Below are 115,343 nucleotides of genomic sequence, written 5' to 3' on the forward strand. Positions count from 1 at the left end.
CAGCAGACGCGCCCCTCAATCGCTTGGGTTTGGCGCAGTGGTTGGTCAGTCCTCAGCATCCGCTAACCGCTCGCGTCACGGTCAATCGACTTTGGCAACATGCATTTGGCGCCGGCCTGGTAAAAACGGCTGAAGACTTCGGGCTACAAGGGGAACCGCCGAGCCATCCGCAATTGCTGGATTGGCTCGCGTCGCAGTTTATCGCCGAAGGCTGGGACGTGAAAGCGATGATGAAACGGATCGTCCTCTCGTCGACTTACCGCCAGTCGTCGAAGATGACGCCTGAAAAAATTGACCGCGATCCTGACAATCGTCTGCTGGCGCGAGGTCCGCGATTCCGTCTCGACGCCGAGATGATTCGGGATCAAGCGTTAGCTGTCAGCGGCTTGCTGGTCGATCAGATCGGCGGCCCTAGCGTCAAACCACCGCAGCCTGCGGGCCTGTGGGAATCGGTCGGTTACAGCGGCAGCAATACGGTCAAGTTTAAAGCGGACGATGGTCACGAAAAGGTGCATCGCCGCACGCTTTACACGTTCGTCAAACGAACCTCGCCGCCGCCGCAGATGAGCACGCTCGATGCGCCGTCCCGCGAGTCCTGCACAGTTCGTCGCGAACGGACCAATACGCCGCTCCAAGCGTTGATGTTGATGAACGATCCTCAGTTTGTCGAAACCGCCCGCGCTTTGGCGGTACGAACCAGAACAGAAGGGGGCGAAACGCCCCAGACGAAGGCCGCCTTCTTGCTTCGCTTATGCTTGAGTCGAAATCCCCACGAGCAGGAAATCGCGGAAATCGTGCAGTTAGTCGACGCTGCAAAAGCACACTTCGTCGCCGAGCCCAAAGCGGCCGAAGCGCTGCTCAGCGTCGGTGAAATCCCGCTCGACGCCAACACCGATGCAGCCGCCAAGGCCGACGCCGCGGCTTGGACGTTGGCGGCCAATCTGGTGCTGAATCTCGACGAAGTGATCACCAAAAATTAGCTCTCCATCGCCGAATCACCCACGGCTCCTCAAGGAACGTCGAATCATGGATCCTCGCCAAGAATACGGATTGGCTCTATCGCGCCGCCATTTCTTCAAACTCGGCGGACTTGGCCTCGGAACGGCGGCCCTCAGTTCGATGCTCCCCGAACGAGCTGGCGCCGCTCCTCTTTCAACATCCGGCGGGCTACCCTCGATTCCCCATTTCGCTCCCAAGGCGAAACGAGCGATCTATCTGTTCATGGCCGGCGCGCCAAGCCAGATGGACATGCTCGACTACAAGCCCAAGATGAAAGATTGGTACGACAAAGATCTGCCAGAATCGATCCGCGCGGGACAGCGTCTGACGACGATGACATCGGGTCAAACGCGTTTTCCCATTGCGCCGTCGAAGTTTAAGTTCTCGCAGCATGGGCAGTCAGGCGGTTGGTTCAGCGAATTGCTCCCCCATACTGCGAAGATGGCGGACGACATCGCCGTGATCCGCTCGGTCAATACCGAAGCGATCAACCATGATCCGGCGATCACCTACATTTGCACCGGCAATCAGTTGCCGGGTCGCGCCAGTCTTGGCGCGTGGCTCAGCTATGGCCTGGGATCCGAGAACAAAGACCTGCCGTCGTTCGTCGTGATGACCCCCAACTGGACGGGCCGCCAAGAAGCCCAAGCGCTTTACAATCGACTGTGGGGCTCTGGTTTTTTGCCAAGCAAATACCAAGGAGTCCCCCTCCGCAGTCAGGGCGATCCGATTCTGTTTCTCTCGAACCCTGACGGCGTTGGCGGCGACTTGCGCCGCCGCATGCTCGACTCGCTGGGTCGCATGAACCAACAAGCGTTCGCCGAGATCGGCGATCCCGAAACCCAGTCTCGGATCGCCCAGTACGAGATGGCGTTCCGCATGCAAACGTCCGTTCCGGAACTGACCGATCTCCGCGACGAGACGCAACAAGTACTAGACATGTACGGCCCGGAAGCGAGTACGCCTGGCACGTTCGCATCGAGCTGCTTAATGGCTCGCCGGATGATCGAACGGGATGTTCGCTTCGTGCAGATTTTCCATCGCGGTTGGGATCAGCATGGCAACGTGGCCGGCGACTTGCCGAAACAGTGCCATGATATCGATCAACCGGCTTGGGCGCTGATCCAAGACCTGAAACAACGTGGAATGCTGGATGATACGCTGGTGGTTTGGGGGGGTGAGTTTGGTCGCACCGTCTATTGCCAGGGAGGGTTGTCCCAAGAAAACTATGGTCGTGACCATCATCCGCGCTGTTTTAGCATTTGGATGGCTGGCGGCGGAATCAAGCCGGGCGTCGTTTACGGAGAAACCGATGATTTCGGCTACAACATCACCAAAGACCCGGTTCACATTCATGATTTGAATGCGACGATTTTGCATTGCCTGGGGATCGATCACCGTAAGTTGTCGGTGCAATTCCAAGGCCTCGACATGCGGCTGACCGGCGTTGAAGAACATCAGGCCGTCCGCGATCTTTTGATCTAGAGCCCGATTGCTCTAGTCGTTTTTACACCGGGATCGGCGTGTTCGTCTCGCTGATCCCTGCCGTCGACGCGCCGCTTCGTTCGCTTCCCCACCCGATGTGCCCACGGAAAAGAGGGGGAGAGAAACAAACGTTGCCACGTACTTTGCGCCGACGGCGACCGCTCGCGCCACGGCAGCTCAATTACGGCTTTTGGCTGACAAAAACCGGTTCTTTCACCTCTTGGTGCTCGACGATCAGTTGGTTGGCTCGCGTTTGCACGTCCAATCCGTTCGTCTCGCTGATCATCCGCTCGATTTCGCGATGGCTATTGGCCAATTGTCGCACCGCCGGCTCCAACAACATGATCTCGGCCAGGCCGCCGCGGATGCCGACGCTTGTGGCTACGACAGCGGACAACGAGCGATTCAATCCTTGGATCGTTTCCACATTGTTGACCAGTCCGCCGATCGAATCTCGCAGCGTCGCGACATCTTGATAGATCGCATCGATCTGTTGCAGATTCGCCTGGGTGGTCGCCATCCGTCCAGACTGCGAATTCAAGTACTCGCAAACCCAAACCATTTCGTCGAGAGCGGACAACGCACGTCCCGAATTGCGACGGTTGTCGACCAGCGCCCCTTGCAGTTCGGCCGATTGAGCCGCTGCTTCCGCCGCCAGGTCGAGCGCCGTTTGGGCGGATGCGATATCATCCCCCAGTTGGACCTGCTTGTCTAAGACCGCTGCGACGCGATCGACCGTCAGCTCGTTTTCTTCGAGCGAACCGGCGATCTGCTGCATCTTGGCCTGATTTTTGGCGAGCGAATCGAGCGAACGCTTCGCCGAATCATGCGCCGTCGCAAGATCGATCAGTTGGTGCTGCATGCCCTTTTGCTGATCGAGCGCCGCCGCCAGTTCGCCGGCCAGGCATTGCTGATTCACAATTTGCAGTTGCAGCTGCTCCATGCGAGCCAAAACGGCGTTGGCGTCCTCAATGCGTGACGCGGCCATTTCGACCTTGGCGAGCGTATGCTCCAGCTCACCGGCCAACAACTGGTTTTCGGCCAGCGACGTTCGCTGTCGGCGAAGTTGACCCAGCAGAGAGTTCGTCTTTTGTGCGTCATCCGCATATCCGGTCAGCAGTTGGATATCTTGACGAGACGCGGCGAGTTCCGACTTTACCGAAGCGAGCTCGCGATGAAAGTCTTGTTGAGCGAAGAACATTCCGCCGGCGGCGCCGGCGGCGACGCCAAGCAAGACCAGGGCGAACGTTACGAATCCAGACCGCTCCCCGTTAGAAGCGTAAAGATCGTTGGAATCGTGATATTTCGAACGTGATGACATAGATTTCCTCCGTGGCGAAATTGCGTCCTCTTTCCGTGTTAGCCGCACTTACCTTATCGATTCGCACACCGCAAACAGAAAAGGGAAGTGCTGGCGTTTCCCCAATCTTTTCCCAGCCCCCCATGAACAGCCTGTAAAACCGACATATCACGCAACCAGTCGTAAGGGGCAATTAAGTTTTCCCTTACTTTTGCAACTAGCTTGAAGCCTCTTCGGAACTTAGACTACAGGCAATCTTTCTCTACTAAGGCTGCACGATGAAAATTGGTAAAAACACGGTCGTCACCATCGACTACACGTTGAAGGACGCCGAAGGCGAGATCATTGACACCTCCAGCGGCGCTGACCCGCTCGTCTATCTGCACGGCATCGGCGCATTGATCGCCGGGATGGAGTCTGCGCTCGACGGCAAGTCGAAAGGGGACGAATTCCAAATCGTCATTACGCCGGAGCAGGGCTATGGCGAATATGACGAAGAAGACGTCATGGAGATCGACCTTGCCGCCTTTGAGGATCCGAGCCAGGTGCAAGTCGGCATGGAACTGGTCTTGGAAACGGAAGACGAAGGAGAGTTCGCCGCGGTCGTGACCGAAGTCGGGGAAGAAGTTGCGATCGTCGATCGCAATCACCCGCTGGCCGGCATGACGCTTCACTTTGAAGTCGCCGTGCGCGACGTCCGCAAAGCGACGCCCGAAGAGATCGATCACGGTCACGCCCACTAAGGGGGCGTGGTCCGATCCGACCGATTGGTCGTTAGTCGCCGAACGTGTTCTTCTTTCGCAAGATATGGTGGTAATGCTGCGCAAAGCGGTGCGCTTCGTCGCGCACATACTGCAACAGCCGCAGCGCGTAAGCATGCCGACTCAGTCGTAGCGGCTCCGACTGGCCAGGGCGGAAAATCTCTTCTTCCCTCTTGGCTAACGAAATCAACGTCGGCGGTTCGATCTGCAGATCGCGAAACGCCGCCAGCGCCGCGTTCAACTGCCCTTTGCCGCCGTCGATCAGCAGCACATCCGGAAAGACCTCGCCGTCGGCATGCAGCTTTTTGAAGCGCCGCGCAACCACTTCATGAATGCTGCGAAAGTCGTCGATCCCTTTCACGCCTTGGATCTTGTAGCGTCGATAGCCCGGCTTGAACGGCAGGCCGTCCAAAAACTGCACCAAGCTCGCCACGGTTTCGCCTCCCTGCAAATGAGCGATGTCGACCCCTTCGATCGACCGCGGCGTCGTCGGCAATTGCAGCACTTTGCGCAGCCCGGCTAATCCCTTTTTGGGATCAATGTAAAACACTTCCGGCTGCGCGTGCGTTTCTAGTTCGCCTCGTTCATCCAGGCGCTCGAGCATGTCGATCTCGTCGCGCAGTTTCGCCGCTTTTTCAAACTGCAACTCCTTCGACGCTTCCAGCATCTCTTCGCGCAACTGCTTTAGCAGGCGATCGCGATTCCCTTCCAAAAACATCTGCAGGCGACGAATGTCTTTGCGGTACTCTTCTTTCGAGATCCGCAAGTTGCAGGGTGCCGTACATTGATCAATGCTCGCCAACAGACAAGGTCGAAACCACCGCCAGCGCTCGTCGTTCTCGTCGATATCGAGACTGCAGGTCCGAAACTTGAAAATCCGCTGTAATACTTGGATCGCTCCGCGCAGCGCCCCCGCATTAGCGAACGGCCCATAAAGCTTGGCGTTCTTTTCTTGCGGCTCGCGAGTGAACTCGACACGCGGAAAATCTTCACGCTGCGAGATCATCAAATAGGGGAACGACTTGTCGTCTTTGAGATCCTTATTGAACTTCGGCTGAATATCTTTGACCAGTCGCGCCTCCATCAGCAGCGCATCGACTTCGCTATCGGTCTCGACAAAGTCGGCGTCGGCGATTTCTTTGACCCAATAACCGGTTCGAACGTCGACCGCCGCTTCGGCGTTGAAATAGCTGCTGGCTCGGCTGCGTAGATTTTTCGCTTTGCCGACATAGATCACCCGCCCTTGGATATCTTTCATCAGATAGACGCCAGGCGTAGTCGGAAATTTACGCACCTTGTCGGACGCTAGCACGAACGGGACATGTTCTTGCGGCTTCCCCTCGGTCGAGCGGCTTTCTGGTTCAGCAGGAGTATCGGCAGGTTCGGTCATGCGCACAAAAAATGAGGGAGAAAAAGTTCTCCCTCATTGTAGAGCGTCACTCGAAATCGGGCAGGGGCAGCTCTCTCTAGATCGCCGCCGCGTACGCTTTTAGCTCGGTTTCCAAGGCATTAATCCGCTCTTGCATCGCCGATTTGGCCATGTCCAACAGCGACAGTTGTTCTGGCTCGACGTAAGTGAACATGTAGAACTTCACCTTCGGCTCGGTCCCGGACGGGCGAACCGCGACATAATTCCCTTCGGCCAAGTCGAGAATCACCATGTCGCCCGGCGGACCATCGAGCGGCGCCTGCTTTCCGTCAGGCGTGACGATCACGTTGTTTTTGTAATCCCGCACGCGCTGCAGCGCCATTCCGTCCAACGAAGTAGGAGGCTGCTCACGGAACTTGGCCATCAGCTTTTTCATGTTGGCCATCCCCTCTGAGCCTTCCATCTTCTGGTTCAGCAGATGCTCGGCATGGTATCCATACTGCCACCAGAGCGACTCCAGCTTCTCGTGCAACGATTGGCCGTTGGCTTTGCAGTCGGCCGCGAGTTCGCACAACAGCATCGACGCGACGGCGGCGTCTTTGTCGCGTGCATACTGACCGACCAGATAACCGTGCGACTCTTCGCAGCCAAACAGGAAGTTGTCGGGGCCTTCCTCATCCATCGTGCCGCCGATGTACTTGAAACCGACCTGCAAATTGCCGAACGTCTTTACGCCGTAGCTATCGGCGATACGACGCACCATTTCGGTGGTCACCAACGTCTTGACGACGTAATTATCGGCTTCGACGCCGACTCCGGCTTTCTTCTTGCTCAGGACAAAGTCGCACAATAGCGCGGCGATTTGATTGCCGGTGAACGTGCGCCACTCCCCTTTCAGATCCATCGTCACTGGCGCCGCGCAACCGACCCGATCGCAGTCAGGATCGGTCGCCAACACGAACTCGGCGCCGGTTTCTTTCGCTCGCTCAATGATCGCGTCAAATACTTGCGGGTTTTCCGGATTCGAGACATGTCCCGGCACGTTCGGAAAATCGCCGTTCGGCTCGGCATGCGGCCCAAAGACCTCGACGTCGGCAAAACCGTCCGCCTGCAAAGCAGGAATTACGGCCGAAGCGCCTACGCCGTGCAGCGGCGAATAGATTAGCTTCAAATCGCGCGGCCCGCTAAAACGTTGGCCTTTGACATTCTCGATGAACGCTAGATCGACTTCATCCGTGCAGATTTCGATACTTCCCTTCCCTACAGCTTCACTAAACACAACGTCTAGCGGCAGCTCTTCGACATTCATCACCCGATCGATGATCGCTTTGTCGTGCGGCGGCAGAACCTGGCCACCGGTCGACCAGTAGACTTTCACCGCGTTATCGCTAGGTGGATTATGGCTGGCCGTGACCATGATGCCGCAGCTGCACCGCTTGTAGCGGACCAGGAATGAAAGTTCGGGGGTGCTGCGGTAATCGTCGAGGAAATAGACTTTAAACCCGTTGGCGACCATGATTCGCGCACACAACTCCGCGAATTCGCGTGAGCGATGCCGCGTGTCATAGGCGATGCCGCACGACAGCGGCCCTTCGACGTTGTCGTTGATATACGAAGCGAGACCTTGCGCACTTTCACCGATCGTCCGTTCGTTGATCGCATTCGACCCGATCGGATACATCCGGCCGCGACGGCCGCCGGTGCCAAACGGAATCACCGTCCAGAACGCGTCATCCAGGGCTTGCCATTTCTCGGCTTGGATATGGTCGGCGACTTGCGAAGCGTACGACGCATAGCGCGGCTCGGTAAGCCAAATCTTGATGTTTTCGGCGGCGCTGGACGTAATCTTTTGGGCGCTGACGGCCGCTTCAACTTTGCTCAACAATGGGTCGACTTCGCTGGTCATCGGTGCTCCTTCAGCAACACGGCAGTTTTTTCCAGTTTCGATTTTACGGCGGATGGGGAAGTTGCTTCAATCGGGCATCCCCAGTTCGCCCTTGACTTCGCTTCGTTAAAGCGGGGAAATTGGTCCCATACCCGAAGGCCGCCCCCTTTGGCGACAGCATTGATTTACAAGGAAGAATCTGTGAAGGACCCGATCATCAGCGTTTCTGGCCTGCGCGGCGTCGTCGGCGAGTCGCTGACTCCCAGCGTCGCGGTGCGATATATCGCCGCTTTCGCCGAGCAAGTTTCGCCGGGGCCCATTCTGATCGCACGCGACGGTCGTCCCAGCGGAAAGCCGTTGGCCCATTTGATCGCCGGAACTCTCAACTTCTGCGGACGCGATGTGATTCAGGCCGATATCGCGGCGACGCCGACGGTCGGCGTACTGACCCGGCAGTACCAATGCGGCGGCGCCGTGCAGATCTCGGCCAGTCACAACCCGCCTCAATACAACGGCATCAAGCTGATGGGCGCCGACGGACGCGTCATCCCGGCGGATCAGGGAGAATCGGTACTGACCGCCTATCACGCAAACTCGGCGAGTTGGGTGGCGCACGAACAACTGGGATCACTGACGAACTGCGAAGACACGCTTTCGCAGCATTTGACCAAAGTTCTGGCCATTGTCGACGTCGCTCGGATTAAACAGCGAAAGTTCCGCGTACTGCTTGATTCCAATGAAGGAGCCGGCAGTTTGCTCGGCCGACGACTGCTGGAAACGCTCGGTTGCGAATTCGAAATCTTGGGGAACAACGCGAGCGGAAATTTTCTCCACACGCCGGAACCGACCGCCGCCAACCTGCAAGAGGTTTGCGCCAAGATCGTCGCATCTGGCGCCGACATCGGCTTTTGCCAAGACCCCGACGCCGATCGCCTGGCGATCATCGACGCCGCCGGACGCTACATCGGCGAAGAATACACGGTCGCTCTCTGCTTGGACCATGTGCTGGCCAGTCGCCAAGGCCCGGTCGTCATCAACTGCGCCACCAGTTTGATGAACGAGGCGATCGCGAAAAAGCATGGATCCCCGATCTTTCGTTCGTCCGTGGGAGAAGCGAACGTCACCGACATGATGATCGCCAAACAGGCGATCTTTGGCGGCGAAGGAAACGGCGGCCCGATCGATCCGCGGGTTGGCTACATTCGCGACAGTTTCGTCGGCATGGCGCTGGTGCTCGACGCGATGGCGGCGTCGAGTTCGACGGTCGCTGAACTTGCCGACTCGATTCCCCGGTTTGAGATTCTCAAAACTACCATGCCGCTCGATCGCGAACAGTTAGCCGGTTCGCTCGATCGGTTAACGGCTTACTTTTCCGATGCGCGAGCAAGTCGTTTGGATGGTTTGCGATTTGCGTGGGACGACGCTTGGCTATTAATTCGCGGCAGTAATACAGAGCCAATCGTGCGAATCATCGCCGAGAGTCCTGCGAGCGACCGTAGTGCGGCGCTTTGCGAAGCAGCGGCGCGGGTGATGCAAGGCTAGTCTCCACACGCCCAACTTACCCTTGTGGGAACTGTCGGCAAAACTCATACAGCGCCATGCAGGTCGCGGTCGCCACGTTAAAGCTGTACGGCATTCCGTAGACCGGGATCTCCACGACGTCGTCCAACAAACGTAATACATCGTCAGGCGTTCCCTGTCGTTCGTTGCCGATCACCAACACGGTGTTGCGGACGAACGAAAAGTGATGGATATCTTGCGAGTTGGTCGTTTGCTCAAGACCGACCAGACGATACCCTTCGCTTTTTAGTTCCTTCAATACCGGCGGTAACGACCTATGCCGTGAGATCGGCAGCTTTTCTGCGCCGTCACGGGCAATTTTGGGGTCGATTTTCATGTTGCCGGTCACAATCACCCGAGAAACGGCGCAGCACGATGCAGCTCGGACGATTCGCGAGAGATTGACATTACTCCGAAACTGACAGCAGGCGACAATCAATTGCCGCGGCTCGTCGAGAGTCGTGGGAGGTTTATGACGCAGATGTTCGAAATCAGACATTTTGGGAAGGCGAGTTGGGCGACAATCGAGAATTCCTTATGCTAGTGTCACCTTTCCCCCACGAATAGATAGCGAAAGCCCGTCCCGTGAAGCCTCTTTCCCTTGCGTCGCTGTTGGCTCTCCTCACGTTGTTCACAACTTTCGGCTGCGCGCCGTCGTCCAGTGAAGAACCTGCAGCCCAACCCAGCAATACTTCGACAACGGCCATGCCGACTGCAGTTTTCCCAAAAGAAGTGACTGTTCGCGTCTTGGATTTTGAAGCGATCCGGATGCTGATTGAAAGTCAGCGCGGCAAGATTGTGGTGGTCGATTACTGGTCGACCAGTTGCCCGCCGTGCCTGAAAGAATTCCCCGGGCTGGTCGATCTTGATCGGCAATACGCCGAACAAGGAGTCGTTTGCATCAGCGTCAGTCTCGACTTTATCGGCGGCAAGAACCAAACAGCCGAAGCGAGCATCCCACGCGTCCAGGCGGTATTAGAAAAATTTGGCGCGACGTTCGATAACGTTTTGGCTGGGGACGACACCGACACGATGCTAGAGAAGTTGAAGCTGGGTGCGCCGCCTGCGGTTTACGTTTACGCGCGAGACGGATCATTAGCCAAGCGATTTGACAACGCTGGCGCAACATCCGAAGAGGAAGCTTTTACCTACACGGACGTCGAAAACCTCGTCGTCGAGTTGCTGGCCGCGAACCATCCATGATCGCCCGCGGCCAGCCTCTCCGACTTTGGTCATTAGCTTCGACCGCCTACGTTCCCATCGTGAAATAGCGTACGCAATGCTCTTGCACGCGCAGTTCGCTATTGTCGACGCCTGGCGTGTGCTGGAACAGTTGTTCCATCAATTCGCCGACGCGGTCCGGCAGAATTCGATAAAAGTTGTGCTTGCCGTCACGACGCGAATCGACCAAACCGGCGACGCGCATCAGCGCCAAGTGGTGGCTGACCGCCGGTTGGCTTTGGCCAAGCAGTTCGCACAGCGTGCGAACGTTCAATTCTTTCTCTTGCAACAAAAAGCAAAGAATCCGGAGCCGAGTTTCGTCGGCCAACAGTTTGAATAACTGGACGAGATCTTTCGCCGTGGCGTCATTCAAGGGTTCTGGACCAACCGTCGCCGTTGCTTCGGGAGCTTCGGCCGGAACGCTTCCATTTTCGTTCGGCTGAAAAGTTCGAGGAGCCTGGGGCGTTACGGGGCGATCCGAGAGTGAGCTGAACGCGTAATCTTGCGCTAGCGACATGTGCTAAGTTCCTTGTGTGATACATCTACCGCGCACGGAGAGACGAAAGGTCGTAGACCGTGTGCGTCGAACAGCAGGATGCGTGAGCAAAACGCGGCAGATGTGACGCCGTTCAATGCGAATGAGAAGTCGCGACTCATTCGCGCGGCGCAACAAGGTTCCAACGAAGCGCGCTTGCGTACCAATACTCCTGCGGTTCGACTAAACCGTTTCCGCAAAAGCTGACCATCTCATCGTTGCGATTTCCTTCGCGCCGACAAGCAAGCAAAAATAATATGTCTTCCTAGCTAGAAGACAACGATGCCTTGCGCCCGAATTGATGTGGTTACGTCTGGCATTCTAGAAATGTTCATGTGAAAACGGAATAGCTGGGCTGTTGATTCGCCACGGGGCTCCGCAAGCAAAAAAACTCTTGTGGAGAAATCACTGCCACAGCGTCGAAAAGGTCCAATCTTCCTAACCATCATGGGGAAAACAGGTTGAGTTCCAAGCGCCCGCCGCCTACATTCAGACTTAGGTCGTCGTATCCGCACTATTCAATGTTTGCGCAAAATCATGAAATTCCCTCTGCGCTATCTTCTTCCCCTTTTTTTCTTGGTGCTGTCGGCGATTGCTTTCGCCACGATCTTCCAGTTCAGCGACCTCCCTCCGGCTGATTTTACTTTCGCCAACGGGACCGAAGTTAAGTCAGTCGATCCCAAAATGGTGACCGGCGCACCGGAAGGTCGCGTCATCGAAGCGCTGTTTGAAGGCTTGTACCAGCGACTTCCCAGTAAAGAAGACCCCAACGTGCTGGTCACGACTCCTGGCCAAGCAACTTCCTACGATTTGTCCGAAGATAAACTGACATATACGTTCCATATCCGCGAAGACGCGGTTTGGACCAACGGCGAGCCGGTCACGGCCCACGACTGGGTCTTTTCCTGGCAACGCTTCCTCCACCCACAGCTTCCTTCGGAATACGCCTACCAACTTTGGTATGTAAAAAACGCCGAGAAGTTTTCGCTCTCGAAGGTCGACACTGGGGATCGCGTTGAGATTGAATTGCCGGATCGCGCTGGCCCGACCAACTTGCCGGCGACCGACGGCAACTCAGAACAGCACTACCCGCGCGGCACGATCCTGTCCGGCATTCTGAAAGCGGAAGAAAAGATTTCTGTCCAAGTTGGCGACGAAATGGAGGAGGGTTCGGTTTTTGAAGTCGACGTCAAACCGACGAAAGCGGGGAAGATCGATTGGGATGCGCCCGGTGAGATTCAGAAGTTTGTCCGCCTATCCGAAACGGACGCCGTTCGCAACGCGATCACCAAAGAAAATCCCCACGTCCAACCGGTCAACTTCCTGACCATTCACTTTGACGAAGTCGGAATCAAAGCGTCTGACGACCATACGCTGGTCGTTACGCTCAACAATCCAACGCCCTATTTTCTCGATCTGGTCGCGTTCTATCCGATGCACCCGGTCAATCGAACCTGCATTGAGACTTACGGCTACCCCGGCTGGACCAAGCCCGAGAACATCGTCTCGAACGGGCCTTTTACCCTCGAGTTTCGCCGGATCCGCGATCGCATTCGACTTCGCAAAAACCCCAAGTACTGGGACGCCGAGCAGGTCAAGCTGAACATCATCGACGTGCTGGCGGTGCAGTCCGATACGACCGTCTTAAACATGTATATGAACGGCCAAATCGACTGGGGAATCACCGTGCCGACCCCTGCTCTGCCGGCGTTGCTGAAAAGGGACGCCGAAAAACCGGCGGATTCGCTGCCTGACATGCGGATCGCTCCGATGCTGACCACCTATTTTTATCGGGTGAACACGACCAAGCCGCCGCTCGACAATCCCAAAGTCCGTCGCGCGCTTAATTTGGCGATCAACAAGCAAGAGATTGTCGACTACATCACCAAAGCCGGCCAAATTCCGGCGACAAGTTACGTGCCACCAGGATTAGCTGGCTACGGCGGTGGACACTCTGGCGAATTCAATCCTGCCGAAGCGCAACGTCTGCTCGCCGAAGCAGGCTATCCCGGCGGCAAGGGACTTCCCAAAATTCAGATTTTGTACAACACGCACGAAGCGCACAAAGACATCGCGTCGGTCGTGCAGCAGCAGTTGAAGAAGAACCTGCAGATCGACGTCGAACTGCGGAATCTCGAGTGGAGCGTTTTCCTCGCTTCGTCGCGCAACTTGGAATTCGACATTGCTCGCGCTGGGTGGATCGCCGACTACCCCGATCCCAATACATTTCTCGACATGTTTGTCACCGACGGCGAAAACAACCAGACAGGCTGGAGCAACGCCGAGTATGATCGACTCATCCACGATTCGCAGTCTGAGGCCGATCCGGTCAAACGTCTGGAGATGCTCAGCCAGGCCGAGCAAATCTTGATGGACGAAATGCCGATCTTGCCGATCTACTACTACGTTTCGCTCAATATCGTCCGCCCGTACGTTAAGAACTTTTATCCCAACATTCAGGATTTACATCCCTTGCATATCTTGGAAATTGACGAGGCGGAGAAACAACGCATTTTCAAGGCGGAGGGGCTCCGTTGATTCGCTTTCTCATCCGTCGAGCCGTGTGGATTGTGATCACGCTCTGGCTCGTCTATACGCTCAGTTTCTTTCTCATGTTGGCGGTCCCCGGCGGGCCGATGTCCGGCGAGCGCGCCTATCCGCCTGAGATCGAAAAGATGCGTAAGGATCGCTTTCATCTGAACGATCCCTGGCCCGTGCAGTACTGGTACTACCTGAGCAACGCGTGCCGCGGCGACTTTTTGTCGAGTCAGGTGTTGAACGACTACGAAGTGAGCGAGATCATCTCGCAAGGCTTTCCGATCAGCGCCACGCTGGGCGTACTGGCGATGTCGATGGCGCTGATCCTGGGGCTTTCGGCTGGGATTATCGCCGCACTCTGGCGCAACTCTCTGTTGGACGTTTTCTTTCGCTCGCTGGCGACCATTGGGATCGCGGTCCCCAACTTTATCTTGGCCGGCCTGGCGATCATGATCTTCGTCTTTCAATTGAAATGGTTCCCCGCCGCCGGCTGGGGCAAACCGATCGATATGGTCCTTCCTTCGCTATGCCTGGCGGCGCCGTTCGCCGCTTACATTTCGCGTCTGACGCGAACCGGCATGCTCGACGTGTTGGGCCAAGACTACATTCGCACCGCCTACGCCAAAGGCTTGATGCCTAGCACCGTCGTGCTTAAGCATGCGGTTCGCGGCGCGCTGTTGCCGGTCGTTTCCTACTTGGGTCCTGCGGTCGCCGGCATTTTGACCGGTTCGCTGGTGATCGAACGGATCTTCTTCCTGCCGGGTCTGGGGACGCACTTTATTGAAGCGGTCACCCAGCGCGACTACACCACGTCGCTGGGCATTGTGATGGTCTCTACGGCGCTGGTGTTGGTCATGAACACGCTGGTCGACGTCTCGTACCAATTGCTCGACCCGCGTATCAAACTGAAATAGCCCTTTCTCATCGGCTCGTCCTTTGAACTCAAATAACCGCAACTTTGAAGCCGCTTTGCCGCCGCTGGATCGCTATCGCGACATGCTGCGCGACGCCGACGCGATCCAGGGCGTTTCGCTCTGGCAAGACGCCTGGCGTCGTCTCCGTCGCAACTGGGTCGCGATGGGATCGTTGACCTTCTTGATCTTGCTAAGCGTCGCGGCCGTTTTGACGCCGATCTTTCCGCTGCAATCTCCGGTCGAACAGCATCTGCGCGATCGGTCGTTCGCCGCTCCCAATCGACAATCGGTCCAACTAGGATTGTCCGGCCTGGACGAAGAACAGCGAAGTATCGCGATCAAGACGCTGTGGAATGATCCTAGCGCCTTTGATGAAGCTTTGATTCGCACGCGTTTGGCGATTTTCGGCGATTGGGCGGTTCCCAGCTTGTGCGGCTCCGACCATCTCGGCCGCGACATGCTCTCGCGACTTTTCTGGGGAGCGCGCGTGTCGCTAATCGTCGGCGTGGTCGCGACCTTCGTTTCGCTAATCATCGGCGTCAGCTACGGCGCGATCTCCGGATTCGCCGGCGGACACATCGACGACGCGATGATGCGGGTGGTCGACATCCTCTATTCGATTCCGTTCATCTTCATCGTCATCTTTGTGGTCATGGTGATCAGCGAGCCGACGATCAAAGGACCGCTGGAGAGTTTCGGCATCAATCGTCTGGTCGCGTTTTACTTTCTGATCGGCGCGATTTATTGGCTGACGATGGCCCGCGTCGTCCGGGGTCAAATCATCAGCTTGAAGAACGAACAATTTGTGGACGCCGCTCGCACGATCGGCGCCGACTCGGCCCGTATCGTCTTCGTTCACTTGGTGCCCAACGTCCTGGGCGTGGTGATCGTGTACCTTACGCTGACGATTCCGTCGGTGATGCTCTTCGAAGCGTTCCTCTCGTTCCTCGGCATCGGCGTCGAAGAACCGAACGTCTCGTGGGGGCTGCTCGCCAACGAAGGGCTGAAAGTGATCACGCCGATTCGAATCTATTGGTGGTTGATCGTCTTCCCCGCGCTCGCGCTGGCGTCGACGCTCTACTCGCTCAACTTTCTCGGGGACGGTCTTCGTGACGCTCTCGATCCTCGCATGAAGAATCGTTAAGGATCCTCGCATGTCGTCCCCCAGCACCAGCCACGAAACGCTGCTCCGCGTCGAAGATCTCCGCGTCGAATTTCATACCGACGACGGCCTGGTCACCGCCGTACGGGGAGTCGATTGGGAATTGCGCGCCGGCGAAACCTTGGGCGTGGTTGGCGAATCAGGCTCGGGCAAGTCGGTCACCGCACTGGCGCTGATGGGGTTGATTCCGCAACCGCCTGGCAAGATTGTCTCGGGCCGCGCCATGTATCGCGGCCAAGATTTGCTGAAGATGCCGTCCCGGGCGCTCTCCGACATCCGAGGCAATCGCATCGCGATGATCTTTCAAGATCCAATGACGGCGCTCAATCCGTTTCTGACGGTCGAAGATCAACTGACCGAGGTAACGCGTCGGCATATGGGACTGTCGGCTCGCGAAGCGACCGCCCATGCGATTGATATGCTCGAAAAAGTCGGCATTCCCTCGGCCAGCAAACGCGTTTTTGAATACCCGCATCAGTTCTCAGGCGGGATGCGTCAGCGGGTGATGATCGCGATGGCGCTCTCTTGCAAGCCGGACATCTTGATCGCGGACGAACCGACCACGGCGCTCGACGTGACGATTCAAGCGCAGATATTAGAGTTAATGAAAGAGCTGCAAGAGCAGGAAGGGACCGCGATTTTGATGATCACGCATGACCTGGGCGTGATCGCCAACATCGCGCATCGCGTGCAAGTGATGTACGCCGGCCGTGTCGTCGAGAAGGCGACGGTCGACGAACTGTTCGCCAACCCGCGGCATCCTTACACGCTGGGCTTGCTGGAATCGGCGCCGCGCGTCGACAAGCTGGAAGCCGAGCTTCGCCCGATCCCGGGTCAACCGCCCGATCTTTCGAAGTTGCCGGGAGGTTGCTCGTTCCGTCCGCGCTGTCCCTTCAGCATCGCCGACTGCAGCAGGATCGACCCGCCGCTTGTGAAATCGAACTCCGACGGCAGTTACGCCTGTCTGGTCAACATTGATGAAGCCCCGCGACATGACGCGACGTCGCAAATCAGCGAGGAACTCTCGTGACGCTGGAAATGAAAGAAGAGATCGTCCCCGCGGTGGCCGCGACGCGTCCGCTGCTCGAAGTGCGCGACATGAAGGTGCACTTCCCCTTTCGTCGCGGCGGTTGGTTCACCGGCGAATCGGGGTTTGTGCGCGCGGTCGATGGAATCAGCTTCACGCTCGGCGAAGGGGAAACGCTTGGCCTGGTCGGTGAATCAGGCTGCGGGAAATCGACCACCGCCAAAGCGATTCTCAATCTGACCCCGCCCACCTCCGGCGAAGTTTACATCGACGGACACCGAATCGACGGCCTGACCGGCAGCGCGATGCGCCCCTATCGCCGCGATGTGCAGATGATTTTCCAGGATCCGTTCGCATCGCTCAATCCGCGCATGACGGTCGGTTCGACCATCGGCGAGCCGATCAAGATTTACCGTCTAGCGCGCGGCGTTGATCGCAAGCTGGAAGTGATGCGGCTGATGGAACTGGTCGGACTCAATCCGCGCTACATCAATCGCTACCCGCACGAGTTTTCTGGAGGACAACGCCAACGAATCGGCATCGCGCGGGCTTTGGCGGTTCGCCCACGGCTGATTTTGTGCGACGAGCCGGTCTCGGCGCTCGACGTTTCGATCCAAGCGCAAGTCGTGAATCTGCTGATGGACCTCCAGCAGAAGCTGGGCCTTTCGTATCTGTTTATCGCGCATGACCTGTCGGTCGTCCGGCATATCTCGACCCGCGTCGGCGTGATGTACCTGGGGCGCATCGTCGAGATGGCGCCGGCCGAAGCGTTGTACGAGTCGCCGCAGCATCCTTACACCCAAGCGCTGCTCTCGGCGATTCCGGTCCCTGATCCGGCGCTAGAGCGGACGCGGCGCCGAGTCGTTTTGCAGGGTGAAGTTCCGTCGCCCGATAAAGAGTACCCAGGCTGTCCGTTCGCCGATCGCTGCCCGATTGTCGACGACTCCCTCTGTCGCGACCATCCGCCGATGCTCGCCGGATCGGCGCACAAAGCTGCGTGCTTTAAGGCCGACACGAGTTCGCTCTAAGCGCGGCTAAGTTCGCGAAGTCGGTACCGGCGGTGCGCCGATCGAATCGGCGCTGTCGTCATGACGCAGAATCGACGAACCGCCGCCGGCGCGGCGAATCTGCAGATAGAACTCGATGATTTCCCGAATCTCATCGACCTGACCAGGCCCCGAGATATAGACGTTGCTCAACTCGGCGGCCGCCGAAGCGTCGGACGTGAGATAGATCACCACTCCTTTGCGCTGCAGCTGACAGCTTTCGACATTGCGCCACTGAATGCGGCGTTGGCCCCACAGATTCCTCTGCACGATTCCGCGCGGACCGATCTCAAACATCGCCGGCAGCCACATGCGCCAGGACGTTAGCAACAGCAGCAACGTGCAAAGCAGTCCCAGCGACGTGCTATGCGACGCGTAATAGGCGATCAGCCCCACCGCAGCAAATGCGACGGCCATCGCGCCTGTCTCCCAGGGAGACTGCACCAGCGGCCAATGCCGCACAAGCAGTTCTGGTTGACGCGTTTCGTTTTGCCGACTGGACGGACTCATGCATTCATTCTAATTCGAGACAGGCGCTCATGTGTAGGCGTTCCTACGACCGGGAGTCGCCAAAATGGGTCGAGGTTCGCATCGCTCCGGAGATCATCCAAACCGTCACCCAATACAGCAGCGTAACTATCAGCAAAACGAAGGCCAGCAATACGTAATAATGATCTCTTAGCAGAACAAAAGTGGGCGGTTCGGTGCTTTTGGGCACCGTACGAGCTACTGGCGATCCCCCCTCTTCCATCTGGATCTGCACATGATGCCGAAACTCGCTCCATTGCTCTCGGCTGTCCGCCGTATCCAGTTCCACTAAAGCCCAACTTCGCGCCGAACCGATCGCGGTGACTACCGCTGCGACCAGCAAAAAATAGCCGCCGATCATCAAGCCTATTCGCAATTTTTGCATTCTAATTGCGCTGATCTGCGGCAGCCGGCGCCTGAAGCAAGTCGAGCGCACCTGCAATCATCGCCCGCAGTCCTGTATTTAAGGTTGGCTTGATGTCCGGATAATATTTCGGCGAATGGAGCGAAGGAGGAGATTGCCCCAATTCGGCGAATCGGTCGAGCCGCTTCTGCTCTACCGACCCTAACTGAAACATCAAGATGGGGACGCCCGCCAAACCATAGCGGCCAAAGTCCTCTCCCCCCATCGAAGGCTCGCTCGGGACGACCTGCTCCTCTCCCAAGGTATCACGAAAGACCGACACCATCTGTTTCGCCAAATCCTGGTCGTTAAACAGGCTGGGCGTTCCTTCCGAGTAGTGGATCGTCGGCTCAGGCGCGTTGTAGGCTTGGGCGATTGCGTTCGCGCGGCGCGTAATCGCTTCCCGCAGCTGTGCACGCACTTTTTCACCATAGCTGCGAACGGTCAACTTCAAATCGCAGCGATCGCTGATCACATTGTGCTTGGCGCCGCCATGAATAGCGCCAACCGTAATCACGGCCGGATCCACCGGTTTGATTTCGCGACTGACAATCGTCTGCAGCGACATCACCAGCTCAGCGGCCTGTACGATGGGGTCGATGGTCGCTTGGGGATAAGCGCCATGTCCGCCGCGGCCGTGCACCGTAATATCGACGCTGTCGACGTTCGCCATCGCGTACCCAGCCCGATAGCCGATCGTGCCGGACGGCAATGTCGCCGAGACATGCAGCGCCAAAGCCTGATCCGGCTTCGGAAATCGTTCTAACAAACCAGCTTCGAGCATTGCTTTCGCGCCGGCGCCTCGCTCCTCGGCAGGCTGGCAGATCAAGACTAGCGTTCCTTCCCACAGGTCGCGGTGGGTCGCCATGAACCAGGCGACGCCGATCTGGTTGGTCATGTGAACGTCGTGACCGCAGGCATGCATCACGCCGGTCTGGATTCCGTCTTTGGTGGTGATCTCTTCCTGCGACGCATAAACCAACTCGGTTTGTTCGGTCACCGGCAGACCATCCATATCGGCTCGGATCATCAACGTCGGGCCAGCGCCGTTTTTGAGCACCGCCACGACGCCGTGTCCCCCTACGTCGGTCGTCACCTCATAGCCGGAATCGCGCAGTAGATCGGCCAGCTTTTTCGAGGTGACCGCTTCTTCGTACGAAACCTCCGGGTGCGCATGGAGATCTTTGTAGATTTCCAGCAAAGCCGGCAGCTTCTCTTCGATCCACGCGTCAATCGTTTCGCATTGGGCCTGCGCCGGAATCGAGACCGCAATCCAAAATGCCAGCAGGGCTGGAATGATTTGTCGCATCGTCACGATCTGGCTCCGCAAAGAAATTCGTCGAAAATTGTCCAAATGCTATTGCAATGATTATAACTGCTTTGCTAATCTACGGAGGTCATCTAACGGTCTACATTTCATAAAGAGCGAGTCGACGTCATCCCAACGGCTCGCTCATTTTTTTTCTTGGCCGCCTATCCTACGGGGACTCGCGGCCCCACTTCCCTGAGATCTGCAGTTGCCGCAATTGGGGCAACAAGCGGCGAGAAGCTCTCGCTCGGTGACTCAGCATCGCTTTGACCGCGCCCCCCATCTCTCCAAACGTCCGCCGATATTCGATCAGCTCGAAGAGCGGGTCGTAGCCAAATCCGCCGGTTCCACGCTCTTGGCGGACAATCCGGCCGCAGCAAACGCCCTCGCTGGCCGCCATGATCTCGCCGCTGGGAGAAGCAAGCCGCATACAACAAACGTAGTGCGCCGTGCGTCTGGCGTCCTGCACTCCGGCCAACTTTTCTAGCAGCAGCCGGTTGTTGGACTCATCGGTCGCTTCCAGTCCCGAAAATCGGGCGGAGTAGATCCCCGGCTCGCCGGCCAGCGCATCGACGCAAAGTCCGCTATCTTCGGCCAGCACCCACATGCCGAGATGGATGGCTTGCTCGGTCGCTTTCTTTTCGGCGTTGCCGGCAAACGAATCGGCGTCTTCCTCGACTTCGATGGCCCGCGGCGTTTGGGCGAGGGTTCGCAATTCGATCCCCAAAGGCGCAAGCAGCTTGGCCATCTCGGCGCCCTTCTTTTTGTTGTGCGTCCCGAGCACCAACTCTCGTTTTTCCGGCATCTCGCCCTCGCTCCCAAAGTCCACCCACTGCACTCAATTTAGCAAGCCGGCCGTCGCGACCATACGGGGGCGTGGGAAAAGAAAAAGACTTCTCATCGCAGGATGAGAAGTCTTCGTTTGGTTCTTCGATCGCAATGCGAACAGCGAAGCTATTTCAGAAAATTCCACTTCGCGTACTCGCCGCCAACGCTGCGCTTCGGCACCGTGACCGGCACCGGCTGCACGTCAAACGGGACGCCGTCGATCGTCTTCGGCTTGAAGTTGGCTGTGCCGGGTTCGGGAGTCGCGCGGAAGTCGTTGATAATTCGATTGATCTGCGGATTGATTTCCATTTTTCCGTCCGCACGTTCGGAGCCGACCGATTCAAACGAGCCGACGGTGACCATGCTTTCCGAGCGATCATGAAAGACGTAAGCCGGAACTCCTTGCTTGCGCAAGCGAGCGGTCAAGCGTTCCGCTTTTTCGGCGGCGTCCGCCAATCGTGTGCGGCTAAGGTCATTCTTCTTTTCAATCTCGGCGATCCGCTTGGCGTCAACTTCGGTCGCTCCGGAAAATGTCGCGACGCGAACGCTGTACTTCCCTTCGCAATCGAGCAGGCTGTTCACGACCCCGTTGTTGATCTTCAAGATCAGCGGGTCGATCCCCTTCGGCGCGAAGTATTCATCCGGAAGCAGCGGATTGCGTGAGACGAAAGCGTGCCCCATGGGGCCTTTCTCTTTCTTCTCTTTGTCGGTGACCGCTTCCCGAATTTTGCGACGGAGATATTTGATCGGGTCATTTTGCGTGGTTTGCGTCTCGCCGGTCATGCACTGCGGCTTGGCGTCTTTCAGTTTTTCGAGCGTCTTTTTCAAGCCATCGTCGTCGACCGTTTCAAAGTTGCCGACCAACACGGCGATGCTGGTGTATTTGCCTTCGTCGGCGTATCGCATCGTCTTGCGCTCGCCATACTGGTTGAAGCCCAAGCCTTGCACCTTTTCGGTGAAGTCATAAGCCTGCTCAAAGACGTAGGCTTCCATATCGAAGTCCTTACGCAGCTCCATCACCAGGTTATGAGCGTCTTGCGCCGCGCCGGGACCACTGAACGAGGTCGCCATGATCATCCAGGGACCATTCGTGTCGGTCAGTTGATACGGCTGATTGACATCGGCTTCGACGCTCTTGAACGGGATCAAGCGAGCCCAAGGAGGAGCCGCAAGCGCTGCTGCGCTGGCCGCCAAAAAGAGAATCGCCGCCAAATTGATCTGTAGGTTTCGCATCCTTGCTCTCAAGTTCGCACGGACGTAAAGATTGTCGCGACCTACAAAGGCCGCGCGACCGGGGCGAACAGTAGCAAATGCGCCCCGACAAGAGCAAGCCGAATCTTGAGCTGATTTTTAGCGAAAAGAAGAGCAATGGCGACGCGATCAAATTGCTAGCAGTCGAGGATCGCCCAAACGCTTACAGCGTTAACAGATCCCGGCCGCTTCGCGGATCTTCACGACCAACTCGTCATACCGCGGCTTGGCGACCTGGCACGAGACGCCCACCTGTTTTCCCTTCTTTTCATTGTCGCGCGACACGAGCGACGAAAAGATGACAATCGGCAGTTCGGCCAACACCTGATGACTACGGATCTGTTTCGCCAAGCTAAAACCATCCATCCGCGGCATTTCGACATCGGTCACCACGACGCTGACAGCCGATCGAATCGTCGATGTGTCGTGCTGGGTCGCCAGTTGACGCAGATAGTGCAACGCGTCTTCTCCATCGGTAAATCCACGCAGGTTAGAGAAGCCTGCCGCATACAACGAATCCTGGATCATCTCCGAGATCATCCGCGAATCTTCGGCGAAGATGATCGGACAATTGGCGGCGCTGATGTGCTCCACATGACTTTGTTGGTTCGACTCGGCCAGGCCGAAATGCCCGATGCCGTTGCCGATTGATTCAAAATCAAGAATCTGAATCAGTCGCCCATCCAACAAGATAATGCTAGTGACGGGAGGATTCATGCCGGTCACTTCCGGCAGCGGCTTGGTCGACGCCCAACTAACGCGATAGATCCGCTGAATGCTTTGCACGCGAAACGCAAGCTGTTGCGAATTGAATTCGAGCAACAACAAATAGTCTTTGCCGCTGCTTGTCCGCGAGAACTCTTCGTCGCCATACAGAAAGCGCGCCAGATTCACCAGCGTCACGACTTCGTTACGAATCTGCGCCAAGCCTTCGATCGCCGGATGTCCGTGCGGAATCGACGTCACTTCGCCGATTTCCAGCACTTCCTTCACTTTGGCGACATTCACGCCAAAGTTTTGATCTCCAACTTGAAAGACGAGAATTTCCGCTTCGTTGGTGCCTGCTTCCAACAGAATGCCGGCTTCTTTTGATACTGCAGTCGCCACTTGGTCGCCTCGCTTCGGAATGCCTTCGGTGCAGGGTGCACATTTCTCTTCTCTATTTCATCGGCGATTAGCGAGCGGCGCGGCAGAAAACGCTAGCATCGAGCAAATGGAACGATCGTAAGGTTTGCGCCTTCGCTACAACCGTTCTGTTGCTCTTGAGCAAAACCCGAATCAGGTCAGAGTCGCGATCAAATGATCCGCCTGGGCCGACTTCACAAGAACTCGTCGGAGATTTCCAACATCACCGGCCGCCCCTTCAAACGTGACCGGCGCATAGCGGCACGCGGTTCCCCGCACGAGGGCGCGGCCAGACTCGTCAGTCTCGGACGATTCGCCCAAGACTTCCAGTTGCCGCCCGACGAGCGAATCAAAATAGATTTGTCGAGACGCCGCTTCGACGTCCGCCAGACGACGGCGGCGATCCGATTTCACGTCGCCGGGAATGTGATCCGGCATTTCCGCCGCAGGCGTTCCCTTGCGTGGACTAAACGGGAAGATATGAATCTTCGAGAACCCCACTTCTCGCGACACCGCACAGGTCTCTTCGAACTCGGCTTCGGTCTCGCCGGGGAAGCCGACGATGATGTCGGTCGAGATCGCCGGCTGATCCAGACTGGTCTGCAGCAACTTGCAGCGATCGACAAATCGTTGCGCTCCCCAGCGACGACGCATCCGCCGTAACACTGAGTCCGACCCGCTTTGCATCGAGATATGCAAGTGAGGGCAAACGCGATCGGGAAACTCTCCCATTACCTCGATCAGCTCGCGGGTCACCTCGGTCGCTTCGATACTGCTCATCCGAATACGAAAGTCGCCGTCCAGTCGCGCCAAACTTCGCACGAGATGCGCTAGACGCATCCATTCCGCTTTTGACTTGCCCCGATTTTGATCGACGCCGTAGTGCCCCAGATGAATTCCGGTCAGGACGATCTCACGAAAGCCGTTGTCGGCCAGACGAGCGACTTCGGCGATGATCTCTTCGCTAGAGCGGCTGTACATCTCCGGACGAACTGTCGGAATGATGCAAAACGTGCAGCGCAGCAGACATCCATCCTGCACCTTCACAAAGGCGCGATGGCGGTCGCCGAAAGTCGAGAGCCCCGTGGGAACGTCGATCACGCCAAAGCGACCCAATAAATCGGGAATTTCCCGCTTGTTCTCCACCACTTCGACGACATTTGGCAACACGGCCAGCTCTGCTGGAGCCCGGGTCGCGTAGCATCCCATGACGACAATTCGTGCGTCGGGATTGTCGCGCGCCAGTCGGCGAATGACCTGACGACTTTTCGAGTCCCCTTCGTTGGTGACTGTGCAAGTGTTCACGATACAGAGATCGGCCGGCTCTTCGGTAATCGCATCTCGATAGCCGGCGGTCACCAGACCTTCGCGGACAAGTTCTGTTTCGTACTGGTTGACTTTGCAGCCCAGCGTGACCGTTTTCAGTGCTTTTTCAGTCATCATCGCCAACAAAATAACCGATCCCGCGCAGTGCGCGGATCGGTTCGGGTGAGATCGAATTGTTAAACAGGGAAGTTTGCGGCTATTCTATCGGTTCAATCGTCGCCGACATCGACCCTTTGGATCGGGCCATCAGCTCATCCTTGCCGTAAGCGTGGATCTGGTCCCGCTTTAGCTCGGCATGTTCGCGCGTCGTGGTCAAACAGATCGCTCGACCGGCCGCGTCCACCGTTTCGGCGATTTTGAAGCCCGCTTCGACCGGATGCCCGAACAGATCACGCATCATCAGAATGACGTAATCGTACGTATGGTCGTCATCGTTCCACAAAATCACGTTATAACGTGGCTGCTTTTTCCGTTTGGTATCATTTTTCGGTTTTGATTTAACCGTTGTCGCTTCCCAAGGTTCAGCGACGGCTGATTCGTTGTTCCCCATGCTTTCCGTCCAAAGGTTCCAGGCGAAACCGCGTAAACTTCACTCCTCCAACAGGTTCCCGCTGCGGGGTGTGGCATACTCGTAGCTGCGGCCTGCCATTATATTGTACCGCTGCCGTTTGCGGGAACTAATTTTTCGGTCTGTTCAAGGACCGCCCATCTTTCAATTCACTCTGAGTATTCATGTCTGAACTACAGACGTTTCTAACCGAAAATCGGTCCAAGTTTGAAGCCGATCTTTGCGAACTGCTCAAAATTCCCAGCGTCAGCACCGACAGCCGTTATAAAGCGGACGTTCGTGACGCCGCTGCATGGATGCATCGGCAGTTTGACCAGCTTGGCTTTGAAACGAAAATTTTTGAAACGCCAGGGCACCCCATCGTCTATGCCGAGAGCCCGGCTGTTCCGGGAGCTCCCGTCGCGCTGGTCTACGGACACTACGACGTGCAGCCGCCGGAACCTTTGGAAGAATGGAAGAGCCCTCCGTTTGAACCGACCATTCGCGACGGCAATATCTATGCTCGCGGCGCTACCGACGACAAAGGGCAGATGCTGACGCATGTGAAAAGCGTCGAAGCCTGGATCAAATCGGTCGGCAAGCTCCCGCTTCAGGTCAAATTTCTGATCGAAGGGGAAGAAGAGATCGGCAGCGAACACCTGACGCCGTTCATCAAAGAAAATGATGACCTGCTCGAGTGCGACGTCGTCGTCATCAGCGACAACAGCCAGTTTGGTCCCGGCCAGCCGGCGATCACCTATGGCTTGAAGGGAATCGCTTACTACGAACTGAAATTGTTCGGCCCCAAACAAGACCTACATAGCGGCACGTTTGGCGGCGCGGTCACCAATCCGGCCAACACGCTCAGCAAGATGCTCGCGTCGCTGATTGACGAGAAAGGCAAAATCCAAGTCCCCGGCTTTTATGACGATGTCGATCCGCTGACCGACGAAGAACGAAATCAGTTTGGCTCGCTCGACTTTAGCGATGCTGACTTCATGCGCTCGATCGGCGTCGAAGGTCTGACCGGCGAATCAGGATATTCGACGCTCGAACGCCGCTGGACCCGACCGACGTTTGACATCAACGGCATCACGTCAGGCTACCAAGGAGAAGGCGCCAAGACGGTTCTTCCCGCCAAAGCGTCCGCGAAATTCAGTTTTCGCCTGGTCCCGCATCAAGATCCGGCCCAGTTGTCCGAATCGCTCAAAACGCATCTTGAAGCGCTCGTGCCTCCCGGGATTCGGATGGAACTGACCGATTTCCACGGCGCACCGGGCTTTGTCGTGCCGTTGGACAGTCCCTACATGTCGGCCGCCGCGACGGCGATCGAAAAAGGCTTTGGCCGTCCGCCGGTCTTTATTCGCGAAGGGGGCTCGATTCCGATCGTGACCAGCTTTGTCGAACAACTGGGTGTCGACGTCCTGCTGCTTGGCTGGGGACTGAACGACGACAACACGCACAGCCCGAACGAGAAATTCTGTCTGGCCGACTTTCATCGCGGCATCAAGGCCAGCGCCGCACTTTGGCACACGCTGAGCAAAATCACCCCGAACCAAGCCTAACTTTCCCCGATCTGTCTATATCATGCTCGACCGTAAGTTCGTACTCGACAACGTCGATCTCGTCCAAGAAAACTGCCGACTCCGCGGCGTTGACGCCGACGTAGCCAAAGTGGCTGCGCTCGAAACGGCGCGTCGCCAGAAGCAGCAAGAGACGGAAGATTTCAACCGTCGCGCCAACGAGACCAGCAAATTGATCGGCAAGGCCTCAGCCGAAGAACGACCACAGATCATCGAAGAAGGTCGCAAGCTGCGCGAAGAGAAAGACGCCGCCCAAAAGGAAGTCGATCGTCTCGACGCCGAGATCGTCGATCTGCTGCGGCTGATCCCCAATCTGACGCATCCAGCCGCTCCGATTGGCGCCGACGACCAGGCGAATCTTGAACTACGCCGCGGTAAGACCGAGCCCCGCAAGTTTGATTTCAAGGTTCTCGATCATGTCGAGTTGGGCGAAAATCTCGACCTGATCGACTTTGAGTCGGGCGCCCAAGTCGCCGGCGCCGGGTTCTACTTTTTGAAGAACGAAGCGGTGCTGCTAGAACTAGCCCTGCAGCGGTACGTTCTCGAAATTTTGATGAAAGAAGGCTTCACGCCGACGATCACGCCAGACCTGGCTCGGACCGAAATCTTGCACGGCGTCGGATTTATTCCGCGTGGTCCCGAGACCCAAATCTACAGCGTCGAGAATACCGACCTGAATCTGGTCGCGACGGCCGAGATCACCCTGGGCGGCATGAACGCCGGCAAAGTGCTGGAAGCGGAAGACTTGCCGAAGCTTTATTGCGGGATGAGCCACTGCTATCGAACCGAAGCCGGCTCGGCCGGTCGCGCCTCACGCGGGCTCTATCGGGTTCACCAATTCACCAAGGTCGAAATGTTCGCGTTTACGCTCCCCGACCAAAGCGACGCAACGCTCGATAAATTCTGTGATCTGGAATGCCAGATCTTCGATGGACTCGGCATTCCCTATCGCGTTGTCGACACGGCGACCGGAGATTTAGGGGGGCCCGCCTATCGTAAATTTGACCTGGAGGCCTGGATGCCGGGCCGCGGCGAAGCCGGCGAATGGGGCGAAGTGACCAGCACCTCGAACTGCACCGACTACCAAGCGCGACGACTCAACATTCGCTACAGAACCAAAGGGGAGAAGGGAACGCAGTTCGCCCACACCCTAAACGGCACCGCGATCGCGATCAGTCGCGGGATCATCGCCGTGCTCGAGAACTATCAACAGGCCGACGGGTCGATCGAGATCCCGGCGGTTTTGCGCTCGTTCATGGGCGTGGATAAGATCGCCGCGAAGTGAAAAAGAGGGCGTTTTCGGGCAAAAAACTGACGCAGGCACATCTCTTGTGTACTTGACGCTCGAAAGAAGCCTCCATTACATTGCTGGCTTTGTCTAGCTTGCAGATACCGATCTGTGGTAGGTGAATGCGCCGCTAACAGGCGTCGCCTTCCTCGTTCGCGACCATACAAAGCGGAATTTTCCCCACACACGCATCGTGCAACTCAACGTACAGAAGGTTTGAAAAGATGGCGAAAAAGAAGGCGGCTGCCAAAAGCGCGAAGATGGTCTACTACTTCGGTAAAACGAAGACCGAAGGCAAAGGGGTCAGCAAAGCGATTCTCGGCGGCAAAGGTTTGAACCTGGCCGGCATGACCAACATCGGCTTGCCGGTTCCGCCTGGATTCACCATCACCACCGAGGTGTGCGATCTCTACTACAAAGGTGGCGAAAAGCTGCCGAAGGCGATGCAAGAAGAAGTCGCCAAGAACATCGCGACGCTCGAAAAAGAGCTGAAAAAGAAGCTCGGCGATGACAAGAACCCGCTGCTCGTTTCGGTTCGCTCCGGCGCCGCCGTCTCGATGCCCGGCATGATGAACACGATTCTCAACCTGGGTCTGACCGACGCTTCGGTCGTCGGCCTGGCGAACGCGACCAACAACGAGCGTTTCGCCTACGACGCCTATCGCCGCTTGATCAACATGTTTGGCGACGTCGTGATGGGAATGGATCACCACGACTTTGAAGAAGCGTTCTCCAAAATCAAGATGAAGTACGGCGCCGCGCTCGACACCGATGTGCCGGCCCAAGGCATGATCGAACTGTGCGAAGCGTACAAAGCGGTCTACAAGAAGGCGACCGGCGAAGACTTCCCGCAGGATCCGCTGAAGCAGTTGGAACTGTCGATCGAAGCGGTCTTTAAGAGCTGGAACACCTCCCGCGCCGTTCGTTATCGTGAAGTCGAAAACATCCGCGGCCTGCTCGGCACCGCCGTCAACGTGCAGTCGATGGTTTACGGCAACATGGGCGATGACTCCGGCACCGGCGTCGCGTTCACCCGTAATCCGTCGAACGGCGAAAACAAGTTCTACGGCGAGTTCCTGATCAACGCCCAGGGCGAAGACGTCGTCGCCGGCATTCGTACTCCGCAGCCGGTCTCGGAGATGTCGAAGTGGAACCGCGCCGTCTACAAGCAACTGATCGAGATCAAAGATACGCTCGAAACGCACTACAAAGACGTGCAGGACATCGAGTTCACGATCGAACGCGGCGAGCTGTTCATGCTGCAAACGCGTAACGGTAAACGTACCGGCGCCGCCGCGGTGAAGATCGCCTGCGATATGGTCAAAGAAGGCCTGATCGACGAAATGACGGCCCTGGAACGCATCCCGGCCAATGACCTGACGCAACTGCTGCTCCCCAGCTTTGACGCGGCTGGCAAAGCGTCGGCGACGGTCCTGACGCGCGGCTTGCCCGCTTCGCCTGGCGCCGCGGTCGGTGCTTTGGCCTTCTCGGCGGAAGAAGCGGTCGAACGAACGCACGCCGGCGAAAAGGTGCTGTTGGTTCGTAAAGAAACCAGCCCTGAAGACATCGACGGCATGCACAGCGCCGCTGGTATTTTGACCAGCACCGGCGGTATGACCAGTCACGCGGCGGTGGTTGCTCGCGGTTGGGGACGTTGCTGCGTCGCCGGCGCCGGCGAAATCGAAATCGACGCCAAAGCGAAGAAGATCAAGGTCGGCGGCAAAACCTACGGCCCGAAAGACATTCTGTCGCTCGATGGTTCGACCGGCGAAGTAATGTTGGGCAGCGTTTCGACCAGCGAGCCGAAGCTCTCCGGCGACTTCTCGAAGGTCATGAAGTGGGCCGACGAGTACCGCACCCTCGGCATTCGCACCAACGCTGACACGCCGGCCGACTCGCAACGTGCCCGCGACTTTGGCGCCGAAGGGATCGGCCTCTGCCGCACCGAGCACATGTTCTTTGAAGACGAACGTATCGGCCTGATGCGAGAAATGATTCTCGCCGAAGACGAAGCGACGCGTCGCAAGGCGCTCGGCAAATTGCTGCCGTTCCAACGCAAAGACTTTGTCGGCATCTTCACCGCGATGAAGGGCCTGCCGGTCACCGTTCGTCTGCTCGATCCGCCGTTGCACGAATTCCTGCCGCACGACAAAAAGGCGCAAGCCGAGATCGCCAAGGAAATCGGCGTTTCGGCCGATAAGGTTCGGTCGCGGGTCGCACAGTTGCACGAATCGAACCCGATGCTCGGTCACCGCGGTTGTCGCTTGAGCGTCACCTATCCCGAAATCCTCGAGATGCAGGTGACCGCGATTGTCGAAGCGGCGATCGAATGCAAGAAGAAGCGGATCGACGCTCAGCCGGAAATCATGATCCCGCTGGTCGGAACCGCCGCCGAACTGAAGCTGCTTCGCGGCATGGCCGAAGCGACGATCGAAAAGGTCAAAGCCGACGCCAATTTCACCGGCGAACTGCCGATCTTGATCGGCACGATGATCGAGATTCCGCGTGCCGCGTTGACCGCGGATGAAGTCGCCGAACATGCCGAGTTCTTCAGCTTTGGCACCAACGACTTGACGCAGATGACCTTCGGCTTCAGCCGTGACGACATCAACACGTTCCTGCCGGATTACCTCCACCGAGAACTGTTGCCGGTTGACCCGTTCCAATCGCTCGACACTTCCGGCGTCGGCCAGTTGGTTGAAATGGGCGTCACCAAGGGTCGCTCGACCAGCAAGAAACTGAAGGTCGGCATCTGCGGCGAACACGGCGGCGATCCGGCGTCGATCGACTTCTGCCATCGCGTGGGACTCGACTACGTCAGCTGCTCGCCGTTCCGCGTGCCGATCGCCCGCCTGGCGGCCGCACAAGCTGCGATCCGCAACGGCGGCAAGAAAAAGAAGAAGTAAGTCAAACGCGGCCCTAGGCCGTTTTGATCGGATCCATCGAAGAGGCCGTGAGCAAATTGCTCGCGGCCTTTTTTTTTGCGTTCTGGCCGCCAAGAGACAAAAAAACGCTGGCCAGGAGCGTGGCCAGCGTCTTGTAACACTCAGCAGCAAGCAAGTTGGCGCCGACGGATTCTAACCAGCCTGGCGAACTTTGACGTTTTCGTTTTGATCGGTTTGATCCCCCGGCATCACGCGCAGCTTGACCGGATCGTTGATCGGGCGTTGATGGCCGCGGCTGCGAGCTTGGATGAAGCCTCGCTTGCTGGGCGCCAGGAACGTATGAAAATGCTCGGCGGCGCGACCGGCGAATTCCATCCGAATTCGCTCGAGCGACTCGCCGTTGGTTAGGTTCGAGCGGTACAAGATGCGGTACGCTTTTTTCAATTCGCGAATCGCTTCGGCGTCGAAACCGTTTCGTTTTAGACCGACCAAATTCAGACCGACGACCAGGCTCGAACAGCCGTCGACCGTGACGTAAGGGGGAACGTCTTGCACGACGTGCGCTTGTCCGCCCACCATGGCGAAACGACCGACGCGGCAAAACTGGTGGATCGCGACGGCGCCAGAGACATAAGCGCGATCTTCGATGACCACGTGCCCGGCGACGAGCGAGTTGTTCGTGAGGATGACGTTGTTGCCGATGATGCTATCGTGGCCGATGTGGGCCTGAACCATCAGCAAGCAGTCGTTGCCGACCGTCGTCGTTTCGCCGGCATTCAAGGCGCGGTGGATCGTGACAAACTCGCGAATTTGATTGCGATCACCGATCACCAAGCGGCCTGACAGCTCCGGAGCACGAATGTGCTGGGCGGCGCCCCCAATGACAGCATGATCACAGATGCGATTGTCGCAGCCGACGATCGAGCCCGATTTGATGGTGACAAAAGACTCCAGTCGACAGCGATCTCCTACCTCCACGCCGGCTTCGATGACGCAAAATGGTCCGATTTGAACATCAGCGCCCAGACGTGCCTGGGGTGATACGACCGCGGTCGGGTGGATCTCTGTCACAGCAAATCCTTTTGCTGATGGAAGTTGTATTGCCCTGGGCTGCGGCTCGTGATAGCAATCCTTGCCAACGGAGCCGAAGCTTATTCACTTCCCCGGTATATCGACGAACTGGAGGCGAGAGAATCGCGCAAAACGTCCTAACCCGCGAAATCTCCTCGGTTTTACCCCGAAAGGCGTGCCCGCGTGAAGACCAAAAAGATCAGCCCAGCAGCAAGCCCAACAGAATCAGCCCCCCTAATATCAAGAGCGGCAAGCCGTTGGCGATCACTCCCACAATCGCCCAGCCCTTGCCAGATTCCGGCAATAAAACGCCGATCCCTCCCAAAAGCAACCCCGCTAGCATGATGACAAAGTTAAAACAAATGCTGAGCCCAATGGCGAACAAAACGGCCTCCGGCGGTTCTCCGCCGCCTTGTTCTTCTTGGATCACCATAAAGACCACATAGCCAAAAAATCCAAGCAAAAGCAGCCACGATAGGATGCCTAGGCCGCACGAGATCATCCCCAGCCATCTCGGCGCGGCGGATCCGCTGTCATCGGTGACGTGGAGCTCCGCTTGCGGTGAAGCGTAGGGAGAAGGCTCCGCCGCTAAATCCCGAAAATCTCCATACTGATCGCCGCTTCCGCCGCGGAACAACCGCTGTAGTTCTGGGAAGTCACCGGCGCGGCGCCAATCGTCGGTTCCTTCCAACCGGATTGGCGTCGATTCCGAGATCGGCTGCGATTCGAGTTGAAAGAGAGAAAAGGGGCCGCGCTCTTCGCCGCCGATCTGGAGGAAATACTCGCTCATTTTACGCGTTGCCGATCCAAACAGGTTTGCTCTAACTCCTTGCTGCGAAACGCCAATGTACTGAAGTTCACCGTGGGTTGCACGCCTGGGATTTCGCCGGAAATCACGTATAATTCGGAGAAGTGGACCCAATCGTCGATTCCAACCCCGCCAGAGCATTCCCTATGTCGACCGCAAAAGAACTCTACAAAGCCGGCGAGAGCCTCAATGAAGCTGGCAAGTTGGACGAAGCCGCTGCGCAATACCAAGCAGCGCTTGCCGTCGATCCAACGCATGTCCTCTCTCACATGGCGCTCTCCATCGTTTATCAAAAGTTGGACAAACACGCTGCGGCGGTCGAACACGCCGAGAAGGTCTGCGAACTGGAGCCGACCGATCCGTTCAACTTCACCGCCCTGTCGGTGACCTACCAACGCGCCTTCGAGGGAACTCGCGACCCGATGTTCATCCAAAAAGCGGAAGAAGCCAAATATCGCGCCGACATGGCTCGCGGTTAATATCGCCCTCTCCCAAAAGACCGGCTCCAGCGAGCTACCCTTCAAAATGCAGACCGGCGTCGTCGATCGTGTACGGAACAATTTCGTCGGTCACGGCGCTGCCGCGGTGCTTGGGGACGTACATCGCTCGGCGTAGTTTTCGCCCATCCATAAACTTGCCCAGATAGATGATCGTGTTCGCGCCCGAGAGGATGTCTCCTTCGTCGAGCGGACGCGAGATCAAGTCATCGAGCATCGCTTCTTTCGAGGTCTGCAACAGCATGCAGCAGACCTGCGCCGGATCGTACGCTTGACGTTCCGCTTCGGCGGCATGCTCGCGAAACTTCTGGCGAAACAGGTCTCTGGCGACCCACATCGGATCCTTTCGCAAGATCTGGTGATAGACGTACTCAAACAGATTGAACTGAATCGATTCGCTCGGCGTGTCGACCGGTTCGATCCCATCAATCACCACGCGCCGTGAACCGCGACATAGATTGCCGTAGAGAAAGCCGATCGTCGTCGCCAGTTTCACGTTCAACTCGCCTTGCCACTCGTGCCAAGCGTCCCAGTCGAGATCCCGTTTGGTGACCCGCTTGCCGGCATAGTCAAAGACATGCAGAAAGTTGCCGTAGTCGGCCTCCGCGGCAAAAAAGTCGTCGAGATTCGGCTTGGCCTGCGAGTCGCATCGCGTCAGCTTCCAGTCGACCATCCGCTGCGCATAAGCGGCGTGATTCTGCGAATCGCCGCGTGAACTCATGTCAAAGAAGACGCCGCTGTTCCCCTCCGTTTTGACGCCGGCATGCGCGAAATGGACGCCGAGCTGCGTCTTCCCAATTCCGGTCGCGCCGACCACCACCGTCAGCGTGCCCGGGACGAGCCCACCCCCTAAAAGTTCATCCAGTCCCGGTGCGCCGGTCGTTTGTCGCTGCATCATTCGCTTTCCTAGGAAAGGGCCGTGTGAGAGTTTGCTCCGATTCTCAACAGGCGCCCCAAGAGCGTCAATCGCCCCGCGACGAATGTCCCATTTGGATCGGACCGGACCGCGGCAATTTTTTTCGAGCCATTGCCCCCAACAGCCCGAGCGTTAATTTGGGGAATATAGCCGCAGCCGCGCTGTCTGCTGCCCCAATGAGACCGGATCGCCCTGTTTTCTCGTGCGAAAGGTTGGACTGGACCGGATCGCCCTGTTTTCTCGTTCGCAAGGTTGGACTGGACCGGATCGCCCTGTTTTCTCGTGCGAAAGGTTGGACTGGACCGGATCGCCCTGCTTTCTCGTGCGAAAGGTTGGACTGGACCGGATCGCCCTGCTTTCTCGTGCGAAAGGTTGGACTGGACCGGATCGCCCTGTTTTCTCGTGCGAAAGGTTGGACTGGACCGGATCGCCCTGTTTTCTCGTTCGCAAGGTTGGACAGGACCGGACCGATCTTTTTTTGGGGAGCCCGGCGATCGGGTCATTCGACCTGCTGGTTTCGATATGGGCCCAACTAGCCGGACTGCCAACGTCTGTTGGAGTAGGGCGCATGCGCCGACGACTGCTCGTCCCCGAGTCAGATGGGTGCAGGAGGAACTTCCCTATCTTCTCGCCGCGTGGCAATCGACCACGAATCCGTGCGCATTGTCAACGGGCAATTTTCCGCGACCCGAGAGCGCTGTTCAGCAAGCGAACCCAACAGTCGCCTTTCGCTCCGTCGAAAGCAGCGTATTGCTGCAGCGCCGGCAACCGATTTCGAACCAAGTGAAGACTAGAAAGCGTCACCATATCGACATCAGCCGCACAGCGTTCGCCTAATTTTTTTTTGGGGGGGGGAGAAACCAGGGCGAAAGTTCTCTTCTTCGCAGCGGCAAGCCTACCGCACCAGATTCGACCAGGCCGAGACCAGCAGATCGGCCGCTTCTTCGATCTCTTCTTCTGACGTGTACCAGCCGACGCTAAAGCGAATCGTTCCGGCCGCCGCGTCGTCGCCCAGGCCGATCGCGGTCAGCGTCGGTGAATTTCCGGCGGGACCCGTATGCATGGATGCGGTCGTGTACGCACAAATTGAATCGGCCTGTCGCAAGAGCCGCGCTGCGTTAACGCCGGGAAACTGGACCGAGATCGTATTGGGCAGGCGTTCTGCTTTGGCGCCGGGAATCTCCAAGCGATCGGAAATGCCGGCGCTAAGGCGATCCTGCAGCATGTCGCGCAGTTTGGCTTGCACGCCGGCCGAATCATCCAGGCAACGACGAACCAAATCTGCTGCGGCGCCCATGCCGATCAGCGCGGCGACATTCTCTTGTCCGCTGCGCAGTCCGCGTTCTTGACCTTCGCCATGCAAGAGCGGCGCGAGCGGCGTGCCGTTGCGAATATAAAGCGCGGCGGCGCCTTTAGGACCGTAGAACTTGTGGGCCGAAAGACTGAGCAGATCGACTCCTAATTCCTGAACTTGCACCCGTATCTTGCCGCAAGCCTGGACGGCGTCGGCATGCAGCAGCACGCCGCGACTGCGGCAAAGGTCGGCAATCTGTCGCAGCGGCTGAATCACGCCGATTTCGTGATTGGCCAGCGTCACGCAAACCAGGCGCGTCTCGGGGCGAATTGCATTTTCGACCTCTTCCGGATCGACGACCCCATTTTTGTCGCAGCGAACGTAGGTCAGTTCGACTCCCAATTGCTTGAGAAACCGCGCGGTCTCGGTAACCGCCGCATGCTCGAGCGCCGAGATAACCAAATGCCCGCCGATGTCGGCCGGATTACGAAAGAACGTCCCCTGGATCGCCAGGTTAATGCTTTCGGTTCCGCTGGAGGTGAAGACAATTTCTTCGTTGGTTGCGCCAATCAAATTGGCGATCTGGCCCCGCGCGTCTTCCAATGTCTCTTCGACAATCCGCGACGGCGGATATTCAAAATCAGGCGTCGAAAAATACTCCGCCAAGAACGGCAGCATCGCCTCTTGCACGCTGGGAGCAATCGGAGTGGTCGTGTTATGGTCGAGGTAAATTCGCCGCATGAGAAGTTTTCTTTCTTCGTCGCCGAAGCGCGTTTTTTGAAGTTGCGTTATTTCCCTGGTTGGCCGCGATAGCTCCGCTATCGGGGCGGCGCAGCCGTAAGAGGCATTGGTTCCCCGTAAGCAGTTCAGCGGCTTTTCGTCATTTCCAACGGTATAGCGATCACCGAAGTAAGTCCGACCGCGGCTCGACGCCTCCTACCGACTTCGTCGGCCCCGATAGCGGAGCTATCCGGGCCAACCCAGAATCCGTTCGGCCAAATAGCGCAACCTCAAAACTGGCGCAGCGGGCTAGTGTTCCGTTTTTCTAATTGCTTGCGTCTCTGCTTTACCGTCCTGCATCCGTGCCCTTGCCGTGTTCCATTCTTCTTTGTCTGCAAAACGTTAAATCTTGGGCAACGAGCCGCTGAAGCCAAATTCGTTGAACATCTTGGTCGGCACGACGGCCGTGATTTTCAAACAAGCGATCGACTCAAAGGGGACAAAAACTTGCCGCCCCCCCATCGCGTCGGGCGCGGGTCGCTGCAGCAACATGATTTCGTCATCAAATACAAATCCGGTAAATGGGATCTGTTCGTTCAGCGTGGTGACGACCAGTCCTTGCTGCGGCATTTTCTCGGGCCATGCCTTTAAGAGCCTTAGCCAGCGGTTTTCTGTTCCGATTTCTCCCGTCATAGCGATTTTCCTTGCCAGCTGTGTGGTGTCCTCGGCCGCTTACCCCCCAAAACAGGCAGGCAACCCCCTCTTGAACAATGTGGAAGCGGCCGCGGCGCAGGATACGCAACCATAGGTCGCAATTACACTTACGGTTTCATGAATTCTCAGCGCTGGCTCCACCAAAGTCTCGACATCCCCGCCTATTTTTGCGATAGTGAATGCGGCTAAGCTTTTCGCGGTTGCTCCTCAAAATTTCTCTCCATCGAAGAGGATACGTCATGTCTTCTCCGCTCCGTCGCGGTTTTACGCTCGTCGAGCTGCTGGTCGTGATCACGATCATCGGCATTTTGGCGGGCCTGTTGCTTCCGGCGGTCAGCATTGCCCGCGAATCGGCACGCAACGCCCAATGCAAAAACAATCTGAAGCAGCATGGCGTCGCCGTCATGAACTATCAAACTTCCAAGCAAAAGATGCCGCCGCTGATGGCGTTCATCCCGACCAGCGGCGCGCCAAGTGACTATTCAACACAGATCGTCAACTGGCCGGTTCCGCTGCTTGCGGAACTTGGTCGAAATGATCTGGCCGAGCTTTACAGCGAAGCCTATCGCAGCTCTACCGCATCCATTGCCGCGGACGCGTCAAATGAGGCGCTGGATGGCCAGGTTCTCCCCATTCTGGTTTGCCCGAGCGATCCAGTGGACGTTGTTACCGGCACCTCGAATCCGCTGGGCTATTTCGCCAACGGCGGCATCAAGAATCTCTATGGCGCGTCGGCGACCAGCGGGGTCGATATCGAAGCCAATGGCGCGTGGAGCGACAACGCGATCACCTCCGGCGACCTGAAGGTGCTGCTCGATCGGATGAAAGATGGCGCCTCGAACACGATCTTGCTGGCCGAACGGGTACAAACCGGACAAGATTTCCAATGGAATGTCGTCAGTGGTGGAGGTGCGTCATCCAATCCCAACGACTATGAAGCGGCCATCTTTTGGTACGATGCCTTTACAACGTCCGGGCCCCCAATCAACAGTGCCATCGGCGATACGGTTACCGCAACCAACTCCCTTCCCTCCAGCAATCACTTTGGCGGCGTAAACATTTGCATGGTCGATGGCTCGGTGAAATATTTGGACGAGAATGTAAATGCCACGGTCCTGGGTCGACTGATGTCCTCCAACGGAGCCAAAGCCAACTCCACGCCGAGTACGCCCAGTGCGGCCCCTGAACCGGACTGGCAGAAGACGCCGATCAAAGGTACCGAACTCGACCTGTAATCGAGTCAAGTCGCGCATTCAAATTTCCAGCGTCCTCTTCCTACAAGAGGACGCTTTTTTTGTTTTCCATGATGGTCTGCTCGCCATGATTGATTCCGCCGAACCGCGCCAGTTTGAGTATCCTTCGTTCCACCAGATCTTTATGTATCAGGCGCTGGAACTTGCCGAGCAAGCGGCCCGCGAAAAAGAAGTCCCGGTCGGCGCGATCATTGTGCATAACAATCGCGTGATCGCCGCCGCGCATAATCAGCGCGAAACCCTGCACGACCCCACCGCGCATGCCGAGATGATCGCGATCACTCAAGCCGCCGAGTCGCTGCAAAATTGGCGCCTGGCGGACTGCACGCTGTATGTGACGCTGGAGCCGTGCCCGATGTGCGCCGGCGCAATCTTACAAGCGCGAATCCCCACCGTCGTCTTTGGCGCCATCGATCCCAAAGCAGGCGCCGTCACATCGCTATACACGCTGCTGAGCGACTCACGCTTGAACCATCGCTGCGAAGTCGTCCCCGGCATCTTAGCGCCGCAGTGCGGCGACGTGCTGACCGAATTCTTTCGGGCACGCCGCGCGGAGGGGAAGAAGTAGGAGGGGGAAATGTCTAATTTCTAAATCCTAATGTCTAATGAAGAATGCCGTGTTTTTTTCAAGCATTCGACATGAGGATCTAGTCATTTACCCAAAGCTAGCTCGCCTTTCCGCAGGCGGAACAAAGTGTCGCCTTTCGCTCCGCCGAAAGTAGCGTCTTGCTGCAGCGCGATAAACCGCGCTGAGTACCAACCCCACAGCTCTTAGGCCCAACGCGGCCGTTCTAATAGCAGCCCGGGGCGCTCGTCACGCAGCGACGGAGCCCAGGGTCTAGGCGGCCCAAAATAAGGTGACGTTCGGGTTGGCAGAATGAAATCGCGTCCAACGTCACCGCCATATTCGGTCACGCGAACCCGCGGTTGCGTCGCTGCGCAACTCCACCCCGGGCTATTTTGGGACAGCCCTCCGGGCTGAAGAGAAAATTGCTACACGATTGCATTGGTTAGCGATTCCGGTGGGTTGCGCAAACCGATTCTGTTTTTTTTGAATCGCAAAATCGATCGCGGTTTTGCTCCACCCACCCTACGGTTTTGCGACGATTTTGTTTGTCGATCCGAAGTCGGTACGCATTTTTAAGAAACAATGTTTTTAGCAATGTCTTAGGCCCAACGCGGCCGTTCTAACAGCAGAAGAAACCGGAGCTAACGCTCTGCGGCTGATGAAGAAAGAAGAAGAAATGATCTCTTCGAAGATTAGCCAATAGGTTTTAGACATTAGACATTTCCCCCAAGCGGCGCCCAGAGACAATCCTCTGGGCGCAATCTTCCCTTTCGACTACCAGACGAAGCGCAACCCACTATAGGCGCCGATCCCGAGCGTGCCGAAGCCGGGGACTTCTTCGTAGTCCTCGTCGAACAGATTGTCGATCCGCCCGACCAAGGTCATCCCTTGCGCCAATTCGTACGTGCCGGCGACATTGACGGTGATATACGAATCGAGCGGGCCTGACAGATCAAACCGATTGTCGACGTACAACATGTAGAGATTGACCGTTGCATCGCTGGCGACCTGACGCTCTACCCCCAGGGTCGCTTTGTTCCTGGGACGTCGCTGCAACGGGCGATCGTTGTCCAAGTCGCGAGGACTCGTAAACGTATAGGTCGAGCGAATGTCGGTCCGTTCGTCCCAGCCCCAAACGCCGACCACTTCGACCCCGGTCGAGCGGGCCGTGCCGATGTTTTCGAGTAGGAACGTATTAAAGTCGAACGCGATCAAATCTTGAAAGTCGTTACGGAAGTAGGTCACATCAATCGAACCTTGGCGATCAAAAATATACTTGGTCACGCCGACGTCCCAGCCTTTGCTGCGCTCGGGCCGCAGATTGGGATTGCCGAAGGGAAACAGGTTCTCGGCCAGCGACGGCGCCCGAAAACCGGTGCCGATGCTTCCATGAAATTCGGACCCGATCTCCCACGCGTCGATCAAAAACGTAAAGCGATACGTTTGCGCCGTGCCGGCGACGCTATGATCGTCCCAGCGAACGCCGGCCGTGCCGTAAAAGCGATCGCCCAGCTGGTACTGATCTTGCAGAAACACGCCGGAAAGATACTGGCTGACGGCTGGCGTCGACGTGTTGGACGCTTCCTCATTCAAGTGGTTCGTGCCGACGGTAAAGATGTTGTCTTCCAACAGCATTAAGTTCAGCTGATATTCAAACTGCTTGGTCGATCCGTTGTACTGAGGATCGAGAAAACCGGGATCGGTATCGACCCGCTCGTAGTTGGTATGGTCGAGCGCGACGCGATGTTCAACCAGGCCGTCAAATTGAAACGACTGCAATTGGATCTTCTCGTAGAAGACGTCGCTCAGATTCGAGCGAATCAGATTGTCGACCGGCAATGAGCCGAACGGCTGATCGTCAACCGCCGCATGCACGTCGGCATAACGGAAAACATAGTCGACGTTCAACAGCTCGGACGGAGTCCAGCCGTAACGTCCCGAGATGGTGCCGTTGTAATAGCCGTCTCGCTCAGGATTGCCGTTGGCGAACTGAGCCGAGCTGACGCCGTCGGTTCCTTGGTAGCCAAGACTGGTCGAGTGGTAAAAGAGATCGTTGCCGCCGCTCATGGTCAAGCTGGTGTTGGAAGAGTTGAAACTTCCCCCTTCGACCAGGGCCGTCGCGGTCAGCGGACCTTCGCCCCGCTTGGTAATGATGTTGATCACGCCGCCGATCGCGTCCGAGCCATACAACATGCTTTGCGGGCCGCGCAACACTTCGATCCGCTCGATGTTTTGCGTCGACAACGTCGAGAAGTCAAAGCTTCGTCCGGCGTTGCTGGGATCGTTGATCGGAATGCCGTCGAGAATTACCTTGGTATGCTGCGAATTGGCGCCGCGGATAAAGACCGACGTGATCCCGCCGGGCCCGCCGGTGCGAACCACATCAACCCCTTCGACCTGCCGCAGTACTTCGGCCACGGTCGTCTGTTGGGTCCGTTGAATCTCTTCTCCGGTGATCACCGTGACGCTGCTGCCGGTCTTACCAACGGCGACCGTGGTTCCGGTCGGCGTAATCGCGGCCGTATCGGGCAGCGGATTGGCCGGAAAGGAGTCGAGCCTTCCGACAACTTCGACCTCGGGCAAGACCAGGTCTTGCTGCGGATCGAGCAGCGGGACGATCTCGGTCTCGGCGAGCGGAGATTCGTTTTCAGGCGGTTGGGCGGGCAAGGAGGTAGTCCACCACGAAAGACACGCGGCTAGCGCGCAAGTAGAAGTCCAGCGAAATCGCATCGTTTTCCTATCCCTCGAGGAAAGCAATCATCGAATTGTCCATTCGCCGGACCAGATATCCTGGCTCCGAATCGTCCTACTGGCCCTCCTTCCCAACTTTTTCAAAAAAAGTCAGTGGCGTTCGCTGGGCTTTCGTCCTCGTTACAGTCGCGGGGCGGCGGGAGCATTTCACTCCGCTTCCCTGAAATCCGGCGAAACGTGCGTCTTTCCTTCGCTTCCAGATTTTCTGGAAAAGCTCGATTGACGCATGAGTCATCGGCACTACCCAGCGCTGCCAGTCAATCTGATTACTCCGCCCTTCCTGGTCGGCCGGATTCTTCCTATTGTGAAGCGCATGCCGAATATGCTGGCATTCTTTGACAAATTTCCCTTATCAACGAGCGATTCTGGGGCAGGATTTACCACTAATTGTCCCCAAAGTCTGGACGTGAAGGCTGGCTTTTGACAAAATGAAGTTCTGGTAAGGCATTTCCTGCGCTAGCTTCCCTTCTCACGGTTCTCGTCTTGGCTTCTAGCGCTTATCACGGAGCGAAGTGAATGTCTCGGATTCGTCGCGGCTTCACGCTGGTAGAATTATTGGTCGTCATCGCCATCATCGGCGTCTTGGCTGGTTTGTTGTTACCGGCGGTTAATTATGCGCGCGAGACGGCTCGCCAAACGCAGTGCAAGAACAATCAAAAACAGCTAGCGCTGGGTGTCGTCAACTATCTGGCCACCAAGAAACAGTTTCCGGGCTACGTCGAGCCGCTTAATTCGTCGCTGGATCAAACTTGGATTCAAGCGATCTTTCCCTACGTCGAACAAACTGCGCTTGCGGAAAGATGGGAAGGACTCAGCAGCTATCCGGCATTCGGCAATCCGCTGATTCCCCGGGTTCAGCTTCTGATTTGTCCCAGCAATCGCGAAGACTGGGCAGGCGGCTTTAACTCGTATTGCGGCAACGCCGGCTGGGCCAAGCAAGGCGTCATCGCGTCGCCTGCTAGTACCGTCGCCGAGGACACCGCTTACGGCGTGTTTCTCTATCGCGGGAGTGCGTTGACGAACCCGCCGAAGATTTCGGACGCATCGATCAAAGATGGGCTAAGCACGACGCTCCTGATTTCGGAGAATCTCCAAGCGTCGAACTGGTACCGCCTATCGACGCAGATCCAATCCGGCGCTCAAAACCACTTTGGCGGTTCAGCGCCAGCGGTTAGCCCCGCTACCTATGGTCGCAAGACCGGCGTAGTGATGACCTGGTTTGCGGACGGCAGCGACAACGTGGTGAACCCTCCGCCATCGGTTTGGATGAAACCCAACGGCGAAAAGTATGATCAATCGCCAGAGTCCGCGCCGCGTCCATCGTCGGAACACCCCAGCGTCTTTATCGCGGCGATGGCCGACGGATCTGTCGCTACTCTAACCGAAGGAATCAGCTACAACGTCTACGCTCAGTTGATGATCACCAACGCTACGCAAGCGCGCAAAGATGGACGTTTAGACTATCCGCTGAACGAATCGGACTACAAGAAATAGGACCGAAAAACACAGCGCGGGGAAGTTAATCCGCTTTCTTCCCCACGTCGCGGATTTCAATCTTGCGAATCGCGGCGGTCGATTGCCATGCCGAAAAGCCAAGCGGCTGCGAGTCGGTCACTTCGTTCCGCGTCGTGATCTTGCGATCCTTAATATTCTGATCGATCACCAGCTTGTCATCGATCCAACCTGCGATCTTCTCCGGCGTCACTTTCAGACGAAAACGATACCAGCGATTATCGTCAAACCCCATGTATTTGGTCGTTTCGTTCTGCGATGCGTCTTTGCCGTCGATGCTGGATAAGCCGACGACTGCGCCTCCCCAACCGCCGACGATCCAGCTGCAAAACGAATCTTCGACCGGAAACGTTAGCCCGGCGAAAAAGTCGATTCCTTCGAGCCGCTTCGCTTCAAAGCGAATTTCATAGTTGGTTTTCGGCGGCGCCTTTTGATAGGTCGCGCCGGTCAGATTGACTCCTTGCGCCATTAGAATCGCGCCATCGCTGACCGAGACCTCTCCCTCGCCCCCAAAGTTGACCGACTTCCAGTCGCCTAAAGTCTTGCCGTCGAATAACGAACGCCAAGCTTGCTCTTCGGCGCCAGCTGCGCCGTTGAGGGTGAGCAACAGAATCGCGGTCAGCGCAGCAACACAAGCTTGAGAGCGGGCCAACATCGGGACGCCTTTGTGGAGATATTTGGAGATAGCCAAGTCGATATCAGAATAACCCGCGACGGCGCGAATACCAAATCGAGCCCAATCGCCTTCTACGCGTACCAGGACTGGAACCAGGCGACATAGTCGCGGATTCCGACTTCAATCGGCACCTGGGGCTCATAATTGAGGAGTCGCTGCGCTTTCTGCAAATTGGCGAACGTTACCGGCAGATCTTCAGGCCGCTCTGGCAACCGCTCGATATTCGCTTTCTTCCCGAATGCATTTTCCAGCAGCGCGATCAGCCCTCGCATCTCGATCGGTTCGCTGTGCCCAAGGTTGATCGTTTCTCCGATCACATTTTCGGCCGTCAGCGCCGCGATCAGCCCGTCGCAAATGTCGCTGACATGCGTAAAGTCGCGGCGGATCGTGCCATCGCCAAATAGCGGAATGGTTGCGCCGGTGTGAATGGCTTTGGCGAAGATCGTCAGCGCCAAGTCAGGGCGAAGCCGCGGACCATACACGCTGAACGGACGCAAACAAACGACCGGGGTTTGATGCAGTTCCGCATAGGTGAGCCCTAACAACTCGGCCGCGCGCTTGGTCGCGCCATAGGGACTTGCCGGAACGCCGTGCGGCGCATCTTCGGCAAATGGAATCGCGGCGCCGCGGCCATAGACGGTTGAGGACGAGGCCAATAAGAAACGCTGGACCGGGTGACGGCGAACCGTCTCAAGCAAATTGAGCGTGCCGCCGACATTCGTCTGTTGATAGAGCTGAGGCTGGGCGACGCTGACGCGCACGCCTGCGTAGGCGCCTAGGTGGACAACCGACTTGATCTGGTGCTGGGTAAAGAGACTTTCCATCGCGTTGGAATCGCAAAAATCAGCTTCGATTTGCGTCACGCGCGGCTGATCGTCAAACAGGGCGGCGTTCGCCCGTTTCAGCGCCGGATCGTAGTAATCATTGAAATTATCCAGACAAATCAGGTCGTCACTCGACTGAACCAACAAACGCTCGATCAAATGGCTGCCAATAAATCCGGCCCCGCCTGTGATTAGAATCGCCATCCCTGCTATCGCTCCTCTCGTATGGTTTACAATGAAGTCCTCAGGGCAGTCGATCTTGCGGCGGCCCTGCTTCGTCGCATTCGATTTTTACTTTGATTCTCACCACTTGATGACTGCATGAATCGCCTGGCTGCAGCCCGCTGGTACATCTTAGCCGCTTCGCTGTGGCTATTGGCTTTCGTCGCGACGCATTGGCCGGCGGCGCGTTTTCCGAAAATCGCCAGCGGCTGGAACCAATGGGACAAAGGAATCCATTTCTTGCTGTTCGCCGTGCTGGCGATGATTTTTTCGGTCGTCGCCGCCAAGTTTGGCAAATCCGCTCCACTGTTGGTCTGGCCGCTGCTCGCGTCTTATGGGTTGCTGGACGAAGTCACGCAATCGTTTGTGCCGGGACGAAGTTGCGACGGTCTGGATTGGCTGGCCGATTGCCTGGGGGCCGCGACCGGAGTTGGACTCTATCTCCTGTTGGCCCGGCTGCGCCCTTCTGAAACGGCGCAGTCCTGAACCGGTCGACGCTGCACGCTTTGTCATTGTGGATGTTGCACAGTATCGAATCGATTGAACACTAGCCCGCCGCGCCCGCGAGGGAATCCGGTTGGTCACTTCAATCCGGGTTTGTATCGCCAGCCGCATTCCCTCGCTGGCGCAGCGGGCTAGTGTCGTGATTTTTGGTTTATTCCGATCCTGTATTCCGTTGTTCCGTTAAACCTTAATCGTGATTAGGCGTGGGAGCTCGATAGTGCGACATGTCGATGTTGCGAAACCATTCGATCGTCGCTTTGAGTCCCGCTTCCAATTCGACTTTCGGTTCCCAGTCCAATTTCTCCTTCGCCAGCGCGATGTCAGGCTGACGTTGCAACGGATCGTCTTCGGGCAGCGGCTTGTGCACGAACTTTGATTTTGAGCCTGTATATTTCACGACTAACTCCGCCAATTGGCGAATCGTAAATTCGTGCGGATTACCGATGTTCACCGGACCAATAAAACTGCCGTCGCAATTCATCATGCGAATCATCGCTTCGACCAGATCGTCGCGATAGCAAAACGAACGCGTCTGGCTGCCGTCGCCGTACAAGGTGATCGGTTCGTTGTTGATCGCCTGGCGGATGAAATTAGAAACGACGCGTCCGTCGTACGGATGCATCCGCGGTCCATAGGTATTGAAGATGCGGACGATCTTGATCGCAACCCGATTCGAGCGGTGATAATCCATAAAGAGCGTTTCCGCGACCCGCTTCCCTTCGTCATAGCAAGCGCGTGGTCCGATCGGATTGACGTTGCCGCGGTACGATTCTGGTTGCGGATGAATTTCGGGGTCGCCGTAGACTTCGCTGGTCGACGCTTGCAATACGCGAGCTCGGCACCGTTTGGCCATGCCCAGCACGTTGATTGCGCCCATGACCGACGTCTTGGTCGTCTTGATTGGATTGTATTGATAGTGTCCCGGCGCGGCGGGGCAAGCGAGATTGTAGATCTCGTCAACTTCCAGCCAAACCGGCATCGTGATATCGTGCCGGATGAACTCAAAGTTGTGAAAATCGAGCAGGCGGACGATGTTCGATTTTTGGCTGGTAAAGAAGTTGTCGAGACAGATGACGTCATGCCCCGCTTCGACGAGTCGTTCGCATAAATGCGAACCGAGAAACCCGGCGCCTCCCGTTACAAGGATTCGCTTAATATGCGACACGCCGATTTCTCCCCAGAGGTACGCTGGCATTTCATGCTGAAAAGTCCTAGCACAAATTATCGAAATCCAGCGCGTGGGAACAAGCCGTGACTGACTTTTCGCAGCTCGAACAGCAGATTCAGGCTCGCTTGCCTGATTTGCCGAGCGATTTGCAACAGCGAATCGCCCAAATCCCCCTCGGCAAAGTCGCCACCTATGGGCGAATCGCCCAATCGCTCGGCGATCGCCTAGCGAGTCGCTGGATCGGCGATTGGCTATTACGCTCCCCGCTAGCGACCACGATCGCCGCGCATCGCGTCGTCCGAGCAGGCGGCGAACTGGGACTATTTCATACCGGCAGTTCCGTCGACAAGCAGCGTTTGTTAACCGCGGAAGGTGTTGCCGTCGTCAACGATCGCGTCGATTTGTCGGAATATGAATTCTCTGATTTCGCTGGCAGCGCGCCGCTGACCGACCTGCGCGAATGGCAAAACCAGCTCGCCGCGCAAAATCGCTTGAATTCGCTGGCGCGGCGGCCTGAGCTCGTCGCGGGACTCGACATTTCATATCACGGTGACGAGGGGGTCGTCGCCTATGTGCTGTTTGACTACGGCTCGCGCGAGCTGGTCTGGTCGCATCTGGCGCGGCGGCCCGTTTTCTTTCCTTATATAACGTCTTATCTGTCGTACCGCGAATTGCCGCTGCATCTAGCCGTGCTGGCCGAAGCGGCGCAAGCCCATCGTCTGGCCGACGTGTTGCTGGTCGATGGCAGCGGCGTACTTCATCCGCGCCGCTGCGGCATCGCCAGCATGCTATCGGCGCTGACCGGACTTCCCACGATCGGCGTCACCAAAAAGCACCTCTCTGGGTCATTCTCGGCCAACGATCTGTCGACCGAGCGTTTTTGCGATCTGCGTGTTGCAAGCGAAGACGGGTCCACCAAGTGGGGCGCGGCGATCTTACCGACCAAGAAAACCAAGCGGCCGATCTTTGTGTCGCCAGGCGGCAGCGTCGACTTTGACGACGCCGAAGCGATCTGCGCGCACTTCATGGTCGGCAAACGTCTACCGACGCCGATCGCCGCGGCGGATCACCTGAGTCGACAAGCCGCTAGCGGCGAGACGAATCGGGGTGGACGAGCGCGCGAACAATAAAGTAGTCTCCGCGACGATTTCGCTTTGCCGAAGTTCCACTTTTCGAGGAATGAACCATGCTGCGCCACTGTCTTGCTATCGTTGTCAGCGCCCTGATCGCCAGCGCCGTTACCGCCGCCGATTTTCAGGTCACCAATACGATCTTTGAAGGTGAGCAGAAGCAACCATATATGACGACGCAGACCATCTTCAAAGACAACGTCGTCTTTGATCACGCGATGGGGCAAGCAGGCCAGGCGATGATCATTGACTTCCACGCCAATCGAATCACGCTGCTCGACCCGGTTCGCAAGCGCCAGCTTTCGCTCGACATTCGGCAGATTATCGAAATGTCGACCTATCTGCGAACCAACGGCGACTTCAGCACGCCGCTGCTGCAATTTTGCAACAAGCCTGATTTCAAGATCCAAGCCGAGCCGCAAATCAATCGGGTCGTCTTCACCGGCAATCCGATCAGCTATGACCTGACGACTTTGCCGATCACCGACAAGCGCGTCGTGCAAGACTACGCCCGCTTTTGCGATTGGTCGGCGGATATTAACTTTGCCTGTGCGGCTGGGTTTCCCTCGCAATCACGGAAGGTGATCAACGGTTATTTTGGAGAGAATAATGTCCTGCCCAAAGAAATCCGCCGCGTGATTCGCAACGGCAATCCGGCTCAAAACCAGACGGTCCGCAGCCAGCATGTCTATCGCTGGATTCTCAACCAGACCGACCTGGTAACCGTGCAAACTTTGCGCAACCAGCAGACAGTTTTTGAGCAGGTGACGCCAGAAGAGTGGATAAAAGGACAAGCGAAGTAGCACGACGAATTGCTAGCGATTAGGATAGTGGGGAGTCTGTAGCTATCCCGCCTACCTAGGAACTGCCCGCCATGAATCGCTTGCTTGCTGCGTTGGCCCTACTGGCCGCGCCCCTAATCGCTTCCTCTGCTCTCTCTGCTGAAGTCACCGTCCGCGAAACGAAGGATGGCGCCGAAGTCTTGATCGACGGCGAACTCTTTACGCGCTATCTGAAAAAGTCAGGCGCCAAGCCGATTCTCTACCCGATCATTGGCCCGGATGAGATGCGCATGACCCGCAACTATCCGATGACCGATGCGACGGCGGACGAAAAGAGCGATCACATCCACCATCGCTCTTTCTGGTTTACCCATGGCGCCGTCAACGATAGCGATTTTTGGGCCGAGACCGGCGACAAACTTGGAACCACCGAACATCGCGAGTTCAAGAAGCTCAGTAGCGGTGAAGAAGGGGAAATCGTCGCCGCCAGCGATTGGGTCGACCACAACGGCAAAACAATCTTGAACGATGTGCGGAGCTACAAGTTTGGGGTCCTCGGCGATGCACGTTATATCGATCTCGATGTGAAGCTGACCGCGACTGACGCTCCGGTCAAATTTGGCGACACGAAAGAAGGCTCGTTCGGCATTCGCGTTCCCGGTGCGATGAAAGTCGAAGCCCACAAAGGGGGCGAACTCGTCAACAGCCACGGCGACAAAGACCTGAAGGCCTGGGGCAAGCAAGCTCCGTGGGTCGACTATCACGGTCCCGTTGGCGACAAACAGGGGGGAATCGCTATCATGGAGCACCCCAGCAGCTTTCGAGCTCCCACCTATTGGCACGTTCGTACTTACGGACTGTTCGCCGCGAATCCGTTTGGCGTGCACGATTTCGAGAAAGACAAGTCCCTGGACGGCTCCTACACGCTTGCGCCGGGCGAATCGATCGAGTTCTCGTATCGCGTGCTGCTACACGCAGGAGACGAAAAGGAAGCCGATATTGCTGGCGCTTTCAAGAGCTATCAAGCCGTGAAAAAGTAAGACGCAGCAGCTTCAATCTTTAGACATTCTGCAAGCTCTACGAGAGAAATCTCGTAGAGCTTTTGCTTGCGCTGAAGAACCTTAAAAAACATCCAAACTACCGAGCCTTCCTCGTAAAACTTCACACCCTAGTCTGCCGATAGTTACCTGTACGACCAAGCCTCCCAATCATCCCAGTCATCGTCTTTTGCACATTAGCCTCAGATGATGACCTCGCTAGGAGTTGATATTCCACATGACTAATGCGTTCCCGTGTTTTACGCGTTTGGAACATCTCCGTCAGTACGTTTATGAAATGCTTTGCCAACAGGAAAACCTTGAACCCAGCGTCTTCCCAATGACCGAACGCGTGCTTGTCCGCTCCGGCGATCCTTGTGGAATCTATTTCTGCTTACATGGACCGCGTAGCGTCAAATGCACGGCTATTTGGGAAACCGAGACCAATTCGATTTTGTTCTACGGTTCCAGCGGCGAACGATTTCTGCGAACTCACCTGACGGCGGCGCCTGCGCTGCAAAATGCTGCTTAAGAAACAGGGCTTAAAGTCAACGCAGTCGAAAACTCTTGACAAAAGCTCTGAACTGCACACACTATACATTTGAACACACAACCACCTGACACCTTAGAAGGCTCTAGATAATGTTGGTACTGTCGCGCAAGGAAGGCGAACGGCTGAAACTAGGCGATTCAATCGTTATCACCGTGGTGAAAGTAGCGGGAGACAAGGTCCGCCTTGGAATCGAAGCCCCGTCGAACGTCCTGGTGCTTCGCGATGAACTCGAGTTACACGAGGAAGTCGCTGAAGCGATCGCTCCGGCCGCCTAGGATGGGCGCCGGCCAGAGAAAGTAAAGTATTGTCGCCATCGACGAATCGCTTGATTCGTCGATGCTGGGCCTGAAGCTCGGATTGCGACTGTAATGCGGACATCGCTCGAACCGATTGGTTATTCGAGCGGAGTGCGCATAAAAAAGGGCGCCCGATTGAAACGGCGCCCATGCATCCTAGTTGTTCGCTCCTCCCGCTTATTCGCGGGGGCGAATCGCTCCGGTCAAGCCAGAGTAATCGCAGCGATCGTCCTGGTGCCACAGGGGCAAGCCCTGTTCAACGCGGCTACGCAGGGTATCGATCTTTTCGGCAGACCCGGCCGGGGCGCTGGTCGCCGCAAATTCTTCTGAAGCGTCCGGGACGAAGTCCTCGTCATGGCCATACTTCAGGATCGCGTCGAAAACGTTACGAATTTTCTGCATCGAACTAACACTTCCTCCAAACAACACGGGGCCACGTTTCCCTACTCCAGGAAACGAGGGAGGCTCGCGCGTACGGCGAACCCAACCTATCACTAACTCGGCAAAATGCGGCTTTCGCTCCATTCCAGTCGAGCGATTCCGCAGAAAATACGCCTTCTTTTCGATGGCGTACACCTCGTCGTCTGAACTTCCGTGAGTCGACGATTGACACCCAGTGGGCGTCTCGAAGGAGCGTTACATTATTTACGCAAGGGGTGCAGTGTCAATAGATTTTATCGGAGGATCGGAAACCCGCAGTTTTGGACGTAAGTTTTGACTTTTCAAACACTTCGGTTTCCTGCGCAGAACCGCACGCCCAACGTATCCCCCTTGTGCCGCAGAGGTTCGTTCACTAGCCCTTCACTCCTTTTTTATGGAACCCTAACTTACCTACCGCTTCCGATTTCGACTTATCCGAATCTCCGGATCCGGCGATACTAGCAATGCTTGTCGATAATGCGGCAGACCCCGGCCGCTAGCAGATTATTTCATTCGAGGACCTCTGCATGCCCTGGATTCAACGGACAATTACCTTGCCGGCGATGTCGCGCGGGTTCCACCTGATCACGCGAAACGTCGTGGAGTCGCTCCCGCAAATGTCGTCGATTCAGGTCGGCTTGCTGCACGTCTTCATCCAGCACACCTCCGCGTCGCTCACGATCAACGAAAACGCCGATCCTGACGTCCGCACCGATCTGGAAATGGCCTTTTCCAAGATCGCACCCGAGAGCTTTCCGTATGTGCATACCTTAGAAGGCCCCGACGACATGCCGGCCCATATCAAAGCGGCGATGCTCGGCAGCAGCGTCATGATTCCGGTGACCAGCGGTAGACTGGCCCTGGGAACCTGGCAAGGGATTTATCTTTGCGAGCACCGCGATCACGGGGGAAGTCGACGCTTGGTGCTGACGCTACAGGGAGAGTAGTCGCCGCTGACTGGCGGTCCCTCTTTGGCCAGCTTGGGCTGTTTTTCGATGCATTGTCTGTGCTGATCGGCGCCCCTCTTTACATCGCTTCATTGCTCCCCAGGCAGCGGCAGCAGCAGTACCCACCACGGGGGTATTGCAGTATCGAGAAATTTTACTTAGGCTACGAATATAACTCGATTGAGATCGAGTCTCAGTTAACATGCCAGCCTCCGCCAGCCTGCCACTCACCCGCCCACTAAGAGATTTCTATGAATCGCCGCGCAGGCTTTACGCTAGTTGAGTTATTGGTCGTAATCGCGATTATCGGTGTGCTGATCGGGCTGTTACTTCCCGCTGTCCAGCAGGCCCGCGAAGCAGCCCGGCGGATGCAGTGCATGAACAATTTAAAGCAAGTCGGCTTGGGAATGCATAATTTTCATGCCGCCTACAGATGCTTTCCGACCAGCGTTTCGGGAAACGGAGCTTCTCATTACTGGTGCGCCCAGCTATTGCCTTACATGGAACAGAATCCCCTTGCGGATATCTATGACTACTCAGTGAAGTTTAAGGACATCGCTAATCGCGAAGCCGTGCAGTACCCAGTGCCGTTCATGCTCTGCCCGAGTACGCCTGGCGGTCCAATTGCCCATCCCAAATTCAAAACAGCGACAGCTTCAAGTCCCGAGACTTGGGGCGCCATCGGATCGGACTACGCAGGTTCGTCGGGCCCCTATTCCGCTATGTGGAATAGCCCAGCCCAAGTCTCCTACTCCAAGCCAGGAAATATCGAGGGGTTGTTCAGCGGAAGTGTGAAGCCAGGAGCGAGGGGAAGACAAATTCGTGATGTCACGGATGGAACCTCCAACTCAATTGGTTTTGTCGAGTCGGCTGCTCGCCCGCAAAAATGGCAAGGCCGCAAAATGCTCGCTGGCTCGGGCGAATTAACCAGCGCCTCTAGCAACTATGTCGCAGTATGCAGTTGGGCGGAAGGCAATTTATTTGCTGTTCGCGGTTACCTCTACGACGATTCCATCACGGATGAAGATAGTCGCTGGTCGTATCCAGGCCCGCAAATGGTCAATGGGTCGAATTACTACAGTATCTACGCATTTCATCCTGGCGGAGCCAACGTCGCTTTGATTGACGGTTCAGCCCGATTTCTAAGCGAGACGACAAATGCTGATGTCGTCTGCTCTCTTCTAACGATCTCCGGACAGGAAGTTGTCGGAGAATACTAATGCCCCGTTTTGATGTCATGATGGTCAAATCTTTCGGCAAATTGTTTGCAATCTCTGCGTTCTTTTGGGCTGCTGCATCCTCGGATGCAGCAGCCGGAGAATTGAATCCAACGATCCATCCCGTCGGTCACTTCTTAGAGGGCTTGCCAACATCTGGGCAATCGCAAGCGGTCTATCACCATGACGCATCACATCCGCTAAACCGTCTTCATCGACTGCTGTTCATCGATCAGCTTGTGCCGGAAGAAATTCAGTCGCAATTGCCTGCGGAGATGGAATCCGCGGGCGTTGCACAACGGGACTTCTATCAAGGCAAATGGTACTTCGGCAAACGGAACGGCGAGGATCACGATCTCAAATTCTTTGGCGGTGATGTGCGCGTTAGTCCGGTTCGGAAGTTCTCCGCAGAAGAGCGGAAGGAATTGCGGAAATTGCTTACCGATCTATCGTCGCCTGAGCAACGCACTAAGCAACTGACTAGTCCGCTGCAGCAATTGCTTGTGCAGTGGGACGTAATGAGCGTCTGGTGGCAACTTGAAAAACTGAAATATGATGATCCGGAACTGTTAACAGAGATGGCCATCGCTATTCGGTCGTTGGCGCTGACGCGTGACGCGATCGAGCAGTTGTCGAGCGGCTTCGATCAATTGCGATCGCAATTCCCAGATTCTAATAATAGCACAACTTCGCGCCCATTTTTGCCAGCCGATTTCGATCCAACGACCGGCTCCACAGAGTCAGCATGGGCGGAGATTGGTCGCAAGAGTTCCGCCTTGTTTCAAGCCGATCGTAGCCTGCATGCGTCGCGCGTCTTTCTTAATTTTGGCGGTCAATCCGCGACAAAGCGTCTCTTGTCAACAATCCAGAAAGACGACGTTTCGTTTGAACTACCATCGAAACTTCAAACCGCGTTGGTGCAATCCCTTGTTGTTGTCGATGAAGAACTTAATCCTGTGGCGACGCCGGTCATTGATGAGATCCGTATTCGAATATCCGTTCCTCCGTTTGAACTTAGCGGCGAAAATACAAGCAGCAGCCGAGACGGTTCCAGCCACTGGATCTATTACCGAACGCGGGCTGGATCAGTTCTTAATCCTGAGCAAGTCTTCCGCTTTGTGCCTGATTCGGCGCAATCTCTGTTCCTTGAGTACGGAAGTATGAAACATGCTACTTACGGGGCGCAATGCGCGTTATGCCACCGCCTGACGAATGCTGGAGGGCAAACGCCATTTGGAATTCGCTCACTTTCCAAACATGCGAACGCTCATTTGGCGACTGTAGATGAACGAATGCAGTTGGCGGAGAGTGAAATGACGAAAGTAGTTGAACGACTCAAATCTCGTTTGAACTCTACCACTACGGTAAAAATCTCCGCACGCCGTAAGCCAAGACCAGAGAGAAGCGAACAAGAGTTCGCCGAGTTGGCCGATAAGCTCCGCGCCGTTTATTCGCAACCGCCAGAATCTTGGCCAGCGCCAACGGTAGATAATGGAGTTCAATGGCGAGAAATCGGCTCACTTCCTGATGTCCAACATCCCGAAGACAATCCCCACTCCGACGCTAAAGAGCAGTTGGGCAAAGCCCTCTTCTTTGATCCACGTCTCTCGGGCAGCGGGCAAATCGCTTGCGCTTCGTGTCACGATCCCGATCTAGCATGGGGAGATGGACGAACGACTAGCTTTGGGCATGCGCGGAAAATGTTGGCGCGAAATGCGCCGTCGATTCGTTACGTCGCTTTTCAAGAGACCTTTTTTTGGGACGGCCGCACCAAGAAGCTCGAAGACCAGGCGATCGCAGTCTTCCTGAATCCCGACGAGATGCATTCCACTTCTGAACATGTCGTCGAAGCGGTCGCGGGATGCGATCCCTATCGCGAAATGATGTGCGAAGCGTTCGGTGACGAGAAAATAACGCTCGAACGCATCGCCCAGGCGATCGCTTGTTTTGAACGGACGATCATCCACGGCAGGACCCGCTTTGACGCGTTTTTGCAGGGAAAAACTAATGCCTTGTCCGACTCTGCCATTCGCGGCATGGACCTATTTCGCCGTGACGCCCGCTGTATGAATTGCCATCATGGCCCGCTGCTGAGCGATGGCAAGTTTCACGAGGTCGGCCTCAGCTACTATGGTCGCAAATACCAAGATTTGGGACGCTATGCAAACACCGGGGAAGCAGTTGACGTCGGCAAGTTTCGCACACCGACGCTGCGCGACGTCACGGCGACGACGCCGTTGATGCATAATGGATTGTTTGAACTCCCTGGCGTTCTGAACATGTACAATGCTGGTATGCCTACGATCAAGCGAAAAGAAGAGCAGGTCGACGACAAGTTGTTTCCGACGAAGTCGCCACTGCTAAAACCGCTCGGTCTGAATCGCCAAGACTTGGCCGATTTGGCCGCGTTTTTGTCTTCGCTGGAAGAAGCGAAGTTGCGGGTTCGCCCGCCGGAGTTGCCGGGATTGCATCCATCGCCATAAGTAAAATCTCAAGTTACTCCCACGCCCCCAGTCCCTGCAGGTCGCTATCAGGCCGTAGTCGCAAGAAATCGACCTGCGGCAAATCTCCGTTGGGCGCTCGCGGTCGCATTAGTTCTTTCCAGTCGGTGCTGATGAAGTCGTCGGCGTCCACTTTGACTCCGGGTCGCGTCCAAGAGTTGTCGGTCGCGTTTTCTGGCGGCGTCGCGTCGTTTTTGATGATCGGTCCGCGAAACGCGACGTTGCCATGCAGTACTTCTCGCTCGCCGGGGATGTCGGCGCTCATGTCGGCTTTTCGTTCGAGCATATTGAAGTTGCCGCCGCCGTTTCCGTACGCCGAATTGCGAGTCCAGACCGCGGCTCTGCCCGGTTGATGATTCGCGTAAAACCCTTTCGCCCCGTTCCAAGCCGAGATGCAAAATCTTACTTCGTGCGCCGGAACCGGATGGGGAGGAACCGTCCGCGGGTCTGCGCCGTAGCCGCCGATTTTAAAGCCATTCGAGTCGCCGCCGGCGCGATGATTGAACGCCCAGCAATGATCGAAGAGACTTCCGGCGCGCGCGTTGATCGAGTCAAAACCGTCGTCGCTATTGTTCCAGGCGCGGCAGTAGCGAAACTCGACTCGTTCGCCGTGCGCACCAAAACCGTCAATGTTGCCAATCGAACGAGGATGCGTGCTAACATTGTCGTAAGCGTCGCAGCGGGTCGCCGAACCGCGCGAACGATTGGTCCAGTAGAACCCGATCGCCGCGTTGCCCTGGGCGACGCAATCGTAAAAGTGAGCGCTGGCCCGAGCGCCGTCGATTCGAAAACACTCGGACTGCTTTTGCTCGCCAACCGGCGTCCCTGTGACGTGCACGCCACGCAAGATGACATTCGTCCCCGTTATCAAAAAGCCGGTGACGCGGCGATCGGTCGGCGTCGTCGAGAAATCGAAGACCGGCGTTTCGTCTTGATAGGCGACGTAGCTGAGGTCGCTCTTGTGCAAGTGATTCGCGACGTTGTAAATGTAGATCTTCGCCGCATTGGCGAACTTGTCATAAACGCCGCCGCGCAAGTAGATCGTATCGCCAGAAGAGGCTCGCTGTTGCGCCTTCATCACGCTGGCCAATGGCGCGTTGATCTCGCCTGACTGCGCGTCATCGCCATCTGGCGCAACATACCAATCGGCCGCTTGCACATCGGCGGCAAGCGTAAGAACGCCCCAGAGGGTGAGCAGACGAAACAAAAGCATGACAGGGCCGAGCGTTGGTGAAATAGCGGCGAAGGCGGGCGCCAATATAGGGGCCGGCGGGCAGACTATCTCTACTTTAGCTTACTGCCCCAGCGGCACATAACCTAACCGTCCGGCTGACGAGAGATCGTCCATCCATGCGTCGACCAAAGTCGCCAGGTTGGCGTTGGCTTCGACCTCTTGTTCCGCTTCGATGCAACGCGCCAAACAGGCCGCCGCAGCGTCTGGTCCGGCGGTAAACCGGGGAACGGCTCGTTCGACCTGTTTCCTCAGCAGGTCATCTCCCGCGACCGCGCGACCGCAGAGGGCTCGCATCAGTTGCTCGTAAAACTCAGCGGCGAACTGCATCACCAGGATCAAACGCGCTCGACGCGGCGGAGCCTCTTTCCCGGCGCGATCGACAAACTCGGCCGTTTCCTTCGCCAGCGGAACGCTCGGAAAATCGGGCGTTCCTAACCGCGGCAACAGCACAGCGCGAAACTCTCGCAGTTCCGGATCGGCTACCTGCATGGCGCGCTCGAGACTTCCGTGGCCTAGTTCCGCCAGGACGCGGGCCTCTTCTAACTCGGCGACGACTCCCTGCTCTACCAACAGCGCTGCGATCACTTCGTTGGACAGCGGGTCAAAACGGATGATTTGCGAGCGCGAACGGATTGTCGGCAATTGCCGTTGCAAACTGGTCGAAAGCAAGATCATGACCGATTTTGGCGGCGGCTCTTCGAGCGTCTTCAGCAAGCAGTTGGCGCCTTCGACGTTTAAATAGTCGGCGTCATCGATGATCGCCACTTTGCGTCCGCCCCGATAAGGGCGCAACGTGATGTCGTGACACAACCCGGCTCGCATCCGATTTTGCCCGTCGCCGATCAGCAGGTCGACCGGAATCCGGGTCCGATTGGCCGGCCGCGAAACCAAAATCAGATCGGGATGCGAATGGGCCCGCACTTGAACGCAGCTTTCGCACTTGCCGCAAGGGTTCAAGTCGGCAGGCGGGTTCACTTCGCAAAGCAGCGCCTCGGCCAGTTTCAATGCGAACTTTCGTTTGCCAACCGCCGGCGGCCCGACGAACAAAAAGGTGCTCGCCAAGCGTCCGCGCGCGACTGCGGTGCGAAACTTCGCCTGAACGGCGTCATGGCCTTGAATCTCGTCCCAACTCATGCGTCGTTACGCCGCTCCAACACGGTCAGGGCAATGCGGCGAATTTCAGCCTGAATTTCTTCGACCTTACGACTCGCATCAATAATGTGCACGTTTTCAAACTTCTTCGCTTCGGCGAGAAAGCCCTCGCGAACCTGTTCAAAGTATTCGATTCCGCGGCTCTCGACCCGATCCAGCGCGCGATTCAAGCGGCCGAGCGCCGCCTTGGTCGGCAGATCCAACAGGAAGGTCGCATCCGGCAGAACGCCGTCGGTCGCCGCCAGACCGACATTGCGAATCGTATCGACATCGACGCCGCCGCCGTAACCCTGATAGGCGATATTGGCGAGCAAGTAGCGATCCGAGACAACCGCGGCGCCTGCTTCCAGCGCCGGACGGATCGTTTCGGCGACCAGCTGCGCACGAGCGGTCATGTACAACAGCATCTCGCTGCGCGGCGCAATTTCGAGATCGCTCTTGTCGAGCAAGATCGACCGGAGCCGTTCTCCCAGCGGAGTACTGCCGGGATCGCGACACGAGACAACTTTGGCGCCTTGCATCTCGAGCCAAGCGGTGAACAACGTCTGTTGCGTCGATTTGCCGACGCCATCCAATCCATCGAAAACGAAGAACATAGTTGTAAGCTCACAGGCGCCGGAAACCGTTCCATTTTACGCTCGAATGGGGGAATCGAACAGTATGCGATACGTTGCCCAACGTTTTCAAGTTGGGGATTTGGCGCCGCAGTCAAACCGCTTTTTCTTCGTAGCCCCCACTCGTCTGGTTGGCCCTGATAGCGCGGCTATCTGGACCGACAAAGGAGGTAAGCGGACCTAATCCGCGGTTGGCGTCTGATCGGTGGTTGGTTCCGTCGAGAAGGATTGAACCCCCTATCCGCTGCGTTCCGCTAACAGAAGCCGCCTACGGCTGCGCCGCCGCGATAGCGGAGCTATCGCAGCCAACCATGCAAATAGCGCAACTTCAAAACACGTTCGGCGGGCTATGAAGGATCGTTCCCATTGTCCGGATATTTATCAATAATTGCCCGTGCGTGCGTGACAACGATCTGCTGCATTTCTGGCGGCTGCAGGACGGTCGCTTGTTCTCCATAGCCGAGAATCCACCACGACATTTCTCGTAACCCCGAGACCGTCACGCGAAAATCGATCGAGCCATCCTCGTTCCACGCGACCTGCTGCGTCTTGTGCCACTGCACTTCGGCGACGTTGGACGCGACCAGCTTGTGAAAGCGGACGACCACTTCTTGATCGGGCCCCTCTTCTGGAATCATGTGCCAGGCGCTGCGGAGATAGCGTTCGACGCGAAAACCGGCGGGGATTTTGAATTCGTCTTCAAGCACGTCGAGCGACAAGATTCGCCCGACTTTGAAGGTGCGTATCGAGCGATGCAACGAGGATCGCCCGATCACGTACCAACTATGCCGACTGAAAAGAAGTTTGTACGGTGACAGCTTCGTGCTGATGTCGGCCTCGTCGAAGAGGCTTTTGTACTGAATACGAACCGAACGGCGATTTCCGACGGCGTCGACCAGTTGCTGATAAACCGTCTCGGCTTCTTGGGGTTGCGGCGAATGCGTCAGCTTGATTTCGACGGCGCCCGAAACGCGTCGCAGCCGACGACGCAGGCGATCCGGCAAACTGTTTTCTAGCTTGGTCGCCGCTTTGCGAGCGTTGGAATAGTAGGGCAATCCACCGCCGTCTCCCAGTTCGCTGCAGAGGACCATTACCGACAGTGCTTCTTCGGCGTTGAGATTGGTCGGGCTCAGAAAGTAAGTATCGGGAATGTGATACCGTTGCGATTCCGAATCGAAAGCGAGGGGCACGCTGGCCCCTCGCAATGTATCAAGATCTCGAAAAATGGTCCGACGACTCACGCCGCACTCGACCGCTAACGAATCAACGTTTTGGGGCCTGCCACTTTGCAGCAGTCCGAGAAGTTGCAGTAGACGTTGGATTCGCGACAGGTTCATAACTGGCGGCTGCCGGTGCTTTCTTAGCAGGCGTGGGCTGCGGGGATGCGGAAGAGCGAACGTCCATATCCTTCATGACTTCCGAGAGACCTAGTTTATTAAAATCGAGCTTCGCTTGCGACTTGGGCGAAGCGGACTTGGTCGGACGAGCCGCTTGGGTCGGCTGCTCGAGCGAAACCCGGGCGACTTTCGATCCGTTTTGCGTCGGCTTCAAACCGATCGGACGCAGCGTGGCGCCGTCCCCTGCGACTTGTTGTCGCTTGGCGGCGGGAGCCATGGCTTGCGTGTCCATCGCGGCCGGAGTCGGCCGAGCCGCCGGGGTCGGCACTTCTTCCATGTAAGGCTGACCCGGCATCGGAGCCTCTTCCCAAATCACGCCTTCCTCGATGTGCTGCGACCCGCTGGGGACCGCTCCGCGGCTGATGACGCCGGGGCGAGTGTAGCCGTAGTTCATGTAATGGCTGGCCGCACGACGACGAGCGTTCCCCTTGGCGTCGAAGTAAGCCTTGTCTGGCCAAGGGCCTTCCGCCAAGTAGACGCCGTTGTAGTCCAACAGGGAACCCTTGCGGAGATGGACGTCTTTGACGGCGATGTTGTATTCGACCAGAGCTTGGAAGTAAGCGATCTGAGCTTCGCTGCGACGACGCTGAGCTTCCAACAGCAAGTCGAGCGTGACCGTACCGGCGTCGTAAGCGGCTTGCACCGAGTCGACTTCTTTGTCGGCGGCGATCAGGCGATTCAGGTTCGACTGCACCAGGTTGTAGTTCGAGTCGAGATCGCGAACCGCATCGGTCAGCAGGTGCGACACTTCCAGTTCCATGTCTTCCAGCACCGCTTTTTCGCGAGCGATGCGGAGTTGAGCGTTGCGAACTCCCGACAGTGCCTGGCGGAAACCGATCGGCATGCTGTACTGAGCTCCCAAGGTCCACTCTTGATAGTTGCCGCCGGTCAGCTCTTGCCAAGCGGTCGAACCGACCGCCGGAAAGTCGCCTGCTCCGGGGTTGCCAGAGATCAACTTGTCGCCCACACCAAGGAAGCGGTACAAGCCAACCACGTCAAGCTGCGGCAACAGTTGGTTGCGAGCGGCGATCATTTCGATCTCACGCTGCTTCAGGCGCCAGCGTTGGCGACGCAGTTCGGCCGACATCGCAATCGCTTCTTCATGAATCTGGAACCAGTCAAACTTCACCCACGCGTCGCTCGGTTCTGACGAGGGACGAATCAGGCGACCATCGTTGGCGGCGATCCCCATGAAGTACCGCAGCGCGTTTTCGGCTTTGTACAAGTCGCGAAGCGCGGCCTGCGTACGAGCACGGAATTCGTAGTACTGCTGGCGAGCCTGAGCTTCTTTCTCGGCTTCGCCCCCTTCGGCGCCTTTTTGCATCAGCGTGAAGATGCGACGCCAGGTCACCAAAGCACTGTCGCGTCCGGTCTTGGCCGCTTCCAGGTTGTGATAGGCGAAGTAGGTTTGCCAGTAGGCTTCTTCCACGTCGCTAACCAGGTTGCGAACGTTGGTTTCAAAGTCGGCCAAGCTGACGTCTTCTCGAACGCGAGCCAACATCACGTTGACGCGATTAACCTGGACGCCCGAACCGCGAAGCAACGGATGACGCGCTTCCAATTCGATGTTGGTTTGCCAGTCGCTGGGCAGCGGCCGCGTGAGCGGGCTACGATTGTTCCATTCGTACTGATAGTTGTTTCGCAAAAAGAACTGCGTACCGGTCGCCGACTTCTTGGTCAACTCGATGGCGCCCGTTCCCAGGTTTTGCTGAAAGACCGACGGGAACAAGGTGTTAGACGAATAGTTTTGCGGGCGATCATTGTTTTGATAATTCGCCGTCATGTTCAATTGCGCGTCAAACTCCGACAGGGCGCCTTCCACACCCAAGGTCGGATCCGATTCGACAATCGCCGGATCGTAGATCGTCGGCATGCCGTCGTTTCGCGTAATCAAGCTGGTCGGAATCGCCTGGCTGGTCAGCGTGGTGCCGGGGATGACGCGGAAGACCGCGTTGCCGCCGGCGGTTCGCAACACCTTGCTATTTTTGAGCGTGATGCTGACCGCTTCTTCGAGCGAGAGTTCCCAGATCTGATCCTTCTCAAGCGAGAAGGGGTCAGAAAGGGTGAACGGCTCGGCCGCGTTCTCTACCTCGGCCAGACTTGGCTCGTTGACGTCCGGATATTCAATCTCGGTCGCCTTATCCAGGTAGGTCGAGAGATCGTTTCTCTCAGTAAAGTAGAACGGCTGCGTCGGATGACAACCCGTCAGTGCCGAAGCGCCGATCAGAATGATCGCCCAATACTTCGCGGTGTGCCGGCTCATGGAATTCCGTTTCCTGATTGAGCCGTACTCAAACGCATCGCGTTCTTTTCGGCTCGGGAAGGTAATCAGTACGTTAGCTGGGCGCAGTCTCCTCGCGGAGACAACGACAACAAAAGCACTGGATCCCCCCCCGGGACCGAACGCCCACAGCATGTGCAGAGCGGCCGTAATCCAGCATGGAAGAGTTATCGGCCAGCCTAACCGGCAAACTTTGAAGAATCCCTACAATCGTCAAAGTTTTCCAACCGAGCCGCTAGCGAAGCGTGGCTAGCGGCGGCGTGCTGCTAGAGATACATGCCGACAAAACCGCCTGACTCGTCGCTTTCGGCCTGGATCTTTTGGATCCGCTGCTCTGTCGCGGATAGATCGCCGGCGGCGATATAGCGATCGAAATCGGCCAGCACGCTGCGTGAAACGGTCGATGCGAACCATTCCACGATCGGTTCCGACAGCCAAGAGCAGGTCTCGCGCGTCAACGATACGTCGAGATCAGCCTGTCGCGCCTTGGTGTCGTCGGCGTTGGTCAGGACCGTTCCCTCAAATCGAAACTCAAGCATCCCATCCGTCTCATGATTGAGCAGATGGAAGACGCATTTGGCGTTATACAGATAAAACGTGTTCAACGCTCCATGCTTTTCCAGCGCATGCTTCAAATTCATGCAGTGCTTCTGATACTTCGGCGAAGCGTCGAGCGGGATATCCATCCGCCCAATCGACCGAAGCGGTAAACAATCAAATTCAATCTCTACCCAGCGCTGCATAACGGTGCTCTTAGAAAGTCAGGAGCCGCGTGTCGTTCGTTCGGTAACTATTTTACCGAATTCGCGCCGCTAGCGAGATCCTTGTTTGCCGTTTTCTTGACCGGCATCACCCAACCGAGCGTCGCCCAGCCGTCGCTAATGACCAAATCTTCCAGCTGCAACGGTCCTGCACCCGCCCAGCGCCCTTTCAATTTCAGCCCTTCGCCGACGATCTCCGGCTCAAACAACGCTTCAAACTTCTTATGAAGAAAGGTCTTCAGCGTAATATCACGAATCCCTTGCCGTTCGCGGCTCAAATATTCGACCGAGACCTCTCCCTCACGCGTCAGTTTGGCGCCTTTTTCCCCGCGTTCGACCAAGTAGACAGCGCTAATCCGGGCTGGATTGTTGAACTCGCTGTCACCGCGGGTGAACTGACGTCCGCGAATCGAGATTTCGATCCGATCTTGCCCAAACCGAACCTCGACCGGCCGCTTATAATCAAAGGTGATCGACCAGGGATCTTTTTCCGGCGTGATCTTCAATTCCTCCGGAACCTCTGTTCCCCGCTCTTTAAGCAGCTCCACCAATTTCACATCGGTCAGCTTGATCCCTCCCAGCAGCACTTCCCCCATATTGGTCGGCATCGACTCATGCAGTTGGACCCCGATATCCGCCGATGATGGCGCCGGCGCCGGAGGAAGCGTTGGCGCCGCCAGCTGAAATCGATTCGCTTTCATCGCCATGACATGAATCGCGTCACTGGTCGACGAGATCTCGAAGATCTCCAGGAATTCGTCGCGGCTATCGAGCGGTTGGCGAACCTCTTTGCGAAGTCGCGTGTTCGCGTCCTGGATTAGTTTGACGGTTTCCGCTTCCATGCGACTGACGACGCGTTGTTCGGCATGTTGCGACGCGATCGCTTCGGCCTGCGACTTCTGCTGGTACGCCTTATTGGTTGCGATGTTTCGGACCAAACCCGAATTGGCCTGAATGGAGTTGAAAGTCGAGGAAGTCCGACATTCGGCCGTAGCTCTCGTATCGCTCACGCCTTCCGCGTCGACCAACAGCGATTTTTTTCCCAAGACCGAAGTGACTCCGCTGGAGTGGACCGTCACTTGGCCGTTGCGGCCAACATTGTTAGTTCTCGTTACGGCGTCTAACACCAGTTGAACTTGGGCGGCGGCGGCGTTGGGGATCAAATTGATTTTCAAATCGCCGACGGTTCGCCCGGTGCCATAAATGCTGGTCCCCAAAATGTTGTCGCGAACCGGCTTCGTGTCATCGACTTTACGGTCGATGCCGTAGCCGACAAATCGTTCCGACGCTGTGAGGAACAGGTTGGGGTAATTCAGCGAGTCGCGCGCACTTTGGACCAATTCCGGAATCTGCCCGCCTTGCGCAAACCAACCAAGTTGGGCGCCGACCGCAGCCGCGTCGTCGGCATTCGGATCGTCAGCGTATTTCTTCAAGTTTTCTACAAGCAGTCCCAGCTGCATTTCATACATCGCTTGGTATTGCTCTGTCGACGCGAAAAATTGCAAGTCGATATAGCGGCGCAGCGCCCGGCGGACGTCGGCAAATTGTTGGTACTCTAAACCTTTGGCGCCCGAGTGGAATCGAAGATAACAACGTTCCAGCATCCCCAAGTCAGGCGACTCGGCGGCGAGCTGTTGCGTCAGATCATCCCACCGCAGATAGCTCTTCCAACCTTGCTCGGTAGCGCTGCCGCTGTCGTGGATGTACTTTTCTAAGACGCCGATCGCCGCTTCGAGTTTGGCCTTCGCTGCGGCCGCTTGCTCGGGCGTCACGGGTCGAAATTTACCCTGGGCATCGACAAAGATTTCCGCGACCGGTTTTTTCTCGGCATCAATCGCTTGAATCCAACTTGCTAATTTGGTCCGGACCAAGACAAATTGCGGTAATTTTAATCCCGGCGCGTCGCTCTGATATTGGTGAAGAACCTTCTCCAGGACTTCCGGCGAGGCTTTGTCCCCCAATTGGATTTGGGTGAGCAACGTATCGCTCAGCAAGTAGTCGTCCCACCCTTGCCGCTTTTTGCCTTCCCCCAACCATTGGCCCAAAGACTGCTGTGCTTTGAAAACTTGCTGAGGGAGCGAATCTTGCCCTTTCACTTGATCTGCGGCGCAAGAAAAGACCGCCGTCACCAAAAGTGCTAGGGTCCAACTAGAGAATTTAGCAACCGTGCTGCGAAACATGGATCATCCTTCAGGAGCAAACGCGAGGGGGTGTAGGTCGCTGCAAAAGTCCTAATCTTGATAACACGAATAGATATCGAAAGCCACTACGTTTTCCCAACCGCCAACTATTGAAACCCGTACAACTCCCACTTATCCTATTCTTCGGGATGCACGCACACTAAGCTTTCTGCGCAATGCGCATGCTCCGCCTAATCTACAGCTTGGTAACCTTGTCACCCGATTGACTCGCATAATCGGCACGCGCTATTCTGAATCTCTTACGTAGCTCATGAATTCGGCAGAATCGGTCTATTCTGTCCATGCTGCTGCGAATCACCCCCAGGGCAAAGTTGATGCTGAAGCGAACCCCCTTAGCAATTGCCGCGCTGCTCGCCATCACTATCACGCAAACAGTCCTCGCCGATACCCCGTATTGGTACGACGACTACTCCACGGCGGTCCGAACGGCGACGAACGAAGGACGGATGCTGCTGATCTACTTCCGTGACGAAGATCAGACCAAGCAAGCCGAGTTCCAACGCGTGCTAGACGACCCCAAAGTCGCCGAGCTGCTCAACAACTACATTCTAGCCGAGCTTCCCATCGACGCGACTGTCGGAACCAAGTCCGGCACTACCAAGTTAATGTCGCACGACTCCTTCCAACATATGGCGGGTCAGCCGGGCATCGCGATTGTCGATTATGTCGATTCTCAGGATGAAACCTACGGCTACGTCGTTAGTCAGTTCCCGTTCCGCGACCGCCGTGTTCGCAGCATTCAGCAAATGCAGACCATCCTGTCGCTTCCCCGCGGATCTCTGACGCAGCGAACTTTAATCTACGCGGTCCGAATGCATCCGGAACGCCCACGCAGCACGAACGGAGCCTTCCGTCGTCTGCTTGCGGTCGCGACGTTCCAACACAGTCGTCTGCAAGCACGGATGCAACTGCAAGGACATCATTCGTGGGAGTCTCGGTTCCACCAACTCTCGGGCCAACTTCCCGGCCACATGCTGCCGACTGAAGTGTGCGCCGAAAGCTGGCCCGGCCAGAATCTGGAAGACGCCGCAATCGAATGCGTTCATAGCTGGCGCCACTCGTCGGGTCACTGGTCAGCCGTTAGCGCTGACAACACTTATTACGCTTATGACATGAAGCGTGGTAATAACGGCATCTGGTACGCCACCGGCATCTTCGCCAAGAACCGCTAAAAGCGGTTGAAACTCACTACCGCCGGTGCAATCGCTAGCACCGGCGCGTAGATGTTGATTTTCTACCGCATGCGGTGATGTAAATTCGCCGCATGTCCTCATTTCGCATGCTAGGTTTGCCTAGCCCGCATTCTTTCTGTGCGCGGCGGCAAACCAATTCGGCGGCTCAGTCGGCCCAAACCGAGTAGTAGCATGCGTCTAGTACATCCTGACAACACGAGACGATTCGTTGTGATCGCACTGCTCGTTTCCCTGGGGGGAAGCGGCTGTACCTCGGTCCGCGTTCCGGCCATCGATCCGACCGGGCGTAGTATCTTCACGTGCAATCAGTCGACGTCGCTCACCGGGCCCGCCGATGCCCTGCCGAAGCCGGCCTACGCCGCTCCACCCACTCCTGGTCCATGCAACGTCCCCGGCGTCGCCGTCAGTACCCCGTTGCCGAAACCTCCCAAAGGCGCCATCGAGCCGGAGAAGTCGCTCAGTCTCTCGCCGTCACGCGTCGTCGCGCCGGTGGGGACCGAAGTCGTTCTGGTCGCCGGCCTGAACGGCGATGAATGCTGCTTAACGCAAGGAGGACGTCCTATCAAATGGATGCTCTCGCAAGATAGCGTCGGCCACTTCTCCGAAGTCGGCGGCAGAGACACGACGACCCGGTTCGCTTCGTTCGGGGGCGAGCAAGGAATCATCAGCCCGGTCTACGCCGTGGGGCGTACGCAGTTGTGCGATCAAACGGTCGATCGCGGTACCGAGATCCCCGGCGACGATGTTCGCGTGCTGCGCGGCCAAAACTGGATCAGCGTCAGCTCTTCGTCCCCCGGCACGAGTCGCGTCACCGCGCTCGCCACCAAACTAGAAAACTGGCCCGCTCGTCAGCGCGTCGCGACCGTGGAGTGGATCGACGCTCAGTGGCAACTGCCGACTTCCGCCTTTCAACGAGCGGGCGAACGCGCCTTCCTGACCACGACGGTCACGAGCCAAACGACCAATTCGCCGCTCGACTCGTGGATCGTCAAATACGAATTGATCGACGGAGCCGCCGCCGGATTTATCGTCAACGGGGTTGTCGCGACGACGCCGGCTGTGGAAGTGACGACCGACTCGACCGGTCGCGCCACTGCCGAAATCGCCCCCGCTTCCCGCGATCAGCCCGGCGTCGCTCGCGTACGGATCACCGTGATTCGTCCCGCTCATGCTCGCTTTGGCACCAGCGAACGTCTGACGCTTGCCTCGGGCGACGCAACGGTCACTTGGAGCGCCCCGCAATTGTCGGCCGAAATCGCCGGTCCGGCGGTCGCCGAGATCGACTCGACGGCGACTTACGACCTGGTGATCTCCAATCAAGGGGATGTGCCGGCCAGCAATGTCGTCGCGTTTATTACTTTGCCGCCTGGGGTCCGCTTCGCCCAAAGTAGTCTACAGCCGACCGAACGAGGTAACGATATCCAATGGAGCATCGGTACGCTGGAAGCGAGAGGTTATCGACGAATCCAACTAGTCTGCAACGTCACCGGCGCCGGCGATCATCGGATCTGCCTGAACGCTTCTGCGGACGGCGAGTTGCGACATTCTAGTTGCACCAACACCCAAGTCGCATCCAATAATATCTCGGTCCAGATCAACAGCCCGCAGTCGATCACCAACGGGTCGCAGTTCGACACGATCATCACCATTCGGAACAACGGGACCAACCCGCTGACCAACCTGGTGCTGCGTGACGAGTTCTCGACCGGTCTCGAGCATATCAGCGGCGTCGGCAACATGATTGCAACCAACCCCGTTTCGCTGGCCCCCGGTCAGACGATCAATGAAACGCTCACTTTCCAAGCAGTTGGAACCGGTCGGCAGTGCCACCGCATGACGGTGACCGCCGATGGCGAAACGCCGGTCCTGCGAGAAGCGTGCGTCGAAATCGCACCTCCAGCCGCACAGCCCAACTACAACTTGACCTTTGTCGCCAGCGATCCCTTGGCGACGCCTGGCCAAACGGTGCAATCGGTCCCGCAAGGCGCCGACGTCCTCTTCACGCTGCGGCTCGAAAACATCGGCAGCACGCCGCTGACGGCGGTTCGCGTTGACATCAACTACGACGCGAACCTGACCGGGCTAGAAGCGACCCAAAATTCCGACAACACGGAACTACGGACCGTCAAATGGCGATACGACAACGGCATTGCTCCGGGCCAAAGCGCCGAGCTTCGCCTTCTTTGCCGAGCCGACGAGCTCTCGCAAGCCGCCTGTGCTCGCGCTACGGTCAGCACCGGCGAAACGCAACCGCAGACGAAGCAGTATTGCGTGCAAATCACGCCCCCCACCACTCGCCCGCAAGAACAACCCCCGGCAGTTAATCCCAACGGCGGCAACAATACTCCACCGGCGACTCAGCAAGGGAAACTGACGGCCAAGATCGCTTCGCTGCAGGGTGACGTTAACATCGGTGCGACGATCAAGTATGTCCTGTACGTGAAAAACGATCCGCCGATGGCGGACGAAAATGTCCAGGTCACGCTTCGCTTGTCGCCGGGACTCAATTTCAAGAGCGTTGTCCTGAAAGATGGCGCCATCGGCAGACCGCAGTCGAACCCGGCGAACAACAGCGTGATTTTGCCAGCGATCAAATATCTTCCTCCCAACGCCACGTTAGAATTTGAGATCGAAGCGGTCGCCACCACGGCCGGCCCGCAAACGATTGTCGCCGAAGCGACAAGCGCCAGAGCCCGCGAATTGGCGACCTCGCAAGAGACGACCAATGCGTTTCCGAACTAGATAGGGCAGGTCCGCACGACGGCCCAGCATTCTCTAACTAGCGCCGGCGGGCGAAGAGGAGTTTTGCTAGAATGCCGGCATGAAACGTTTCGTTCTCCTCTATCATCAGTTCCCGCCGGACCATGCCGACAAGAGTCACTATGACTTGATGTTGGAAGCGGAAGGGCTGCTGCGAACCTGGCGATTGGGCGAGAAGCCAGACATGCTGCAGCCGGTTGCAGGGCAGCCGATTGCCGACCATCGTCTGGCCTACCTGGACTACGAGGGAGAAGTCTCCGGCGATCGGGGCTCGGTCACGCGAATCGATCAGGGCGAATATGAGATCGTCCGAGACGATGCGACAACGCTGATCGTCAACCTTTACGGCAACGTATTAAGCGGCCGACTGGCGGTCTTGATCTCTTGATCGGCATCCGCTTCAGGCGCGACCGGCGCCGCTGGTTCGACGGCGGCTTCGGGCGCTTTCAGCGTTTCCCCGGCTAAGAAAATTTCTCCGTCACGCAGTTCCAACGTATCGATCCGGATGATTCCTTCGATCTGGTCCCCTTCGCTGGGCACTGTCACGAGGGCCACGGGATCTCCGTCGACTTGTTGCCAGCGCAGCGGGATCTTCGCTTCTTCGGCGCGGCGGGCTACTTCGTCCAGCAAACTGCCAAGCGGAAACGGCAAGGATCCGGCCGCGACATTGCGGATCTGAATCGCGACGACGTTTTCTTCGTCTTCCACCAGATAGGCGTCGATCGCTAATGACATGACCGAATGGAACTGCTGTCCCTCAAAGCGACAGCCGAGCTTCACCTGGCGCTCTTGGATCGAGATGCGGGGATCGTGCATTCCGGAGGGGAGCAACTTCGGAAACTTTTCTTCCAGATCCGACGCCAACCAACCATTGATTTGGTCGTTGGTCAGACGCAGTTGCCAGCGGGACGGTTTGCGGATTTCGTTAGAGAAAGCGAAAACTTGCTCTTCGAGGATCTCGCCGGTCTCTTGCGCGGCGGCCGGCTCGATCTTGAGAGCCGCCGTATAGAATTCCGGCACATGACGCGTCGCCTGATACATGTAGATGCTTATGCCGCTGATCACCACGATCAGCGTTACTACCGCACAGGTCGCGATCTTCCACGACAATTTCATTTTCGACAGAAATCCCGCTACATCGAACACGCCAAGTTGGGAGGACATCGAAATGTTACGGGCGTCGCGGCGGCAGGTCAATTGAAACCAGCGACCGCTAGCGATGTCGGCGCCGCTCTCTGGAACTAGCTTTGGAAACGAAGCAGCGCGTATTTCTTTTTACCGCTTCGCAAGACCATGACCGTTTCGCTCGCCAAATCACGCTCAGTCAGCGCCTGGTCGACCCCTTCGGCGCGGACATTGTTGACGTAGGCGCCCCCCTGGCTAATGGCACGCCGGGCCTCTCCCTTGCTTTTGGCCAATCCTGCTTCGACAAATGCGTCGAGCAGGCTCAGCCCATCGCCGGTCAGCCGATCGCGCGCCAACTCGCTACTGGGGACGTCGGCGAAGATTTGGCCCAATTGGGCGTCATTCATGTCTTCAATCGTCCCGCCAAAGAAAATCTCGGTCGCGCGCCGAGCGGTCGACAGACCTTCGTCTCCATGGATCAACTGCGTCAGATGCTCGGCCAGGCTCTTTTGGCTGGCCCGCTGATGCGGTTCTTCTGCGCGCGATTTGTCGAGAGTCTCAATTTCTTCGTGCGACAGTTCGGTCAAAAACCGCAAGCACTTGCCGGCATCTTCGTCCGCGACGTTAAACCAGTATTGATAAAACGCATAGGGACTGGTTCGTTCGGCCGAGAGCCAGATGGCGCCTGACTCGGTCTTCCCCATCTTCGTGCCGTCCGCTTTGGTCAACAGCGGACAGGTCATGCCGAACAGCTGCTTCTGATGCATGCGGCGGCCTAGCTCGGTGCCGGCGGTGATATTGCCCCACTGATCGCTGCCGCCGATCTGCAGTTCGCAGTCGTAGGCTTGATTCAAATGCACAAAGTCATACGCCTGCAGCAGCATGTAGCTGAACTCGGTATAGCTAATCCCCGAGTCTTCCCGCTCTAGACGATTCCGAATGGAATCCTTCGCCATCATCACGTTGACCGGAAAATGCTTACCGACATCTCGCAGGAATTCGAGATAGGTGAACTTATTCATCCAATCGAAATTGTTGACCAACTGGGCGCCCGCCGGCGTCTCATCAAAGTCAACCAGCTTGGCGACCTGGGCTTTGATGCCGGCGACGTTTTGCTCGAGCTGGTCCACCGACAACAGATTGCGTTCGGCGCTTTTACCGCTCGGATCGCCGATCATGCCGGTCGCTCCGCCGACGAGCGCAATCGGTCGATGGCCTGCTTTTTGGAATCGCCGCAGTTGCATCAACGGCAGCAGACTGCCGACATGCAAACTCTCGGCGGTCGGATCAAAGCCGGCGTAGACGGTCCGCGGCTTTTCGTTCAGCCACTTTTGCAGATGATCGTCCGCCGTCGTTTGATAGACCAGTCCGCGCCATTTCAAGTCGGCGAAAATATCGTTCATCAGAAGCTTCCAGCAGGTGAAACGTCGCAATCGGCCCAGAAGAATTCCGAGCCAAGCGGCCATTTTAGGTCCACGGGGGCTCCAGGAAAAGGCGAGCGAATCAACGGCAGTAGGCGTAAACGGTGAGAGGCCCCAATCCGAGGCTGGAATTGCACCGTCCGCGTCACCATTCCTCTTCGTAGCCCGCAGCGCGAGCGAGGGACGAAGAGAAGTCAGATCATCCCCAACGTCGCTTCGGCGATCACCAGATCTTCCTGCGTCGTGATCTTCCGATTCAGCTGCGAGCCGGGGACGATCAGCACGCGGCGTCCCATTTTCTCGAGCAATTGGGCGTCATCGGTCACGGCGTCAGCAGTGCGGGTTTCGTACGCTGCGGCGAACCAATCGCGGCGAAAGACTTGCGGCGTTTGCGCTTCCCAGATGCCGGCTCGCGAGACGGTCTCTTGGATCGTGCGGTCATCAAATACCCGCTTGAGCGTGCCGGCGACCGGTGTCGCCAACATTGCGGCGCCATGTTCGATCGCCGCGGCGAAGACGTTATCGATCAGACGATCGCTAATGCAGGGGCGAGCCGCATCGTGAACGGCGATCATCTCGATATCTTCGTCGACCAGCGCCAACGCGTTGGCGATCGAATCGCTGCGCTCGGCGCCTCCTAGCGCGATCGAAAGATGCAAGCGGTCAATATCAACCGCATAGTCCGCGCGGAACGTCTCTTCATCCTCAGGCGAGATCACGACAATTAACTGCCGCACATCATCCCGCGCGGCGAAACGTTTGGCGCTATGCAGCCAAACCGCTTCACCAGCCAGCGATGCGTAGACCTTCTTTTGCCGCGGATCGCCAAACCGCGTGCTGCGACCAGCCGCCGGCAAGATGACGCCAAAGTTTCTCACCGGCACTTCCCTTTGCTAATCGCTATTTCTCGTACTTCATCAAAATTTCGTCCGGCGCCCCTTCGACTCCGGGGAAACCGTTCTCGGCAATCGCCGAACCCAGTTCGGTCACGCGGCGGAAGTGACGATCGCTGACCGGTTTGTTCAGAATTTCGTTCGTCATATCCCGGCAGATGATGTCGGCCGCGGCGCGAACCATTTCGTTCTCTTGCTGCGCGGCGTACAAACTGGTGCAAAGTATCGTAATCAATTTTTGCACCTGACTTGAGAGGAGCGACATGCGGCACTGGCGATCGGCCAGCTTCAACTGGTGCTTGCGCATCACGCCAGAAATCGTCAGCGGCATCGCCTGCAAGCCTTCAGACGCAAACTGAGCATGCGCCTTCAGATTGTCTGGCATCTCCGGATAGTGGGGACGCGGTTTCGGCGTGACATATTCCTTCATCAGCCAACCGGCGTACGGCGCGACGGCGCCCTTGAGCGCCCAAGCATGCGCCGGATTCAGCGGATTCGGCTTTTTGATCCCGGCGGCGGCCAGCGCTTTTCCGACCGCTTCAAAGTACTTCGTGCCGTGCTGTTTGACGAGCGATTTGAAGAACGCCATCCCCAGCATCTCCCCTTCGCCTTCGTAAATGCAAGGAGCAAGATACTCGTGGACATTGTCTCCAAACATATGACCATGCAGGAACGAACGACCGCCGTGCGTTTTCATATAGAGCTCAATCGCCGCTTCCTTCTGCGCTTCGCTGCCGAAGATCTTGGCGATAATGCACTCCATTTCGCCGCGATAGCCAGAGTCGATCAAGGTTGAGCACCACGCGACCAGCGCGTCGGCGGCGACAATCAATCCCGCCATGCGGCCGAGTCGGCGACAGACCAGCTCGCGCCGGGCGATCGGTTCGCCGTACGTTTCGCGGAACTTGGCCCATGGGATCATGCTAGCCATCATCAGTCGCATCGTGCCGGCGGCGTTCGCACAAAGCGAGATGCGACCCAGATTGAGCCCGTGGTAAGCGATCGTCAGGCCGTTCCCCTTGATCGGCTCTAACAAATTCTCTTTCGGAACGAGGAAATCTTTGAAGATGATGCCGCGGTTGTAAGTGTGCTTCAGCGCCCACAAGCCATATTTGCGCAGCTGGAAGTTGTCGTTCTCTTCGTCCGGCAAGTCGACCACCAGCACCGCGGGCTTGTTTTCGATCAGGCAAACCAGGCCGATCGTTCGTCCCGGCGTGATGTTGGTGATAAATAGCTTTTCGCCGTTCACCACATAGTGATCTCCCTGCAGCACGGCCGTCGTACGCAGCGCCGTCAGGTCAGACCCGGCGCAAGGTTCGGTCAATGCGAACGCCGATAAACGCTCGCCGCTGGCCAGCTTTGGCAGCCAACGTTGCTTTTGTTCTTCATCGCCGAACGTCCCGACCGGATCGACCGCGCCAATACACCCATGCACCGAAGCGAGCCCGGCGATCGTGGGATCGGCCATCGCCATGCGGGTCAGAAAGGGGGCGAAACTGCGGAACGGCGTTCCGCTGCCCCCATATTTTTTGTCGACCAGCAGCCCCCAATAACCGGCGGCGCCCAACGCGTCCATCACCTCGGCGGTGATCTTCCCTTCTTCGTTGTGCAGCTTGCCTTCGGCCTTGAAGCGATTAACGACGGCGATCGAATCGTCCATCACTTTGCGAATCTCAGCCGGCGTTTCTTCGGGCTGCGGCAAAAAGAGATCGATATCAAAGCCGCGGTCCCACACCACGCGGTGCGCCGGACTGTTGACCGTTTGGTACTGCGGCAGAAAGAGCTTTTCGACCTGATCGTCGGCGCTGTCGATCGCGCCGGTGCGTCGTGCTTCTTCCGCGCTTTTGCCCCCTAATTTGAGAGCAGTTTCGGCGAACGACTCTTGGTCGTTGGACTCAGGACGGGGGCTTTCAGGCATTTGGGTCGACATCGGGGATCTCCTTCCAGGGGTGTACTCCATTTTACCGTATAAACGACGTTCCGCCTGCTTTCTTTTCTGAACTAATGCCGCTTAAACCCTGTTTTCCCATAGGGTTACAAACGACAGGAATCTCCTATCCGTTACGACACTGCTTCGCTTCCTATCGATACATCGCTTTGATCTCGACCGCGCAGTTTCGTTGAATCAGTTCGCGGCGGAGTGATAACTTGGGGGTCATCTCGCCAGAATCAGGCGTAAACCCGCGTCCCATCAGCGTGAACCGCGCGATCTGCTCATGCTTCGGATGATCGGCCAGCAAGCGATTGATCCGCTCGCGATAGGTCGCCAACACTTTGCGATGCCGCAGCGCGCCCCGCCGCGAGAATACCCACAGATGTTGTCGGCGAATCTCGCGCCGCAGTTCGTCCGGATCAGGCACAATCAGCGCCGTCAAAAAGTTGCGACCTTCGCCGATCACGATCGCTTGGGCGATCAGCGGATCGGAAGCCAACACCGATTCAATCTGTCCAGGCGCCACCTTCTTGCCGGTGGCGGTGACGATCAACTCTTTTTTCCGACCGGTGATAAACAGAAAATTGTCTTCGTCCAATCGCCCCAGATCGCCGGTATGCAGCCAACCCTCCGAGTCGATCACCGCCGCGGTCGCCGCTTCGTCACGATAGTAGCCCGGCATGACATGCGGCCCGCGCGTCAGTACTTCGCCGTCGGCAGCGATTTTTACTTCGACGCGGGGGAGCGCTTTGCCAACGCTGCCGCGGCGATAGACCTTTTTGGATGAAGCCGTGATGACCGGCGCCGATTCTGACAGGCCATAACCGTTGCGGATCGGCGTCTCTTGTTGGGCGAAGATCTCCGCCGCGTAGTCGGCCAGCGCCGCACCGCCGCTGGCGCACATCTTGATGCGACCGCCGAGCATATTCTGCAGCGCACCCGGTTCGTTGATCTTCCCCTGCGCACGTACCGCGTCGGCCACCTTTTGATAAAAGTAGGGAACGCCGTTGATCAAGGTCGGCCGCATCAACTTGCAGTCGTCCAAGATCGTCTCGCGTGAGCGGGCCAGGACCATCTCGTTGCCTAAGATGATCCACGTATAAAGATCGCAAGTTCGCGCGTACAAGTGACTGAACGGCAAAAAAGTAAGTCGCCGATCGGCCGCCGAATCTTCAAACGCTTCGACCAACGCCAACGCATCAAAAGCCAAGTTCGAATGGGACAGCATGACCCCCTTCGGCACGCCGGTAGTGCCGCTGGTATAGACGATCGTCGCCAAGGAGGCTGGATCAGGAGACCGCAGTTCGCAGAGATTCGCGGCGTCGACCGTCAGAAAATCCCACGACTCTAGCTCGCAGCCTGCGTTGAGATCGACCAGGCTGACGTTCTCATTATCACGGGCCGGTTGCGTTGGGTCTTCCTCCGTCAGCGAACGAATCGATCGCTGCGCGCCGCTATGCTCCAGCAGACGCTGCCGCTCTTCGGCCTTGTACGTCACATGCAGCGGCACGCTGACGGCGCCGACTGCGGCCAGCGCCAAGTCAGCGACGATCCACTCATGGCAGTTGGGCAACTCCACCGCGACGCGATCGCCAGACGCGACTCCCAAGCGACGCAAGCTAGCAGCGACCGCCGCCACATCCGCCGCAAGATCGATCCACGTGCAACTTCGAAATTCCCCCGCTTCGTACGTCCAGAGAGCCGGCGCTTCGCCGCTCGCGGTAACGCGACGGACAAACAGTTCGAACATCGACTCGCCATGGATCGGGGCCGACATGCTAGTCGATCCGCTCAAAGATGGTGGCGATTCCCTGACCGGCGCCGATGCACATCGTCGCGAGACCATACTTCACTTGGCGGTCGACCATTGCGTGAATCAACGTCGTCGCAATGCGAGCGCCGCTACAACCCAGCGGATGCCCAATCGCGATCGCTCCGCCGCGAACGTTGACCTTGCTGACATCCAGCTTGAGCGCCCGGATGCAGGCGAGCGACTGCGACGCGAACGCTTCGTTCAGTTCGATCAGGTCGATATCTTCGATCTTCAGCCCGGCGCGCTGCAACGCTTTTTTGGTCGCGGGAATCGGCCCAGTCCCCATCACGCTGGGATCAACGCCGGCGACGGCCGTCGCGACGACGCGGACCAGCGGTTTCAGGCCCAGCTCTTTCGCTTTCCCATCCGACATCAGCAGCAGCGCCGCGGCGCCATCGTTAAGCGGCGAGCTATTGCCGGCGGTAACCGTTCCTGAACCCGGCATAAAGGCCGGCTGCAAGGCCGCGAGCGCTTCGATACTCGCGTCGGTCCGCACGCACTGATCCATGGTGATCAGCGTTCGCTGACCTTCTTCATTGCGACCGTAGATCGGGACAATTTCATTTTTGAACTCCCCTTCGGCATAGGCCGCGGTCGCTTTTTTGTGGCTAGCCAACGCGAACTCATCCTGATCGCTGCGCGTGATCTCTTGGGTCTGCGCCAAAAATTCGGCAGTGATCCCCATCATCAACGCCGCTTTCGAAGTTTGCTGAAAGAGTTTGGGGTTGATGTCGAGCCCATGGTCCATCGGCACATGCTGCATATGCTCGAGCCCACCGGCGATTTGGACATCTTCGGCGCCTGCCAAAATACTGTGCGCGGCTTGGTTGAGCGCTTGCAGACTGCTGCCGCACAAGCGATTCATCGTCGCGCCGCCGGCGGTATGCGGAACGCCAGACATCAGCCCGATCAGGCGGCCGACGTTCAGCCCTTGTTCGAGCGTTTGCTGCGTATTGCCGAAGATCACGTCTTCGATTTCTTGCGGCGGTACGCCGGTGCGCGCCAGCAACGCTTCGACGCAGGCAACCGCCAGATCGTCGCTGCGAACGTCACGAAAAACGCCCTTTTCAGCATGCGCGCGACCAATCGCCGTGCGAACGCCATCTATCACTACGGCTTGTGTCATCGCCGTCATCCTTTTGTTGGGTTACCGCCTATTGGCCGGCGGAAATCGATCGTGATTCCAGGTCGTAAAACTTCTTGCCGCTTTTGGCCATCTCTAACAGCAGCTCGGTCGGTTTGTAGCGAACGCCGAATTCTTCCCACGGTTTCAGACGCTCGACCAATTGCTTGGCGCCGATCGTATCGGCCCAGAACATCAGGCCCCCTTTGAACGGCGGAAAGCCGAGTCCAAAAATTAAACCGAGATCGATGTCGCGAACGTCACGTACAATGTTCGCTTCCATAGCGCGAGTCGCTTCCAGCAGCATCGGCAGAAACAGGCGATCAATCACTTGGGCGTCGGTTTCGTCACGCGGCATCCCTTTGATGTAGGGATCGATATATTTGGCCGCAGCCGGATCCGGCTGCGCTCTCCGTTTGCGATTCTCATAGCTGTAGAAACCGAGGCCCGACTTTTGTCCGAGTCGCCCAGCTTTGACCAGCGCCGGCAAGATCGGCGACGCGAGCGTTCGATCCGGGAACGCGTCGTACATCGTCCGACCGGCGTAAAACGCGGTATCGATGCCGACCATGTCGTACAGCGTGATGGGGCCCAACGGCATGCCGAATTTTTTCGCGCATTTGTCGACGCGCTCCATCGAGACCCCTTCCTGCAACAGGGCGAGCGCCTCGTTCATGTATGGAAAGAGGAGTCGATTGACCAGAAACCCGGGACCATCGTTCACGACGATTGGAAACTTGCCAAGCCGCTTGGCGAAAGCGACCGCCGAGGCGACGGTCGCATCGCTCGTTTGCGCGCCGCGGATCACTTCGACCAGCTTCATCTTGCGAACGGGATTGAAAAAGTGAATGCCGACAAACCGCTCCGGCTTCGCCAAATTGGCCGCTAATTGCGTGATCGGCAACGTCGACGTATTGGAAGCCAAGATCGCATCATCGGCCAGTTGCGGTTCGAGCCGAGCATAGATCTTGCGTTTGACTTCCAAGTTCTCGACAATCGCTTCGATCACCAATTTCGACGCGGCGACTTCGCTGTCGCTGATCGACGCGTTCAACATCGCGGCGCCTTCGACCGCTTTGGCGATTGTTTTTTTGCCGGCGTCTCGGTCGTAAGCGGCTTCCTCCAATACGCCTGCGACGCCGCGGCGGAGCGCCTCGGCGTTGGCGTCGGACAATGTGGTGAGAATCCCGCGACGGATGCTGGCGGCGGCGATTCCGGCGCCCATGATGCCGGCGCCGATCACGCTGACCGATTCGATCTTTGTCTTTTCAACGTCGTCTTGATCGACCCCGTCGTCTTTTTTGTTCCGATCGGTCAGGAAAAAGACGTTCATCAGCGCAGCGTTGACCGGCGTGCCAAACAGGCCGGCCAAGCCTTCCGCTTCCATTGTCAGGGCCGACTCGGCGTCGACCATCGCGCCCCCCAGCAACGTCTCGAGCGCCGCCATCGGCGCCGGGTACTGTCCTTTGGTCTGGCCTTGAATGTAGGCCGATGCGGTCGCCCCCAGAAAACCCAGCTCGGTTTCGCTCATCTCGATCGCGGCGGAACGCACTTCGCGATCCTGAAGGTACGACTTGCTCTCTTGATCCTGCTCGATCATCCGAATCGCCGCCGCGACCAGATCGTCTGGCGAAGTGAAATCGTCCGCTAATCCCATTTTTGCGGCATTGGCCGCCGAAACCGATTCGCCGCCGGTGATCATCTCGACGGCGTTACTGAGGCCGACAATTCGCGGCAAACGGACCGTTCCGCCCCACCCGGGGAAGATGCCCAGTTTCACCTCGGGAAAGCCCAGCTCTGTTTTGGGTCCCGTCGAAAGAATGCGGCGATCGCACCAGACGGCGAGTTCGGCGCCTCCTCCCACGCAAACTCCATCGATCGCGGCGACGCTCATATAGCGGCTGCTCGAAAGGCGAGCAAAAATCTGTTGCCCGCGCTGGCTCATCGCGGCGATTTCTTCTTTCGAGGCTCCTACCGAAGCGACAAACTCGCGAATGTCGGCGCCGGCGATAAAGATGCCGGGCTTGCCGGAGGTGATCACCAAGCCGTAGATATCTTCGCAGCCATCGATCTCGTCGAGATGGGCCGCCAGTTCATCCATCACCGAGCGGCTCAGGATGTTGGCCCCTTTGCTGGGATCATTGAAGGTCAGCAGGGCGAAACCGGCCTGGGGAAACGAGAGCGTAATCGTCGCGGTCGGTAACATCGAGCGGCGTCCTTCTGCGCGAGTAATCCATATCGTCGCCGGTGATGACGACGTAAGGTAAATTCATCGAACGAATTATAGCGTTTCGGGCAAGCCCCGGCAGCGTCACCAACTGTCTCGCGAGAGATCGACGGACCGGCTAAAATAAAAGCCGGCGTTTGCCCCTCCCTTTGGTAGGATTTCGACCATGATCTCACGGCGTCTGTTTTTCAGCCTCGGTATCGCACTAGCCGGACTCGCGGGCGCTTCCTACTCGGCAGAACCGGAAAAAGCGGTCGAAGTCGTGATTGATTTTGGCGACGGCAGCGAAAAACACTACACGCAGATTCCTGGGAAGAAAGCGGAAAACGTTTTCGCCGCGACCGAAACGGCCAGTCGACACCCGCACGGTTTTGCGCTGCAGAGCCGAGGATCGGGCGACACGCGGTTCGTTTTTTCGATCGATGACGTTAAAAACGAGGGAAATGGGCGGAATTGGATCTTCCGCGTCAACGACAAATTGGCGACACGTAGTTGCGAACTGGTCAAAATCGCTCCCGGCGACGTCGTTTTATGGCGTTTCCAGCGATACGAATAACCTTGTAAGATGATGGGACCAAACCATGTGTCAATGCAGAGAGACGATGAAAAAAGAAACCGTTGAACGATTGTTGTTGGTCCTGTCGTTGATCTCGATCGGCGTCGCTTTGCGCTGGATGTTGAGCAGCTATCCCAACGTCGCTCCGACGGCCGCATTAGCGATGTTCGCCGGCTACAAGCTCTCGAGCGTTCGCTGGGCGTTAATGGTTCCGATCTGGATCACCACGCTGAGCGACGTATTGATCGGCGGCTACGCTTGGCCAGTGATGATGACGGTTTACGTCGCGCTGGCGTTGCCCGTGTTTCTGGGAGTCGCCATCCGCCGTTTCCAACCGAAAACCGACACCTGGCTCGGCAAACTAACCAGCGGACTGCTGCTGGGCGGCGCTTCGGTCTGCGGATCGGTGCTGTTCTTCATGATCAGCAACTTCGCCGTATGGGCGTCGACTGCGGCCGGATTCGGCCTGCCGATGTATGCCGCGAGTTGGAGCGGATTGGTCGAGTGTTACGCCGCCGCGCTCCCCTTCTTCCGTTACACGCTGACCGGGGACGCTTGTTTCAACGTCGCGATCTTTGGAACGTACGCGCTCGGTTGCTTGTTGGTCGCGTCGCCGCAAAAAGAAAATGCGGCGGTCATTTCGGCCGACTAGAGCTACTACACTTCGTAGCCCTTAGCGCAAGTTTGGAGATTGCGTTTTTTCGAACCGAGCGAACACTAGCCAGAGACGCAAGCCGATGGAATGCGGTCGGCGATCCTAACTCGGATTGAAGCGGCCAGCCGCATTTCCTCGCTCGCGCAGCGGGCTACGAAGAAAGACGCCTCCTAGTACGTCACCTGCGTACTGCCGACTTTGGCGGCGTACCAAGATTGCCAGGCGGCGATCTGCGAGTTGGTGTCGCGGAATCCTTTTTCTTTGGCGGCGATATCTTCGCCCACCACTTTCGGCAGCGCCTCGAGAGCCGCGTGTCGCACGCTTTGTGATTCTCCCAGCATGCGGATCAATGTGGGCGCGAACGCTTCGTCGCCGCTGACTCCCATCGCTTCGACCGCCAGGCGCCGCGTTCGTTCGATTCGATGGCGCGAGAACCGGTTCAGAGCGTCGTTCCCTTCCTGGACTTGGAGATAAGCGAGCGAACCGGCTGCTGCGACCGCCAAGTCGTCGTCGCGGTCGCCGATCATTCCTAACAGGGCTGTTGTCGTCGATCGGCCTGGATAGTATCGCAGCGCCACAGCGGTCGCCAGACGAACGCCGCGGTCTTTGTCGGTCAGCAGGGTCGACAGCATCCCGGCGTAATCATGACTCGTGTACCGCTCGCACCAGGCGACCGACTGCCGACGCACGGTCGCCGCGCGATGATGCAGCGCCAAGCCGACAATGCGGGCCGCCGCTGGTCGATTGTCTTGCTGAACGATCTCCAGAATTGCGTGCATCTCTTCTTCGGGCGCGTCCAGGCGACACGAATCGGCCACTAGTTGCAACAGGTATTGGTTCAGCAAATGTCTCCGGCTGGCCCGCGCTAATTCACGCAGAGCCGACGTCCGCATCGTGTCCGACTGCTGCTTCGCCCGCTCCCAACTGGCGAAGTCGGCGTTGATCTCCGGCAGGACGTTTTCTTGCAACCGGGGAAGAGGCACGTTTTGAAGTTCTGGGGCCAGCTGGTCGAGGGTCGCCAGCAAAGCCGTTTGTTGCGTCAACAATGACCGCTTGGCGGCGGTCGCTGCCTGAGCCGTTTTCGCCTGTTCGTATTGCTGCACCAATTGCAACAGTTCGAGCGCCGCTTGGCGGGAAACTCGATCTTCGGTGACGGCGACGTTTTCTTCCGGCAGCGAGCCAAACTGCGTGCGCCATGCTTTGTCGAGTCGAGCGAGCGACTCGGCGACCGTTTCGTCGGACGCTGGCGAAGGTTCCCCCAGCCGCGCCGCTAGTCGCTGAGCGAGGACTTTGCCGGTATAGGGAGATTCCGACTTGCGTAGGGCGGTGAGGATCGCGGCGGTCGCCGGCTGTATTGGCCAGGCTTCCAGCGAATCGAGCGCCTGATCACGGACTTGCGAACTCGAATCATCGAGCAGTTTGGGCGCCGCGGACAGCAACTCCTGCTGCTGATCGATCGCCAACAGCTCGGCCACGGCGCTGCGGACGCGATGCTCGGGATGGGTCGCCAAGTCAGCGATGCGCTGAAAGTCTCCTCGAATCGCCCAAACGTCGGTCGCCGCGAGCAAGCAGACAATCGAAGCGTTTTCGTCCAGTTGCGACAATGCTTCAAGCGCTTCCGGTTGGCCCGAGCGCGCCATCCCGTAGATGGCGTCCCGGCGTTGGCTCATGACCGCCGACATCATGGCGGGACGTAGTTCGGCCAGCGGAGCGGCGGTCCGCCGCGCGGCGGAGGAAACCATTTCCGCACGATCGTCCAGCAACTGCGCCGCTTCGGGCGGAAGCTCTCCACTCCAGTCCAGATACATCGCGTCGAGCGCGGCGGCTCTTACGTTGTCGTACTCCGAGGCAAGCCCTGCGATCACTCGCGCATCGCTACGCACATTATCGCGTAGCGCCAGCGCGTACATCAGCTCTGTCTCTAGTTTTTCAGCGCTAAGTAGCTGGGCGGGAGTAGGCTCTTCGGCCGCCAGCCATGTTTCGCGTGATTCATACAACTGATCGATCGCCGCTTGATCGTTGACCAGCGCCAGCGCTTCCAGCGCCGCCGAGCGTGTCGAAGTCGGCAAGTCACGGTTTTCGACGGCGTCAATCAATAACGGGGAGTCCCCTTGATCGCGGCGCGCCCGTCCAATCGCCGCGGTCGCACGAACCAGCGGATTTTCAGATTCGGTCGCCGCCAACAGCATTGCGTCGGCGGTCTCTTCTCGCAGTACCGATTCCAACTCTCGATGTCGCCAATGCGTTTGACGAAAAAAGGGGGTCAGAAATCGCCGATCGGCGCGGACCAGTCGCCAGCCATCGGTTTCGACGATCTTGCCGCGGAGCCCGCTGCGAGAGGGTAATTGAATCGTCGATTGCAATCGACGTTCGGCGTTGGCCAGAGCAAACTTATGGGCACGGTCGGCCGGAGGTGGTCCGACCTCCACCTCCGGAGGTTCGTCGGCAGCGTCTAAAAGCGCGTTGAATTCGGCGCTAGCATTGGCCGCAGCGCCCAAGTCGACCGTTTCGCGCGCAACGAAACATCCTGCGGTCGAAAGTCCGACCGAGAGAAGAATCGCCAAATTGCGCAGTGCTAGCATAAAAAGAGCCGCTCGCAGGAAGAAACCTCGGCGGCTGTTGATAGCTATCTATCGGTGAGCAGACAAGAGCAATCCGCAATTACGGCTATTTGGCTGGCGTCATCGGAGCTGTAGCGCCGGCGGCGCCAAACGGCATGTCAGCGCTCGGAGCAGCGGCAGCAGGAGCAGTCGCCGGCGCGGCGGCTGCCGCGGGACGCTGGGGCGCGGCGGCGGGTGCGGCGCCAGGAACCGCTCCAAACGGCATGTCAGCGCTCGGCGGCGCACCTGCTTCGCCTGCGGCGTCAACAACTCCAGCGCTGGCGGCGAGCTTGTTCGCTAGTCGCTCCAGCTTGGCGTGCTTCTCTTTGATGGTCCGCGCCAGATCCTCGTACGGCATATAGGGATCGGTTGCCCCCGGCCCCGATTGCTGCCCCATCTGATTTGTCGATGCTGTCGGATCCACGTCGGAGGCGTCAATCAGTTCGTCCATCGCCTTCGAGAGGTCAATGATCGCGGCCTGCTCTTCGGCGGTCGGCACAAACCGAATCAACCCGCTATCTAACTGGCGAAGGTCCGCAGGAACTCCCTTTGATCCAACCAAACTGACTTTTAACGTGTCGACATCGTTTTTCACGCGCCGGCGGAAAGTTAGCTGCAAGCTATGTAGCGGCGGGTTGGTGTTGACGAATTCCTTCTTTTTCGGCTTCTTGCTTTTGCCGCCGCCCTCGGGCGACATGTCGTCATAGCCGTATTCGGGCGACGGAGAATAGGATTCTATGCCGCCGCCGTACGAACGACCGCCGGGCCCGCCCATGCGCATCTCTTTCAGCGCTTCGGTGAACCAGGTGATATCGGCGTCGACCGACTGCGAAGCGAGCTTGGCGACCAATCCGACCTGCAGATTGGGATCAAAACTCTTCTTCACGGCGTCGTCACTTGGCAAAGCGGCCAGCGTCATCGCCGCGTCCACGCGCAGCGACTTGTCGGCCTCTTCGTTCTCTAACATCTGGCCCAGCGATTTGGCGACCTCTTCCAACGATTTGCGGATCGAGCTGGTGACATTTTGATTGCTGCCGGAGGCCAGCAGCGTCTTGTAGCCTGGCGAGAGAGTGCGCACCATATCCATCGCACGACGCTGGATCCATTGATGAGCGTCAGCCGAATGCCCTTCGGCAACTTCCGACGTGATCACCTGACTGGCGACTTTGGTCAAACGATCAATTTCGGCCAAAGTCATCGCTTCGCCGGCCGGTTTCGGCGTGCTTTGGGCGTAGCGAGCATGTCGCACCGCGCCGAGCATCGCCGCAACGCGAACCACGTCGTCCGATTTTGGATCTTCCAGCGTCTTTAGCAGCACATCAAGCGCTGCGTGATACGGACAGACCGGTAGTTTTTCAAAGCTGTTAAATTCCTGGGCGTTCAAATCGCCGATCGTCAGCATTGCATTGTAGCGCACAACCGGATGATAGTCGGGCTTTGACATCTCGATCATCGCTTGCAACGTCAGTTGATTCAGCTCTTTCTTGCTGGTCAGTTGCGTATCCAGCGTACCATTAAAGCTACGCATGAAATCACGCCGCTTCTCGTCAACGCTGGTCCAGTTGGCAGGCGTCGTCCAACTCGGAAAGTACGCTCCCATAAAGAAACGCGTCATCAACTGCTTACCGGCCTCATCGATCGGTTTCCGCTGCAGATACTCGCGCAACTCAAACTTTGCCGCAGTTACGCCAGCGCGCATCTTGGCGTCATCCGGGTTCAACTCCGGCGCATTCATGGGGATCGTCTTGTATTGCTGTGCCCAGACGTCTCCACTAAGAAGGAGGGTGAACACAAAGGCGATAGCCATTCCGTGCAATTTCATGATTTCGACCTGGGATCAGAAAACAACGGCGAGTGCCAGAAAAGTTGGAGGAGGAGTTCTGCAAGATTAGCGTAAATTAACCGATTCGCGCTTCGCAGGTTAGTACCGCCAAGCTCTCGGCTTCTATTCAGACTACTTGCGGAATAGGGAGTCTGTCAATTTTAATGCAAGCGGTACGCAGTTTGCTCACCCCCTACGATTCGTATGACCCTACTCTACAGCGACCACGAATTCTTAGAACACGACACCGGAAACCACCCGGAGTCAGCCCAGCGGTTGCTCGCCGTCACCGCCCGACTCGAGCAAACAGGCCTTTTGGACCAGTGCCTGCGGCCGCAGTGGGCGCATGCGACCGCGCAAGACATCCAGCTGATCCATACGGCCGCGATGCGCACGTCGGTCGAAGGATTTTCTCTGAAAGGTGGGGGGCGAATCGAAGAAGACACCGTCGTCTCCCACGATTCGTACCATGTTGCGACCCTGGCGGTCGGCGCCGCGATGGACGCGACGCGACGCGTTTTGGCGGGAGACTCCTCAAATGCGCTTTGCCTGGTGCGGCCGCCGGGCCATCATGCGACGCCGACGATGCCGATGGGTTTTTGCCTGTTTAACAGCGTGGCGATCGCCGCGCAGTACGCGCTAAGCAAGCTCGATCTCGATCGGGTGTTGATCGTCGATTGGGACGTTCATCATGGCAACGGCACGCAGGACGCATTTTGGGAGAGCGAGCGAGCCGCGTTTCTCTCGATCCATCGCTACCCGTTTTACCCCGGAACCGGGGATACGCTCGAAATCGGACAACGCGCCGGTCTGGGCTACACGCGGAACCTGCCGCTGAAATATGGGGTCTCGCGGCGTGATTTTATCTCGCAGTTCGAGCGTGCCCTCGAAGATATTACGGCGAAAGTGCGACCTCAACTGATTTTGCTCAGCGCCGGCTTCGATGCACATGCGGCCGATCCGGTCGGCAGTTTGGGGCTGGAAACGGAAGACTACGACGAACTTACGCAAATCGTCCTTGACGCCGCTTCCGTTTATGCAGGCGGAAAGCTGGTTTCGATCCTCGAGGGGGGCTACAATCCCGAAAAATTAGCAGAATCGGTCGAAGTTCACCTGCGGAAACTACGTAGTTGCGCGTGAAACTCGCGATCGAGGACCAATTTCTAACTTATAGTTTCGTTAGCTGCTGCCCAACTGAGTGGTACGCCAATACCGTCCAGAGACTAACGAGAGATTTCCGCCATGTTTCGAGCGTCCGTAAGTGTATCGCCCACTGGCTGCGTATAAGCTGCCGCGATCCTATTTTGCCGATCACTTCCCACGGTCTTTCAGGAGCATCTCTCACCATGACATCGCAAAATCGCACCGCAGAATCATTCTCCAGCCCCTCATCACGTTCGATGCGTTTTTTGGTGATCGATGATGATCGCTTGACCCGCGCCTTGCTCTCCGACATGCTGTCGCCGTTTGGCGAGTGTGACGAAGCGGCCGACGCCGACACCGGATTGCGGATGATATTGGGGGCCGATGAACACCATCATCGCTATGACGTCGCCTTTGTCGATCTGATCATGCCGGGCGCCGGCGGCAAAGATCTGCTGCGAGCGTTGCGTTCTGCCGAAGACGAAATGGGACTTGCCGGCAGCGATGGAACGAAAGTAGTGATGATCACTTCGTCTCGTGACACCCGCAGTTGCGTGCAAGCCTTTATGCTGGGCTGCGAGTCGTATCTGACCAAACCGTTCTCTGCCGATCAGGTCGAAGAGAAGCTGCGCGAGATCGGTACGCTGGTCAGCGTCTAGCAGTCTGTTGACTTATTCAACAGACCGCCAGCCAAGATGGAAGAGATCGATTAGATGTCTTCGTCACCGGTCGGATTGGTCGCCCAGCGATCGTAACGAACGGGAGGTGAAAACGTGGGGGTCGTCGTTTCTAGCGGCAGATCGGCTTCGTCCGCTTCTTCTCCGACTAGATATCCGCACTGTTCAATCTCATGCAGCGTCTTGAGCAGATAAACCACGTAGCGCGACGAATTGACCGCTCTACGCGGTGAAGTCATCCGATTGCCGACCAAGTCCCACGCATCGATATTCTTTACCATTTGGGCTGCTCCACTAGAAAGTCGTCATTGAGCATTCGTTGCGTCTGACATTAGCAACCGCGGCGCCGAGATCGGCGACTTGAGCGAAAATCGTCGACATTCGCAAAAATGCCCGAACTTTCTAGAGTTCTGTCAGTTGCGCCGAAAAGAGAACGCAACCGGCGCGATGCGCAGCTGCGGTCAGGTCGCTAGGAAAATTTACAAACGCGTTTGTAAATGACTGGCAAGCTTTGCCTGCTATCCGCAAAGTAGGGCCGTGCCCGACCGCTAACGCGCCGCAACGTCGTCTTTCACTTGCGATTGAATATATTCAATCGCCTTCTCCATCTGCGGATCGACAAACCCCTCCAGCTCGATTTCTTCCTCCGACTTTTCTCGCCCATCAATCGCCGCTTGATCGGCGATGTTGGAACGATCGACGTCGCGGAAACTTCGCGATCGCAGCATGTTCTTGAGATCTTCGTCGGACAACGGGACGTCAAACCCAGGGTTGGGCGAGACGCCCCACGGATCGTCATCGCCATAATCGGGAAAGCGATGGATGTTCTGCTCGCTGGGACGCCAATAGGTTGCGGTGGTGATCTTCAAAGCGCGTTGCGCGCGATCAAGCGGAAAGATGCTTTGCACTGTCCCTTTGCCATACGAACGCTGACCAATCACGACCGCGCGGTCATGATCCTGCAGACAGGCGGCGACAATTTCGCTGGCGCTGGCGCTATATTGATTGACCAAGATCGCCACCGGCAAATTTTGGGGAATAATCGTGCCGCTTGACGTCGCTTCGGAGACTTCTTCAATACGGCCATCCCGACCGCGCGTCGAAACGATGACTCCTTTATCCAAAAACATGTCGCAAATTTCTTCGGCGGCGGTCAGATATCCGCCGGGATTGTTGCGGACGTCAATGATCAATCCATCGACTTTGCCGTTAATGCTTTCCCAAGCGACCTGGAACTCGTCCGAGGTCAAGTCGCCAAACGACTCGATCCGGATATAGCCAATCCGCGGGTACGCTTCGAAGAAATAATTCCAATCACCCGCGCCGTCGTGCGTGTCTCCCAAAACCGACGCGACTTGAATCCGGGCGCGCTCGACTTCAATCTCGGTCGGCTTGGTCCGCCCAATATGCTGCACTTGCAGTTTAACCTTGGTGCCGACTACGCCGCGCAGTCGTTGCACCGCTTTTTCAAATCCGTCTTGCGCCACCTTCTTACCGTCGATCGCCAGGATCACGTCGCCGGCCTGAACGCCGGCTTCATAGGCCGGCGTTCCGCTGACCGGGGTCACGACCAACATCTGATCGTTCTTCTCGTCGTACATGACGTGAATCCCGATGCCGCCGAACTCTTGATCCAGCTCTTCGCGAAAGTCTTCAAAATCGATCGGCGGAATGTAGGTCGAGTTTTGATCTAACTCCATCGTCATTCCATTCATCGCTGAATTGAACAGCGTCTCGGCGTCGATTGAACGCACGTATTCGTACGAGATGATATCAAGCGATTCGCCAAACAAACGCATGAAGCGATTGCGACTCGCGGCGCCGTAGCAAATCAGCGATACGAACGCGAAGACAAAGATGATCGTAAGATTACGTCGCGGCATAGCAGGTCCCAGGGACGAAACAGGCGGCTTGGGGGAGCGTCATGTTTTATCGTAACTGCCACGGGCGCATTGGGGTAGCAGCGAGCGTCGCCAAAGCGGAGGAGAGCCGAGAAAACAGGGTGATCGGCGCTGCTGCTAGCCGCCGACAAACGGGGCCGGAACCAGAAAAGCATGTTGCTCAAGCAGACTATAAGCGCCGCTCCAAGAAACGTACAAAGCCAGATACATGAAAAAGACATAGCCTACGACGACCGGAATCTCTCCCAAGCGCGCTACCCAGCGTAAGAAACGATTTTGCGGCTCGCCGCGCCGCCGCGCACATCCCAACGCCCAACCGCTAAGCAATCTCGCAGGCAACATCAGCGCCACAAAAAACAGACTCGGCAGCCAGGCGATCTCGCGATCGATCAACTCGATCTTCAGCAGATAGAGCGGTAACGCAAACAATAATGTGATCAACAGCGCCAACCAAAACGCCAACGGTGCATAGCGAAACTGTTTGCGGACTTCTCGCCATTCAAACATCGCTCGCCAACGATTCTCGGCGGCGAAATGAGCCTGCATAAACGGCAAATAGAGCAATACAAAACAAAACGCCAGCATCCCCGGCAAGCTAATCAAAAACGCCGCCGGCGGATTTTCGATCCCGCGCGCCGCGATCATCCAACCGACCGGCAAGATCAGCCAGACCAAGGTCGTCAGGAACCCGCGCACGCCGAGCGAAAAATAGTAACCCAATCGCAGCGAGCCCAAAAACCCCAGACTCTTGTCTCGCGCTTCGGAGAACATCCCGCCCGCGCGAATCCGTCGCCAGAGTCGCAGCGGCGCCGGCCAAAGAAAATGCCGGAACTTCCCGCCGCGGAACCACGCCCACGCGATATGAAACCCGACGGCCAGCGTTAATACGATCAACACGATGGTCATTCGCCGCGGGACCGGTCCGCCGGGCTCGATCAGATTGGCGCTGTCCCGCAAATCGGCAAAAAATCGAAGCGGCCAGAAGAAAAGCCAAGTCCCCAATGCAATCGAACCGATCCGCGCCGCCGTACGAATCCCAATAAATCCCTCTCTGAACTTGCCGGTGCGTGCGATTCGCCCGCTCACTTCCAGCAAATAGCCCAGGCTCAACATGTTCGCGATCGGAATCGTCGCCAAGATCGCGAGTAGAAAGATCAGCGAAACCAGACCGAAACCCCATTCACCGCCGCTGCACATCGCGTCGAAAAAAGAGCGAATCCAACCTCGTGGCGGCGAAGCTGTGACCAAAGCTTCCCCCGTCTCCGGTGGCGAAGACGCCACCAGCGGTTCGTCGTTTTCGACAGTTTCGAGGGGATCAGAGATCGTCGCCATTGGTTCCTGTTAGCGCAAATCAGCAGTAGAAGGGTCCGTCGGAATCAGCGACCCGGCTCTTGGTTTACCCCGAGTGCGTCGGATTAGTTTTCGCGCCAAGTCATTATTTCTGGGCCGAAACCATTTTCCCTCAACGCAGGTAATTAGTACAACGGAATTGGGGGAGGAATGAAAATCGCCATGTGGCTACGAAATCTGCTGTTTCTCGGCATTTGCGGAATCGCGGTCTCGGCCGTGGTCGGCGGACTTGTCGTGCCGCAGCGTCCTCCCCAAGTCGCGGAAATCGCCCATCCGCTCGATGAAAATCAGCAAAACGAGATTCAGGCGGTCGCCGATCGCGTCGACGAGCAGTTTCAACAAGTCTGGTCGGACGCCGGTCTCGAGATCGCTTCTCCGGCCGATGAACTGACGCAGATTCGCCGAATTTCTTTAGGATTAACCGGCACGGTCCCTTCGCTGGAAGAAATTCGGGTGCTAGAAAGCCGCTCGAAGGGGGATCGACTCTCCTGGTGGCTCTCGAAAACATTCGCCGATCGGCGTTATGGCGATTTTGTCGCCGAGCGACTCCGCCGCGCCTATGTCGGCGTCGAGAATGGGCCGTTTCTCATCTATCGCGGACGCCGCTTTCTGACCTGGCTCAGCGATCAACTGATGGAGAACCGTCCCTACGACCAACTGACTCGCGAACTGATTTCTGACAATGGGCTATGGACCGATGCCCCGGCAGTTAACTTTGTCACCGCGACCATCGATCAGGACGGCAACCAACGCCCTGACCCGGTGAAGTTGGCTGGCCGCGTCACGCGGGCCTTTCTCGCGACGCGTCTCGACTGCGTCCAATGCCATGACGACAATATGGGGGGCGACCTGAAACAGAGTGATTTCCACGAGCTCGCTTCGTTCTTTCGCGAAGCGGAGAACTCATTTGTCGGGATTCGTGACGACACCAGGGCGACCTACGAATACCAGTATCTCTATGACGACGACACGACGCTTGTCCCTTCCCAGGTCCCCTTCAACCAGAACTTACTGCAAGAGGGCGCGACAGAGCGTGAGCGCCTCGCCAATTGGGTGACCCATCCCGAGAACCGCCCCTTTGCCCGCGCGATCATCAACCGGATGTGGGCGATCACCACCGGCAAGCCGCTGATCGAACCAGTCGATAGTATTCCGCTGAACGGTTCGTTCGAGACCGGCGAATATCCGCCGGGCCTAGAACCGCTAACCGATGACTTCATCGCCCATGGGTTTGATCTGCAGCGACTCATTCGCGTGATCGTAGCGACCAAAGCCTTTCAGCGCGATAGCCGGGCCGACTTTGAAATCACCGCCGCTCACGAAGAAACCTGGGCCGCCTATCCGGTCACGCGTTTGCGCCCCGAACAAGTGATCGGCGCCATCCAACAAGCGGCTGTTTTAAAAACGCTTGACGCCGAAAGCCACATTCTGACGCAGCTGATTAACTTTGGCGAACACAACGATTTTCTCAAGCGTTACGGCGACGCCGGGGAAGATGAGTTCGCCGAACAAGGAGGAACGATTCCTCAGCGTCTATTGATGATGAACGGCAATTTGGTCAAGGATCGGACAAAAGACAATCTCGTCCGTAATTCGGCCACGCGACTGGCGCTGCTTGCGCCCGATCATCCAGCAACGATTGAGATCGCGTTTCTGACCACGTTAACGCGACGCCCTAGCCAAGCGGAAATCGAATACTTCGTCGAGCGATTGCGAGATGACACGCTCAATCCTCGTCAAAAAGCAGAAGACCTGATCTGGGCGCTGCTGAACTCATCTGAATTCGCCTGGAATCACTAATCGCCGAGAACCTTTGATGACCATCCAACATTCCCCCAGCGGCGGTTGCGGCGGACCCGATCATTTTTCGCGGCGCACGCTGCTGAAAGCGGCCGGCGGATTGCCTTGGTTGACCCCCTTGGCCGCGCAGTTGGCGGCGGCCGCCGCAGCCGACAAGAGCGGCGCACCCGCCAAGTCGGTCATCGTCCTCTGGATGCAAGGAGGCCCCAGTCAGTTAGAAACGTTTGATCCGCATCCCGGCAAAATGATCGGCGGCGACACAAAGCGTATTGCGACCTCCACGCCTGGCGTCGAAATCTCGCATCTTATGCCGAGCACCGCCGAAGTGATGAACCGCATCGCACTGCTGCGCGGCGTCACCAGTCGAGAGGGAGATCACGAGCGGGCGACCTATAACATGAAAACCGGATATCGCCCTGATCCGACCCTCATTCATCCGACGATCGGCGCTGTGACGTGCCATGAACTAGGGAGCGTAGGGGTCGAGATCCCCCGTCATGTCTCGATTTTCCCCGATCAATGGCCGGCCCACGGCGGATTTCTCGGTAACAAGTATGACGCGTTTAAAATGTACGATCCACGCGGCGACTTGCCCGATTTGCCGCGGCGCGTCGCCGATGAGCGGTTCGCCCAACGTCGCCAAGACCTCGATATTCTCGAGCGTTCGTTCACCCGTGGGCGACGCTCGGATCTCGAGCAGAATCGGACGCTGCATCTTGCGACGATCGACAAAGCGATCACGATGATGAACTCCGAGCAGATCAAAGCGTTCAATATTGAAGATGCGCCGCAGTCGCTGCGGGCCGATTTCGGCGAGACGCCGTTTGGCCGCGGTTGTTTGTGCGCCGCACAATTGATCGAGACCGGCGTGCGCTGCGTCGAAGTAACACTCAGCGGCTGGGACTCGCACATCAACAATCATGAACTGCAAAGCGGTCGAATTGCGGAGCTTGACCCGGCGTTCTCCGCGTTGGTGCGTCTGCTGGAAGAGCGCGATCTGCTGAAGAGCACCGTCGTTCTGTGCGGCGGAGAATTTGGCCGTACCCCAAGAATCAATCCAGCCGGCGGTCGCGATCATTGGCCGCATGGGTTTAGCGTCGCCCTCGCAGGCGGCGGCATCCGCGGCGGAGCCTGCATCGGCGAGACCGATCCCGCAGGCAGCAAAGTCACGCCGGACCTCGCCGGATCGGTCGGCATCGCCGACATTCACGCGACGATCTACCAGACGCTAGGGATCGACTACCATCACATGTACGACACCCCAATCGGCCGCCCCATGGCGATCAGCGAAGGCAAACCGATCGCGGGGATTCTAACGTAGAGCCCTCCAATCGTAGCCCATTTTTCTTCGTAGCCCGCAGCATGATTGAGGGAAAATCGCTCGCCGATTCTAGTACGGACCGAAGTGGCCAACCGCATCTCGCTGGCGCATCGGGCGACCAAGAAATAAAAAAAACTCGCCCCAATGGGGCGAGCTTCTTCTGTATCTGGAAAAACCGAGTCCGAGCGATTAACGCTTCGAGAACTGAGTTCCGCGGCGAGCGCCACGCAGACCGTACTTTTTGCGTTCCTTCATGCGAGAATCGCGGGTCAAGTGACCGTTTTCTCGCAGTGCCGGGAAAGCGTTTTCGTCCATCTTGGCCAGAGCACGACCCAGACCCATGCGGCATGCGCCAGCTTGGCCCGAGGTGCCGCCGCCGTTGACCAGAATCCGGATATCGATCTTGTCGACATATCCAGTGTCTTGCAGCGGGCCCATGAACGAGACCTGATCTTGGAGGTTCGGGAAGAAATCTTCCAGCGAACGATCATTGATCGAGATCTTGCCGCTACCGCTTTTGATGCGGACGCGGGCAACGCTCGACTTACGGCGTCCCGTTCCCAAAACAACGCCTTCAGCCGGCATCGCCTTCTTCACTGGAGCCGGAGCCGGTTCGGCTTCTACGGGCGTTTCGACAGTGGTTTCGCCTGTTTCGTCGGTCGACATGATATTCCCTTAGTATCGCTTACTTGCGTTTCTTTTGTTTAACTTGACCCAGCCCAGTAAGAGGCTGCGGCTGCTGGGCTTGATGTTCGTGCTCGGGACCGACGAAGATCTTCAGTTTGTCGAGCATCTTGGTCGCCAGCTTGTTTTTCGGCAGCATCCGACGGACCGCATCTCGCAGGATCCAGTCCGGGTGACGCTCAAGGCGCTTGCCAGCTGTTTCGGTACGCAGCCCGGGGTAACCGGTGTACCAAGTATATTCTTTTTTGTCCCATTTGCCGCCGGTGAACTTCACCTTCTCGGCGTTCACGACAACGACAAAATCGCCAGTGTCGACGTGGGGCGTATAGGTGGGGCGGTGCTTCCCCATCAAGATCATGGCCAAATCGCTCGCCAAGCGACCGACGATCTGGTCTTCCGCATCAACCAGCCACCATTGCTGATCGACTTGACCGGTCTTCGCCATGAAAGTTGTAGTCGACATAATATCCTGGCTCTCAGTTTATCCTGGCTCAACAGTCCACTCCGACTCGCGGGTTCCGAGCCGGTTCTTTGATTTTCCCGCAGAAAACCGGACTTCAGCGCCACAGCGGGGCCCAGAACGGTCAGGGGAAACACGGATTTTACCGAGACATCTACTATTCCGCAAGTGACCGCCGCTGCGATTTGAAGAAAGGGAGAAAACCCGCAACTACTCCCCGATAACTACCGGAAAAAGGGTTCCCAGATGACGCTACGTGTGTAAGAATTTTCCACGATTTGAGTTGTGTTGCGCGGCCAAGTACCCCGCTCGCTCCAGAAATCCCCAGGCGCCGCGCCCCACGACCTAGGGAAAACACATGATTATTGCCGTCGTACGCGAAAATTTCCCGGGCGAACAGCGTGTCGCCCTGATACCCGCGTCCCTCGCCCCGCTACAAAAAGCAGGCGCTGAAATCATTGTCGAAACCGGCGCCGGAGTCGCCGCCGGCTTTCTGGACGCCGATTATGAAGCCGCGGGAGCCAAAATTGTCTCTTCCCGGGCGGACGCTTTCGCGCAGTCCGACATCGTCTTCCAGGTTCGCTGTCTAGGAGCCAACCCAGAAGCGGGGAGAGATGACCTCGAATTGGTCAAACCGGGTCAGATTCTTGTCGGCGGGTGTGATCCCCTCGGCAATCCTGCCGCGATCGCAGAAATGGCCGGCAAACAGACGACCCAGTTCGCCCTGGAGCTAATCCCCCGCATTACCCGCGCCCAAAGCATGGATATCCTCTCGTCTCAAGCGACGATCTCCGGCTATCGCGCCGTTTTGATCGCGGCGATCGAGCTGCCCAAGATTTTTCCGATGCTAATGACCGCGGCCGGCACGCTGAAACCCGCCAAAGTTTTTGTGATCGGCGCCGGCGTCGCTGGCTTGCAAGCAATCGCGACGGCCAAACGACTGGGTGCCGTTGTGCTGGGCTATGATGTTCGCAAAGAAGCGCAAGAGCAGATCGAAAGTCTCGGCGGAAAAGCGGTCGACTTTCACCTCGAATCGAGCGGAGCGCAAGACAAAGGTGGTTACGCCAAAGATCTGGGCGAAGACTTTTACAAAAAACAGCGTGAGTTTATGGCCGACACGGTTCGCGAGTGCGATGTCGTCATCACCACCGCCGCGATCCCCGGCAAAAAGTCGCCGCTGTTGGTAACCACAGATGCGGTCAACGGCATGCGGCCCGGTTCGGTCTTGGTCGATCTCGCCGCTGAGCGCGGAGGCAATATCGAGCCGTCTCAGCCCGACACGCGCATCGAGCATAACGGCGTGTTGATCCTAGGGCCGACCAATCTAGCTGCGGAAGTTCCTCAGCACGCCAGCCAGATGTTCTCTAGCAACATCACCAAGTTCCTGCTCAACATGGTGAAAGAGAAAGAACTGGCGATTGACCCCGCAGATGAGATCATCGCATCGACGATGGTCGCCCGCGATGGCGAAGTCGTCCACAACCGGATCCGCGAGATGTTAGGCCTGGCGGCGATCGAGCCGCCGCAGCCGCCAGCGGAAAACGACAAAATACCGCTGGATGATGACCAACCGGCGCCTCCCTCGGAAGGAAACGCAACATGAAATGGCTCATGCTACTGCTGCTGATCTTGGGAAGCGCGGCGTCAGCGACGGCGCAAGATGCAGCGCCCCCCAAAACCGATGAAAAACCGACTGCGGCAGAACCCGCCCCAGAAGCGGAGCCTGCCCAAGCGACCGCAGAGGGCGAAGCGACCACCCCCGATCCGGCTGCAGAAACGCCGGCGGAACCTGTTGATGAAACGCCGCCGTCGCATGAGGCCAAGTTTACGCGTTACCACGCTTTGGTCGCAAGTTTGACGATTTTCATTTTGGCGATCTTCATCGGCTTCGAGCTGATTACCAAAGTGCCGCCGACGCTGCACACGCCGCTGATGTCCGGCTCCAACGCGATCAGCGGAATCTCGATCGTCGGAGCCTTGATCGCCGCCAGCGCCGGCGATTCATGGTTGGCCGCATTCATCGGTTTGATCGCCGTCATCTTGGCGACGATCAACGTAGTGGGAGGCTATCTAGTGACCCATCGCATGCTTGAAATGTTCAAACCGAAACGATAACGCAAGTCGGCCTCAACGAAGGAACTCCTAGTGTACGACGCCTTGATCAATCTGGCTTACGTTGTTTCGGCGATCCTGTTCATCTTCGGCCTGAAGTTCATGTCTCATCCGCGGACGGCGGTCAAGGGAAACCTAGTCAGCGCCGGCGCGATGCTGTTGGCGATATTGCTCACGCTGCTCGTTACCGGAGTCGGCGCCTATGTCGTTGCTGGCCTGGTAATCGGCAGCATCATCGGCATCGTCCTGGCGGTCAAAATTCAAATGACCGAAATGCCGCAGCTGGTGGCCCTGTTTAACGGCTTTGGCGGAGCGGCCACCGTCTTTGTCGCCGGCGCCGAACTGCTGCGTCCGAATACCATCGGCACGTCGGACGTGTTGCTGGCTGCCGCGTTATCCGGTCTGATCGGCGCCGTCACCTTTTGGGGATCGCTCGTCGCCTATGGCAAGCTGCAAGAGTTGCAGATGTTCAAAAAGCCGATTGACATCCCTTCGGTCCATCTCATCAACGCGATCATGGTGATGGTGCTGCTGCTCCTGATTATTCTTATGACCGGGACCGGCTATTCCGTCTTGCCCTATCTGTTGATTGTGATCATCGCGTCGGTATTGGGAGTGACCCTGGTTGCGCCGATCGGGGGCGCCGACATGCCGGTGGTGATCGCGCTGCTCAACTCTTACTCGGGCTTAGCCGCGGCGGCGACAGGGTTTGTTATTGAGAACAACGTGTTGATCATCTCCGGCTCGCTGGTCGGAGCCTCGGGAATCGTGCTGACGCAGATTATGTGCAAAGCGATGAACCGCTCGCTGCTCAACGTCGTTTTCGGCGGCCTGCAATCGGCCGCCGCTTCGACCGGTCCCGCCGCAGACGAGGTCTACGCCAACGTTCGCTCGACCTCCGCCGATGACGTCGCGATGATCCTGGACGCCGCCCAGCGCGTCGTGATCGTTCCCGGCTATGGCCTGGCCGTCGCCCAGGCGCAGCATGCCGTGCGCGATCTGGCGACGCTGCTGGAAGAGAAAGGAATCGAGGTCGAATATGCGATTCATCCCGTCGCTGGACGGATGCCGGGACACATGAACGTCCTGTTGGCCGAAGCCGACATTCCCTATGAAAAGCTGCGAGAGATGGATGACATCAACCCCACGATGAGCCAGGTCGATGTGGCCATCGTCCTGGGCGCCAACGACGTGGTCAATCCGGTCGCAAGCACCGATCCCCACAGTCCCATCGCCGGGATGCCGATTATCCATGTCGACAAAGCGCGAACCGTTATCGTCATCAAGCGAAGCCTGAGCCCCGGCTTTGCTGGCGTTCCGAACCCGCTGTTCGCCGCTGATAACGCATTGATGCTGTTTGCCGACGGCAAGAAAGCAATTCTCGATATCGTGACGGCGATCAAAGAAAACGCCTAACCTGCCAACCGCGTCGCGACCGACGGCGCCAACGACATCGCACAAGCTTCAACCGGTTCCCAGTCGCCGCCATTCCAGCGCTCGATCGCCGTCCAGTGATCACGGTCAATCGAACGCAGCGAAGCGTACCATTGCAGCGGGTTGCTCCCCAAGCGGCGCGCCAGCGATTCGATCTTCAAGCGATCCCCCGGCTGCATCCCGCACATCGCGGCCATCTCGCGCCATGACGCCAACATGGTGGACGCGCCAATCTCGACACGGAACAACCCATCGCAAAACAAATCGGTTTGCTCACGATCGCAGCGTAAGACGGAACCATCGATGCGCCGCACCGCTCGATTAGCGGTCGCTTCCCAGTGGGCGTTGGCCGAAAACCAAACGGCCGGTCTCATCCGACTCGAATTACAAGAGGCCGCCGGCTTCAATTTTCCACTCGCAAAGATCGCATCGATGCGACGCCCGTTGGTGTAGTGCCATCTCATTTTGTTGGTACCCTCGTTTCCCGCCTGGTGAACTTGGAACTGTCCTTTTGTCCACTATCTGTCGGACACCTTTGGTCATTTCGAGATTCCAGCGGTGACGATTTCACCGATTCTTCCTATGAAAACTCCACGTAATAGGTACGAACTACCACGGCATGTGTGAAATTAGGAAAAGCAGTTAATGCGTGCTAGCTGTGACGCCGATTCCCTAACTGTTCGACCAAGGATGTCGACGCAGGCTTGCGGGTGCTATGGATCAGCGCCTCGAGTTTTTATCGCCACGGACGAGGCGGAAATGGAAAAATGCAGATTCCAATCGGCGCGCAACTATGGCTCGGCCCATTCCCAGCTATCTCCGGATTCACCGTCACGAAACGGCGCGACCGTCGTCGGGCGCGAAGGCTCTCTTCCCAGGGCTTTCTTCTGCAAGTGCGGCCTTGGTCGAAGCGTTCGGCTGTCATTTAGAGTACCGCGACGGCTCGGCCGGCGATGGTTATGCCGTTGTCGACCTGGATGGAAAAACGACTGGTCGATTGCTGGTCAAACCGGTGCTAAATGACTCCGATTTTGCGCCCCCCCGCGAAGTCGCCCAAATCGCCGGCGCCATGGCCGAAATGATGTCGGAAGTGCAGCGATTACGCACCGGCATGATCCGCGTCGAAGCGGAACTCGCCGCCAACATCCCGGTCTCGGCCGTGCAGTCGAAGAACCATATCGCCGACAAACTGCAGGCCGTCATGCGGGGAGCGCTGGAGAACGTGCATGCGTCGGCCGCCGCGATCTACATGCTGGACGATTCGACCAGCGAATTGAAACTTCGCGCTGCGCTCAATCTACCGCCTGAACGCTTTCTCGAACCGGCTCGTCCGCTTGCCGCCGCGATCGCCGATCTTGAGGCGCTTGCCGGCAACGCCGTCGTGCTAGAAGACACCGCGTTGCTGCCGCATTGGCGCTGTCCCGAGAATTATCCGTCGGCTTGCTGCATTCCCGTTTCGACCAGCACCAATCCGATCGGCACGCTTTGGATTTTCTCCGAGGAATATCGAGACTTCACCACGGCCGAAACGCAAACGCTGGAAATCATCGCCGGCCGCATCGCGTCGGAGCTGGAACTCGACGTGCTGCTGAAGGACAAGACCGATTCGCATGACCTGACGAATCAACTTGCTGCGATCGCCGCTCAACAAGATCACCAGCTGCCGCACGTCAAACCGCTGCTGGAAGGCTGGGACCTGGCCGGCTGGACCGAGCAAGCCGAGCAAGCCGGCGGCGACTTCCATGACTGGTCGATGCTGGATGATGGTGCGCTCGCGATCACCGTGGGAGATTCCGACGGCCGCCAAATGGAAGCGGCGATGATGGCCGGCCAATTGGCATCGGCCGTTAAATCCCACGGACGCTATGCTCCGGATGCTCGCACGTTGGTGAATCGCGTGAATCACACCTTTTGGTCGACCTCGGCTGGGGACCGCTTTGCGTCCCTTGCTTACGGCGTGATTCATCCCGACACCGGACTGATCGAGATCGCCAACGCCGGCGAGACCTGCGGCCTGTTGATTACGCCGGATGGTTGGGAAGAACTGTGGGAAATGTCGTTCTTATTGGGCGCCAGAACCGATGTCGATCCCCGCTTTCTCGAACGACGGCTGAAGCCTGGATCGGCGATCACGATGATGTCGTCCGGCGTTCGCGAATACCTGTTCGACGAGGCTGGACCGGCCGGAATCGCCCAATTTGCCGAAAAACTTCGTGAGCACCTGGAATTGCCAGCCGATCGAATTTTGACGGCAGGGCGTGAACTTCTCGCCAAGCTGCATCGTCCTACCGCGTGTGACCGGACCATCTTTGTGGTAAAACGCCGGCCAGATCGGTAATCGCCCCCCGCTTGACCCGCAGGGCGGTTTTCCTAGACTAATGTGTTCCATTACGGTCGCCGCAAGCGACTGTAGCGGTAGCCACGGGCTAGTGGCGGAATTGGCAGACGCGCTAGGTTGAGGGCCTAGTGTCCGTAAAGGACGTGCTGGTTCGAATCCAGTCTAGCCCACTTTGAAAATCCCATTGTTTCGCCCGCTTTACGGCGCCGCGAGCAATGGGATTTTTCTATTTCTTGCCCTCTCTTCACCAGAATCGCCCTGCTGGCGACCACCTCCTACGCTCAGTCAGATGCCCGGGATAAACAAGTCTCCCCCCGCGTAGAACCCGGCGGCTGTAACGTCATGCCGCCGGCAGCATCCATGTTGTAGGCGCAACGAGTAGTAATTTTGCAAGGAACATGACCATGTCCGCATTAGCCATCTACACGATCATTCACGTCGCAATCAGTTTGGTCGCCATCGTTTCTGGCTTTGGATTCGCCTATCGATTGCTCAGTTCCCGACCATTGCGTGGCTGGACCAGCACCTTTTTTGTGACGACATTGTTGACCAGCTTGACCGGATTCGGATTCCCGAATCTCCAGTTCACTCCCGGCGTCATCATTGGGATCTTATCGCTGATCGTTTTGACGATCGCGGCGGTCGCCAGGTATGTAGGACATCTGCAATCGGGCTGGCGGATCGCGTATGTCGCGTCTGCGTTGATTGCGTTTTACTTCAACTTTTTCGTGCTTGTAGTTCAGTCATTCATGAAGATCCCCGCTCTTCACGCGTTGGCGCCGACCAATTCGGAACCGCCGTTTGCAATCGCTCAGCTGGTCGTACTGGTCGCGTTTTTGGTCGTCGGATACTTCGCGGTGCGACGATTTCATGAAACGCCGACCATTCCCACCACGCCGGTGACCCCGGCTCTGTAGAGGATTTCGCCTTGTTGGTGAAAAATGATTTCGATCTACTGAATCACGCTCGGGCGCAGGGCCCCCGTCAAAGAGTCACGCCCGAGCGCAAAAAAGAAACCCGGTTCGTTTCTACGACGAACCGGGTTTTTCGTGTTTTAAGCTTTCTCTTCGTAGCCCGATGGGCGAACAAGGCAAATGCGGTTGGCTACTTCGAGCCGTATTGGAATCGCCGAGCGACTTTCCCACGCTCGGGCATCGGGCTACGAAGCGAAATGGGCGCCTGCGATCGGAAATAGCGCAACCTCAAAAGTCAAAAGTCGCGTCCCAGTCGAACGAATGTTCTTTCCCTATGTTACCGGCGTCCAGCCATAGTCGACGTATTCGTAGTCAAAAGTCCCGTTCGGGTTCAAATCGACCAATCCAAATCCTTCCTGCACGCCGCGATGCGGGCCGCGCCACCAACCGCCGGAGACGGCGCCGCCGCAAATGTAGGTAACCCCTTGGAATTCGATCCGCTCCAAGATGTGATGATGCCCAGAAAGAGCCAGTTTCACATTATGCTTGGAGAATAGATTTCCTAGTTTGGCGGCCTCGCGACACATCGCGCTAAACCCAACGCGGTAGGCGAGGTCTTCTTCGCGCCCGTTATCAAATGTCGAAACCGTATAAATGGGAATATGGCTGACGACAACGGCGGGGGTTTCCGCCGGCTTTTCTTCGAGATCTTTTTTCAGCCACTCGAACTGCTCTTCTTCGAGATAGGCCTGGTAGCGGTTGTTCGGCGCCATTTGAATGTCGTCCAAGATATAGAACCGCCAACCTCCCTGGTCGAACGCGTAGTAGGTCTTTTCTAACCCGAGTTTTTCGCAAACCAGACCTTTGCCAAACTCGGCGTCTTCCGGCTTCACATCTTGCCGGTGCGACCAGCCGAAAACATCGTGGTTGCCGATGCAGCTGCGGAACGGGATATCGGTTTCCCCTTTGACCACATCCCCGTAGAGCGAAAAGAGCTGATCGGCCCGCTGACGATTATGCGCGAAGATATCCATCACCATATCTCCGCCGGTAACGATTACCTCCGGCCTTTTCTCAAGCGCATTGACCGACGCTAAGCATTTGCGAAATCCTTCGCCGGCCGATAGCTCTGGCTGAACATGAATGTCGGTCAAATGGGCGAACCGAAACGGTTGAGCGGCTTCTTCGGCGCGAGCCAAACTCGGCAATATGCAACCGCCGAGTGCGGCGCCGGTGAACTGGAGAAAATTACGTCGTTGCATCGAGTCCGCTCCTGCTTGTCGGTACCGGGGGTTTCCAACTCTCAAGATAGCAATTCCGCACCGCTTCGATTCTAGCCGATGTGAGTTGTTCACGGAAATTTCACGTACGTAGCGTAGATTGCTGAGCGCGCACGAAAAAAAGCTCGCGATAGATATTTCTATCGCGAGCTTCGTATAAAAAATGGTTGTGACCTTGTTAAGCGGTATGAGACTGTCCCACCGTTAGATGTCTATTGAACAGACGCAGATCTTTCGATCCACGCCGCTTACCGAAGTAAGCGTCGCTAGAAGGAAGTGTGAGTCTTCCTGAGTCATCTAACAGTTTTCCTTAGAAAGGAGGTGATCCAGCCGCAGGTTCCCCTACGGCTACCTTGTTACGACTTAGTCCCAATCGCGGAGTTCACGTTCGGCGCCTGCCTCTCTTGCGAGTTAGCTTAGCGACTTCGCGTGCACCCCACTTTCGTGGCTTGACGGGCGGTGTGTACAAGGCTCAGGAACATATTCACCGCGGTATGCTGACCCGCGATTACTAGCGATTCCGGCTTCATGCAGGCGAGTTGCAGCCTGCAATCCGAACTGAGGCGCGTTTTCTGGGATTTGCTTACTCTCGCGAGTTTGCGTCCCTTTGTTCGCACCATTGTAGGACGTGTGCAGCCCTAGTCATAAAGGCCATGAGGACTTGACGTCATCCCCGCCTTCCTCCGGTTTCACACCGGCAGTCTCTCTAGAGTCCCCGACATTACTCGCTGGCAACTAGAGATAGGGGTTTCGCTCGTTAAGGGACTTAACCCGACATCTCACGACACGAGCTGACGACAGCCATGCAGCACCTGTGCAAAAGCTCTCCGAAGAGCACTCTCCCCTTTCAGGGAGATTCTTAAACATGTCAAGACTAGGATAAGGTTCTTCGCGTAGCCTCGAATTAAGCCACATCCTCCACCGCTTGTGTGAGCCCCCGTCAATTTCTTTGAGTTTCAGCCTTGCGACCATACTCCCCAGGCGGAGCACTTAACACTTTCGCTACGACCGAGAAGATGTGGGAGTCCCCTCGATCCAGTGCTCATCGTTTACAGCTAGGACTACCGGGGTATCTAATCCCGTTCGCTCCCCTAGCTTTCGTGCCTCAGCGTCAGTAGAGACCCAGTGAGCCGCCTTCGCCGCCGGTGTTCCTGATGATATCAACGCATTTCACCGCTCCACCATCAGTTCCGCTCACCCCTATCTCCCTCAAGCCCTACAGTTTCAAGCGCAGTTCCACGGTTGAGCCGTGGGATTTCACACCTGACTTGTAGGGCCGCCTACGCACCCTTTAAGCCCAGTAATTCCGAATAACGTTCGGACGGTTCGTCTTACCGCGGCTGCTGGCACGAACTTAGCCCGTCCTTCCTCTGAGGATCAGTCAAAATTTCTTCCCCTCTGACAGCGGTTTACAACCCGAAGGCCTTAATCCCGCACGCGGCATCGCTTGGTCAGGCTTGCGCCCATTGCCAAAGATTCTCGACTGCAGCCACCCGTAGGTGTCTGGGCAGTATCTCAGTCCCAGTGAGACGGGCCACGCTCTCACGCCCGCTAACCATCGTCGCCTTGGTAGGCCATTACCCCACCAACAAGCTAATAGTGAGCAGTCTCATCCCCGGGCGCCGGAACTTTGATCCGTAGATGTTATTTGGTATTACCGCCAGTTTCCCGACGCTATCCCAAACCCGAGGGTAGATAAACCACCTGTTACTCTCCCTTTCGCCGCTGTCCCCTCGAGAGCAAGCTCTCTCAGTTATCGCGCGACTTGCATGCCTAATCCATGCCGCCAACGTTCATTCTGAGCCAGAATCAAACCCTTCAATTGTTATATGCTTTTACGACTCACCGAAGTGAGACGCTTATGAGCAACAGTTAAAGCGTTTGAACTGCTCTTTGCAAAACAATTCAAATACAGTTCATCGTGATTGTCTTCTCCAAAACTCCTTCAAACCCGAAGGCCTGAATCGGTCTCAGTGAAGTCCAGTCTCACGCCGAACTTAACAGAGGTCACAACCAAATTGTCAAAGATCAAAGCCTGAGAAACGTTGTCTCTCAGTTTTTGTTTTCCCCCTTGGCTGCGTCAGCAACCACTTGGGAAGGACAAAGATTACCAGAACAAACCGGTGCGTCAACGGGCCACCGTCGCGGCGAACGTTTTTTTTACCTGAAAACGCGTAAACACCGAGAAAACAGGGCTCAATGCGATCTGAAAAAGTTGGCGAGATTCGTCAAAAACCTCTCCTCAAGGTCTCTTGGACGGTCCGTTTTGAATCGCGTCGCGTCAAAATTGCCATCTGAAATCGAACTTTCCCACGCTCCGATTCAGCCCACGACGCGACCAGCTTCTGCCGACTGTTCCGATCAGGCGGATCGCCGATCCGAGAAATTCGCTCAATCAGGTATCGGTAGCCCCCAATGAGCGGCAAATGGGGAACGAAGTACTAGGGTTGAGGAACCGTTTTTCCCATCTTTCGCATCACCCAAGGTACGATCCGATGCCCAAACCGGTCGTTTTGCTGATCGCGTTGGCCACGTTCATGCTGCCGATCGGCGTCGTCTTTGTGATGTACGCCGATCGCATCGAGCTGCCGCAGCCTCCTCGGCCGCACGAAGTCGAAGGGAAGGTCTACTTCTTCTCGGCCCCTTGGTGCGGAGCCTGCCGACGAGCGCAACCTGCCTACGAGCAACTGCGAGACGAGGGCTACCCGATCAAAAAGATCAACGTCGACAACGATCCGGATCTGGCGCAAAAGTACGGCATTCGCGGGATTCCGGCGTTTGTGTATGTGCGCGACGGCAAAGAAGTAGGGAGAACGAGCTCGCCGGGGTCGGTGAAGTCGCTGTTTTCGTGGTGGTAGGCGTTATCTCGCGCTGCGGACGACGCAAATCGCTACTCGACCGCAATGTCTTCCCATAAGAAATATCGCCCGTCCGGGTCCGCTTGCCCCGCCAGGTTACGTCTGGTTGGCAAGGCACGATCGAATGCGGCGACAGGGATCAGCCGCGAACCGTCTCCTGGCTTGCCGGGTTCATCCAGGAAGTGGAACGACTTGATAAATCGATCTGCCGCGACACTCGCTTTTTTCCCTCGAACCAAGATCCCGTAAACGCCTGTCGGGTGAAGAACAATCCGGGATCTTTCGAAAACCACCGGTCCAACAACATCTGATTCGATGGCGGACGCAACATCGACGGCGATAAAGCCTTCGTGCCGAGTTTCCTTCGCTTCCATCAGCGCACCCCGTGCAGTGCTGGTTGCCGCCGCGTCGATTATCGACTGGACCAGTTCTTCGTCCGTTTTGTCCCCCGTCCGCGGCCCCACTCGCACATCAATGACCGTAGCGAAAAATCGCGTTAAATCGTTGTTCAAGATGAATTCGCCATCGACCAATCCTGCATCAAGCCGCTGCAGATAATGCACGGTCGTCTTCTTGCCGTCCTCGTTCCGCGTCTTAGGAAAGGCGATGACCTGATTCGAGGGAAATTCAATTTCAAACGGATGCAGGCTGGATCGCATTTTGACTCCGCCGCTCCAAAACGCTGCGACATCCGCGGCGATTGCCGATGAGTCAAGAATGGATTTTGTTCTACTTGCCGCCTTCGGCGGCTCTGGCATCGTCGGTCGCGGCTTCGGCGCCGCTGCAACCTTGGGAGGCTCCGCTTTTACCGGCGAAACCGCCGCGACAACATCGGTAAATCGAATCGATTGAACGATCTCTTGCCACTTGTAAGGAGGTAAGTTGGCGTCAGCCGTCGCCAACAAAATGTAAACCGCCCTTTGATCTGAAACGTAAACGCCGAAGTTCCGCGTGCGGCGCGACGGCATCTCGAACATCACCGTGAAAGCGGGATGGCCGTTAATCTTCGTATTGCCTTGGCGCGGATTTCTGATCTGGCTTTCGTCGGGAGGAAGTGGACGCACGCGCTGCTTGGCCGATTCGATCGCCTCGGTGTCGGTGTCGTTGCCTGTCCGCGGCACGATGATCAACTTGACCTCGATAAAGACGCCGCGAGAGACATCGTAGTCTGGGGGAACTTCCCAGCGATACTGCTCGAGACCGGCGACCTGCTCCCGCTTGATCGGTCCGGCCGGAAACGTCAATTCGATCGGGTAGTCTTTAGGGCGAAACCCCTGGCTCTGATTCGGATCGGTTATTCCCGAATCGGCGGCAACCGGGGTCGCACCCGTCGCAGAGACGCTTAAATCAGGTCCCGCTTCGCCCCCTAACGCAACTGGCGGCGCATGGCGCGAACTCGACTGACTGGCGACATTCCAGGCGTACAGCCCGGCGATCGCCAGGCCGCCGATCAAAACAACCACCGCCACCAAACCGCCGCCAACCATCAATAGAGTCCGCATCGCGTGTTGACCACTAGCGGAACTTCGTCGTTTCGGCGGCGGCGCCAACGTGGTCTCGTTTGCGAACGTGTCGTCCAGCCCGCTTAGCAGATCTTCCGGGAGAGACGGCTCCGGCGCGATCGCAGCGATCTCGATCACCGCCGCTTTGCACTTCGGACAACGGATCTTGCGCCCGGCAAATTTGTCGGCTACCTGAAACGCTCCGCGACATTGCGGACATTCAACCGGAATCGGCATCAATGGCCCCTGATTTGAAACTGACGAGAAGTTTCGTGATATCTCGCCGCAGCGGGAAAATCAAGTCAAATCCAGGCGTCGCTGGCCGCGATGGCGGAGGTCGACTATTCGACCGTCACGCTCTTCGCCAAATTCCGCGGCTTATCAACATCACAGCCGCGCAGCTGAGCGATGTGATAGGCCAACAGTTGCAGCGGGATAATCGAAACGATCGGTTGCAAAAATTCGTCCACCATCGGGATGCGGATCACATCGTCGGCGATTTTGGCGACCTGGTCGTCATCTTCACTGGCGATCGCAATCACCGGACCTCTGCGGGCTTTGATCTCTTCCAGGTTCGACATCACTTTGTCGTAGACGACGCCGCGCGGCATGATAAAGACGCTCGGCGTTTGCTCGTCGACCAGCGCGATCGGTCCATGTTTCAGTTCGGCGGCCGGGTAGCCTTCGGCATGGATGTAGCTAATTTCTTTCAGCTTCAAAGCCCCTTCCAGCGCCGTCGGAAAATTAAAGTGCCGTCCGAGATACAGAAAGTTGCTCGCCGCCTGGTACTTCTCGGCGATCTTGCGGGCGGCGTCATTCGACTCGAGCGCCTTCTCGACCGCGGCAGGCAATTTCTGCAGCGACTCGATGATGCGATACCCTTGGTCAAAGCTGAGATGCGTCAAGCGGCCGAAGTAAAGCCCCAGCATCGCCATCACCGCCAGTTGCGACGTGTAGGCCTTGGTCGACGCGACGCCGATCTCTGGGCCCGCATGCAAATAGATGCCGCCGTCGGCCTCTTGTGCGATCGTGCTGCCGACCACGTTACAGATCGCCAGCGTGGGGTGCCCTTTGCGTTTCATTTCTCGCAGCGCGGCCAATGTATCGGCCGTTTCGCCGCTTTGCGTAATCCCAAAGACCAGCGTCCGCCGCGGCGTCGGCGGATTGCGATACCGCAGCTCGGACGCGTATTCGACTTCGACCGGGATCCGGGCCATCTCTTCAATGATGTACTCGCCCACGAGCGCCGCATGCCAACTGGTGCCGCAGGCGGTCAAAAGAATTCGATCGACGCCGCGCAGCTCTTGCGGCGAAAGATTCAAGCCGCCGAAAACCGCGGTCGCATCGTCGAGACTAAGCCGCCCGCGCATCGTATTTTCGATCGACTGCGGCTGCTCGAAGATCTCTTTCAGCATGTAATGTTCGTAGCCGCCCAGATCGACGTCGGACGCGTCGATCTCGATCACTTCGACGCTATGCTCGATCGCGCCATGATCGCGATGCCGAACCTGCAGCGAGTCGGCCTTCAGCAGCGCGATCTGATGATCGGCCAGGTAGACGATCTTGTCGGTGAACCCGGCCAGCGGCGAAGCGTCACTCGCCAAATAGTGGACATCGTCGGCGACGCCGACCACCAAGGGACTGCCCAGTCGCGCCGCCACAATCAACTCAGGCCGCTGCTTGAACAAGATCGCCAGGCCATAGGTGCCGCGCAGTTGGGCCAGCGCATCTTGCACAATGTCGATCAGTTGTTGGTCGGTCGGAACGGCCCCGGGCTTGGCGTCAGCAAGCCGACGGCGACGGCACTCTTCCAATAGATGGGCGATCACTTCGCTATCGGTCTCGGTGGCGAACTCATACCCCCGAGCGATCAGCGTCTCTTTTAGCTTGGCGTAATTCTCGATCACGCCGTTATGCACCAGGACGACCTCGCCGCCTTGGCCGACGTGCGGATGGGCGTTGGTTTCCGTCGCCGGGCCATGCGTCGCCCAGCGGGTATGGCCAATTCCGGTCGCGCCCACGATATGTTGCTTAGCGAGGCGCGAGGCCAAATTGTCAATTCGTCCGGCGGTTTTGCAAACGCTGATCTCGGCGTCACCGGGGTCCAATGCGGCGATCCCGGCGCTGTCATAACCTCGGTATTCCAGCCGACGCAGCCCCTGCACGATGAAATCGACCGCTTGTCGATCTCCGACTACTCCAACGATGCCGCACATCGCACGCTCCCGATAGGACGAACAGATTGGGGACGAAAACCCCGAAAAGGGTACCGCCCCGATCCTGGCAAACTAGCAAAAATTGGCCGATCTCAGAACATCGAATAGGTGGATGAGAGAAATTGGTCTAGTTGTTTTATTTGATCCGAATTTACAATCCGGCGATCGAATTCTGTTTTCTTAGGCCAAGGAAGGTCGTCATGGCTCCCCAAGCTCCGCTTCGTCTCCATCTTCGGACTGCCGTTATTATCCCGGCTCGCCTGGCTTCGACCCGCTTGCCGCACAAGATGTTGCTGGCCGAAACCGGCAAACCGTTGATCCAACACACGTATGAAGCGGCGATTGAAGCGTTGCGCCCCGAAAAGGTGGTCATTGCGACCGACCACCCTTCGATCCGCGACGCGGTTTTGGCGTTCGGCGGCGACGTGATCATGACCAGCGAGTCGTGCGCCAGCGGAACCGATCGTCTGGCCGAAGCCGCCCAGCAATTGCCCGAGTTCGATCTGCTGCTGAACGTCCAAGGGGACGAACCCGAGATCGCATCAACCTCGATTGACGCGTTGATCCAGCTGATGGAAGAGAATCCCGGCCACAATATGGGAACGCTGGCGACGCCGATTCGTGACAAAGCCCAGCTCGCCGACCCGGCCTGCGTCAAAGTGATCTGCGATCAAACGGGGAAAGCGCTCTATTTTAGCCGGAGCCAGATCCCGTTCGTGCGGGAATGGGATGACGCCGTTCTCCAGGCCGAGCCCCCCCACTTTTTGATGCACCTGGGGATTTACGCCTACCGTCGTGATTTTCTGCTACGGATTGCCGCGGCGCCGCGGACCGAAGTCGAAAAGCTGGAAAGCCTGGAACAGCTTCGAGTTCTGTCGATGGGCGAGTCGATTCATGTCGGCGTGGTCAACGAAGCGTCGTCCGGCATTGATACTCCCGCCGACTATGCGGCATTTGTCAGCCGCAGGCTTGCTTGCTAAGATAAAGCCCCAGGGCTGACGGTCCTGGCCGATCCAGTCTCTTGCGTCTTTCACGCCCTTAAGCAACTGCCTGAGGGCGATTAGGGATTTCTGACGCAAATTATCGATCACTGCCGATCGTCTGGCGGTGACGTCTCTCGGTTTACGCTAGCAGCAGTAGTTCTGCACTTGCAGGGAAGGTTCATGACCAAGCATATTTTCGTGACCGGCGGCGTGGTCAGTTCACTCGGCAAAGGGTTGACCAGCGCTTCCATCGGCATGCTGCTCGAGCAACGCGGGCTCCGTGTGAAATTGCAGAAGCTCGACCCCTATATCAATGTCGATCCCGGCACGATGAGCCCCTACCAGCACGGCGAAGTCTATGTGCTGGATGATGGCAGCGAAACCGACTTAGACCTGGGACATTACGAACGCTTCACCAATAGCCCGCTGACCCGCGACGCCAACTACACGACGGGTCAGATCTACCTATCGGTCATTAACAAAGAACGCCGCGGCGAGTTTTTGGGCAAGACCGTCCAGGTCATCCCCCACATCACCAACGAAATCAAAAGCGTCATCGAGAAGCTCGGGGACGAAGAAACCGACGTCGTGATCACCGAGATCGGCGGCACCGTCGGCGATATCGAAAGCCAACCGTTTCTCGAAGCGATTCGCCAATTCTCACTGACCGCCGGCAAAGAAAACTGTCTCTATATCCACCTGACGCTGGTCCCCTACCTGAAGGCGGCCGCCGAACTGAAGACCAAGCCGACGCAGCACTCGGTCGGTCAATTGCGCGAAATCGGTATTCAGCCAGACATCCTGATTTGCCGCACCGAACGCAATCTCAGCCATGACGATCGCGAAAAAATCGCCCTGTTCTGCAATGTGCCGATCGAAGCGGTCATCGAAGAGAAAGACAAGGACTTCTCGATCTACGAAGTTCCGCTTAGCCTGCACGAAAACCGGCTCGATCACCTGATCGCCAAGAAGTTTGGTTTTCCCCGCGGCGATATCGATCTGACGCAGTGGCAAGAGATCTTGCACACGCTCCGCAATCCGGAGACCGAAATCAGCATCGCCGTCGTTGGCAAATACGCCGAACACAAAGACGCCTACAAGTCGATCTACGAAGCGATCGACCACGCCGGAATCGCGCATCGCTCGCAAATCCGCATCGGCCGCATTCAAAGTGAAGCGATCGAATCGGAAGGCGCCGAGCGTTTGCTCTCTGGCTACGACGGCATTCTGGTTCCCGGCGGGTTTGGCGAACGCGGCATTGAAGGTAAAGTCGATGCGATCCGCTACGCTCGCGAGCGCGACATTCCGTTCCTGGGGATCTGCCTAGGGATGCAGTGCGCCGCGATCGAGTTTGCCCGCAATGTGGTCGGCTTGGAAGGAGCTCATTCGACCGAGTTCTCCAAAGACTCGCCGCACCCGGTGATTTGCTTGCTCGACGAGCAAAAGAACATCACCGACAAAGGGGGCACCATGCGACTCGGCGCCCAGGATTGCTCGTTGGTCCCCGGCAGCCACGCACACGAAGCGTATGGGCACGAATCGATCAACGAACGGCATCGCCATCGTTATGAGTTCAACAACAAGTATCGCGAGCAGTTCGCCAAGCACGGGCTGCGATTTTCGGGCCTGAAACCGGATGGCTCGCTGGTCGAGATCATCGAGAACGAAAACCACCCCTGGTTTGTCGCGGTTCAGTTCCATCCCGAATTCAAATCGAAGCCGATCAAGGCGCAGCCGCTGTTCGCCAGCTTTGTCGCTGCGGCGATTGTGCGTCGCAGCAAGTCGGCGCCCAACGCTTCTCCTTCGGAAGAAACCGCCGAAACGTAATACTCCCCCCGAGAGGCAAACTTCATGACTGACGACTCCGAAGCAGAGAAAAAGATCATCGTCGACTCGGACTGGAAAGAACAGGTCGAGCAAGAGAAGGAAAAACTGCGGGCCGAAGATGCGCCCGAAGCGACGCCAGCAGCGGAAGAACCAGTCGCCGCGGCGCCCACGGACTCGGACAGCAGCGCGAAGTTCGACCCCAGCAAACTTCCGCCGCCCGACTTTCGGATGCTCATTTCGATGCTGGCCACCCAGGCCTTCGCCGCGATGGGACAGATCCCACATCCCGAAACCGGCCAGGCCATGGTCGAACTACCGTTGGCCAAGCACATGATCGACCTGCTAGGCGTGATCGAAGAAAAGACCAAAGGCAATCTTTCGCCCGACGAAGCCGAGATGATCGAACACGCGCTGCACGATCTACGCATGGGCTACTTTGCGATGTCGCAGCAAGCGCCGAAGTAGTTTTCTGCGGGCGGCCCCACAACTGTCTAAAAAAAACGCGTGCTCTTCACGAGCACGCGTTTTTCGTTTTTCAAGCTCGACGTGTTCGTCTTACTTTTTGGAGACGTCGAAGTCGACTTCCGTACCGTCGGCCGGGATATTGACTTCCGTGCGGTACGCTGGAAATAGGGCATTGCCCGGACTGTTCGCTCCCGGTTCGGCCGTGGGGTCTACTTTTCCATCGTAGCCGCGAATTGTGACGGAGTATTCTCCTCCCACAATTCCCTTTCCTGACGGCGTTGCATAGCGACCATCGGTAATTTTGCCAATGGTCCCCGGTCCCGAATTCCCTTTGGCGGAGTTCGGTTCCAAGATGATGTCTCCGCGCGGAATCGGCTGCCCCTCAAAGGTCGCATCGCCGCGTAGCGGGTCGCCGTAGCCTGAGCTTCCGCCACACCCCACAGCGCCGACGATCAGCAAACTAGCAAGCAAGATAAATCGCATGGTTCACTCCTTCGAAGGATTAAGGCGAGTAGCCGCCGATGGGCAGTCCGTCGGAACGCTTGGATAGGTTTTGCGAGATCGTAAGATCGGTCGTTTCGGCCAGAAAATGTACCGATCCATCGTTGAACAAGAATTGCGCCCCGCCGGGATGATCGCTGCGAAACGCGCTGGTGAAGCTTTCCCAACTGCCGGACGGATTGGCGTTCAGTTGGTAACGGAATCCGGTCAAACAGACAGGCAACCCGTTGCTATCGTTCTTACCGCTGGCCGCCCAGGAAAAACCGACGGAGTCGTGCGGATGGTTGTTTTCGCCGACAACCATGACATTCGACGTTCCGTCGGTAATGTCAGCAAACCGAGTCCTCGAATTCACATAAAGCGTGCCGTTGGTGTAAAAACGACGCACGTTCGACGAATGTCCCTGGCACGAGGAATCGCTATCGGGACCTCCTCCTTGCACGCCGCGATAGCTAGCTCGCAGCTCATTCTCCAAAATCTTCGCGTCGGAAGGACACTGGTAGCCTTCCATTGGAACCAGAACATCCTTATTGGGACTCGGCACATCTTGACCGCCGGGATCGAAGAACCGTTGCTGGTAGACATTTCCATCCCAGGCGAATTGGTCATACATGTTTTGCTGCTCGATAAACGGCAGCAATAGGACGGTCCAAGGGGCATGACCGCCGTGAACCGGCGTGCTCATACTGTCGCACCAATTACTCGCGCTGTAATTGATGTCGGTCTTGGCAGAGATATATCCGGCAGGAAAACTACCGAGAGTATCGTGATAGTTGTGCAGCGCGATACCCATCTGCTTCAAATTGTTGCTACAGCTCATACGCCGCGCCGCCTCTCGCGCTTGCTGCACCGCCGGCAACAACAAGGCGATCAAGACGCCGATAATAGCGATCACTACCAATAGCTCGACCAGAGTGAACCCCTGGCGGAAGCGAGTGTGAAGTTTCATAGGACAGCTCATGACTATGGGGGGGGCGGATCCAGTAAAAGGGGACGATAACAACGACCACCAACACAAATTGATACATTATTCCCCCAATTACGACTACACACTTAAGCAACACAAAGGCGTTTTAATACGGGTTTTATGGCAATCCTGACGGCACATCTCAATTCAAACATGTTTTATTTCGATATTTTGATCGAAAGCGGTAAGCACAGAGATCTCACTGCCGTTGGCGCCTGCCGAGGATCAGAAGCGGAGTGGAGGATCTTGCGACTTTTGACATGCGCAGGTTAGCGGTGATCGCTTCTCCTAAGATTTGTCTCTTCACAAAGCACACGCCGTCGTGGTCGACTTCCTGCAGTGCGCGAGAATCACGATTGGCTCCCAGCTCGGCGATGGAGCCAAAAAATTAGCCAAGCTGGCCCATCAAATGCGATTCTGAATATTTGTGACATCGGTCACTTCAGCGCGAAAGCAATCCCCAAGCGACTCCCTACGATAGAGTGCGCCAAAATACCGAGACGAGGGAACAAGATCGTCCCTCGAGAACCTAGAAAGCCAACGCTCTGGCGACGGACAACAGCCGGGCAAATGTCAAATGCCGATCCCTGGACAAAAAAACGATCGGTCCAGTCCAGTCCAAGCGGGCCGCTCAGCCATTTGAAATGGAGACCCTATTCACTCGACTTGCGGATTTTGAGATGAAGACGTTGGAGAACAGATCTTTCGTAGCTGGCTGCGCATAAAAAAAGCCGCTGAATCCAGGGGACTAATCTGGATTCAACGGCCGCTTATCGGTGCTGCATCGACTAAAAGCTCGGCTTCCATGCCGAAAGTGCCATCCTTGGATGTGTCTTGCCATCAATCTAAGGTGCGCTGTGGACTAAACAGCTTTCTCAGTTGACGTTCAGTCGATACGTTTCACCGGGGGTACGTGTGTATGGTTTAGCTCGACAGGGTATCGAGAAGTCCGCCGAACTCAGGCATCTGCTGCTCTAGGTTCGCCAGCCAAGCGTCGGTTCGCCAAATCTCTACGCAAATAGCGGCGCCCACGATCAGCACTTCTCCGCCTGCTTCAACTCCTAAAAACTCGCGAAATCCTTCCGGAATCAGCATCCGCTGCTTCGCCGCCAGCTGCACGTTGCGATGGCGAGTCGATAACAAGCGACCCAGCATCTGCACGTCGGCGGTGCGTCCTTCTAACCGGCCTGCGTTGATCTTGGCTTTCACCAAGTTGACCCCTGCATCGAGCTTGGCTTTCCAGTGAGTGGAGTTCCACAAACTGAGACAGCCGGGTCGCTCTTTGACCAGGATCAGGTCGGTCGAATTCTCGCACAGCGGTTCGGCCAATTCGGTCGGAATCGACAAACGGAATCGTTCGTCAATCTTGCGATTGAATTCCCCCAGGATGAAGTCTGCGCTGGCCATATCTGTCGCGGAGATCCCCAACAGTTGTGCGGGCGGAGCCTAAATCCGATTACGGGCTAATTTCCCACAAGATTGTCTAAAGTTTTTACTTAGTGGGCTCAAATCCCACGACTCGAAGTTTAGCGGATCCCGCTTGAATCGCAAGCGCCGCGGGTAAAGTTTTCCACAAATTGCGACTGACCGCGG

95 protein-coding genes, 1 tRNA gene, 1 rRNA gene and 1 riboswitch are annotated in these 115,343 nt (G+C 57.2%); of the genes, 45 read left to right on the forward strand and 52 right to left on the reverse strand.

Features of this window, described 5'->3' with window-relative positions:
- Both DSM3645_RS22695 and DSM3645_RS22700 read left to right on the forward strand, forming a co-directional pair.
- The coding region (locus DSM3645_RS22695) for a DUF1553 domain-containing protein (protein ID WP_002654944.1) at positions 1–980 on the forward strand (980 nt) is incomplete at its 5' end.
- Positions 981–1,026: 46 nt separating this feature from the next.
- A complete protein-coding gene (locus tag DSM3645_RS22700; RefSeq protein ID WP_002654945.1) occupies positions 1,027–2,484 on the forward strand; it encodes a DUF1501 domain-containing protein in 1,458 nt (485 codons plus the stop codon).
- A gap of 181 nt (positions 2,485–2,665) precedes the next feature.
- Here the strand turns inward: DSM3645_RS22700 and DSM3645_RS22705 are convergent, their stop codons facing one another.
- Complete coding sequence (locus DSM3645_RS22705; RefSeq protein WP_002654946.1) at positions 2,666–3,805, reverse strand: hypothetical protein; 1,140 nt, start codon at positions 3,803–3,805, stop codon at positions 2,666–2,668.
- Between the two features lie 257 nt (positions 3,806–4,062).
- On the opposite strand from DSM3645_RS22705, the gene DSM3645_RS22710 reads away from it, so the two are divergent.
- The gene (locus DSM3645_RS22710) at positions 4,063–4,527 is read left to right on the forward strand and encodes an FKBP-type peptidyl-prolyl cis-trans isomerase (protein WP_002654947.1); all 465 of its coding nucleotides are present in this window, start codon (positions 4,063–4,065) and stop codon (positions 4,525–4,527) included.
- Between the two features lie 31 nt (positions 4,528–4,558).
- Here DSM3645_RS22710 and DSM3645_RS22715 read toward each other — a convergent pair whose 3' ends face one another.
- The gene (locus DSM3645_RS22715) at positions 4,559–5,803 is read right to left on the reverse strand and encodes an excinuclease ABC subunit UvrC (RefSeq protein ID WP_390073109.1); all 1,245 of its coding nucleotides are present in this window, start codon (positions 5,801–5,803) and stop codon (positions 4,559–4,561) included.
- 208 nt (positions 5,804–6,011) lie between these two features.
- Positions 6,012–7,820 carry a phospho-sugar mutase gene (locus DSM3645_RS22720; RefSeq protein ID WP_002654949.1) on the reverse strand — a complete coding sequence of 603 codons (1,809 nt, stop codon included), beginning with the start codon at positions 7,818–7,820 and terminating at the stop codon, positions 6,012–6,014.
- Between the two features lie 180 nt (positions 7,821–8,000).
- Between DSM3645_RS22720 and glmM the strand changes: the two genes are divergently transcribed.
- A complete protein-coding gene (gene glmM, locus DSM3645_RS22725) occupies positions 8,001–9,341 on the forward strand; it encodes a phosphoglucosamine mutase (protein WP_040353237.1) in 1,341 nt (446 codons plus the stop codon).
- Positions 9,342–9,357: 16 nt separating this feature from the next.
- On the opposite strand, the gene DSM3645_RS22730 is transcribed toward glmM, so the two are convergent.
- Positions 9,358–9,858: a TrmH family RNA methyltransferase gene (locus DSM3645_RS22730; protein WP_002654951.1), complete on the reverse strand. Its 501-nt coding sequence runs from the start codon at positions 9,856–9,858 to the stop codon at positions 9,358–9,360.
- A 206-nt stretch (positions 9,859–10,064) separates the two neighbouring features.
- Between DSM3645_RS22730 and DSM3645_RS22735 the strand changes: the two genes are divergently transcribed.
- Complete coding sequence (locus tag DSM3645_RS22735; protein ID WP_040352948.1) at positions 10,065–10,562, forward strand: TlpA disulfide reductase family protein; 498 nt, start codon at positions 10,065–10,067, stop codon at positions 10,560–10,562.
- Positions 10,563–10,608: 46 nt separating this feature from the next.
- Here DSM3645_RS22735 and DSM3645_RS22740 read toward each other — a convergent pair whose 3' ends face one another.
- Entirely contained in the window at positions 10,609–11,097 is a 489-nt protein-coding gene (locus tag DSM3645_RS22740; protein ID WP_002654953.1) for an ArsR/SmtB family transcription factor, read from the reverse strand.
- Positions 11,098–11,652: 555 nt separating this feature from the next.
- Between DSM3645_RS22740 and DSM3645_RS22745 the strand changes: the two genes are divergently transcribed.
- From DSM3645_RS22745 to DSM3645_RS22765, 5 genes are all read left to right on the forward strand, one after another.
- Positions 11,653–13,653 carry a peptide ABC transporter substrate-binding protein gene (locus DSM3645_RS22745; RefSeq protein ID WP_002654955.1) on the forward strand — a complete coding sequence of 667 codons (2,001 nt, stop codon included), beginning with the start codon at positions 11,653–11,655 and terminating at the stop codon, positions 13,651–13,653.
- Positions 13,650–14,567: an ABC transporter permease gene (locus DSM3645_RS22750; RefSeq protein WP_002654956.1), complete on the forward strand. Its 918-nt coding sequence runs from the start codon at positions 13,650–13,652 to the stop codon at positions 14,565–14,567. The genes DSM3645_RS22745 and DSM3645_RS22750 overlap by 4 nt, the downstream gene beginning before the upstream one ends.
- Positions 14,568–14,649: 82 nt before the next feature.
- On the forward strand, positions 14,650–15,711 hold the full coding sequence (locus tag DSM3645_RS22755) for an ABC transporter permease (protein WP_081445041.1): 1,062 nt from the start codon (positions 14,650–14,652) through the stop codon (positions 15,709–15,711).
- Positions 15,712–15,721: 10 nt separating this feature from the next.
- The gene (locus tag DSM3645_RS22760) at positions 15,722–16,759 is read left to right on the forward strand and encodes an ABC transporter ATP-binding protein (protein WP_002654958.1); all 1,038 of its coding nucleotides are present in this window, start codon (positions 15,722–15,724) and stop codon (positions 16,757–16,759) included.
- 8 nt (positions 16,760–16,767) lie between these two features.
- Positions 16,768–17,784, forward strand: coding sequence for an ABC transporter ATP-binding protein (locus tag DSM3645_RS22765; RefSeq protein ID WP_040353241.1), 1,017 nt, complete (start codon positions 16,768–16,770; stop codon positions 17,782–17,784).
- 6 nt (positions 17,785–17,790) lie between these two features.
- On the opposite strand, the gene DSM3645_RS22770 is transcribed toward DSM3645_RS22765, so the two are convergent.
- From DSM3645_RS22770 to DSM3645_RS22805, 8 genes are all read right to left on the reverse strand, one after another.
- Complete coding sequence (locus DSM3645_RS22770) at positions 17,791–18,312, reverse strand: hypothetical protein (protein WP_002654960.1); 522 nt, start codon at positions 18,310–18,312, stop codon at positions 17,791–17,793.
- A 43-nt stretch (positions 18,313–18,355) separates the two neighbouring features.
- Positions 18,356–18,715 carry a hypothetical protein gene (locus tag DSM3645_RS22775; protein ID WP_002654961.1) on the reverse strand — a complete coding sequence of 120 codons (360 nt, stop codon included), beginning with the start codon at positions 18,713–18,715 and terminating at the stop codon, positions 18,356–18,358.
- Between the two features lies 1 nt (position 18,716).
- Positions 18,717–20,042, reverse strand: a complete 1,326-nt coding sequence (locus DSM3645_RS22780) for a M20 metallopeptidase family protein (RefSeq protein WP_116344601.1) — start codon at positions 20,040–20,042, stop codon at positions 18,717–18,719.
- 169 nt (positions 20,043–20,211) lie between these two features.
- Positions 20,212–20,847, reverse strand: coding sequence for an RdgB/HAM1 family non-canonical purine NTP pyrophosphatase (gene rdgB / locus DSM3645_RS22785; RefSeq protein WP_040353242.1), 636 nt, complete (start codon positions 20,845–20,847; stop codon positions 20,212–20,214).
- A 149-nt stretch (positions 20,848–20,996) separates the two neighbouring features.
- A complete protein-coding gene (locus DSM3645_RS22790) occupies positions 20,997–22,103 on the reverse strand; it encodes a hypothetical protein (protein WP_002654964.1) in 1,107 nt (368 codons plus the stop codon).
- Positions 22,104–22,292: 189 nt separating this feature from the next.
- Positions 22,293–23,228, reverse strand: a complete 936-nt coding sequence (locus DSM3645_RS22795) for a chemotaxis protein (RefSeq protein ID WP_002654965.1) — start codon at positions 23,226–23,228, stop codon at positions 22,293–22,295.
- Between the two features lie 171 nt (positions 23,229–23,399).
- Entirely contained in the window at positions 23,400–24,686 is a 1,287-nt protein-coding gene (gene mtaB, locus DSM3645_RS22800) for a tRNA (N(6)-L-threonylcarbamoyladenosine(37)-C(2))-methylthiotransferase MtaB (RefSeq protein ID WP_040353243.1), read from the reverse strand.
- A gap of 82 nt (positions 24,687–24,768) precedes the next feature.
- Complete coding sequence (locus tag DSM3645_RS22805; protein WP_002654967.1) at positions 24,769–25,122, reverse strand: ATP-dependent Clp protease adaptor ClpS; 354 nt, start codon at positions 25,120–25,122, stop codon at positions 24,769–24,771.
- A gap of 182 nt (positions 25,123–25,304) precedes the next feature.
- On the opposite strand from DSM3645_RS22805, the gene DSM3645_RS22810 reads away from it, so the two are divergent.
- The 3 genes from DSM3645_RS22810 to ppdK all read left to right on the forward strand — a co-directional run bounded on the left by DSM3645_RS22810 (position 25,305) and on the right by ppdK (position 30,896).
- Positions 25,305–26,684 carry a dipeptidase gene (locus DSM3645_RS22810; protein ID WP_002654968.1) on the forward strand — a complete coding sequence of 460 codons (1,380 nt, stop codon included), beginning with the start codon at positions 25,305–25,307 and terminating at the stop codon, positions 26,682–26,684.
- 22 nt (positions 26,685–26,706) lie between these two features.
- Entirely contained in the window at positions 26,707–27,987 is a 1,281-nt protein-coding gene (gene serS / locus DSM3645_RS22815; protein ID WP_002654969.1) for a serine--tRNA ligase, read from the forward strand.
- A gap of 227 nt (positions 27,988–28,214) precedes the next feature.
- A complete protein-coding gene (gene ppdK, locus DSM3645_RS22820) occupies positions 28,215–30,896 on the forward strand; it encodes a pyruvate, phosphate dikinase (RefSeq protein ID WP_002654970.1) in 2,682 nt (893 codons plus the stop codon).
- Between the two features lie 171 nt (positions 30,897–31,067).
- Here ppdK and lpxA read toward each other — a convergent pair whose 3' ends face one another.
- Both lpxA and DSM3645_RS22830 read right to left on the reverse strand, forming a co-directional pair.
- Positions 31,068–31,946 carry an acyl-ACP--UDP-N-acetylglucosamine O-acyltransferase gene (gene lpxA / locus DSM3645_RS22825; RefSeq protein WP_002654972.1) on the reverse strand — a complete coding sequence of 293 codons (879 nt, stop codon included), beginning with the start codon at positions 31,944–31,946 and terminating at the stop codon, positions 31,068–31,070.
- A 199-nt stretch (positions 31,947–32,145) separates the two neighbouring features.
- A complete protein-coding gene (locus tag DSM3645_RS22830; RefSeq protein WP_002654973.1) occupies positions 32,146–32,736 on the reverse strand; it encodes a DUF4339 domain-containing protein in 591 nt (196 codons plus the stop codon).
- 164 nt (positions 32,737–32,900) lie between these two features.
- Between DSM3645_RS22830 and DSM3645_RS22835 the strand changes: the two genes are divergently transcribed.
- The gene (locus DSM3645_RS22835) at positions 32,901–33,233 is read left to right on the forward strand and encodes a tetratricopeptide repeat protein (RefSeq protein ID WP_002654974.1); all 333 of its coding nucleotides are present in this window, start codon (positions 32,901–32,903) and stop codon (positions 33,231–33,233) included.
- Between the two features lie 34 nt (positions 33,234–33,267).
- Here DSM3645_RS22835 and DSM3645_RS22840 read toward each other — a convergent pair whose 3' ends face one another.
- The 3 genes from DSM3645_RS22840 to DSM3645_RS22850 all read right to left on the reverse strand — a co-directional run bounded on the left by DSM3645_RS22840 (position 33,268) and on the right by DSM3645_RS22850 (position 36,874).
- Positions 33,268–34,149 (reverse strand): RAD55 family ATPase, encoded by an 882-nt coding sequence (locus DSM3645_RS22840; protein WP_002654975.1) that lies wholly within the window; start codon positions 34,147–34,149, stop codon positions 33,268–33,270.
- Between the two features lie 913 nt (positions 34,150–35,062).
- On the reverse strand, positions 35,063–36,202 hold the full coding sequence (locus tag DSM3645_RS22845) for a cysteine desulfurase family protein (RefSeq protein WP_040352949.1): 1,140 nt from the start codon (positions 36,200–36,202) through the stop codon (positions 35,063–35,065).
- Positions 36,203–36,583: 381 nt separating this feature from the next.
- Positions 36,584–36,874: a hypothetical protein gene (locus tag DSM3645_RS22850; protein ID WP_002654979.1), complete on the reverse strand. Its 291-nt coding sequence runs from the start codon at positions 36,872–36,874 to the stop codon at positions 36,584–36,586.
- Between the two features lie 260 nt (positions 36,875–37,134).
- Here DSM3645_RS22850 and DSM3645_RS31015 point away from each other — a divergent pair, with 260 nt between their 5' ends.
- Together DSM3645_RS31015 and tadA are read left to right on the forward strand one after the other, a co-directional pair.
- Positions 37,135–38,130 carry a DUF1559 family PulG-like putative transporter gene (locus DSM3645_RS31015; protein WP_002654980.1) on the forward strand — a complete coding sequence of 332 codons (996 nt, stop codon included), beginning with the start codon at positions 37,135–37,137 and terminating at the stop codon, positions 38,128–38,130.
- 85 nt (positions 38,131–38,215) lie between these two features.
- Positions 38,216–38,716 (forward strand): tRNA adenosine(34) deaminase TadA, encoded by a 501-nt coding sequence (tadA, locus tag DSM3645_RS22860; protein ID WP_002654981.1) that lies wholly within the window; start codon positions 38,216–38,218, stop codon positions 38,714–38,716.
- A gap of 774 nt (positions 38,717–39,490) precedes the next feature.
- On the opposite strand, the gene DSM3645_RS22865 is transcribed toward tadA, so the two are convergent.
- Positions 39,491–41,383 (reverse strand): TonB-dependent receptor plug domain-containing protein, encoded by a 1,893-nt coding sequence (locus DSM3645_RS22865; protein ID WP_002654983.1) that lies wholly within the window; start codon positions 41,381–41,383, stop codon positions 39,491–39,493.
- 95 nt (positions 41,384–41,478) lie between these two features.
- Positions 41,479–41,653, reverse strand: a riboswitch (cobalamin riboswitch).
- A 330-nt stretch (positions 41,654–41,983) separates the two neighbouring features.
- Between DSM3645_RS22865 and DSM3645_RS28875 the strand changes: the two genes are divergently transcribed.
- Positions 41,984–42,961, forward strand: a complete 978-nt coding sequence (locus DSM3645_RS28875) for a DUF1559 family PulG-like putative transporter (protein ID WP_002654984.1) — start codon at positions 41,984–41,986, stop codon at positions 42,959–42,961.
- Positions 42,962–42,986: 25 nt separating this feature from the next.
- On the opposite strand, the gene DSM3645_RS22875 is transcribed toward DSM3645_RS28875, so the two are convergent.
- Positions 42,987–43,670 carry a 3-keto-disaccharide hydrolase gene (locus DSM3645_RS22875; RefSeq protein ID WP_002654985.1) on the reverse strand — a complete coding sequence of 228 codons (684 nt, stop codon included), beginning with the start codon at positions 43,668–43,670 and terminating at the stop codon, positions 42,987–42,989.
- Positions 43,671–43,726: 56 nt separating this feature from the next.
- Positions 43,727–44,683 carry an NAD-dependent epimerase/dehydratase family protein gene (locus DSM3645_RS22880; protein ID WP_002654986.1) on the reverse strand — a complete coding sequence of 319 codons (957 nt, stop codon included), beginning with the start codon at positions 44,681–44,683 and terminating at the stop codon, positions 43,727–43,729.
- Between the two features lie 117 nt (positions 44,684–44,800).
- Here DSM3645_RS22880 and DSM3645_RS22885 point away from each other — a divergent pair, with 117 nt between their 5' ends.
- Positions 44,801–45,187 carry a VanZ family protein gene (locus DSM3645_RS22885; RefSeq protein WP_002654987.1) on the forward strand — a complete coding sequence of 129 codons (387 nt, stop codon included), beginning with the start codon at positions 44,801–44,803 and terminating at the stop codon, positions 45,185–45,187.
- Positions 45,188–45,392: 205 nt separating this feature from the next.
- Here DSM3645_RS22885 and DSM3645_RS22890 read toward each other — a convergent pair whose 3' ends face one another.
- Positions 45,393–46,400, reverse strand: coding sequence for a UDP-glucuronic acid decarboxylase family protein (locus DSM3645_RS22890; RefSeq protein WP_002654988.1), 1,008 nt, complete (start codon positions 46,398–46,400; stop codon positions 45,393–45,395).
- 56 nt (positions 46,401–46,456) lie between these two features.
- Between DSM3645_RS22890 and DSM3645_RS28880 the strand changes: the two genes are divergently transcribed.
- From DSM3645_RS28880 to DSM3645_RS22915, 5 genes are all read left to right on the forward strand, one after another.
- A complete protein-coding gene (locus tag DSM3645_RS28880) occupies positions 46,457–47,503 on the forward strand; it encodes an endonuclease V (protein ID WP_002654989.1) in 1,047 nt (348 codons plus the stop codon).
- Positions 47,504–47,559: 56 nt separating this feature from the next.
- Positions 47,560–48,306 carry a hypothetical protein gene (locus DSM3645_RS22900; RefSeq protein WP_002654990.1) on the forward strand — a complete coding sequence of 249 codons (747 nt, stop codon included), beginning with the start codon at positions 47,560–47,562 and terminating at the stop codon, positions 48,304–48,306.
- A 71-nt stretch (positions 48,307–48,377) separates the two neighbouring features.
- A complete protein-coding gene (locus DSM3645_RS22905; RefSeq protein WP_002654991.1) occupies positions 48,378–49,325 on the forward strand; it encodes a DUF6807 domain-containing protein in 948 nt (315 codons plus the stop codon).
- 235 nt (positions 49,326–49,560) lie between these two features.
- Positions 49,561–49,854 carry a hypothetical protein gene (locus DSM3645_RS22910; protein ID WP_002654993.1) on the forward strand — a complete coding sequence of 98 codons (294 nt, stop codon included), beginning with the start codon at positions 49,561–49,563 and terminating at the stop codon, positions 49,852–49,854.
- Positions 49,855–49,964: 110 nt separating this feature from the next.
- Positions 49,965–50,150, forward strand: coding sequence for a carbon storage regulator (locus tag DSM3645_RS22915; RefSeq protein WP_002654995.1), 186 nt, complete (start codon positions 49,965–49,967; stop codon positions 50,148–50,150).
- A gap of 198 nt (positions 50,151–50,348) precedes the next feature.
- Here the strand turns inward: DSM3645_RS22915 and DSM3645_RS22920 are convergent, their stop codons facing one another.
- Positions 50,349–50,573 carry a hypothetical protein gene (locus DSM3645_RS22920; RefSeq protein ID WP_040352951.1) on the reverse strand — a complete coding sequence of 75 codons (225 nt, stop codon included), beginning with the start codon at positions 50,571–50,573 and terminating at the stop codon, positions 50,349–50,351.
- 545 nt (positions 50,574–51,118) lie between these two features.
- Here DSM3645_RS22920 and DSM3645_RS22925 point away from each other — a divergent pair.
- From DSM3645_RS22925 to DSM3645_RS31020, 3 genes are all read left to right on the forward strand, one after another.
- Entirely contained in the window at positions 51,119–51,538 is a 420-nt protein-coding gene (locus DSM3645_RS22925; protein ID WP_002654997.1) for a secondary thiamine-phosphate synthase enzyme YjbQ, read from the forward strand.
- 251 nt (positions 51,539–51,789) lie between these two features.
- Positions 51,790–52,758 carry a DUF1559 family PulG-like putative transporter gene (locus DSM3645_RS22930; protein WP_002654998.1) on the forward strand — a complete coding sequence of 323 codons (969 nt, stop codon included), beginning with the start codon at positions 51,790–51,792 and terminating at the stop codon, positions 52,756–52,758.
- The gene (locus DSM3645_RS31020) at positions 52,758–55,238 is read left to right on the forward strand and encodes a cytochrome-c peroxidase (RefSeq protein ID WP_002654999.1); all 2,481 of its coding nucleotides are present in this window, start codon (positions 52,758–52,760) and stop codon (positions 55,236–55,238) included. Before DSM3645_RS22930 ends, DSM3645_RS31020 begins: the two co-directional genes overlap by 1 nt.
- 13 nt (positions 55,239–55,251) lie before the next feature.
- Here DSM3645_RS31020 and DSM3645_RS22940 read toward each other — a convergent pair whose 3' ends face one another.
- From DSM3645_RS22940 to DSM3645_RS22970, 7 genes are all read right to left on the reverse strand, one after another.
- A complete protein-coding gene (locus DSM3645_RS22940) occupies positions 55,252–56,469 on the reverse strand; it encodes a right-handed parallel beta-helix repeat-containing protein (protein WP_002655000.1) in 1,218 nt (405 codons plus the stop codon).
- Between the two features lie 81 nt (positions 56,470–56,550).
- Positions 56,551–57,624 carry a DNA polymerase III subunit gene (locus DSM3645_RS22945; RefSeq protein WP_002655001.1) on the reverse strand — a complete coding sequence of 358 codons (1,074 nt, stop codon included), beginning with the start codon at positions 57,622–57,624 and terminating at the stop codon, positions 56,551–56,553.
- Positions 57,621–58,238 carry a dTMP kinase gene (gene tmk, locus DSM3645_RS22950; RefSeq protein ID WP_002655002.1) on the reverse strand — a complete coding sequence of 206 codons (618 nt, stop codon included), beginning with the start codon at positions 58,236–58,238 and terminating at the stop codon, positions 57,621–57,623. Before tmk ends, DSM3645_RS22945 begins: the two co-directional genes overlap by 4 nt.
- Positions 58,239–58,603: 365 nt before the next feature.
- Positions 58,604–59,593: a helix-turn-helix transcriptional regulator gene (locus DSM3645_RS22955; RefSeq protein ID WP_081444977.1), complete on the reverse strand. Its 990-nt coding sequence runs from the start codon at positions 59,591–59,593 to the stop codon at positions 58,604–58,606.
- On the reverse strand, positions 59,520–61,916 hold the full coding sequence (locus DSM3645_RS22960) for a TolC family protein (RefSeq protein WP_002655004.1): 2,397 nt from the start codon (positions 61,914–61,916) through the stop codon (positions 59,520–59,522). The genes DSM3645_RS22955 and DSM3645_RS22960 overlap by 74 nt, the downstream gene beginning before the upstream one ends.
- Before the next feature lie 284 nt (positions 61,917–62,200).
- A complete protein-coding gene (locus tag DSM3645_RS22965) occupies positions 62,201–62,677 on the reverse strand; it encodes a hypothetical protein (protein WP_002655005.1) in 477 nt (158 codons plus the stop codon).
- A gap of 47 nt (positions 62,678–62,724) precedes the next feature.
- Positions 62,725–64,875: a hypothetical protein gene (locus DSM3645_RS22970; RefSeq protein WP_040352952.1), complete on the reverse strand. Its 2,151-nt coding sequence runs from the start codon at positions 64,873–64,875 to the stop codon at positions 62,725–62,727.
- 335 nt (positions 64,876–65,210) lie between these two features.
- Between DSM3645_RS22970 and DSM3645_RS22975 the strand changes: the two genes are divergently transcribed.
- The 3 genes from DSM3645_RS22975 (at position 65,211) to DSM3645_RS22985 (ending at position 69,237) form a co-directional block, all read left to right on the forward strand.
- Complete coding sequence (locus tag DSM3645_RS22975) at positions 65,211–66,068, forward strand: hypothetical protein (protein ID WP_040352953.1); 858 nt, start codon at positions 65,211–65,213, stop codon at positions 66,066–66,068.
- 192 nt (positions 66,069–66,260) lie between these two features.
- Entirely contained in the window at positions 66,261–68,831 is a 2,571-nt protein-coding gene (locus DSM3645_RS22980) for a DUF11 domain-containing protein (RefSeq protein WP_081444979.1), read from the forward strand.
- 79 nt (positions 68,832–68,910) lie between these two features.
- On the forward strand, positions 68,911–69,237 hold the full coding sequence (locus DSM3645_RS22985) for a DNA polymerase ligase N-terminal domain-containing protein (protein WP_002655010.1): 327 nt from the start codon (positions 68,911–68,913) through the stop codon (positions 69,235–69,237).
- On the opposite strand, the gene DSM3645_RS22990 is transcribed toward DSM3645_RS22985, so the two are convergent.
- The 7 genes from DSM3645_RS22990 to DSM3645_RS23020 all read right to left on the reverse strand — a co-directional run bounded on the left by DSM3645_RS22990 (position 69,192) and on the right by DSM3645_RS23020 (position 79,363).
- Positions 69,192–70,013 carry a hypothetical protein gene (locus DSM3645_RS22990; protein WP_237564916.1) on the reverse strand — a complete coding sequence of 274 codons (822 nt, stop codon included), beginning with the start codon at positions 70,011–70,013 and terminating at the stop codon, positions 69,192–69,194. The genes DSM3645_RS22985 and DSM3645_RS22990 overlap by 46 nt on opposite strands.
- 77 nt (positions 70,014–70,090) lie before the next feature.
- Positions 70,091–71,377 (reverse strand): tyrosine--tRNA ligase, encoded by a 1,287-nt coding sequence (tyrS, locus tag DSM3645_RS22995; protein WP_040353255.1) that lies wholly within the window; start codon positions 71,375–71,377, stop codon positions 70,091–70,093.
- Between the two features lie 212 nt (positions 71,378–71,589).
- Positions 71,590–72,273 carry a 2-C-methyl-D-erythritol 4-phosphate cytidylyltransferase gene (ispD, locus tag DSM3645_RS23000; RefSeq protein ID WP_040353256.1) on the reverse strand — a complete coding sequence of 228 codons (684 nt, stop codon included), beginning with the start codon at positions 72,271–72,273 and terminating at the stop codon, positions 71,590–71,592.
- A 22-nt stretch (positions 72,274–72,295) separates the two neighbouring features.
- The gene (locus DSM3645_RS23005; protein WP_002655014.1) at positions 72,296–74,218 is read right to left on the reverse strand and encodes an acyl-CoA dehydrogenase family protein; all 1,923 of its coding nucleotides are present in this window, start codon (positions 74,216–74,218) and stop codon (positions 72,296–72,298) included.
- Positions 74,219–74,369: 151 nt separating this feature from the next.
- The gene (locus tag DSM3645_RS23010) at positions 74,370–75,998 is read right to left on the reverse strand and encodes an AMP-dependent synthetase/ligase (protein WP_002655015.1); all 1,629 of its coding nucleotides are present in this window, start codon (positions 75,996–75,998) and stop codon (positions 74,370–74,372) included.
- Between the two features lies 1 nt (position 75,999).
- Positions 76,000–77,160 (reverse strand): acetyl-CoA C-acyltransferase FadA, encoded by a 1,161-nt coding sequence (gene fadA / locus DSM3645_RS23015; RefSeq protein ID WP_040353258.1) that lies wholly within the window; start codon positions 77,158–77,160, stop codon positions 76,000–76,002.
- 28 nt (positions 77,161–77,188) lie between these two features.
- Positions 77,189–79,363, reverse strand: a complete 2,175-nt coding sequence (locus tag DSM3645_RS23020) for a 3-hydroxyacyl-CoA dehydrogenase NAD-binding domain-containing protein (protein ID WP_002655017.1) — start codon at positions 79,361–79,363, stop codon at positions 77,189–77,191.
- Between the two features lie 187 nt (positions 79,364–79,550).
- Here DSM3645_RS23020 and DSM3645_RS23025 point away from each other — a divergent pair, with 187 nt between their 5' ends.
- Together DSM3645_RS23025 and DSM3645_RS23030 are read left to right on the forward strand one after the other, a co-directional pair.
- Entirely contained in the window at positions 79,551–79,940 is a 390-nt protein-coding gene (locus tag DSM3645_RS23025; RefSeq protein WP_002655018.1) for a DUF4430 domain-containing protein, read from the forward strand.
- Positions 79,941–79,986: 46 nt separating this feature from the next.
- Positions 79,987–80,592, forward strand: a complete 606-nt coding sequence (locus DSM3645_RS23030) for a DUF6580 family putative transport protein (RefSeq protein ID WP_002655019.1) — start codon at positions 79,987–79,989, stop codon at positions 80,590–80,592.
- 173 nt (positions 80,593–80,765) lie between these two features.
- On the opposite strand, the gene DSM3645_RS23035 is transcribed toward DSM3645_RS23030, so the two are convergent.
- Positions 80,766–83,177 (reverse strand): HEAT repeat domain-containing protein, encoded by a 2,412-nt coding sequence (locus tag DSM3645_RS23035; protein ID WP_002655020.1) that lies wholly within the window; start codon positions 83,175–83,177, stop codon positions 80,766–80,768.
- 85 nt (positions 83,178–83,262) lie between these two features.
- A complete protein-coding gene (locus DSM3645_RS29735) occupies positions 83,263–85,017 on the reverse strand; it encodes a hypothetical protein (protein ID WP_002655021.1) in 1,755 nt (584 codons plus the stop codon).
- 204 nt (positions 85,018–85,221) lie between these two features.
- Between DSM3645_RS29735 and DSM3645_RS23045 the strand changes: the two genes are divergently transcribed.
- Positions 85,222–86,157, forward strand: coding sequence for a histone deacetylase family protein (locus DSM3645_RS23045; protein ID WP_002655022.1), 936 nt, complete (start codon positions 85,222–85,224; stop codon positions 86,155–86,157).
- 206 nt (positions 86,158–86,363) lie between these two features.
- Entirely contained in the window at positions 86,364–86,819 is a 456-nt protein-coding gene (locus tag DSM3645_RS23050; RefSeq protein WP_081444982.1) for a response regulator transcription factor, read from the forward strand.
- A 50-nt stretch (positions 86,820–86,869) separates the two neighbouring features.
- Here DSM3645_RS23050 and DSM3645_RS23055 read toward each other — a convergent pair whose 3' ends face one another.
- The 3 genes from DSM3645_RS23055 to DSM3645_RS23065 all read right to left on the reverse strand — a co-directional run bounded on the left by DSM3645_RS23055 (position 86,870) and on the right by DSM3645_RS23065 (position 90,070).
- A complete protein-coding gene (locus tag DSM3645_RS23055; RefSeq protein ID WP_002655024.1) occupies positions 86,870–87,118 on the reverse strand; it encodes a hypothetical protein in 249 nt (82 codons plus the stop codon).
- Positions 87,119–87,385: 267 nt separating this feature from the next.
- The gene (locus tag DSM3645_RS23060; protein WP_002655026.1) at positions 87,386–88,720 is read right to left on the reverse strand and encodes a S41 family peptidase; all 1,335 of its coding nucleotides are present in this window, start codon (positions 88,718–88,720) and stop codon (positions 87,386–87,388) included.
- A 135-nt stretch (positions 88,721–88,855) separates the two neighbouring features.
- Positions 88,856–90,070: a DUF4013 domain-containing protein gene (locus DSM3645_RS23065; protein WP_002655027.1), complete on the reverse strand. Its 1,215-nt coding sequence runs from the start codon at positions 90,068–90,070 to the stop codon at positions 88,856–88,858.
- Between the two features lie 180 nt (positions 90,071–90,250).
- Here DSM3645_RS23065 and DSM3645_RS23070 point away from each other — a divergent pair, with 180 nt between their 5' ends.
- Positions 90,251–91,888, forward strand: coding sequence for a DUF1549 domain-containing protein (locus DSM3645_RS23070; protein ID WP_040353262.1), 1,638 nt, complete (start codon positions 90,251–90,253; stop codon positions 91,886–91,888).
- A gap of 16 nt (positions 91,889–91,904) precedes the next feature.
- A complete protein-coding gene (locus tag DSM3645_RS23075) occupies positions 91,905–93,209 on the forward strand; it encodes a DUF1501 domain-containing protein (protein ID WP_002655029.1) in 1,305 nt (434 codons plus the stop codon).
- A gap of 189 nt (positions 93,210–93,398) precedes the next feature.
- Here DSM3645_RS23075 and rpsI read toward each other — a convergent pair whose 3' ends face one another.
- Positions 93,399–93,875 carry a 30S ribosomal protein S9 gene (rpsI, locus tag DSM3645_RS23080; protein ID WP_002655030.1) on the reverse strand — a complete coding sequence of 159 codons (477 nt, stop codon included), beginning with the start codon at positions 93,873–93,875 and terminating at the stop codon, positions 93,399–93,401.
- 19 nt (positions 93,876–93,894) lie between these two features.
- Positions 93,895–94,338, reverse strand: a complete 444-nt coding sequence (gene rplM / locus DSM3645_RS23085) for a 50S ribosomal protein L13 (protein WP_002655031.1) — start codon at positions 94,336–94,338, stop codon at positions 93,895–93,897.
- 373 nt (positions 94,339–94,711) lie between these two features.
- Between rplM and DSM3645_RS23090 the strand changes: the two genes are divergently transcribed.
- Genes DSM3645_RS23090 through DSM3645_RS23100 form a run of 3 tightly spaced genes read left to right on the forward strand, consistent with a single transcriptional unit; the run spans position 94,712 to position 97,881 of the window.
- Complete coding sequence (locus tag DSM3645_RS23090; RefSeq protein ID WP_002655032.1) at positions 94,712–95,956, forward strand: NAD(P) transhydrogenase subunit alpha; 1,245 nt, start codon at positions 94,712–94,714, stop codon at positions 95,954–95,956.
- Positions 95,953–96,468: an NAD(P) transhydrogenase subunit alpha gene (locus DSM3645_RS31930; protein WP_002655033.1), complete on the forward strand. Its 516-nt coding sequence runs from the start codon at positions 95,953–95,955 to the stop codon at positions 96,466–96,468. The genes DSM3645_RS23090 and DSM3645_RS31930 overlap by 4 nt, the downstream gene beginning before the upstream one ends.
- A gap of 30 nt (positions 96,469–96,498) precedes the next feature.
- Entirely contained in the window at positions 96,499–97,881 is a 1,383-nt protein-coding gene (locus tag DSM3645_RS23100; protein ID WP_002655034.1) for an NAD(P)(+) transhydrogenase (Re/Si-specific) subunit beta, read from the forward strand.
- On the opposite strand, the gene DSM3645_RS23105 is transcribed toward DSM3645_RS23100, so the two are convergent.
- Entirely contained in the window at positions 97,878–98,363 is a 486-nt protein-coding gene (locus tag DSM3645_RS23105; protein ID WP_131282806.1) for a hypothetical protein, read from the reverse strand. The two genes, DSM3645_RS23100 and DSM3645_RS23105, sit on opposite strands and share 4 nt — an antisense overlap.
- A gap of 329 nt (positions 98,364–98,692) precedes the next feature.
- On the opposite strand from DSM3645_RS23105, the gene DSM3645_RS23110 reads away from it, so the two are divergent.
- The 3 genes from DSM3645_RS23110 to DSM3645_RS23120 all read left to right on the forward strand — a co-directional run bounded on the left by DSM3645_RS23110 (position 98,693) and on the right by DSM3645_RS23120 (position 101,154).
- Positions 98,693–100,237 carry a PP2C family protein-serine/threonine phosphatase gene (locus DSM3645_RS23110; RefSeq protein ID WP_040352955.1) on the forward strand — a complete coding sequence of 515 codons (1,545 nt, stop codon included), beginning with the start codon at positions 98,693–98,695 and terminating at the stop codon, positions 100,235–100,237.
- Between the two features lie 85 nt (positions 100,238–100,322).
- Positions 100,323–100,407, forward strand: a tRNA-Leu gene (locus DSM3645_RS23115).
- A gap of 234 nt (positions 100,408–100,641) precedes the next feature.
- Positions 100,642–101,154, forward strand: a complete 513-nt coding sequence (locus DSM3645_RS23120; protein ID WP_002655037.1) for a hypothetical protein — start codon at positions 100,642–100,644, stop codon at positions 101,152–101,154.
- Between the two features lie 329 nt (positions 101,155–101,483).
- On the opposite strand, the gene DSM3645_RS23125 is transcribed toward DSM3645_RS23120, so the two are convergent.
- Entirely contained in the window at positions 101,484–102,413 is a 930-nt protein-coding gene (locus DSM3645_RS23125; protein WP_050769490.1) for a metallophosphoesterase family protein, read from the reverse strand.
- Positions 102,414–102,745: 332 nt separating this feature from the next.
- Positions 102,746–104,256, reverse strand: a 16S ribosomal RNA gene (locus tag DSM3645_RS23130).
- A gap of 670 nt (positions 104,257–104,926) precedes the next feature.
- On the opposite strand from DSM3645_RS23130, the gene DSM3645_RS23135 reads away from it, so the two are divergent.
- The gene (locus tag DSM3645_RS23135; protein WP_002655041.1) at positions 104,927–105,289 is read left to right on the forward strand and encodes a thioredoxin family protein; all 363 of its coding nucleotides are present in this window, start codon (positions 104,927–104,929) and stop codon (positions 105,287–105,289) included.
- Between the two features lie 32 nt (positions 105,290–105,321).
- Here DSM3645_RS23135 and DSM3645_RS23140 read toward each other — a convergent pair whose 3' ends face one another.
- Both DSM3645_RS23140 and glmS read right to left on the reverse strand, forming a co-directional pair.
- The gene (locus tag DSM3645_RS23140; protein WP_002655042.1) at positions 105,322–107,028 is read right to left on the reverse strand and encodes a hypothetical protein; all 1,707 of its coding nucleotides are present in this window, start codon (positions 107,026–107,028) and stop codon (positions 105,322–105,324) included.
- Positions 107,029–107,132: 104 nt separating this feature from the next.
- Positions 107,133–109,007 carry a glutamine--fructose-6-phosphate transaminase (isomerizing) gene (gene glmS, locus DSM3645_RS23145; protein WP_002655043.1) on the reverse strand — a complete coding sequence of 625 codons (1,875 nt, stop codon included), beginning with the start codon at positions 109,005–109,007 and terminating at the stop codon, positions 107,133–107,135.
- Positions 109,008–109,207: 200 nt separating this feature from the next.
- Here glmS and kdsB point away from each other — a divergent pair, with 200 nt between their 5' ends.
- From kdsB to DSM3645_RS23160, 3 genes are all read left to right on the forward strand, one after another.
- Positions 109,208–109,987, forward strand: a complete 780-nt coding sequence (gene kdsB / locus DSM3645_RS23150) for a 3-deoxy-manno-octulosonate cytidylyltransferase (RefSeq protein ID WP_002655044.1) — start codon at positions 109,208–109,210, stop codon at positions 109,985–109,987.
- Between the two features lie 183 nt (positions 109,988–110,170).
- Positions 110,171–111,817: a CTP synthase gene (locus tag DSM3645_RS23155; protein ID WP_002655045.1), complete on the forward strand. Its 1,647-nt coding sequence runs from the start codon at positions 110,171–110,173 to the stop codon at positions 111,815–111,817.
- Positions 111,818–111,841: 24 nt separating this feature from the next.
- The gene (locus DSM3645_RS23160) at positions 111,842–112,282 is read left to right on the forward strand and encodes a DUF1844 domain-containing protein (RefSeq protein ID WP_002655046.1); all 441 of its coding nucleotides are present in this window, start codon (positions 111,842–111,844) and stop codon (positions 112,280–112,282) included.
- Positions 112,283–112,372: 90 nt separating this feature from the next.
- Here the strand turns inward: DSM3645_RS23160 and DSM3645_RS23165 are convergent, their stop codons facing one another.
- The 3 genes from DSM3645_RS23165 to DSM3645_RS23175 form a co-directional block, all read right to left on the reverse strand.
- The gene (locus DSM3645_RS23165; protein ID WP_002655047.1) at positions 112,373–112,765 is read right to left on the reverse strand and encodes a hypothetical protein; all 393 of its coding nucleotides are present in this window, start codon (positions 112,763–112,765) and stop codon (positions 112,373–112,375) included.
- 19 nt (positions 112,766–112,784) lie between these two features.
- Positions 112,785–113,732, reverse strand: a complete 948-nt coding sequence (locus DSM3645_RS23170; RefSeq protein ID WP_002655048.1) for a DUF1559 domain-containing protein — start codon at positions 113,730–113,732, stop codon at positions 112,785–112,787.
- 942 nt (positions 113,733–114,674) lie between these two features.
- Complete coding sequence (locus tag DSM3645_RS23175) at positions 114,675–115,157, reverse strand: division/cell wall cluster transcriptional repressor MraZ (protein ID WP_002655050.1); 483 nt, start codon at positions 115,155–115,157, stop codon at positions 114,675–114,677.
- Positions 115,158–115,343 lie beyond the last annotated feature (186 nt).

The sequence above is a fragment of the Blastopirellula marina DSM 3645 genome, from assembly GCF_000153105.1.
Classification (GTDB): Bacteria; Planctomycetota; Planctomycetia; order Pirellulales; family Pirellulaceae; genus Blastopirellula; species Blastopirellula marina.

Excerpts from the sequence above, each read along its gene's own strand:
- DSM3645_RS22920 (WP_040352951.1), bottom strand. The coding sequence starts at position 50,573 with ATGCAGAAAATTCGTAACGTTTTCGACGCGATCCTGAAGTATGGCCAT.
- DSM3645_RS29735 (WP_002655021.1), bottom strand. The coding sequence starts at position 85,017 with ATGAAATTGCACGGAATGGCTATCGCCTTTGTGTTCACCCTCCTTCTT.
- DSM3645_RS22755 (WP_081445041.1), top strand. The coding sequence starts at position 14,650 with ATGCTGCGCGACGCCGACGCGATCCAGGGCGTTTCGCTCTGGCAAGAC.
- DSM3645_RS22990 (WP_237564916.1), bottom strand. The coding sequence starts at position 70,013 with ATGTCCTCCCAACTTGGCGTGTTCGATGTAGCGGGATTTCTGTCGAAA.
- DSM3645_RS22845 (WP_040352949.1), bottom strand. The coding sequence starts at position 36,202 with ATGCGGCGAATTTACCTCGACCATAACACGACCACTCCGATTGCTCCC.
- DSM3645_RS23170 (WP_002655048.1), bottom strand. The coding sequence starts at position 113,732 with ATGAAACTTCACACTCGCTTCCGCCAGGGGTTCACTCTGGTCGAGCTA.
- DSM3645_RS23025 (WP_002655018.1), top strand. The coding sequence starts at position 79,551 with ATGATCTCACGGCGTCTGTTTTTCAGCCTCGGTATCGCACTAGCCGGA.
- DSM3645_RS22740 (WP_002654953.1), bottom strand. The coding sequence starts at position 11,097 with ATGTCGCTAGCGCAAGATTACGCGTTCAGCTCACTCTCGGATCGCCCC.
- DSM3645_RS23010 (WP_002655015.1), bottom strand. The coding sequence starts at position 75,998 with ATGTCGGCCCCGATCCATGGCGAGTCGATGTTCGAACTGTTTGTCCGT.
- DSM3645_RS23020 (WP_002655017.1), bottom strand. The coding sequence starts at position 79,363 with ATGTTACCGACCGCGACGATTACGCTCTCGTTTCCCCAGGCCGGTTTC.
- DSM3645_RS22830 (WP_002654973.1), bottom strand. The coding sequence starts at position 32,736 with ATGAGCGAGTATTTCCTCCAGATCGGCGGCGAAGAGCGCGGCCCCTTT.
- DSM3645_RS22850 (WP_002654979.1), bottom strand. The coding sequence starts at position 36,874 with ATGACGGGAGAAATCGGAACAGAAAACCGCTGGCTAAGGCTCTTAAAG.
- DSM3645_RS22880 (WP_002654986.1), bottom strand. The coding sequence starts at position 44,683 with ATGGCGATTCTAATCACAGGCGGGGCCGGATTTATTGGCAGCCATTTG.
- rdgB (WP_040353242.1), bottom strand. The coding sequence starts at position 20,847 with ATGCCGGAAAAACGAGAGTTGGTGCTCGGGACGCACAACAAAAAGAAG.
- DSM3645_RS22915 (WP_002654995.1), top strand. The coding sequence starts at position 49,965 with ATGTTGGTACTGTCGCGCAAGGAAGGCGAACGGCTGAAACTAGGCGAT.
- tadA (WP_002654981.1), top strand. The coding sequence starts at position 38,216 with ATGATTGATTCCGCCGAACCGCGCCAGTTTGAGTATCCTTCGTTCCAC.
- tyrS (WP_040353255.1), bottom strand. The coding sequence starts at position 71,377 with ATGAACGATATTTTCGCCGACTTGAAATGGCGCGGACTGGTCTATCAA.
- DSM3645_RS22840 (WP_002654975.1), bottom strand. The coding sequence starts at position 34,149 with ATGATGCAGCGACAAACGACCGGCGCACCGGGACTGGATGAACTTTTA.
- DSM3645_RS31930 (WP_002655033.1), top strand. The coding sequence starts at position 95,953 with ATGAAATGGCTCATGCTACTGCTGCTGATCTTGGGAAGCGCGGCGTCA.
- DSM3645_RS23175 (WP_002655050.1), bottom strand. The coding sequence starts at position 115,157 with ATGGCCAGCGCAGACTTCATCCTGGGGGAATTCAATCGCAAGATTGAC.
- DSM3645_RS22960 (WP_002655004.1), bottom strand. The coding sequence starts at position 61,916 with ATGAGCCGGCACACCGCGAAGTATTGGGCGATCATTCTGATCGGCGCT.
- DSM3645_RS23035 (WP_002655020.1), bottom strand. The coding sequence starts at position 83,177 with ATGCTAGCACTGCGCAATTTGGCGATTCTTCTCTCGGTCGGACTTTCG.
- DSM3645_RS23065 (WP_002655027.1), bottom strand. The coding sequence starts at position 90,070 with ATGGCGACGATCTCTGATCCCCTCGAAACTGTCGAAAACGACGAACCG.
- ppdK (WP_002654970.1), top strand. The coding sequence starts at position 28,215 with ATGGCGAAAAAGAAGGCGGCTGCCAAAAGCGCGAAGATGGTCTACTAC.
- DSM3645_RS31020 (WP_002654999.1), top strand. The coding sequence starts at position 52,758 with ATGCCCCGTTTTGATGTCATGATGGTCAAATCTTTCGGCAAATTGTTT.
- DSM3645_RS23030 (WP_002655019.1), top strand. The coding sequence starts at position 79,987 with ATGAAAAAAGAAACCGTTGAACGATTGTTGTTGGTCCTGTCGTTGATC.
- DSM3645_RS22805 (WP_002654967.1), bottom strand. The coding sequence starts at position 25,122 with ATGGGGAACAACGAATCAGCCGTCGCTGAACCTTGGGAAGCGACAACG.
- rpsI (WP_002655030.1), bottom strand. The coding sequence starts at position 93,875 with ATGTCGACCGACGAAACAGGCGAAACCACTGTCGAAACGCCCGTAGAA.
- DSM3645_RS22925 (WP_002654997.1), top strand. The coding sequence starts at position 51,119 with ATGCCCTGGATTCAACGGACAATTACCTTGCCGGCGATGTCGCGCGGG.
- DSM3645_RS22775 (WP_002654961.1), bottom strand. The coding sequence starts at position 18,715 with ATGCAAAAATTGCGAATAGGCTTGATGATCGGCGGCTATTTTTTGCTG.
- DSM3645_RS28875 (WP_002654984.1), top strand. The coding sequence starts at position 41,984 with ATGTCTCGGATTCGTCGCGGCTTCACGCTGGTAGAATTATTGGTCGTC.
- DSM3645_RS23125 (WP_050769490.1), bottom strand. The coding sequence starts at position 102,413 with ATGCAACGACGTAATTTTCTCCAGTTCACCGGCGCCGCACTCGGCGGT.
- DSM3645_RS31015 (WP_002654980.1), top strand. The coding sequence starts at position 37,135 with ATGTCTTCTCCGCTCCGTCGCGGTTTTACGCTCGTCGAGCTGCTGGTC.
- DSM3645_RS22955 (WP_081444977.1), bottom strand. The coding sequence starts at position 59,593 with ATGAACCTGTCGCGAATCCAACGTCTACTGCAACTTCTCGGACTGCTG.
- tmk (WP_002655002.1), bottom strand. The coding sequence starts at position 58,238 with ATGTTCTTCGTTTTCGATGGATTGGATGGCGTCGGCAAATCGACGCAA.
- DSM3645_RS22890 (WP_002654988.1), bottom strand. The coding sequence starts at position 46,400 with ATGCCAGCGTACCTCTGGGGAGAAATCGGCGTGTCGCATATTAAGCGA.
- DSM3645_RS22700 (WP_002654945.1), top strand. The coding sequence starts at position 1,027 with ATGGATCCTCGCCAAGAATACGGATTGGCTCTATCGCGCCGCCATTTC.
- rplM (WP_002655031.1), bottom strand. The coding sequence starts at position 94,338 with ATGGCGAAGACCGGTCAAGTCGATCAGCAATGGTGGCTGGTTGATGCG.
- DSM3645_RS22710 (WP_002654947.1), top strand. The coding sequence starts at position 4,063 with ATGAAAATTGGTAAAAACACGGTCGTCACCATCGACTACACGTTGAAG.
- DSM3645_RS23090 (WP_002655032.1), top strand. The coding sequence starts at position 94,712 with ATGATTATTGCCGTCGTACGCGAAAATTTCCCGGGCGAACAGCGTGTC.
- DSM3645_RS23160 (WP_002655046.1), top strand. The coding sequence starts at position 111,842 with ATGACTGACGACTCCGAAGCAGAGAAAAAGATCATCGTCGACTCGGAC.
- DSM3645_RS22835 (WP_002654974.1), top strand. The coding sequence starts at position 32,901 with ATGTCGACCGCAAAAGAACTCTACAAAGCCGGCGAGAGCCTCAATGAA.
- mtaB (WP_040353243.1), bottom strand. The coding sequence starts at position 24,686 with ATGACTGAAAAAGCACTGAAAACGGTCACGCTGGGCTGCAAAGTCAAC.
- DSM3645_RS23005 (WP_002655014.1), bottom strand. The coding sequence starts at position 74,218 with ATGTCGACCCAAATGCCTGAAAGCCCCCGTCCTGAGTCCAACGACCAA.
- DSM3645_RS22705 (WP_002654946.1), bottom strand. The coding sequence starts at position 3,805 with ATGTCATCACGTTCGAAATATCACGATTCCAACGATCTTTACGCTTCT.
- DSM3645_RS22940 (WP_002655000.1), bottom strand. The coding sequence starts at position 56,469 with ATGCTTTTGTTTCGTCTGCTCACCCTCTGGGGCGTTCTTACGCTTGCC.
- DSM3645_RS23165 (WP_002655047.1), bottom strand. The coding sequence starts at position 112,765 with ATGCGATTTATCTTGCTTGCTAGTTTGCTGATCGTCGGCGCTGTGGGG.
- DSM3645_RS22780 (WP_116344601.1), bottom strand. The coding sequence starts at position 20,042 with ATGCGACAAATCATTCCAGCCCTGCTGGCATTTTGGATTGCGGTCTCG.
- DSM3645_RS22945 (WP_002655001.1), bottom strand. The coding sequence starts at position 57,624 with ATGAGTTGGGACGAGATTCAAGGCCATGACGCCGTTCAGGCGAAGTTT.
- DSM3645_RS23050 (WP_081444982.1), top strand. The coding sequence starts at position 86,364 with ATGACATCGCAAAATCGCACCGCAGAATCATTCTCCAGCCCCTCATCA.
- DSM3645_RS23060 (WP_002655026.1), bottom strand. The coding sequence starts at position 88,720 with ATGCCGCGACGTAATCTTACGATCATCTTTGTCTTCGCGTTCGTATCG.
- DSM3645_RS23155 (WP_002655045.1), top strand. The coding sequence starts at position 110,171 with ATGACCAAGCATATTTTCGTGACCGGCGGCGTGGTCAGTTCACTCGGC.
- DSM3645_RS23070 (WP_040353262.1), top strand. The coding sequence starts at position 90,251 with ATGTGGCTACGAAATCTGCTGTTTCTCGGCATTTGCGGAATCGCGGTC.
- kdsB (WP_002655044.1), top strand. The coding sequence starts at position 109,208 with ATGGCTCCCCAAGCTCCGCTTCGTCTCCATCTTCGGACTGCCGTTATT.
- DSM3645_RS23120 (WP_002655037.1), top strand. The coding sequence starts at position 100,642 with ATGTCCGCATTAGCCATCTACACGATCATTCACGTCGCAATCAGTTTG.
- DSM3645_RS23110 (WP_040352955.1), top strand. The coding sequence starts at position 98,693 with ATGGCTCGGCCCATTCCCAGCTATCTCCGGATTCACCGTCACGAAACG.
- DSM3645_RS22980 (WP_081444979.1), top strand. The coding sequence starts at position 66,261 with ATGCGTCTAGTACATCCTGACAACACGAGACGATTCGTTGTGATCGCA.
- DSM3645_RS22930 (WP_002654998.1), top strand. The coding sequence starts at position 51,790 with ATGAATCGCCGCGCAGGCTTTACGCTAGTTGAGTTATTGGTCGTAATC.
- DSM3645_RS23055 (WP_002655024.1), bottom strand. The coding sequence starts at position 87,118 with ATGGTAAAGAATATCGATGCGTGGGACTTGGTCGGCAATCGGATGACT.
- DSM3645_RS22720 (WP_002654949.1), bottom strand. The coding sequence starts at position 7,820 with ATGACCAGCGAAGTCGACCCATTGTTGAGCAAAGTTGAAGCGGCCGTC.
- DSM3645_RS22910 (WP_002654993.1), top strand. The coding sequence starts at position 49,561 with ATGACTAATGCGTTCCCGTGTTTTACGCGTTTGGAACATCTCCGTCAG.
- DSM3645_RS22765 (WP_040353241.1), top strand. The coding sequence starts at position 16,768 with ATGAAAGAAGAGATCGTCCCCGCGGTGGCCGCGACGCGTCCGCTGCTC.
- DSM3645_RS22760 (WP_002654958.1), top strand. The coding sequence starts at position 15,722 with ATGTCGTCCCCCAGCACCAGCCACGAAACGCTGCTCCGCGTCGAAGAT.
- glmS (WP_002655043.1), bottom strand. The coding sequence starts at position 109,007 with ATGTGCGGCATCGTTGGAGTAGTCGGAGATCGACAAGCGGTCGATTTC.
- DSM3645_RS22985 (WP_002655010.1), top strand. The coding sequence starts at position 68,911 with ATGAAACGTTTCGTTCTCCTCTATCATCAGTTCCCGCCGGACCATGCC.
- DSM3645_RS22965 (WP_002655005.1), bottom strand. The coding sequence starts at position 62,677 with ATGCAGCGCTGGGTAGAGATTGAATTTGATTGTTTACCGCTTCGGTCG.
- DSM3645_RS22715 (WP_390073109.1), bottom strand. The coding sequence starts at position 5,803 with ATGAAAGATATCCAAGGGCGGGTGATCTATGTCGGCAAAGCGAAAAAT.
- DSM3645_RS22770 (WP_002654960.1), bottom strand. The coding sequence starts at position 18,312 with ATGAGTCCGTCCAGTCGGCAAAACGAAACGCGTCAACCAGAACTGCTT.
- DSM3645_RS22905 (WP_002654991.1), top strand. The coding sequence starts at position 48,378 with ATGAATCGCTTGCTTGCTGCGTTGGCCCTACTGGCCGCGCCCCTAATC.
- DSM3645_RS22970 (WP_040352952.1), bottom strand. The coding sequence starts at position 64,875 with ATGTTTCGCAGCACGGTTGCTAAATTCTCTAGTTGGACCCTAGCACTT.
- DSM3645_RS23140 (WP_002655042.1), bottom strand. The coding sequence starts at position 107,028 with ATGCCGATTCCGGTTGAATGTCCGCAATGTCGCGGAGCGTTTCAGGTA.
- DSM3645_RS22810 (WP_002654968.1), top strand. The coding sequence starts at position 25,305 with ATGTCTGAACTACAGACGTTTCTAACCGAAAATCGGTCCAAGTTTGAA.
- DSM3645_RS23075 (WP_002655029.1), top strand. The coding sequence starts at position 91,905 with ATGACCATCCAACATTCCCCCAGCGGCGGTTGCGGCGGACCCGATCAT.
- DSM3645_RS23135 (WP_002655041.1), top strand. The coding sequence starts at position 104,927 with ATGCCCAAACCGGTCGTTTTGCTGATCGCGTTGGCCACGTTCATGCTG.
- DSM3645_RS22730 (WP_002654951.1), bottom strand. The coding sequence starts at position 9,858 with ATGTCTGATTTCGAACATCTGCGTCATAAACCTCCCACGACTCTCGAC.
- serS (WP_002654969.1), top strand. The coding sequence starts at position 26,707 with ATGCTCGACCGTAAGTTCGTACTCGACAACGTCGATCTCGTCCAAGAA.
- DSM3645_RS23105 (WP_131282806.1), bottom strand. The coding sequence starts at position 98,363 with ATGAGATGGCACTACACCAACGGGCGTCGCATCGATGCGATCTTTGCG.
- DSM3645_RS23045 (WP_002655022.1), top strand. The coding sequence starts at position 85,222 with ATGACCCTACTCTACAGCGACCACGAATTCTTAGAACACGACACCGGA.
- DSM3645_RS22790 (WP_002654964.1), bottom strand. The coding sequence starts at position 22,103 with ATGCGAAACCTACAGATCAATTTGGCGGCGATTCTCTTTTTGGCGGCC.
- DSM3645_RS22900 (WP_002654990.1), top strand. The coding sequence starts at position 47,560 with ATGCTGCGCCACTGTCTTGCTATCGTTGTCAGCGCCCTGATCGCCAGC.
- DSM3645_RS22735 (WP_040352948.1), top strand. The coding sequence starts at position 10,065 with ATGCCGACTGCAGTTTTCCCAAAAGAAGTGACTGTTCGCGTCTTGGAT.
- DSM3645_RS22745 (WP_002654955.1), top strand. The coding sequence starts at position 11,653 with ATGAAATTCCCTCTGCGCTATCTTCTTCCCCTTTTTTTCTTGGTGCTG.
- DSM3645_RS22975 (WP_040352953.1), top strand. The coding sequence starts at position 65,211 with ATGCTGAAGCGAACCCCCTTAGCAATTGCCGCGCTGCTCGCCATCACT.
- fadA (WP_040353258.1), bottom strand. The coding sequence starts at position 77,160 with ATGACACAAGCCGTAGTGATAGATGGCGTTCGCACGGCGATTGGTCGC.
- DSM3645_RS22885 (WP_002654987.1), top strand. The coding sequence starts at position 44,801 with ATGAATCGCCTGGCTGCAGCCCGCTGGTACATCTTAGCCGCTTCGCTG.